This window comes from Rhizobium sp. 16-488-2b (assembly GCF_017741815.1).
Lineage (GTDB): Bacteria > Pseudomonadota > Alphaproteobacteria > Rhizobiales > Rhizobiaceae > Rhizobium.
In genome coordinates this window covers 1-113,052 of the sequence record NZ_JAGHMF010000007.1, presented here as the reverse complement: position 1 = coordinate 113,052, position 113,052 = coordinate 1, and the positions used below count along the sequence as shown (strand labels likewise).

Genomic DNA, 113,052 nt, shown 5'->3' with positions numbered 1-113,052 from the left:
CGACAGCGGTTGCGCCGGACGAACCGGTCGCGCCGAAGGATGTCACCGTTCCCTATGACGACAAGCTTGGCCGGTTGGCCGAGGTGCTCGGGTCGGTGCATTATCTGAGAACGCTCTGCAAGGCTCAGAACGGCGAGGAATGGCGGGTGCGAATGCAGCAACTGCTTGATTCTGAAGCGAAAGATGAGCCCGCACGGAAAGAGAAACTGACGGCGGCCTTCAATCGCGGATACCGCGCCTTTGCCTCCGTTTATACCGATTGCACACCGGCAGCGATCATGGCAGAAGAACGCTACCGTAACGAAGGCGCAACACTCGCCACGGAAATTACGTCACGCTTTGGAAATTAACGATAAATTAACCTCTTTTTACAGGGGGACGTGTCGTTTTGGGAAAAGGCTGATAGTGTTGTTAACCAGACAGTAAGGCATGCAGTTCGAGGAAAAGCTAATGGAACCGAGCCTCAACGACATCGACGACATGATCGTCCACGAAAAGATGCAGGCGGCGCTGGAGTACCATAACGAAGCCTGGGCCGACGGCATGGCCGACGGTATCGAACCCGAGATCATCGCCGACACGGCGATCATTCACGCGCTTCGCGAAACCATTCGCCTGCACGGCGAAAAGAACGCGGAAGCCTTGCTGGAATCGTTGCGAGAACGCATGCTGGCCGGTGAGTTTTCTCCGACCCGCACCCTGCAATAACACAGAGAGTTCCATGCGCACCGATATGAACAATGCTTCGCGGCCCGCGATCGCGCCGCTTTTGCTTGCAATCAGCCTCGGTGCCAGCAGCCTGATGAGCGCCCCATCGGCGTTTGCGCTGTCAGAGCTGCAGAAGACCCCCACCGCTTCCGACGGCACATCCACCGACAAGCCACCAAGCGCGCCGGACGCATCGTCAGGCGTGCCCGCGCCCGGCCCTGTGATCAGCAAACCGGCTGGCCAGAGCCCCGACACGACGCCAGGGGCACAGGACAGCTCCAAGCCGGTCGAGGTTCTCTACGACATCAGCAAGGTGCCGGAACCGGTTCGCCACATGCGCGAGCAGATCGTCGAAGCCGCAGCATCTGGCGATCTCGAGCGGCTGCGCCCACTGTTCGGCACCGGCGCGACGCAAACGCAAGTGAGCGTCGGCGAGGCAACCGACGATCCGATCGGCGCGCTCAAGGATCTCTCTGGCGATCCGGATGGCGACGAGATCCTGGCGATCATTCTCGACATCATCTCGACGGGCTTCGTTCATGTCGGACAAGGCACCCCTGATGAGATGTATGTCTGGCCTTACTTCGCGGAAAAAGACCTGAAGAAGCTGACGCCGCCCGAGCGCGTCGAGCTCTTGCGCATCGTCACCGCCGGCGATCTCGCCGACATGCAGGAGTTCGGCGGCTACAATTTCTATCGCCTCGGCATCACCGCCGACGGCAAATGGAAGTTCTTCACCGCCGGCGACTGATGCTTGCGATCCCCGCTCCGACGACATACTTCTGAGCGATAACAACGCGACAGGTGCGCCCATGCCAGCCGTATTTCTGAAAGACCGCGCGCTCATCCGGGTGAGCGGCGCCGAGGCCCAGTCCTTTCTGCAGAACCTCATCACCACCGATATCGTGTCGCTGGATGCAGCCGAGACGCGCCCCGGCGCATTGCTGACGCCGCAGGGCAAGATCCTGTTCGATTTCATGATCTGGCGCCATGGCGACGACTTCATCATCGAGACCGACGAAAGCCAGCGCGAGGCGCTGACGAAGCGGCTGACGATGTACAAGCTGCGCGCCGCGGTGGCGCTTTCTGCCGAGGGCAATGGCGTGACCGTCTCGTGGGATGAAGCGTCGATCGATGGCTTCAGGGACAGCCGATTCGCCAAGGCGGGCATCGACGTTTTCCGCCGCCCGGGCGAGCACGGCAGCGACGATATCGCGCTTTACGACGCGCTGCGTGCCGCCCATGGCGTTGCCGTATCCGGCTCCGATTACGCGCTTCAGGACGCCTTTCCGCATGACGTGCTGATGGACCTGAACGGCGGGCTCTCGTTCAAGAAGGGCTGCTATGTCGGCCAGGAAGTGGTGTCGCGCATGCAGCACCGGGGAACGGCGCGCCGTCGCGTCGTGACCGTGAGCAGCACCGAGCCCCTTCCCGCCTCCGGCACCGAGATCACCGCCAACGGCAAGCCTGTCGGCACGCTCGGCTCGGTTTCGGGGCATAGCGGGCTCGCCATCGTCCGAATCGATCGCGCCGGTGAGGCCATGTCGGCGGAGACACCGCTGCTTGCCGGCGACGTCACCGTGACTGTCGCCTTGCCCGCATGGTCGGCACTCGTCTTTCCGGCCGCCTCCGATGAGGCCAGCGCTTGACGACGAAGGCTCCCCGCGCCTGGCAGCGCATGCTTTCCGGGCGCAGGCTCGATCTGCTCGACCCCTCGCCTCTCGACGTCGAGGTGAGCGATATCGCCCATGGCCTGGCGCGCGTTGCCCGCTGGAACGGGCAAACATCAGGCGATCACGCCTTCTCGGTCGCGCAGCACAGTCTGGTGGTCGAGGATATCTTTCGGCGGCTGAACGAGGCGACGCCGGACCAGTGCCTGATGGCACTGCTTCACGATGCGCCCGAGTATGTGATCGGCGACATGATTTCGCCGTTCAAATCCGTGGTCGGCGGCGGCTACAAGACCGTCGAGAAACGGCTTGAAGCAGCGATCCACCTGCGGTTCGGTCTGCCGCCGCATGCGTCCCGCGAGCTCAAGGACAACATCAAGAAGGCCGATACAATCGCTGCCTATTTCGAGGCCTCGCAACTGGCCGGCTTCAGCGCCAGCGAGGCGCAGAAGCTTTTCGGCCAGCCGCGGGGGATCACCAAGGAGATGCTCTTGTTGACGCCACTGCCGGCGGTCGAGGCGCAGCGGCTGTTCTGCGAGCGCTTCGCTGTTATCGACGGCCTGCGGGGCAAGCCATGACAGCGATTGTCGTGACCCCGCTTGCGCGCATCGCCGAAATGGCCGTGCGGCACCGCGCCCGCGAGATGATCAGCCTGATGGCGAAGGAGCAGAGCTTCCACCGCCCGGCAGTCATCCAGGCGCACCGGCATCTGCTGCTCCACATGAACGACATCGCCTTCAAAGGCACGGGCAATCTCGTGGCGCCTGATGAAACGCATGTGCGGGAGATCATCGACTTCGCGGCGGAGTGGGATCAGACGGCGCCGCTTATCGTTCACTGCTGGATGGGCGTATCGCGCTCGCCGGCTGCGGCGGTGATCGCAGCATTGTCGCTGAGGCCGGAACAGAGCGAAGAGGCCGTGGCGCAGCGTCTGCGTGCCGCCTCGCCGTATGCCACGCCGAACATGCGGATCATCGAGATCGGCGACCAACTGCTTGGCCGTGATGGACGGCTGGTCAAGGCGATCAAGGCGATCGGCCGTGGCGCCGATGCGGATGGAAACGCGCCCTTCGTCCTTGCGCTTGACGAAGCGTGACGGTTTTAAACGGTTGACGCGCCTGCCTTCTGTCCCATCTACGCAGGTCAACCGATAATCATTTCAGATATTTGGCGAGATCATGGAACAACAGGCAACCGACGTAATCGTGGCAACCCGAACGGCTCTGAGCCAGGCGAGCGCGCTTGCGGTCCAATATTCATTCTCCATCCTCGGCGCGCTGATCCTCCTGGTGCTTGGCTGGTTGATGGCGAGCTTCGTCAGCCGCTGGGCGTTCGAGGGCATCTCGCGAGTGCGTGGGATCGACGAGACGCTGGCGCGCTTCTTCACCAATGTCCTGCACTATGCGTTGCTGATTCTGGTGTTCATCACCGTGCTTGGCCAGTTCGGCGTTCAGACGGCCTCGATCATTGCGGCTCTTGGTGCTGCAGGCTTGGCCATCGGTCTGGCATTGCAGGGTACGCTGCAGAACATCGCTGCGGGCATCATGTTGTTGATCCTGCGGCCGTTCCGGGTGGGCGAATATATCGCGACGGGCAGTGTCGCCGGCACGGTACGTGAGATCGGTCTGTTCGCGACCGAGTTCCGCACTGCCGACGGGCTCTATCTGCTGGCGCCGAATTCGACGCTCTGGAATACGCCGATCACCAATTACAGCCGCGAGAAGACGCGCAAGAACGATCTCACCATCAATGTGCGGGCCGGCGATGATGTCGATCTGGCGATGAAGACGCTGACGGATATCGCCAAGGCCGATTCGCGGGTGGAGACGTCGCCACAGCCGAAGACCTATATCGATGCGGTGACCTCGGACAAGATCACGCTGACGCTGCGCTATTGGGCGAAGACCGGCGAATGGGACGATGCCCGCCGCGAGATTCTCGGCCGGGTGAAGGCCAGCTTCGACGAGAAGGGGCTGCCTATCCTTTAAAAGGCGGCCGCCAGGCTGGCGGCCACCTCTATCTCTGCCATGGCAGAGTGAATGCTACTTGATGACAGCGCAGGCAAGCCGGGCGCCGGCATCGCCGGCCGGCTGGCTGCGGTAGTCATCCGAGTTCTCGTGGATCATCAGCGCACGGCCGCGGATGCCGTTTTCCTTGCCGTCGAGCGTCACCATCCCATCGAAGACCTGCGCTCTCAGCACACCGTCCTGCCCGACATACTGGTTCGGCATATCGCCAGCATGCGGCCCCTTGGCGGCGAGCAGGCCGTGCTCGGCCTTGGTCGGGTTGAAGTGCTTGCCGGCCGATTCATGATGGCTGGCGGCATCGCACTTGCCGGTTTCGTGGACGTGGAAGGCGACCCACTTGTTGGCCGGTAGACCGGACACTTCAAGCTCGATCAAGACGCCACCGGCAGCAGCGGCCGTCAATGTGGCGCGGCCATCATCCTTGCCGTCGGCGCCGACGAAATTGGCCTGCGCGGTCTGCTTGTCCTGCGCGACAGCAACAGTCGCCAAGGCCGCGACGGTCGCGAATGCTAGAGATAGAAGCCGTTTCATGCTGTTTCCCTCCTGTGAGCCCTCTTTCAGAAACGCGTGCGGCGTGCCGGTGTTCCCAGCATAGAGCGCAAAGAAAAAGCCGACCAACCGGCCGGCTTCTTCTTTGGTCAATTCGTGAGCGACGGATCAGGACGCGATGTCGAGATCATACTGACCATAGGTGTTCTGATAGAGAACATTGGCCGAGTTTGCCTGGCTTTCATAAGTGGAGCTCAAAGCACCGGACTGGCGCGCGCTCATCATGAATGCGAGGACGCCGTTCGACAGCTTGGGTGCTTCCTGGGTGCTCTGGGACTGGCTTACAACGGACAGGATCCCCGGCTTCTCATCAGCCGCACGCTCACTACGGCTCAACACGCCGTCACTATTGGAATCCAATCTCGAAAGAGTGCCGAGATACGCGTAGGACGTATCAACTGCAGACGAAATACGGTTCATACAAACCTCCGTTCACCGCATTACCGATGATGTTTGTACGCAATACGAATAGGGAAAAATCAGAACTAAGCCGGTGGATAAACTGATTTGCGAGGCCGGTCAATAAGTTGTTAATGCCGCATTAACCATGATTGACAAATTCTGACCTTTTGGGCGCCCGCTGTTTTTGCGCTCAGAGACGCCGTTGGTGTCGGCGCGGCGTCAATGAATGCACGTATATAAATATAGTGCGATCCATATATCTTTTTCGGAAACAACCAAATATTAATGCGACCAAAGGATTATGTCCTTTAGATTTACGACAAAAAATCAATCTTTGCTTGTATTTTCTTGTTTGTTTTAAACGCTTAGGAATGTCTTCGCATGTCGCGTGGGTCACACGGGATCTCAACATCCAGACAGTCAGTTCGTCCCGGCATGATCGTGCCCTTGTGGGCGACGGAAATGAGCGGCAATGGAAGCTGAAGCGCTTTTCAGGCGCCAATGCGCGGCATGCCTCAAGGAAGACGGGACGGCCGACGGGCAGCGGCTAATCAAGCTTGTTCTGGATACCTACCGCCAAGCGAATCGAAATTTAGCCGAACAAAGCCGTCTTCTCGAAATCGTCCTCAATCATCTGCCGCTTGGGCTGTGCATTTTCGATTCAGGCCAAAGGCTCGTCGTCTCGAACATTCGCTTCCAGCAATTGTTCGGACTAGAGACGGACGACACGCGAGCGGGAACATCGATCAGTTCGCTGATTGCCAAGATCGACGGCCTGGAAAAGTCTGAGGTCAGAGGAACCACCCGCGAAGACCGTTCCGACGTCGGGCGCATCCGTCGCCGCGAATGGGACATGAATGATGGCCGTATCATCCAGAGCGTCGTTACCGTGCTTCCAGACGGCAGCAACATCTCCATTCATGCCGATATCACCGACGATCGAAAGGCCGCTGAACGCATCGCGTTTCTGGCGCACCACGACCCCCTTACCGGCCTGCCCAATCGAATCCGTTTCCGTGAGCAAATGGATACCGCGCTTGCCGCACGCAAGCCCGACGATCAGATCGCGCTTATCCATCTCAACCTCGACCGCTTCAAATCGGTGAACAACACGCTCGGCGTTTCGGCGGGCGACAAGATTCTCCGGCAGGTGGCCGATCGTTTGCGCGCCCTTGCGGGCAAGAGTAATATTCTCGCCCGTCTGGGGTCAGACGAATTCGCCATTCTGCAATGCGGACGAGATCAGCCGTGGAACGTCATGGCGCTTGCCGACCAGATCAGGCGCGAGCTCTCGGAACCTTTCTTCCGCGGAGAAAAAGCCGTCGAGCTCAGTGTATCCATGGGTATCGCCATCAACCCCAAGGATGGCACGGAGACCGAAGTGCTTCTGAAGCATGCGGGCGTGGCGCTGTCGCATGCCAAGAGCGGCGGCAGACGTGGAGAGCGCTTCTTCACCTCCGAGATGGAGGCGCAACTCGAGGCACGCCACGCGCTTGAGGCGGATCTGCGCAGGGCCGTCCATAACGAGGAATTCGAGCTTCACTACCAGCCGCTCTACGACATGGCCGCACGGCGCATCTGCGGTTTCGAGGCCCTACTTCGCTGGAACCACCCGACTCGCGGCCGAATCGCGCCGATGGAGTTCATTCCGCTGGCCGAAGAGGTCGGCCTTATCGTCGATATCGGGCGGTGGGTGCTGAAGCGCGCGTGCATGGACGCGGCCGCATGGCCCGCCGACATCAAGGTTGCCGTCAACGTCTCGGCAATTCAGTTCATCTCCAGCGATCTGGAGGAAGATGTGTCAACAGCGCTCGCTGTGTCCGAGCTCTCACCCGCGCGGTTGGAAATCGAGATCACCGAGAGCGTCCTGATGGAAAACCGGGAAGAGGCACTGCCGATTCTGCACGCGCTTCGCCAGCGTGGCATCCGCATTTCCATGGACGACTTCGGTACCGGTTATTCGTCGCTCAGTTATCTGAGCAGCTTCCCGTTCGACAAGATCAAGATCGACAAGTCCTTCGTCAACGATATCGTGGACAACAAGGAAGCCTACGCGATCATGCGCGCCATCATTCTGCTCGGCGACGCGCTTGGCATGCGGGTCACGGTCGAGGGCGTGGAGACGGCACAGCAGCACGATCTGCTGGCGCAGGAAGCCTGCGACGAAATCCAAGGTTATCACATCAGTTCACCGCGCCCTGCCTTCGACGTGCCACAGCTGCTTGCGGGCTCACATGCTCAGGGCCAAGCTCAGGCGATGTGACAGCACATTGCGACTCGTCATCGCTGGCTCTAAGAGAGGCGGTCTCCGTCTACTCCTGGTGCGCATATGAAAGAGGCTCAGGCCTTCCGTCCTTACGAAACGCTCGCTGAAGCGCTTATCCCGCATTCGCACGAAGGCGATGATGGTTCGCATGATCTCGCGCATATCCTGCGCGTCTTCAAGAACGCCATGCGCATCCACGCGAGCGAAGGCGGAAACGGCCGCATTCTTGCCGCCGCGGTCCTGCTGCATGATTGCGTGGCCGTCGAGAAGAGCTCGCCGCTCAGAGCCCAGGCATCCGCGCTTGCCGCCGAGAAGGCTTCCGGTGTGCTGACCGAACTAGGATGGTCGACGGACGATATCGCCGCCGTTGCCCATGCGATCCTGACGCACAGTTTCTCGGCGAATATCGAGCCCGAGACACTGGAAGCGAAGATCTTGCAGGATGCAGACCGGCTGGATGCGATCGGCATGGTCGGCGCGGGCCGCTGCTTTTACATCGGCGGGCGCATGGCGTCGTCGCTTTACGACCCGCTCGACCCGGCTGGAAACGATCGACCGCTTGACGACCGGCGTTATGTCATCGACCATTTCCAGACGAAACTGTTCAAATTGGCCGATGGGTTCAAGACGGCCGCTGGCCGGGCGCTCGCGGCCGAGCGAGACAAGAGGCTGCGGGATTTTCTCGACGCCTTCATGGACGAAATCTAGGAGGACTTACATGCGCGTCAGCGATCTCTTCATCTATCCGCTCAAGAGCGCCCGTGGCATCGCGCTTCAAACCACCGAGATCAATGCCTTTGGCCTCCCCGGCGACCGGCGCGCGATGCTGATCAATCCGGATGGGAGCTTCATTACCCAGCGCGAAATGACGGATCTGGCGCGGCTCGACGTTCGCCAGGAAGCCAACGGCTTTCATCTCGGCATGAACGGAGAGACCCTCTTCGTCCCCCTGCCCGATGGTAACAAGCGCATCGATGTCTCGATCTGGAAGTCGATCGTCAATGCCGCGATCGCCGACGACCATTCTAACCAGGTGCTCTCGCGCTGGTTCGGCCGCGAGCTCAAGTTCGTGTTCTTCGACGAAGATGCCAATCGCATCGCGAGCCCGGAATGGGCGGGCGACGACACGCCGGTGACTTTCGCTGATGGCTACCAGATCCTGGTGACCACGACGGGGTCGCTGAAGGCACTCAACGCCGATATCGAGGCTCACGGCGAAGGCAGCGTCGGGATGGAGCGGTTCCGGCCGAACATCGTCATCGACACGGACGAAGCGTGGCCGGAGGATCGCTGGGCAGCCATCGAGATCGGCGGGATCCGCTTCGATCTGGTGAAGCCGTGTGCGCGTTGCATCATGACCACGCAGGACCAGCAAACGGGCTCGCGCGAGGTCGCGAACCCGATGCCGGCCATGGGCCGCATCCGCATGTCGGCAGACCGGCGCGTCCCCGGTCCGCTGTTCGGCTGGAACGTCACGCCGCGTGCGGCTGGCGCGATTGCGATTGGTGACACGGTGAAAGTGCTCGACGAACGGCCGGGTGGATGGGCGTTCAAGGTGCGTAAGCGCGCCTAAGGGTAGACTAGGCAGCGGCGGGCTTCAGCGCCTTGAGCGCGGCCTGCACGAAGCCCTCGCGGGCCGTCGACGGTTCAAGGCCGCGCGGCTCGTAGACATGGCGGTGCAGGAAGAAGGCCGTCAGGCGAAATGCCTCGGACAGGCTGTCGAAATCGGCGGCCTGCCGCTTTTCCACGGATAGAAACGCCGGCAAGGCGAACATCCTGTCGGCCCAGGGCGCACCGGCGTCGCGGCTGACCGCACGACCCGATTTCGGGGAGACATACGCCAGATCGGCGCGGGTGCCGGTTGCGGCGCATTCGTTGAGATCCAGCCCAAAACCGAGATCGTTGAGCACGGCGAGCTCGAAGCGAACGAACAACTCGCCCGCATCGGCTGGATTGTCGAGATTGTCGAGAATGACTTCCAAGGCTTCGAAGAGATGCGGATGCGGATCGCGCTCCGGCAGAAGTCGGAGCAAGGCGCCCATGGCCTGCACGCCATAGACCGCGGTCGCCGTTTCCATCAGCCGGGCGGCGCGCAGCGTGAGAGGCTCGATCTTGAACTCACCCATATGCTCATCAAGACGCGCGCGCCAGATGACTTCGACCTCATTGCCGGGCTGCAACACCGGCTGCATCGCGCGCGAACGCCCGGATCGCACCATGCCCAGGTGACGGCCGCGATCCGGCGTCATCACCTCGGTGATGACGCTTGTCTCGCCATGGCGCCGAACGCCTAGAATGATTGCACGACCTTGCCACTGCATTAGAAACCGACCTTCCGACCACGCGCTATCCTAGCGCATGGCGCAAGCCCTGTCATGAAAGCCTATCAAGCCTCGGAGGGGAAAAGCCGGCGCAGGAAGTCCCGCATCGCGTCCTCGTCGAACGGCTTGACGAGGAGCGGCCTGTTTTGCAGGTCTTCGGGGAAATCCAGCGTGTCGGAGTAGCCGCTGACGAAGCCGAAGGGGATTTCGGCGGCGACCAGCCGGCGGGCGAAATCGAAGCTCATGACCTCGCCGAGATTGACGTCAAGCAGAGCAAAATCATAGCTGTCGGCCTGGATCGCCTCGTTGGCCTGCTCGACGCTATTGCAAATATCGATGGTCTCGACACCGACGGCGCGCAGAATGTCTTCCGCCTCCATCGCGATGATCAAGCTATCCTCGAGAACCAGAACACGTCTTGCGACCATGATCAGAAAGCCCTCTTCCGGGCGCCGCACTCGACGCACCATGTATCCCAAAATCGCATCTCTACCCCTGACAACCCACGGCCTCAGCCGAGAATTTCACGCCGCCTATGCTTGCATAGCCGCTTTTTCAGTCCCGGTCGATATTAGCGAATCTCGACACAAGAATGGCTCGTGCTGGACATTAGGGTCCGGCCTTGGAATTTGCATTTAAAAAAGACATAGATAGAACCGCTTAGAGGAAGGGGCGCACCCTCTCGTCGAGCCCGTCCCAGGCGGCAATTTTGGCGAGCGTTTCGCCATCCAGCACCTCGCAGGCGCGCTCCTGCCAGCGGATGAGATTGCGCGAAGCAAGCTTTTTCAAGGTCTTGTTGGTGTGCACGATCGAGAGGCCGAGCGTGTCGGCGATGTGCTGCTGGGTGATCGGGATGGCGCTGTGGCCATTGAAGAGGTTGAGCTGCTTGCCGCGCTGATAGAGGAAGGCGATCAGATAGGCGGCGCGCTCCAGCGCCGTTCGCCGGCCGATGCTCAGGAGGTGCTCGTCGAGTATCCGCTCTTCCTGCGCCGCCATCCAGGTGATGTCGAAGGCGAGCGACGGATGCTTGTTGTAGAGCGTCATCAGCTTGTCGCGCTCGAAGACGCAGAGCGAAACCGGCGACAGTGCCTCGATCGAGTGCTGCATCTCGCCCATGATGGTGCCCTGAAGGCCGATCAGATCGCCGGGCATGATGTAGTTCAGTATCTGGCGCCGGCCGTCTTCGAGCGTCTTGTAGCGAAATCCCCAGCCGGTCAGCACCGTGAACAGGTGGGCGCTATGGGCGCCTTCGACGAGGATCGTGGCGCCTGCATCGGCAGCCAACTCGCCCTTCTTGAACTTGGAAATGAAGCCCAGCTCGTCGCCGGTGAACTCGCGGAAATGCGGCAGCGGCCGCAAGGGACACTGTTCGCAGGGTGTCTTGAACGAATGCGTCGGCCGTGATGTCGCCATGCGTGTCCCATAATCCAGAAAAAGCGGCGCCCCGAAATCGGGACGCCGCTTTTAAAGAACTCATCACTTGCAACTTTGTTCCGTCGACGCTTGAATTTTTCCAAGGAAACGAGGGACTTGCGCCATAGCTGGTGCCGCTTACTGGCGCGGGAATTCCAGGCCCATCTCGCGGAAACGCTCGGGATCGTCGCCCCAGTTCTCGCGCACCTTCACGAAGAGGAAAAGGTGTACGGTCTGCTCGAGGATTTCCGACAGTTCCTTGCGCGATGCGGTGGAGATTGCCTTGATCGCTTCGCCATTCTTGCCGAGCGCGATCTTCTTCTGGCTGTCGCGCTCGACGTAGATCACCTGCTCGATGCGAACGGATCCGTCCTTACGCTCTTCCCACTTTTCCGTCTCGACGTGTGAGGCATAGGGAAGCTCCTGATGCAGGCGCAAGAACAGCTTCTCGCGGGTGATTTCGGCCGCCAGCTGGCGCATCGGCAGATCAGAGATCTGGTCTTCCGGATAATACCACGGTCCCTCGGGAAGCGTCTTGGCGAGATAGTCCATGACGTCGTCACAGCCCGAACCGTTTTCGGCCGAGATCATGAAGGTCTGGTCGAAAGCGACGTACTCGTTGGCTGCCGAGGCCAGCGCCAGCAAGTCCTCACGCTTGACGCGGTCGATCTTGTTGAGAGCGAGGATCTTGCGCTGGGGCACGTCCTTCAGGCTCTCAAGGATTTTCTCGGCGTCGCCGCGCAGGCCACGCTCGCTGTCGATCAGGAGCATGATGATGTCGGCATCCTTGGCGCCGCCCCAGGCGGAGGTCACCATGGCGCGATCGAGCCTGCGACGCGGCTTGAAGATACCAGGGGTGTCCATGAAGACGATCTGGGCGTTGTCATGGGTGGCGATGCCGCGGATGACCGCGCGCGTCGTCTGCACCTTGTGGCTGACGATCGAGACCTTGGCGCCAACCAGGCGGTTCAGCAAGGTCGACTTGCCGGCATTGGTCGGCCCAATCAGGGCGACGAAGCCGGAATGCGTCGGGCCAGCGGGTTCAGCGGCGCTATCCGCGATGTCGTGTTCTTCGGTCATTGTTCCCGTCAATTTCCGGCAGACGATTTCTGCCAAATGCCTTCGCGTTCGAGCATCTTCGTTGCGGCCACCTGCTCGGCGGCACGCTTGGAGCGCTCGACGCCCGTTTCCGGCTTCACGCCGGCGACTTCGACCGTCACCGTGAAGCGCGGATCATGATCCGGTCCGGTGCGTTCTTCAACCCGGTAGTTTGGCGTCACACCGAATTTGGCATGCGACCATTCCTGCAGTTCCGTCTTGGCGTCACGCCTCGCGCCATCGGCGCGCACCGCCCGCTTTTCCCAATACTTCACGATGAAGTGGCGCGCGACCTCCAGGCCAGCGTCGAGATAGATCGCGGCGATCAGGCTTTCGACGACGTCGGCGCGGACATTCATCATGCGCTTGCCGGTGAGCTTCTTCACGTCGGCACCGGTGCGGATATAGAGATGCAGGCCAAGCTCGTCGGCAACCTCGGCGCAGGTATCGGCGCTGACCAGCTGGTTCAGGCGGACAGACAGCTCGCCTTCCGTGGCGGTGCCGAAGGTTCTGAAAAGCATCTCGGCGACACACAGGCCAAGGACCCGGTCGCCAAGAAACTCAAGACGTTCGTAGTTCGCGCCCTTCTGAGTGCGGGCGCTCGCATGCGTCAGTGCACGATCGAGGCGCTCCTTCTCGGCAAAGACATGGCCGATCAGCGCCTCGAGCTTTGTTCGGTCAGCCGCCGAAAGCGTCGGCGACTTGCTCATTCAACGCCCTTGAACAGTCGATCCCAACGCATGTTGGAAGGCCACTTCCAGATTTCGCGGAAGGAGGTGTCGTTGCCGAGCGAGAAGAAGATGACGCTGGCGCGGCCAACCAGATTTTCGGCCGGCACGAAACCGACATCGAAGCGGCTGTCGAGCGAGTTGTCGCGGTTGTCGCCCATCATGAAGTAGTGACCTTCAGGGACGATGAACTCGCGAGTGTTATCGCCGCGCGATACCGGAGACTGGTCGAGCGTGTCGTAGGTCACGCCGTTATCCAGCGTTTCGCGGAACACCGGAACGTCCTGGCCCGGATCCTGCGCGTAGTCGGAATTGAACGTACCATCCGGCACCTTCGGAACAGCCTTGCCGTTCACGTAAAGCACGCCGTCCGTCACCTGGATGTGGTCGCCGGGGAGACCGACGAGACGCTTGATGTAATCGACCTCAGGGTTCGGCGGGAAGCGGAAGACGACGACATCGCCGCGCTTCGGCTCGCTTGCGAAGATACGGCCGCTGAACAGGTTCGGCGAGAACGGCAGCGAGTATTTCGAATAGCCGTAAGCGAACTTGTTGACGAAGATATAGTCGCCGACGAGAAGCGTCGGCATCATCGAGCCCGAGGGAATGGTGAATGGCTGGAACAGAACCGTGCGGATGACCATCGCCAAGACCAGTGCCTGGACGATGACCTTGATGTTCTCCCAGAGGGCGTTCGGCTTGGCTTGAACTTTTTCGGACACGCAGTTCTATTCCTTCAGAGCGCCAAAACGGCGCAAGTCTTTAATCGGTTCTGTGTAGCGGCTTCGGCTGATTGCGGCAATGCCACGAACATTAAAAGCGGGACATGTAACAGTCTGTTGCGCAGCGGTCAGTCGCTCAGCGGCAGGGCCTCGATGATAACGAAGGCCTGAGCCAAGGGATAATCATCTGTAATTGTCAAATGGATGGCGGCGCGGTGCCCTGAGGGCAACATCTTCTGCAAAATCTCGCCGGCGCCGCCTGTCAGTTTCATCGTCGGCTTGCCGCTCGGGAGATTGACGACGCCCATGTCTTTCCAGAAGACACCCTGGGCGATACCCGTGCCCAAAGCCTTGGAGCAGGCCTCCTTGGCAGCGAAGCGCTTGGCGTAGGAGGCGGCGCGGTTGGCGCGGCGGTCGGATTTCTGCTGTTCGATCTCGGTGAAGCAGCGATTGGTGAAGCGCTCGCCAAATCGCTCCAGCGACTTCTCCACACGCCTGATATCGATGAGATCGCTGCCGATACCGATGATCATACTGTTTCCTCAAGCGAAACGGGCTCAGCGACGCGCAGGCGCGCACGCTCAAGCAGCCGGGCGCGGCGGCGCCCCTGGAAGCCCCTCACCGTGTAGAATGTCGCGAAGTAGATGGCCACGGCGGTGACGGCTGCCGGCGGCAGTGAACCGATCAGCATCGGCTCAAGGACTGGGCGCCAGAGCTCGCTGAAGTGCAGTTCGTGAAAGAGTGCGGGAAGATCGACCGCATTGCCCTGCATCGTGTCCTTGCGGCTCAGGAGCAGGTGTCCGATTTCCCAGGTCGTTCCCCAGATGAAGGGATAGGTCAGTGGATTGCCGAAGGCCGCGCAGCCGAGAGCGGCGGCGACCATATTGCCCGACAACAGATAGGTGATGACGAAGGCCATGATGAAATGGACGCCGATAAACGGGGTCCAGGACACGAAGATCCCGGCCGCGACGCCAACGGCCACCGCATGTGGCGATGCCCTCAGGCGAAGCACGCGCATCACGAGATAGCGCGGAGGCCTCAGGAATCCCTTTCGTGGCCAAAGCAGCTCACGCAGCTTTTCACGAAATCCAGCGGGTTTCCGACGACGAAATAACATGGCGCGTATGTAGTGCATGCCGCACAGGCCTGACAAGAGCGCCGGACCTCCTCAGTCGCTATTTGATGTGCGCCGACTGAGTATCTGCCGGGGCGTAACTCAAACGCCCCTTCCCACTTGCAAATCCGATAACCGATTAGCGGCTACGGAACAGACCACGGTCAACCTGACGCTGGCGGTATTCGAGATCGATACGGTCGAACGAGCCGTTCAGGTATGCGGTTTCGCGTTCTTCAGCGCTCGGAGCGCGCAGGGCACGAGCGAACTTCTTGATCGGTGTAAACATTTGGATGCCTCTTTCTTTCAGTCACTTGTTGATGACCAGAAGATATGCGGAGGCGCGCCTTTTTACCAACGCTCTAATACTCAGTCAGCCATGCGCATATCGCATACCTAGCCCCTCATCTGCGACAATATGACCATAAAACGATCACATATTGTGCAAACCGGGTGCAGATGCGCCCGCTTTACTCGTAAAGCCGGCGCACGGTCGCAACGCAATCCAGCTCATTCAGCTGCGCAAGCAATTGATTCAACTGGCGAAGATCCCAAACTTCCACATCGAGCGCCATCTCTGTGAAGTCGGTGGCGACGCGAACCGTGTTGAAGACGCGGATGTTGACGTCGACATCGGCGACGGTGCGGGCAAGCTTTGCAAGCGTGCCGGGCTCGTTCAGCGCATTGACCAGGATGCGGGCCATGAAGCGCGACTTGTTGGCCTCGTCGAGATCCCAGCGCACGTCGATCCAGCGATCGGGCTGCTCGTCGAAGCGCTGCAGCACGGGCGACTGGATCGGATAGATCGTTATGCCCTTGGCGTTTTCGGTCGTGTTAGTGATGCCGACGATGCGATCGCCAGGGACAGCGCCCGTCGGGGCGAACTGCACATCGATATTGCTCGAGATGCCACGGATCGGCACGGCCTCAGCATCACCCAAGGCTTCAAGGCCGTTCGGCGCATGCTCGGTTGCCTTGCCCTTATCCGGAATCTTGAAGATCATGCCGGTGGCGCTGCGAACATTGAACCATCCATCGTCGCCCGAGGGCTTCGAGGTGATGCGCTCTTCCTGGTGATCGGGATAGACGGCGCGCAAGACGTCGAGCGACGACATCTCGCCGCGGCCGACCGAGGCAATCGCGTCCTCGACATCCTTCTGGCCGAGACGGTGCAGCGCCGGCTTCATCGCCTCGCGGGAGAAGACCTTGCCGGCGCGATCGAAGGTGCGCTCGAGAATGCGGTGGCCAAGGCCGGCATATTGCTTGCGGATGGCCATGCGGGTGGCGCGGCGGATGGCGGCGCGCGCCTTGCCGGTTACGACAATCTCTTCCCAGGCCGCCGGCGGCACCTGCACGCCGGAGCGGATGATCTCCACCTCGTCGCCATTCGCAAGGCGGGTTACGAGCGGCATGATACGGCCGTTGATCTTGGCGCCAACCGTGGTGTCGCCGATGTTGGTGTGAACGGCATAGGCGAAGTCGATCGGGGTCGCGCCGCGCGGAAGCGCAATCAGCTTGCCCTTCGGCGTGAAGCAGAAGACCTGGTCCTGGAACAGCTCGAGCTTGGTGTGCTCCAGAAACTCTTCCGGGCTGTCGCCCTCGGCCAGCGCCTCGATCGTGTGGCGGAGCCAGGAATAGGCGTTGGATTCGCGAGAGAGGATGTCGCCATCGGCATTGGTGGCGCCGTCCTTGTAGAGCGTGTGGGCGGCGATACCGAACTCGGCGATCTCGTGCATGCGCTTGGTGCGGATCTGCAGCTCGATGCGCTGGCTCGACGGACCGACGATGGTGGTGTGCAGCGAACGATAATCGTTCTGCTTCGGCGTCGAGATATAATCCTTGAAGCGGCCGGGGACGACGCGCCAGCGGGTGTGGACGATGCCGAGACCACGGTAGCAGGACGGAATATCGTCGACGATGATGCGGAAGCCATAGACATCCGACAGCTGCTCGAAGGATAGCGACTTCGACTGCATCTTGCGGAAGACGGAGTAAGGCTTCTTCTGGCGGCCCTTGACGTAGGCGTTGGTCAGGCCGTTGGCGACCAGCAGGTCGCGCAGCTCGGTCTCGATCTTCTTGACCAGGCCTTCATTGCGCCGCGACAGCTCCTCTAGCCGCTTGGTGACCGTGTCGTAGGCCTCGGGGTTGATGTGGCGGAAGGACAGGTCCTCCAGCTCCTCGCGCATATCCTGCATACCCATGCGGCCGGCGAGCGGCGCGTAGATATCCATCGTCTCTTCGGAAATGCGGGCGCGCTTTTCCGGCGACATGTGGTCGAGGGTGCGCATGTTGTGTAGGCGGTCGGCAAGCTTGACCAGAAGCACGCGCACATCGTCGGAGATCGCAAGCAGCAGCTTACGCAGGTTTTCGGCCTGCTTGGCCTTCTTGGTGACGAGATCGAGCTTCTTGATCTTCGTGAGACCCTCGACCAGGCGGCCGATGTCTTCGCCGAAGAGTTCATCGATCTCGGCGCGGGTCGCGGTCGTGTCCTCGATGGTGTCGTGCAGAAGAGCGACCGCGATCGTCGACTCGTCGAGATGCATGTCCGTGAGGATGGCGGCGACTTCGAGCGGGTGCGAGATATAGGGATCGCCGCTTGCCCGCTTCTGCTGCCCATGCTTCTGCATGGCATAGACATAGGCTTTGTTGAGCAGGGCTTCGTTGGCGTCGGGCTTGTATTTCTGAACCCGCTCCACGAGCTCGTACTGCCGCATCATGCCGAAACCACTCCATCACAAAAGAAAAGCGCGCCAATCACAGATTGGCGCACGTGATACTCAATCATATGCCGAAGCAATAATGGCGCAAGATTGACGATTAGTAATCGTCGCTCTTTTCCGGCGGCACGAGGCCTTCGATACCGGCGAGAAGCTCTTCTTCCGACATCTGGTCGAAGGTGATCGTTTCCGGAGCATCTTCCTGCTCTTCGCCATCGGCAGCAGCCGCGGTGGTGATGAGGCTTGCGGGATCGGGCTCGGGCTCGTCGACTTCGACGTGCTTCTGCAGCGAATGGATCAGGTCTTCCTTCAGGTCGTCGGGAGACAGCATCTCGTCGGCGATCTCGCGAAGGGCGACGACCGGGTTCTTGTCGTTGTCGCGATCGATGGTGATCGAGGCGCCCTGGGAAATCAGCCGGGCACGGTGGCTGGCAAGCAGAACCAGCTCGAAGCGGTTCTCAACTTTGTCAATGCAATCTTCTACTGTGACACGGGCCATTGCCTGTCCTTTACGGTCGGGATCTCGGGATTAGCACGGCGATACAATTAAAAGCAGGCGAATTCAAGTTTTTAGTGAAGGAGCCGTTCGAGCCTGTGGGAACTTTCTAATTTTAGAGGTTTCCACCAAAAGTTGCTTGGAATATGCCGAATCCTGCCCTAAATCTGACTTATATGAATAGTTCATAAAGTAAGAATTGTTCTGAATTTTTCAGATAACCCATTGTTTTCGTGGGCTATCTGCAGCCGCATATTAGATTACTCAAAGTGGATTGGTACGCGATGTTCGACCCGCGAGAAAAAATTGCACTTTTCATTGATGGCGCCAATCTCTACGCGGCGTCCAAGAGTCTCGGCTTTGATATCGACTACAGAAAACTTCTGAAAGCCTTCCAGAAGCGCGGATATCTGCTGCGCGCCTACTATTACACCGCCCTGATCGAGGACCAGGAATATTCCTCGATCCGCCCGCTGATCGACTGGTTGGATTACAACGGCTACAAGGTCGTGACCAAGCCGGCCAAGGAATTCACCGACTCCATGGGCCGCCGCAAGATCAAGGGCAACATGGATATCGAACTCGCGATCGATGCCATGGAGCAATCCGAAACCGTCGATCACCTGGTGATCTTCTCCGGCGACGGCGATTTCACGACGCTGGTCGAGGCGCTGCAGCGCAAGGGCCGGAAGGTCTCGATCATCTCGACGATGGCGACCCAGCCGCCGATGATCGCCGACGATCTGCGACGCCAGGCCGATCACTTCATCGACCTCTTGTCCCTGAAGAGCGAAATCGGCCGCGACCCCTCCGAGCGCCCTGCCCGCGCCGTGGAGCCAGCGGCATCCAGCGACTTCGAAAGCTGATGCGAGCAACCACAGCTCCAAAAAAGAAAACCGCGGCATTTGCCGCGGTTTTGATTCAGGCAGCTATTTGATCAGCCATTGTCCTTGAGAAGCCGGCTCTTCTGCCGGTTCCAATCGCGCTCTTTTTCAGACTCGCGCTTGTCGTGCAGCTTCTTGCCCTTCGCCAAAGCAAGTTCCATCTTCGCGCGGCCGCGATCGTTGAAATAAATCTTCAACGGAATGAGCGTCATGCCTTCGCGGTTGATGCCGGCACGCAGACGGTTGATCTCGCGGCCCGACAGCAGGAGCTTGCGGCGGCGGCGCGGCTCGTGGTTGAAGCGGTTGGCCTGCAGATATTCCGGAAGATAGGAATTGATCAGCCAGATCTCGCCACCCTCGTCCGAGGCGTAGGATTCGGCGATATTGGCCTTGCCTTCGCGCAGCGACTTGACCTCGGTGCCCATCAGCACCAAGCCAGCTTCGTAGGTATCGACGATCTCGTAGTTGTAGCGCGCCTTGCGGTTTTCGGCGACGATCTTCTTGACGACACGCTGGCTGCCTTTGGGGGCCATGACAAATTCCAATTGCTCGGGGGCGCGATATCCGCGCCCGCACTTCTCGGCTTTATGTAGAGGCGCGGCCCATCTTTGTGAAGGCCGCGCATTTTATCGGTTCAGCAAGCGATCAGTTGAGAAGGCCGGCATGGCGCAGCGCCGCGTCGAGTGCCGCTTCCGTGCTTGCCTCCAGCGAGGAGACGAGCGGCGAACGAACCGTGCGATTCATGCCGCGGATCTTCGACAGGCCGTACTTGGCGCCACAGAGGCCCGGCTCCAGGAAGATCGCCTTGTGCAGCGGCATCAGGCGATCCTGATATTCGAGCGCCTTTGCAAACTCACCAGCCAGCGTCGCGGCTTGGAATTCGGCACAGAGGCGCGGGGCGACATTGGCGGTTACCGAAATGCAGCCGACGCCGCCATGGGCGTTGAAGCCAAGCGCGGTTGCGTCTTCACCGGAGAGCTGACGGAAATCCTTGCCGCAGGTAATGCGCTGCTCGGATACGCGCTCGATCTTGCCGGTGGCATCTTTCACGCCGACGATGTTGCCGTATGCCCTCGCAAGCGCGCCCATGGTTTCCGGCGTCATGTCGATGACCGAACGGCCCGGGATATTGTAGATGTAGATCGGCAGCTTGATGGCTTCGGCGATCGCCGCGAAATGGGCGTAGAGGCCCTTCTGCGTCGGCTTGTTGTAATAAGGCGTGACGACGAGAACCGCGTCAGCGCCAGCTTTTTCGGCGTGCTGAGCGAGTTCGACGGCTTCACGGGTGTTGTTGGAGCCAGCACCTGCCATGACGGGAACGCGCTTGGCGGCGGCCTCGATACAGAGTTCGACCACGCGTTTGTGTTCGGCATGCGACAGGGTCGGGGATTCGCCGGTCGTTCCGACTGGAACGAGACCGCTGCTGCCTTCCCTGATCTGCCAATCGACATGGGCGGCGAAGGCCGCTTCATCGACAAGGCCGGCATCGGTGAAAGGCGTGACGAGTGCGGGAATGGATCCCTGGAACATGCAGAACTCCTTACGACCGCAATCCATGCTTCGGCCGCATTCCTTGAATACGAAGGAGCGCACCATAGTGCGGCAAAAAGGGTCCGACAAGCGCGCACAGCTTCGTTGCAACAAATTCCGATCGCAAATGTGAATGAAATTGAAGGGCTTCGGTAAGGTTTCGTTAATATGCGTCCCAGCAAATGTAGGGACGCGTTTCCATTGCGAGTATCCCTGATGAAGAGAGCTGTTCTGATCCTGTCCGCGCTCGGCCTGACGGCCGCCGCATGGGGCACATTTGCCGCACAGCTCCCAGGCGAAGACGCGCCCGTTCCCGACGTCCGGCCGAGCGGCTACATGCCGCAGACCTCGCTGCCGGAATCGATGACGACAGGCGCGATACCGCGAAGCCAGGCAATCGCCCCCGTCAACAGCGACCTGAAGACCGGCCTCGACGCGCTCTCCGCCAAGGACCCGATGCAGGCGATTTCGATCCGCGACGGCATGGCGCAGGGCACGCTCGACCGACACATCCTGACCTGGGCGATCGCCGTCTCCGGGCAGAAGGGCGTACCATCCGTCGAGATTGCTACCGCTGCCCAAGAATTGAAGGGCTGGCCCGGGCTGGCAAAGCTCAGGATATACTCCGAACGTGCGCTTTATGACGAAAACCCCTCGCCCTCGGCTGTTCTCGCGGCCTTCGGTGAAACCGCCCCTGAGACAACTTCCGGCGCGATGATCCTTTCGCGTGCGCTTGTCGCGACCGGCAAACAGCAGCAGGCGGCGAAATATATGCGCAAGGCCTGGCGCGGCGAGACGCTGGACAAGGCGACGGAAGACAAGATCCTGGCCGAGTTCGCAGGCCTGCTGACCGTTGCCGACCACAAGGCGCGCATGGAATACCTGATGTATCGCAACCGCACGGCGCAGGCAAAGCGCTTCGGCGATCTCGGGCAGGCGCAATCGCTCTACAAGGCATGGGAAGCCGTCGCCAACAAGGCGCCGAACGCCGGCGCGCTGCTCGCCGGGGTCGATGGCAAATGGAACGGCGATCCGGGCTATCTCTTCGCGCGCATCGAATATCTGCGCAAGCAGGAGAAATATCCCGAGGCCGCAAAGCTCCTGCAGCAGATGCCGCGCGACCGAGACGAACTCGTCAACGCCGGCGAATGGTGGAACGAACAGCGGATCGTCAGCCGTGGGCTGGTCGACCAGGGGCAGTTCAAGCTCGCCTATGGCATCGTCTCGAAATACGCGGCAGCGACGCCAACCGATATCGTCGAGGCCGAGTTCCATGCGGGCTGGTACGCGCTGCGCGGACTGCAGGACCCGACGACTGCGCAGGCGCATTTCCGCAAGATCCTCGACTTCTCCAACGGCCCGATTTCCGTGTCGCGCGCCTACTACTGGATGGGACGCTCGGCAGAGGCGGGCGGCGCTGGCAAGGCCGCGGAGTTTTACGCCAAGGCCGCGGGCTATCCGACCACCTTCTACGGCCAGCTTGCCGGCGAGAAGCTTGGCCGCAAGACGATCAATGTCAGCTACCCCTCGCCCAGCCCTGAAGATCGGCAGCGCTATCAGGCGCGCGAGGCTGTGCAGGCTATCGCCCGCCTCGACGCAGCCGGCCATGGCTGGCGCGCGAACGCACTTTATCTTGCGCTCGGCGAGCAAATGCAGAGCCCGGGCGAACTCGCGATCCTCTCCGCGCAGGCCGAGCGCTCCGGCGACCATCATTTGTCGCTGCAGATCGGCAAGAGCGCCTATGCGCGCGGCGTCGATGTTGCGGCGCTGGCCTTCCCGATCGGCGTCATTCCCGGCACCGCCAACATCTCGGGCTCCGGCAAGGCGCTCGCCTACGCAATCGCCCGGCAGGAGAGCGCCTTCAATCCGACTGCCGTTTCCGTCGCCGACGCGCGCGGCCTGCTGCAGATCCTGCCCGGAACGGCCAAGGCCGTCGCCAAGCGCCACAACATCGCCTATTCCAAGGACAAGCTGACCGCAGACGCCGGCTACAACGCGACGCTCGGCGCGCATTATCTCGGCGAGCAGATCGACGCCTTCGGCGGCTCCTACATCATGACCTTCATCGCCTACAATGCCGGACCGAAGCGCGTGCCGGAATGGATCGGCCGCTACGGCGATCCGCGCGGCAAATCGATCGACGCCGTCGTCGACTGGATCGAGCGCATCCCCTTCCCGGAGACGCGCAATTATGTGCAGCGGGTGATGGAGAATTACGAGGTCTACAAGGCCCGTCTCGGGCAGCCGGCCAGCATTCAGCAGGACCTGATCGGCGGACGCAACGCGTCCTAAAGGCCGAGTTTGCCTGGCGGCGTAGCGCAGGCTAGTCTCTTCTCGTCAAGGCGGGGAGAGACGATGCACGATTGCAATAGCCAAGCCTTTCAGGATCGGACTTATATTTCCAGTGATGGCCTGACGCTGCATCTGCGGGACTATGATCCTGGCTGTGAGGCGACGGACGGCCGGTTGCCAGTGGTCTGTCTCCCTGGGCTGACAAGGAATTCCCGCGATTTTCATCAGCTGGCTCTGATCCTGTCGCAAGATCCGGTCACCCCAAGACGGGTGATCGCGCTTGATTACCGCGGGCGCGGTCTCTCCGACTGGGACGATAACAAGGCCAACTACAATCTCGCCGTCGAAGCGCGCGACGTCATCGAAGCCTGTGCATATATGAACATCGACCGCGCCGCCTTCATAGGCACCTCACGCGGTGGGCTGATCCTGCACCTGCTTGCCGGGATGAAGTCCGATTTGGTCGCGGCGGCCGTTCTCAATGATATCGGCCCGATCATCGAGGCCGCGGGCTTGATGAAGATTCGCGACGATCTCAATACGGCACGACTGCCGCGCGATATGAAGGAAGCGGCAGCGCTGCTGAAGCAGCGGCAAGGCGCCGACTTCCCTGCCCTCTCGGATGATGACTGGGCGGAGCTGGCAATGGCGATCTATCGCGATGTCGATGGTCAGGTCGTGCCCGATGTCGATCCGGCAATTGCCAGAGAGTTGGTGTCGATCGATTTCACGAAACTGGTGCCGAATCTCTGGGCACAATATGAGAATTTTGCGGCGCTGCCTTTGATGGTTATTCGCGGCGAAAATTCGGCCTTGCTTACAGATAACACGCTAGAAGCGATGGCCCAACAACACCCCGACCTCAAAATCCTCAGAGTTCCCGACCAAGGCCACCCGCCCCTAATGCATCAGCAGACGGCGCTCCAGAACATCCAGGTTTTTCTCGCGGCAATCTAGCTCGTCGCCCACTTGATTCGTTGAGATGATCCAATGCCGCGGATCACGGCTCTTACTATCGTCAAGAATACAAAAGGCCCGGTTCTTTCGAACCGGGCCTTCCTGATTTGACCTAAGTCAGATCAGATTAGAATGCACGCTGCAGGCGGAAGTAGCCAGTCGTGACATCGTCAGAGTTGTCGGCGTCGAGATACTGAACCGAAGCCTTAGCGTAGAAGTTTTCTACGATCTGGTAGTCAACCGTCAGGCCGACCTTCCAAGCGTCGTTGTCAGAGAAGTCGTCACCAGTGGCGTCGAGGCCGTAGCTACCGAAGTACTGAACACCGGGGGTGATCTTGAGCTTGTCGGTTGCCTGGATGGCGTATTCAGCAGCAACGGTCCACTCGGATTCGTCGTAGTAAGCGTTGGCGCCAGATGCCCAAGCAGCTGCCAGACCGAGCGTGCCCGGACCGATAGCAACAGTGCCCATGCCGCGGATCGCGCCTTCTTCGGTGTCGGTGTCGTAACCGCCGATCAGCTGGTAGCTGAATGCGCCGGCCTTGCCGCCGAGACCAAGAGCAACACCAACGTTGTTGTCGCTTTCGCCAGCGTGGATAACGCCTTCGAGTTCGTCAACAGAGATACCAGCGTAGAAGTCGCCAGATTCGTACTGATAACGGATCGAGTTGTGCAGCGTGTCGTGGCTTGCGAGAACGTCGGTTTCGCCAGAGAGGCCATCGTCCCACCAGCTGTAGAACAGACCAGCGCGGAAGCCAGCGATGTCGATGTAAGCCGAGTCGAGGATCGTTTCCTGGTTGCTGGCGTTGTCAGCATTTGCCTGGAGAACGATTACGCCGGTGAGCGGGCCGTATTCGGTGTCGCTCTTAGCCGTGAACTGAACCTGACCACGCGTGAAAGCGTCCCAGTCAGACGTGCCGCTTTCGTTCGGGCCAGCATCAACCTGGAAACGAACGTAACCTTCGATCTTCAGGCAGGTTTCCGTGCCCGGGATGTAGAAGTAGCCGGTGCCGTATGCGTCGCAAACGCGAACGTATTCTACTGCTTCCGGTTCAGCTGCAACAATCGCGTCAGCAGCCTGAGCGCCGGATACAACTGCCAGAGCAGCTGCGGAGCCGAGAAGTAGGCTCTTGATGTTCATATTGACCTCCAATTCAAAGTTTCGATCGGATCCGGGTTTTCGCCGTTTTGGCAGCGTTCCCTGCCCCGTCACCGTGTTTCAAGAAGTCGGACGATCAACCGCCCTCGCTTCCGAAGTTGAAAATACAAGACCCGGCCGGTCACGCAATCACCAACTTGTGCGATTGGGGGATTTACGACAGCCTTCGGTATGCGCTGTTGCTGAAAGGTCACAAATACGACATGCGGCCATTCCGTTTCTTTATACTTCGTTAAGAAAGCCCTGGTTTTGCGGGGGTTTAGTACAGATCGGCAGCACGACGGAACCCGGCGATGTGCCACATTGGAACCGTTTTCCGGCCAGATTCGGCGCGATAAGCCCTAGATTTTAGCAGGCGAACAAATAAGCCGCGCGACAGATCGGCGAAGACGACTGGGGGAATCGCTTGCGCGAGCGTCGGATGATTCTCGAAGCGATTCTACGTGGCGCTGTCATCGTCGCGTCATGACGATGATGACAAGGTCCGCCGCGCGCAAAGATGCGCTCGCATCAACACTTATGTTCGATGCAAAATCACTGAAGTGTCTATTTGGAAAATTCGCTCAGGCAGCGAGCGCTACCAAGGTGTCCGGGTCGGACAATGAGATGATGGCGGAGAAGATGGGATTCGAACCCACGATACCCTCTCGGGTATACTCCCTTAGCAGGGGAGCGCCTTCGACCACTCGGCCACCTCTCCGGTCGAGAGCCTGATAGAGTCATTCGCTGGGGGACGCAAGCGCTTTTTCGGCTTTGCCCCTGAAGAAAAGCCGGCTTATTTCAAAGCCAGCAGCTGCTTCAGATCGGAAGCCCCATCGGCAAGGACGGACTTGTCGGGGTTTATGCCGAGTTCCAGCATCTTCTTGCCGGTGACATAGGCCTTGGCATCGTTGATCGCATCGACAGCGATGAACTTGCCGGATTTGAAGTACCAGATCGAATGTGCGCCTTCGCGTGCGCCGGGGCGCAGAAGCGTCTCGTCGTAGCCGAGATTGAAGCCGGCGATCTGGAGTTTCACATCGTATTGATCGGACCAGAACCAGGGCTTCGGCTCGTAAGGCGCGTTGCCGCCGGCGATCACAGCTGCGGCTGCATCAGCTTGGTCGACGGCGTTCTGCACCGATTCGAGACGGATGCGCCCGCCCTGCCAGGGAAGGGCCGCGCAATCGCCTGCCGCGAAGATCGACGGATCGGAGGTGCGCGCGAATTCATCGACGACGATGCCGTTCGCAACCTCAAGGCCCGATTCCTTGGCGAGCTGGTCGTTTGGCGTCACGCCGATGCCGACGATGGCGAAATCGATATCGATGATCGAGCCATCGGAGAGTTCAGCGCCGACGAGCTTGCCGTCGCGGCCGATCAGATGCTTGAGGCCGGTCTTTTCGCGAATCTGCACGTCATGCTCTTCGTGGATGACGCGCATGATATCCGCGGTCTCCTTGGCAGCGACGCGCTGGAGAATGCGGTCCGCCATTTCGATGACGGTGACTTCAAGGCCCAGATGGCGCGCGACGGCTGCGGCCTCGAGGCCGATATAACCGCCGCCTATAATAAGGACGCGGCGGCCTGGGCGCATTTCGGCGGCCAGGAGATCGGCATCGCGCTTGTCGCGGGCGACATAAACACCCTCGAGATCGCCACCGATCGCGGCCGGCAGGCCACGCGGCGTAGACCCCGTCGTTAGCGCCAGTGTGCCGTAGTCGATGGTAGAGCCATCCTGGAGCACGACTTGCTTCTTGTCGCGCTTGATCTGCTCCACCCATGTGGAGAGACGAATCTCGACGTCGTTGTCGGCGAACCACTGCTCGGGGCGAAACAGCAGGCGGTCGAAGCTCATTTCGCCGAGCAGGTACTTCTTGGTGAGCGGCGGGCGCTGGTAAGGCAGCACGTCCTCGGCGCCAAGAATGGTGATGGGCCTGGTATCCTTGAGCGCGCGCAGCTTGGCCGCCATTGCAAAGCCCGCCTGACCTGCGCCGATAATCACCAATCTGTCCGTCACGATACCACTCCCGCATTCACTGTATTGAGCAAAGGCCTATCCCCTGCCCCTTGCGTCGTCAACCGGAGCGGAGCGCCGTCAGGCGATCTCGATCCAGCGGCGCTGGTGGAACGACTCTGCCATGGCGTGAACAGACTTTTCTATCCTAAGACCGTCTTCGAATGTGACGATCACCGACGGCGCACCGGAAATCGCGCGAATGAGCTCGCGGCATTCGATGATCTTCAGATCGTTGAAGCCAAGGCCGTGGCCTGGAGCGGGAATGAACCGGTCATAGGGATGGTGGGCGGGTGCGGCCAGGATCTTGCGAAACCCTTGCTCGCTGCCGCGGCCATCGGCCTGATAGAGCTCGAATTCGTTCATGCGCTCCTGATCGAAGGTGATCGCACCTTTCGAGCCGAATATCTGCAGGGCTATGCGCCCCTTTCGACCCCAGGCGGCGCGATTGGCCATCAACACGGCGGAGATGCCGCCGCCAAGACGCATCAGCACATTGGCCGCGTCGTGATTCTCGACTGGGCGCCGTCCACCGTCCTTTGTGGGACGATTGGCATAGGGCTTTGTCATATCAGTGACGACGGCCTCGACATGGCCGAAGAGATACCAGAGCAGCGACAGGGGGTGCACCGCGAAATCATCGAGCGCGCCATAACCGGCCGACAATTCGCTCTTCCAATAAAAGAACGCGTCCGGATCGGCCATGAAGTCCTCGTCCATCTCGACGCGGATATGATTGACCTGCCCTATGGCACCTTCGCCGATCAGCGCCTTGATGTGGCGAATGATCGGGTTCTGGATATAGTTATAGCCGAGCACGGCCACCCTGCCGGCGCGCCTGGCAGCATCCAGCATGCGCTCGGCATCCGCAAAGGCCGGCGCCATCGGTTTTTCGCACCAGACGTGCTTTCCTGCTTCGAGCGCTGCAATCGCCATCTCGGGATGAAACTGGTTCGGCGTGGTGACCGAGACGACATCGACATCGGGGTCGGCGATCAGCTGGCGCCAGTCGGCGGTCGCCTTTTCAAAGCCGAATTCCGAGGCGCGCGCATCGGCAAGCTCCTTGTTCGCCTCCGCCAGATGCACGAGGCGGGGACGCTCGACATCGCCGAAGACGGTCTTGACCGCATTCCATGCAAGCGCATGGCACTTGCCCATATAGCCCGTGCCGATCAAGCCGACGCCCAATGACTTCATGATATCCTCCCGCTCCGATCATGATTTTGGAATGCTCGGACCATTTTGGCAAGGCTGGCGGGCGAGCCCAGGAGCAGGTGAAAGCCATCAAATAGCGGAAAAGGCTCGATATTTCTCACTTAAAAAACGAATATGCCGGCGAATGGAAATCATCTATGGTCGGGAAACTGGAATATACGTTTCATTTTCGGATCAGCACATGGACAACGACCCCAAGGCCCCCTCTCGCGTTCCCAGGGATTTCGAGAGCCTGCGCAGCACGATCATCGAGCGCAAGGCGACCATGCCGAAGCGCCTGGCGCAGGTGGCTGCCTTCGCGCTGGCCAATCCCGACGAGATCGCCTTCGGCACGACGGCAAGCATCGCGTCCGCTTCCGAGGTTCAGCCATCGACGCTGGTGCGGCTTGCGCATCACCTGGGATATGAGGGCTTTTCCGACCTGCAAAGCATTTTCCGCGAGCGCCTGCGCGACCGGACACTGACCTATGAAGAGCGGTTGGTGACGCTGGAGCAATCGGGCGGCGAGGACGAGGACGCCAATCTGCTTTCTGGTTTCATCTCGGCCGCCGGCCAATCGATCAACCGGCTGGCCGCGACCGTTCAGTCGGACACCTTCAGCAAGGCCGTGGACATTTTGGCGACGGCCGACACCATCTATTTGATTGCCAAGCGCCGCTCCTATCCGCTGACGGCGCATATGAGCTACGCCTTCTCGAAGCTCAATATCCGCCACCAGATTGTCGCCTCACCCAATGGCGTCGATCCGGAAACCGTCCAGTTCGCAACGCCGAAGGATGCGGCGATCGCGGCGAGCTTTTCGCCTTACGCAGCAGAGAGCCTCGGCCAGGCGGAGATGCTGAAGGAGCGCGGCGTACCTGTTGTCGTCATCACCGATTCGGCCTTTTCGCCGCTCGCGACCAGCGCCGCCTGCTGGTTCGAAGTGGCGGAGGCCGACTTTGCCGGCTTCCGTTCGCTTTCGGCCTCGATGGCGCTGACCATGGCGCTGCCGGTGGCGATCGCCGAGCGGCGGCGAAAGCTGGGGCAGCCAAAATCCAAAAAAGCAAAAATGGAATAAACATTCTGAATTGACATTCAAACGGAACCGATGTTTCATTGATCGATATCACCGGCGGACATCCACGCCGGACTGAAAATGATCGGGAGGACATGATGGCACTAACTCAACCGGGCGAGAATCCGGGGCTGTCGCTTGATGTGATCACCATCGGCCGCTCGTCGGTCGATCTCTATGGCCAGCAGATCGGTTCCAAACTCGAAAACATCGCGTCCTTCGCCAAGTCCGTCGGCGGCTGCCCGGCGAATATCGCGATCGGCACGGCGCGCCTCGGCCTGAAGTCGGGCCTGATCACCCGTGTCGGCGATGAGCAGATGGGCCGCTTCATTCGTGAGCAATCGGCACGCGAGGGCGTTGCGACCGACGGCATCGTCACCGACAGGGAGCGGCTGACGGCGCTGGTGCTTCTGGCGGTCGAGGCCGAGGGCGTCTCGCCGATGATCTTTTATCGCTCCGACTGCGCCGACATGGCGCTCGACGAAGGCGATATCGACGAGGCCTATATAAAGTCCTCGCGCGCGGTGCTGGTGTCGGGAACGCATTTCTCACGGCCGAACACGGAAGCGGCGCAGCGCAAGGCGATCCGTATCGCCAAGGCCAACGGCCGCAAGGTGATCTTCGACATCGATTATCGCCCGAACCTCTGGGGCCTTGCCGGCCACGCGGAAGGGTTCGAACGGTATGTGAAATCTGACCGCGTATCCTCGAAGATGAAGGAGACCCTGCCGGATTGCGACCTGATCGTCGGCACGGAAGAAGAAATCCTGATCGCGTCTGGCGCCGACGACGTGCTCGGCGCGCTCAAAGAAATTCGCCGCCTGTCGCCCGCGACAATCGTCTTGAAGCGTGGCGCCATGGGCTGCATCGTCTATGACGGGCCGATCTCGGACGATCTCGAAGCCGGCATCGTCGGCGAAGGCTTTCCGATCGAGGTGTTCAACGTGCTCGGCGCCGGCGATGCCTTCATGTCCGGCTTCCTACGGGGATGGCTGAAGGACGAGCCGCTGAAGACCTGCGCCACCTGGGCGAATGCCTGTGGCGCCTTCGCGGTCTCCCGCCTGCTCTGCTCGCCTGAGTATCCGACCTGGGCGGAACTCGACTTCTTCCTGAAGAACGGCAGCACGCATCGGGCGCTGCGCAAGGACGAGGCGATCAACCACATTCACTGGGCCTCGAACCGCAAGGGTGACATCCCGCTGCTCATGGCGCTCGCCATCGATCATCGCTCGCAGCTGACTAGCGTCTGCGACGAACTCGGCGTCGATTACAAGCAGATCGTCGCCTTCAAGCGGCTGGCGGTGGAAGCCGCCGCGCGTGTCGCCGATGGCCGCAGCGGCTATGGAATGCTGATCGACGAGCGCTTCGGGCGCGATGCCTTCTTCGACGCGGCGACCAAGAATTTCGCCTGGATCGGGCGTCCCGTCGAACTGCCCGGCTCGAAGCCGCTGCGTTTCGAGTTCAGCCAGGATATCGGCTCGCAGCTGGTCGAATGGCCGCTCGATCATTGCATCAAGTGCCTGTGCTTCTATCATCCCGACGATCCCGCCGACCTGAAGAGCGAACAGCAGGAGAAGCTGCGGACTCTATTCGAGGCGGCGCGCAAGGTGGGCCGCGAGCTTTTGGTCGAGATCATCGCCAGCAAGAACGGGCCGCTGACCGACGACACCATCTCGACGGCGATGGAAGAGCTCTATGCGCTCGGCATCAAGCCGGACTGGTGGAAGCTGGAACCGCAGGCATCGAGTGCGGCGTGGAAGAAGATCGACGCCGTCATCGCCAAGAACGACCCCTGGTGCCGCGGCATCGTGCTGCTCGGGCTGGAGGCGCCGGCGGACGAGCTGGTGAAGGGCTTCGAGGCGACGCTGGCAGCACCTTCGGTCAAGGGCTTTGCCGTGGGACGCACCATCTTTTCGGATGCGGCGCGGGCCTGGCTGTCCGGCAAGATCAATGACGAGCAGGCGGTCGCCGACATGGCGGGACGCTTCCGTGAACTGACCGAAGCCTGGTTGAAAACACGCGGGCTCGGCCGATAGGATTGAAAGACCCCTCCCCAACCCCTCCCCACAAGGGGGCGGGGCTTTAACTTGAGGCGCCGCCTCTGCCACGAACAAACGTTCTGACGGACGCAAGGTTGAGGCGAAGCGAGACGGTTGCCACAGGTTAGCCCCTCCCCCTTGTGGGGAGGGGTTGGGGAGGGGAAAACGGATACGAGAATTGCGGGAGGAGCCTTATGGGCAAGACTGTACGATTGACGATGGCGCAGGCCGTCACCCACTTTCTGAAGAAGCAGATGACCGTGATCGACGGCAAGACGGTACCGATTTTCGGCGGCGTCTGGGCGATCTTCGGCCATGGCAATGTCGCGGGCATCGGTGAAGCGCTCTATCAGGTGCGCGGCGAGCTTAAGACCTATCGCGCCCATAACGAGCAGGGCATGGCGCATGCCGCGATCGCCTATGCCAAGGCGAGCTTCCGCCAGCGCTTCATGGCCTGCACGACATCGATCGGCCCCGGCGCGCTGAACATGGTGACGGCGGCGGGCGTGGCGCATGTCAACCGCATCCCCGTGCTCTTCCTCCCTGGCGACGTCTTCGCCAACCGCGCGCCGGATCCGGTGCTGCAGCAGATCGAGGACTTCGGCGACGGCACGGTTTCGGCCAACGACGCCTTCCGCCCGGTCTCGCGCTATTTCGACCGCATCACCCGGCCGGAACAGATCATATCGGCGCTGAAGCGCGCCATGCAGGTGCTGACCGATCCTTATGATTGCGGTCCGGTTACACTGTCGCTTTGCCAGGATGTTCAGGCGGAGGCCTTCGACTATCCGGAGAGCTTCTTCGAGGAGCGCATCTGGACCACGCGGCGCCCTCGCCCCGATGCGGACGAGCTGGCGAACGCCATCGCGCTGATCAAGAAGTCGGAAAAGCCTGTCATCATTGCTGGCGGCGGTGTGCTCTATTCGCAGGCGACGAAGGAACTGACGGAATTCGCGGATGTGCATGGTATTCCTGTCGTCGTCACGCAGGCCGGCAAGTCGGCGATCGACGAGCGGCATCCGCTGGCGCTCGGCTCGGTCGGTGTCACCGGCACATCTGCGGCCAACGCGCTTGCCGAGGAGACAGACCTTTTGATTGCCGTCGGCACGCGTTGCCAGGACTTCACCACCGGTTCGTGGGCGCTTTTCAAGAATGAGAAGCTCTCCATCCTCGGCCTCAACATCGCCGCCTACGACGCCGTCAAGCATGACGGGCTTCCCCTGGTGGCAGATGCGCGCGAGGGCCTGAAGGCGATCTCCGAGGGGCTTTCCGGCTGGAAGGCTCCGGCGGCACTAGCGGCGAAGGCCGAGAAGGAAAAGAAGATCTGGATGGAAGCGGCCGCCAAGGCGATGGCGACCACAAACGCTGCGCTGCCCTCCGACGCCCAGGTGATCGGCGCGGTCACCCGCACCATCGGCGGAGAGAACGCGATCGCGCTTTGCGCGGCGGGCGGCCTGCCTGGCGAACTCCACAAGCTCTGGCCGGCCACGGCACCGGGCAGCTATCACATGGAATACGGCTTCTCCTGCATGGGCTACGAGATCGCCGGCGGCCTCGGCGCCAAGATGGCGCATCCCGACAAGGATGTCATCGTCATGGTCGGCGACGGCTCCTACATGATGCTGAATTCCGAGCTCGCGACCTCGGTGATGCTGGGCCTGAAGCTCAACATCGTGCTCCTGGACAACCGCGGCTACGGCTGCATCAACCGGCTGCAGATGGGCACAGGTGGGGCGAACTTCAACAACCTGTTGAAGGACTCCTATCACGAGGTGATGCCGGACATCGACTTCCGCGCACATGCCGAAAGCATGGGGGCGATCGCGGTCAAGGTGTCTTCGATCGCCGAGCTTGAGCAGGCGATCATCGATTCGAAGAAGAACGATCGGACTTCGGTGTTCGTGATCGATACGGATCCGTTGATCACGACGGAGGCCGGCGGGCATTGGTGGGATGTGGTTGTGCCGGAGGTCAGTTCGCGCGAGGAGGTCAACAAGGCTCGCGCCAACTACGTGAAAGCGCGCGAAGCACAGCGGATTGGGTGATTTGAGACGTTAGAGCAAGTGGCCCCCTCATCCGCCCTTCGGCACCTTCTCCCCGCTGGGGAGAAGGGGAGACCGGGGTGAGCAGCCTGCCACAAGTCTCTTCTCCCCAACGGGGAGAAGGTGCCGGCAGGCGGATGAGGGGGCCACAGCCACAAACATTTGAGGAGAAACAGCAATGAAAGCCAAACTTGGCATGTCGCCCATCGCGTGGTGGAACGACGATCTTCCTGAACTCAGCGACGACGTATCGCTCGAGGAATGCCTGCGCCAATCGCGCGGCGCCGGCTTTACCGGCATGGAACAGGGGCGCCGGTTCCCGAATAATCCACGCGAGATGCTGCCGATCCTGAAGGCCGCCGACGTGACGCTGTGCGGGGGATGGTTTTCCGGCACGCTCGTCGACGAGGAGCTCGCGGCCAACAAGGATCGCATCCAGCCGATGATCGAGCTGTTCAAGTCCGTCGACGCGCCCTGCATCGTCTATGGCGAAGTCGGCCGCTCGATCCAGGGCGACCGTTCCAAGCCGCTCGCCACCAAGCCGAAACTCTCCGACGACGAGATGAAGGCCTATGCCCGCAAGGTCACGCAGTTTGGCGAATGGTGCGCCGAACAGGGCATGCCGCTCTCCTACCACCATCACATGGCTGCCGTGGTCGAGACCGAGCAGGAACTCGACGCCTTCATGCGCAACTCGGGCGCCGGCATTCCGCTGCTGCTCGACGCCGGCCACCTCGCCTTTGCCGGCGGCGACGTGCTGCGCGCCATCGACAACCACCACGCCCGCATCAACCACGTCCACGTCAAGGACATCCGCAAGTCGGTGGTCGACGGTCTCGACCGCAGCAAGCAGTCCTTCCTCGACGCCGTGGCACTCGGCGCCTTCACGGTGCCCGGCGACGGATCGCTCGATTTCGGGGCGATCGTGAAGCGGTTCGCCGATTACGGCTATGAGGGCTGGTTCGTCGTCGAGGCCGAGCAGGACCCGCGCAAGGCGCCGCCGCAGAAGATGGCCGAGATCGGTCACGCCGAACTGATGCGGGTGATGACGGCTGCCGGATATACGGTGGAGACGGAAGGGTTTCCGAAGGGGGCTTGAGGGCCTCAGCCACTGGAGCAAGTGGCCCCCTCATCCGACCCTTCGGGCCACCTTCTCCCCGCTGGGGAGAAGGGAAGATGGAGCGAGCGGCCCGCCCCGAATCCCTTCTCCCCAACGGGGAGAAGGTGCCGGCAAGCGGATGAGGGCGCCACACCCACGAATATTCACGAGGAGAAACAAATGCCAAACCTCAAAGTCAAACCAACAGGCACACACGGCCGCGTGACGCATGTGACGCCCGAGAGCGCCGGCTGGACCTATGTCGGCTTCGACATGCACCGGTTGAAAGCCGGCGAGACCGTGTCCGGCGAAACTGGTGAGCGCGAGGTCTGCCTCGTCTGGGTGAGCGGCAAGGGCAAGGCCAGTGCAGGCACCAGGGATTTCGGCACGCTCGGCGAGCGGATGAGCCCGTTCGATGGGGCGCCGCATGCGCTTTATATCCCGATGGAATCGGCATGGTCGGTGACGGCCGAGACCGATCTGGAGCTGGCGGTCTGCTCGGCGCCGGGCGGTGGCGCCTATGAGGCGAAGGCTATCCCGCCGGGCACGCATCCGGCGCTGACGCGCGGCAAGGGCACCAATGTGCGCTACGTCAACAACATCATGCCTGAGGATGACGCGTCGGCCTATTCGCTGCTTGTGGTCGAGGTGATCACGCCGGGCGGTCACACCTCCTCCTACCCGCCGCACAAGCACGACCAGGACAATCTGCCGAACGAGAGCTTCCTCGAGGAGACCTATTATCACCGCCTGAACCCACCACAGGGTTTTGGCTTCCAGCGCGTCTATACAGACGACCGGTCGCTGGACGAGGCGATGGTGCTCGAAGACGGCGACGTGACGCTGGTGCCTAAGGGGTATCACCCTTGCGCTGCCACGCACGGCTACGATCTCTACTATCTCAACGTGATGGCCGGCCCGAAGCGCGTCTGGAAGTTCTACAATGCGCCGGAGCATGAATGGCTGCTCAAGGCCTGAGACCGGAAGCATGACGATAAAAGCCGCGCCTCGACAGCGCGGCTTTTCGTTTCAGCCACGCGGCCTCAAATATCGAGCACCAGCTGCGGCAGGCCGTTCGAAGTCTTGCGCGGGGAAACGCCGTTTTCGTCGACCTGCGCGTTGACCCGCTGGCGAAAGGCCGAGAAGCTCTCGAAGGTAACGACATCGACGGGCTCGTCGAAATGAAGCGTCAGCTTGTGCAGGCCGCCGGATTGTTCGGCAAGCGCCAGGATCTTGCCGGTGAACGGCTGGTTGAGGTAGCGACCGCTGACGCGGGCACCAACGGTGAGTGCGGCAAGCGGCGTCGTATTGGGCCTGCTTGCCAGCGCAGACAACGTGTTCCAGTCGCGGACGCCGTGCTGGCTGGCGATCAACTCGAGGGCGGCGCTATGCGATATCGGGGTGCCGCTGGATTCCATGGCGCCACGTAATCGCCTTGCCTGGGCCTTCAGATCGTCGATCGAAGGATAGTTCATGGTTCAGCCTTTCAAAAAGGCATGCTGTTCGAAGCAGTTGGGAGCTCGCATTGCCACCAGTCAGCATGCACAAAGGGCTGTGACCGTTCATTCCGAGAGATCTTCACCATGGATTTTCATCCGCGAGCGGCAGGCGTCTCGCACCGTTTTTCGGTATGAGGCAGGGACGCGCATCTGTCAACCTGCGCAAATTTCCGGCAAATTCGCCGAATATTGCCTAAAAATGGGACTTCTGAGTGCCGCAATCTACATAAGCATCTAGTTTTAAAGATCTTTTTCAGAACTATTCAGCACACTTGCCCTAGATTGAAACCAGACAACCAGCGGAGGCGACCATGGCCTTTCAGATGCACCTCGATACTGCACATCCCGAACCGGAGCAGGCTTACCGGGAATTCGCGCTCGATCGCCCCGGCAAGATCATTTTCGTCGGCCATCACCTCAGCACCGCTACCCAACTCCGCTGCCTGATCCGCAGCATCACACTTGCGGGCGCGACGCTCGAAGTGAACGCGTCGATCGAAATGCCGAACCATTTCTTCCTGGAAATTCTCGGCATCCAGGACGAGATCGGTGCGACGCTGGTGAAGCGCGAGGGCGATCTTGCGACGATCAGCTTCAACATGCTGATCAATCCGGAGTTCCTGCACCACGTGCTGCGCCTGAGTTTCGAAAACTAGGACCAGCCACCCATAAAAAAAGAGCGGGCTTGCGCCCGCTCCGGCTTCGCCTGATATCATCAGGCCGCCAAACGCCGCTCGATCTGATCGATCGGCAGGTTCGTGTAATCCTTGGGAATTTCGGCCGAGATGATCGCCTGCGCCTCGACGCTGAGGTTGGAACGAAGCGTTCCGAGCGCGCGCGGTGGCGCGACCAGCACGATGTTGGTCGCATCCTTCTCGATGATCAGGTCATCCAGCTTGAACGCGATCTGCTTCAGGAATTCGGCCTCGGCCTGATCGTGCCAATCGAGTTCCTCGACCGCGCTGCCACGACCATCCGCGCTATGGGCACGGCCGGGCTTATCGGTGCCGATTTCGCGATCGGGCTCATTCGGTTGCGCCAGGGTTTCCCTGACCTTGAGATCGACGCCGCTAACGTCGCCGTCATTCTGCATAATCAGAGCCTTGCCTCCGTCGCATACCACAACCCAGGAATTTCGCGGCACTCTGATGTCAGCCATATCAGTCTCCTTGATCTTTTTTTTGCTGAGTGCGGATCCCGCACTCGGGAGCACAAATCTGTGCTCGTGAACAAGAAGCAAACGCCCGGGGTCGTAAAGAGTTCAACGATTTGTGGAATTCGCGCGATAGGCAATCCAATCCGTGTAGCGGACGTAAAGAGAGGCAAACGTCAGGACAAGATCATGAAAACAGCTCTCGTCGCCTACGCCGGTTCATTTGCTACCCTGCTCGTCTTGGATGCCATCTGGCTCGGCCTCGTCGCCCGGACATTCTATCGCGATCAACTGGGCGATCTAATGCTGCCGTCACCGAATTTCGGCATCGCCGCGATCTTCTATCTCTTCTTCGCCGTTGCCGTGGTGGTGCTCGCCGTGCTTCCGGCGATCGCGTCTGGGTCCCTATCGACCGCCGTCATCTACGGCCTGATCCTGGGGCTCGCCGCCTACGGGACCTATGACGTGACGAACCTCGCCACGCTGAAGAACTGGCCGCCGCTGATGAGCATCGTCGATCTCGCCTGGGGCGGCTTTATCACCGCCATGACGGCCGCCGGCGGATTTTTTGCGGTCCGCGCCCTCAGTTAAATTCTCATTCACTAAAATTGTAGTGATTTCGTTGATGATTGCGCAAAGCATTCATGTGACGCTCCATTGGAAAGACTAGGATTTTTCTGATTTTAGGAGTGTGCCTGCGATGTCGATGCTCAACAACACGCACCTCACGACGGTGAAATCGGAGATTTACGAGACCCGGTGGGAGCAGTTCAACGTGCGGCGTCCGGCCCGCATCGTGGCCGTGCGGCCCTGCCTGACAGGTGTCTCGATGCGCAGCGCCGAGATCATCGACATATCCCGCGGCGGCGCCACGCTTCTCGTCGCTTCGGCGACCGGTCTTCCCAAGCACTACTATCTCAACATTCTCGGGCTAGCCTACCGCATCGGCTGCGCCGAGGTGTCACGACGCAATGAGCGCCTGCATGTGCGCTTCATCAACACGATCGAGCCCGAGGTATTGCGCCGCGTCGTGCGTGCCGACTTCATGATCGGCAATATGGAAGCGATCAGCGCGAGCCGCACGATCAGCATGTAAATAGGCTTCCCAGGGGAATAATCGTCCTTGCCATGGCACCATCAGCGCCTATTGTTGGCGCGATTTTCATAGCCTTGGGAAATGCCCTTAAAATGTCTGCCTTTTCGCGCTTCACACCGCTTGTCAGCGCCCTGCCCTCCACCGTTCCCTTTGTCGGCCCAGAAGCCATCGAGCGCCAGCGTGGCCTGATCGTCAAAGCGCGCATAGGCGCCAACGAAAACGGCTTCGGCCCCGCCCCTTCAGTGCTGACGGCGATGCGCGAGGCGGGTGTTGATATCTGGAAATACAGCGATCCCGAGAACTACGATCTGAAGGAAGCGCTGGCCGCCCATCTTGGCACGAGTGCGGCCAATATCGCCATCGGCGGCGGCATCGATGAACTGCTCGGGCAGATCGTTCGCATGGTGATCGAACCCGGCGCGCCCGTCGTCACGTCGCTCGGCGGCTATCCGACCTTCAACTTTCATGTGGCGGGCTTCGGCGGCCGGCTGGTCACCGTTCCCTATGTGAACGATCGCGAAGATCTCGACGGATTGCTGGATGCGGTGAAGCGTGAAAATCCGCCGCTCATCTATTTCGCCAACCCTGACAATCCGATGGGAAGCTGGTGGGATGCCGACCGCGTGGTGGCCTTCGCCCGCGCGATTCCCGAGACCACGCTGCTGATCCTCGACGAGGCCTATAGCGAGACGGGTCCGGCCAGCGCCCTGCCCTCGATCGCGTCGCTGATCGACCTGCCCAACCTGATCAGGACACGCACCTTCTCGAAGGCTTACGGCCTTGCCGGCGCGCGCGTGGGCTATGCGATCTCGACACCCGGCACTGCCCTCGCCTTCGACAAGATCCGCAACCATTTCGGCATGAACCGGATGGCTGTCGCCGGCGCAATCGCGGCGCTGAAGGATCAGACCTATCTCTCGGAGGTAATCTCCAAGATCCACGCCGCGCGCGAGCGGATTGCCGGTATCGCCGATGCCAACGGCCTGCAGGCGCTGCCGTCGGCAACCAATTTCGTCGCCGTCGACGCAGGCCGCGACGGCACCTATGCGCGGGCGATCGTCGACGGGCTGATGCAGCATGGCGTGTTCATCCGCATGCCGGGGGTCGCTCCGCTCAACCGCTGCATTCGCGTCAGCGTCGGCCCGGCCGCCGATATGGACCTGTTCGAGGCGGCATTGCCTCAGGTTCTGAAGTCGATCGGCTGATTAAACGACAAGAACCGCGCCGGCCTTGTTCCTGCCGGTCGCGGTTCGATATGTCGGCGCAGGCGCAAGGCGCCTCGCCATCCCCTCTTCGAGGTTATTGTTTTTATTGAATTGTCGGCACTGACAGTTGCTTAGTGCACCGTCATCCATTCGCGAGCCGCGCGCAGCGCCTCGACAAGCTGCATCTTGTCCATCGTGGCCGCGAGATCGGCGCGCAGTTCGGCGGCGCGATCGTGGCCCTTGATGGCCGCGATGTTCAGCCATTTGTGGGCCGCAACGAGGTCAACGGAGCATCCGCGACCTGTCGCGTACATCAGACCCATTTCGCAGAAGACATCGGCGTTGTTTTCGCCACCCATGGTGGCCGTTTCAGCATTGTGCATTTCAAAGCGTGCCATCGGTTTTATCCCTGTTTAGCCTGTTATCGACTTACCCTGTTTACCTCGGAGCCTTGCCGTCTAACGCGGCGTTCGGTCTCTTCGGTTCGGCGGGTTTGCCCCGCTCGTTTGATGGCTCCAATATGCAGCAAGCCCTTCAAAAAACGCCTAAAATGCATGATTAATTTGAGACAAACAAAGTGCAAACGCTTGGTAAAATTGGGTTTTTGTTAAACATCGGATCGCCTGCTCATTAAGGGTTCCGGCATTTGTTTAAGGAAAAATTCAGATTTGAAAATCAACCCTTCGTTCACCACGAAATCAGCGGCGAAATGAAAACACACGGAAATTCGTGTTCGCGAACAGGCACTTTCGACCATGCCGGAACCACGAATATTTACCTTTACGTTCGCGTAAGCTATCGTCCGCAGCCTCAGGACATCAGGGAGGAATAAGATGATCCGCAGTCTCATTCTGGCGAGCGCCTTGGCGCTTTCCGCAACGCTTGCGTATGCCGAGGAGCCGATCGCAGGCAACTGGAAGACGGTGGCGGGCGATACCGCCGTGATCGCGTCTTGCGGCGGCAGCTACTGCATCACGCTGAAGACAGGCAAATATGCCGGGCGCAAGATCGGAACGCTGTCAGGCAAGGACGGCACCTATAATGGCGAGATCACCGATCCGAGCAACGACAAGACCTATAGCGGCTCGGGCACGGTCTCCGGCAACTCGCTGAAGATGAAGGGCTGCGTGCTCGCCGTTCTCTGCAAGTCGCAGACCTGGACACGCCTGTAAGACAATATCCGATGCGCCCGGCCCATCGGGCGCATCTCCTCCGTCCTTTCCGCCCTGACTACTTTCATGAACGGCGGATGAATTCCGATCTCAGCATCGGTTCAGCCTGACCATGGCAAAACGGTGTCATTCTAAAGTGCACTGCGTCGCAAGCAGCACCCGGCGCACACATGACATTCGGAACATGGCACATGGGCAAGGATACGGAAGTGCTTATCATGGCAAGACGCTTCACCATCATCACGCTGTTCGCGGCGATCTTCGCCGTCTCGTTCTCGGCGGCCGTCAACCGCAATGCCGGCGGCGGCGCGCAGTCGCATTTCGGCGCGAACTATACCTGCGTCGACAGAACCAACCCGATCTGCACCAGCGTTAACTGACGTCAACGCGACCGGCAACCGCCAACCCCGGCTGCCGGTCATCCCAGTACGCAATTCATGCCATTCAGGCCTTGTCATGCTGGTCATGCACGCGTCGTTTGCTTGTTAAGAACGACGTACTATAATGCCTCATGAGCAACCGAATCTCTCCTTCCGCCCCCCTCGACGTCTCGTCTCCGAGCCCTTTCAAGCCGCAAAGTTTCGACGATCCGATCAAGGCCGTCGAAGCGCTGACAGAGCTTTACGAGCGCAACACGACCTTCCTGATCGAGCACTTCAAGGAACTGGCGCAGGGCGCGCCGATCACCTCGCGCTACCGGGCGTTTTATCCGCAGGTGAGCATCGAGACGACAAGCTTCGGCCATATCGATACGCGCCTCTCCTACGGCCATGTCACGGCGCCTGGCATCTACACGACGACGATCACCCGTCCCTCGCTCTTTCGGCATTATCTGAAGGAACAGCTCGGGCACCTGATGCGCAATCACAATGTGCCCGTCGTCGTGTCCGAATCGACCACGCCGATCCCGCTGCATTTCGCCTTTGGCGAAGGCGCTCATGTGGAGGCATCCGCATCGGCTTTCGTCGATGTGCCGATGCGTGATCTCTTCGATACGCCCGACCTCAACACCACCGATGACGAGATCGCCAACGGCGAATATATCCCGCCGCCGGGCGAGCCCTCGCCGCTTGCGCCTTTCACGGCGCAGCGCATCGACTATTCGCTGGCCCGCCTGTCGCACTATACGGCCACCGGCGCGCAGCACTTCCAGAACTTCGTGCTGTTCACGAACTACCAGTTCTACATCGACGAATTCTGCGCCTGGGCGCGCAAGCTGATGGCCGATGGCGGCGATGGCTATACGTGCTTCGTCGAGCCCGGAAACATCGTCACCCACGCCGGCTCCAGCACGCCGGAGACGGATGCGACGCTGTCTCGACTGCCGCAGATGCCGGCCTATCACCTGAAGAAGAAGGGCCATGCCGGGATCACCATGATCAATATCGGCGTCGGCCCGTCCAACGCCAAGACGATCACCGACCACGTGGCGGTGCTGCGCCCGCATGCCTGGCTGATGCTCGGCCATTGCGCCGGCCTGCGCAACAGCCAGCGGTTGGGCGACTACGTGCTGGCGCATGCCTATATGCGTGAAGACCATGTTCTCGACGACGACCTGCCGGTCTGGGTGCCTATCCCGGCGCTCGCCGAAGTGCAGGTGGCGCTGGAGGCAGCCGTGGCCGAGATTACCGGCTACGAGGGCTTCGAGCTCAAGCGCATCATGCGCACCGGTACCGTCGGTACGATCGACAACCGCAACTGGGAACTGCGCGACCAGCGCGGACCGGTGAAGCGGCTGAGCCAAGCCCGCGCCATCGCACTCGACATGGAATCGGCGACCATCGCCGCCAACGGCTTCCGCTTCAGGGTGCCTTACGGCACGCTGCTTTGCGTGTCCGACAAGCCGCTGCATGGCGAACTCAAGCTGCCGGGCATGGCGACGGCCTTCTATCGCACGCAGGTCAACCAGCATCTGCAGATCGGCATCCGCGCCGTGCAGAAGCTCGCGGCAATGCCGCCGGAGACGCTGCATTCGCGCAAGCTCAGAAGCTTCTTCGAGACGGCCTTCCAATAGGCCGCCTCGCTTGCCTCACGTGGCGCGATTGCGACCGAACGGCAAGGAGATTGCCGTTCCCGTGAGCGCGGAAACGATGATCAGCAGATGAGCATTGATGCTTGCCCGAGCGAGTGCCGCGATATCCGCGGCATTGCTCGATGCGCCGAAGGCAACGGCGCCTGCCGTTATGCCCGCCGGATAGGTGCCGACACCGCCAGGGGCATGCATCGGCAGTACGGACGACAGCTCGCCGCCAAGCGCGCCACCGAAGCTTGCAGCCGCCGGCACGACGCCCATCAGCCGTAGCGCCCAGGCAAGCACCAGCACCTTGACCAGCCAGTTGATGACCGTCATCGCCCAAGCGCGCGCGAAGGCAGATGCATTCGCCGGCAGACCGTTTTCGATCTCGACGACGAAATGCTGCAATTTCCTCGGCAGGAGCTTCGCGGCAACGCCCACGAGCGGCTTGCGCGCCGCAAACGCTATGACCGGCAGCAGCAGGAATGCGGCCCAGAGCAGCCATGCGACCAGCTTGTGCGACGACGCGATCGCGAAGCCGATGCCGGCGGCGGCGAACAACGCATGAAGGTCAAGAAGACGCATGACAAGCAGCGCCGCCGTTCCGCGCGCAAGCGGGATTCCGAATTCGGTGCGCATCAGCAATGGAAAGCTGGTCTCGCCGGTTCGAAATGGCAGCATGATATTCAGGAGATTGTGCACTTGAGTCACACGGAAAAGCGCCGGAAAGCGGCCGCTGGTTTCGCGCGGGAAGTAATCATAGGTGCGCCAGGTGCGCAGGAAATAGGTGCTGGTAAGAAGAGCGAGCGCCGCGATGATCGTCGGAGCGCCTACTTCGGCCCATTGCCGCAGAATGGTCGACCAGCCCCAGAACCACTCGATGAAGGCGGCGTAGACTATGACAATTATGACTGTGAACAGCAGCATTCGATTGCGTGCGAACCAGGATTGTCGGCTGGCAACCACCGGAGACTTCATGTACTAGCTTCCTGCCTTCGGCCGACAGAAGAGCGGCACCACTGGGCGGCGTTTTAGGAGAAATACGTGTTGCAGACAACGGCAGAAACACTTTCAGGCGCGATCGACGCCGCTGCTCCCGTCGAACTATCGCTGGTCGTCCCCGTCTTCAACGAAGAAGAGAGCGTTGGCCCGCTGGTCGATCGCATCTGCTCGGCGATGACACGCTACCCCGACCGCTGGGAACTCATCCTGGTCGATGATGGCAGCACCGACGCCACGCTCGTCAATGCCCGCAAGCATATCGGTCGCGACGGCCTGTCGCTCCGCATCGTGGCGCTGCAGCGCAACTTCGGCCAGACCGCCGCCATGCAGGCCGGCATCGACGCGGCCACCGGCCGCCTGATCGCCACCATGGACGGCGACCTCCAGAACGATCCGAACGACATCCCGCACATGGTCGCCGAACTTGAGCGTCGCGAACTCGACCTGCTCGTCGGCTGGCGCAAGAACCGTCAGGACGGGCTTTTGCTGCGCAAGATCCCTTCATGGTGCGCGAATTACCTCATCGGCCGCATCACTGGCGTCAAGCTGCACGACTATGGCTGCAGCCTGAAGATCTACCGCACCTCGGTCATCAAACAGGTGAAGCTGATGGGCGAGATGCACCGCTTCATTCCGGCCTGGGTCGCGGGCGTCGTCCCGAGCTCACGCATCGGCGAAATGGTGGTCACCCACCATGCCCGCGCGCATGGCCAATCGAAATACGGCATCTCGCGCACGTTCCGGGTTATCCTCGATCTGCTCTCGGTGATGTTCTTCATGCGCTACAAGGCGCGTCCGGGCCATTTCTTCGGCTCGCTGGGCCTCGGGCTCGGCGCCTTGTCGGCGCTGATCCTGATCTATCTGTTCTTCGACAAGTTCATCATGGGCAACGATATCGGAGCCCGACCGATGCTGATGGTCGGCGTCGTCCTTCTTCTGTCGTCGGTGCAGATGATCACGACCGGTATTCTGGCCGAAATGATCGCGCGTACCTACTACCGCGACGACGTCTCGCCCAACTATATCGTCCAGCGGATCTTCGACGGGAATGAGAATGCGTAATCTCCTGGCGCGCAAGCCGGATGCCGTCGTCTGGCTGATCGCCGGGTATTTCCTCATCCAGTTTATTGTTCGGCTCTTGCAGCCACACGGCCTGAGATTTGACGAATCGCAGCAGGCGTTCGTCTCGCAGTGGCTGACGCTCGGCTATGATTCGCAGCCGCCGCTCTATAACTGGCTGCAGTCGATCGTCGTCTGGTTCTTCGGCCTGTCGCTGGCGACTGTCTCCGCGACCAAGAACCTGGTGCTCTTTCTCGTCTACCTGACCTACTACAAGCTTGCCCGCGAGGTGCTCGAGGACAAGCTTTACGCTGTCATCGCGACGCTTTCGCTGCTGACCATTCCGCAGCTCTTCTGGGAAGCGCAGCGCGACCTTACGCATACCGTCATCCAGCTTCTGACGATCAACCTGTTTCTCTATGGCGTGATCAAGACGCTGAAGGCGCCGTCGCTCGGCTCCTATGCCTTCATGGGGCTGGCGCTTGGATTGGGGATGCTGTCGAAATACAATTTCACGCTCGTCGCAGTGGCCGCAATGCCAGCCGTATGGCTGCACCCGCAAGGACGCGCGCGGATCATGGATCGGCGTTTCCTGCTGTCGATCGCGCTTGCGGTGCTGATCTTTCTACCGCACGGGCTCTGGTTGCTGCACAATCTCGACATCGCCTCCGGGCGCACACTCGGGATCATGAAGCAGGAAGCACCAGACACGGCGTTTGCGAAGTTGGTGCAGGGGCCATTCAAGTTTCTGCGGCTTGTCTTGGTCATCATGGCGCCAACGGTCATCGTCTACGCGATCGTCTTCGGCCGCTCCTTCTGGAATAGCCTTCGTGCATCCTCCGAATGGACACAGTTCTTCACGGCTCTGTTCGTCACTATCGCGCTTCTGGTGCTCGTTCTGGTCGTCACGATCGGCATGACCTCGCTGCGCGACCGATGGCTGTTGCCATTCCTGTTCCTCATGCCGATCTATTTCTGCTTGAAGATGCAGGCTGCCGGCCATCGCTCTGATAGTCACTTCCGCCGCTTCATCGTCGTGCCGCTGGTTCTGATGATCCTCATCCCGGCGGCGTTGCTCGCCAGGCCGAACCTGCCCACCCTGTTTGGTCGGTACGAGGCATACAACGTGCCCTATAGCGGCTTTGCCAAACACATTGCTGCTGAGGAGAGCAAGACGCCGGGTCTCATCGTGACCGACAGCTGGCTGCCGGCTGGCAATCTTCACCTGCAATGGCCGAATGTGCCGCTGATGTCGCGGTTCTTCGACAATATGAAGATCGCCTACGAGTGGACAGCTGACCGGCCGATCCTGATGGTGTGGATCACCAAGGACAGCGGAGAGGCTTTGCCGCCCCTGCTGGCTGAATGGATCACGCAAAATCTCGGCGAGCGATATAGCGCCGTCGACGTGAAGAGCACCTCCGTCCCCTATCACCGGGGACGACAGGAAGATCAGGTCGGGTTCAGCTACGTCTGGATCTATCCGAAGTAAGCGGACCTCAAGCCTTCAGCTCCTTCCACGCCGCGTCCAGCGCGAGCTTGGCGATGCGTCCCATCTCGTCGACCTCCTCATGGCTGATGATGAGTGGCGGGGATGCGAGCATGCGGTCGCCTGTGGCGCGCAGGATGAGGCCATTGGCGAGCGCGTGATTGCGCACGAGCGTGCCGACGGCATCGGGCTTCTCGTAACGGGTGCGAGTCTTCTTGTCGGCGGCAAGCTGCAGCGCTGCCATCAGGCCGATGCTCTGGACCTGACCGACGAGGTCGTGCTCGCCGAGCGCGCCCCAGACCTTGGCGAAGTAAGGACCGATATCGTCGCGGACACGCTCTACCAGCTTCTCGTCCTCGATGATCCTGAGGTTCTCTAGCGCGGCGGCGGCGCAGACGGGGTGGCCGGAGTAGGTGAAGCCGTGGTTGAAATCGCCGACCTCGTTGATCAGGACATTGGCGACGCGGTCGCTGACCAGCACGCCGCCGATCGGGAGATAACCTGACGACAGGCCCTTGGCGATCGGCGCAAGATCGGGCTCGACGCGGAAATACTGGTGACCGAACCATTCGCCGAGACGGCCGAAGCCGCAGATCACCTCGTCGGCAACGAGCAGGATGTTGCGCGCCTTGCAGATGCGGGCGATCTCGGGCCAGTAGGTTTCCGGCGGGATGATCACGCCGCCCGCGCCCTGCACCGGCTCGGCCACGAAGGCGGCAACGTTGTTTTCGCCGAGTTCATCGATCTTCGCTTCGAGCTCGCGTGCGACCTTGAGGCCGAATTCGGCCGGAGAGAGCTCGCCACCCTCGCCATACCAATAGGGCTGGCCGATATGGACGATGCCCTCGATCGGCAGGTGGCCCTGCTCGTGCATGTATTTCATGCCGCCGAGGCTGGCGCCGGCGACGGTCGAGCCGTGATAGCCGTTCTTGCGCGCGATGACGATCTTCTTCGACGGCTGGCCGATGGCGCTCCAGTAGACGCGGGCCATGCGAAACCATGTGTCGTTGGCCTCGGAACCGGAGCCGGTGAAGAAGACGTGGTTGAAACGCGGGCCGGCATGGGCCGTGACCTTTTCGGCAAGCAATGTCGTCGGCGTCGTCGTAGTGCCGAAGAAGGTGTTGTAATAGGGCAGTTCGTTCATCTGCCGCGCCACGGCCTCGGTGATCTCGTTACGGCCATAGCCGACATTGACGCACCAGAGGCCGGCAAAACCATCGAGATATTTGCGGCCGTGATTGTCCCAGACGTGCACGCCCTCGCCGCGCTGGATGATGCGGGTGCCGTCCGCATTCAGCTTCTTCATATCGGAGAACGGATGCAGATGATGAGCGGCATCGATGGCGGCGAGATTGGAGCGCGCGTAAGTATCAGACATGATTTGCTAAACACCCTCGGATATTGAAAGCCTCTTCCCAATGAGCTACGACCTTGGCCTTGTCCGAGGGGATTTTCAAGATCATGGCGAGCGACAACATGCACGGCAAAGCTGCGGGTGGCGATCCGCGCATCGAAATCCTGCTGGTCGGCATGAACGGCGACCTGCGCGGCAAGCAGATCCCACTCGAGGCGCAGAAGAAGGTGTGGACCGGCGAAGTGCGCCTCCCCTCCTCCACGCAGTCGCTGGATATCTGGGGCGACGACAATGATGATATTACCGGCCTGTCGCTCTCCGTCGGCGATCCCGATGGCCAGTGCATTCCCGACAAGCGCAGTCTGACGCCGATGCCTTGGGCGCCCGAAGGCTCCGTCCAGGTGCTCGCCACCATGCATGAGTTCGACGGGACCCCGAGCTTCATGGACCCGCGCGCCATCCTGCAATCGGTGCTGAACCGCTATGCTGAACGCGGGCTGACGCCTGTCGTCGCCACGGAGCTCGAGTTCTACGTGGTTGCGCCGGACTGGCGCGAGACCGGCCGGCCGATGCCGCCGGCGAGCCTGACCTACCAGGGCGATCCGAACGGCTTCCAGCTTTACGACATGAATGCTGTCGATGCGCTCGACGACTATCTGCAGACGGTGCGCGCATACGCGAAGGCGCAAGCGCTGCCGGCGGACGCGACGACGGCGGAATTCGGCCCCGGCCAGTTCGAGATCAACCTTTTGCACCGCGCCGACGCGCTGGCTGCCGCCGACGACTGCATCTACCTGAAGCGGATCGTGGAGCAGGCGGCGCGGAAGCACGGGCTAAAATCCACCTGCATGGCCAAACCCTATTCGGATCACGCCGGCTCAGGACTGCATGTGCATGCCAGCATCATCGACCGCGATGGGCGCAATATCCTCGACGCTGGGGGTGGCGAGGCGACGAAGCTGAAATCGGTGTGCGCCGGGATGCTGCAGAGCATGCGCGACGCGCAGCTGGTGTTCGCGCCCTTCGCCAATTCCTACCGCCGCTTCCAGCCCGGGTCCTTCGCGCCTGTGGATCTTACCTGGGGCTACGGGCATCGCGGTACGGCGATCCGCATTCCCGACAAGAACGGCCCGGCGGCTCGCATCGAACACCGCGTTGCCGGTGCCGACGCCAACCCCTATCTGCTGCTCGCGGCCATTTTAGGCGGCATGTTGCTCGGGCTCGACAATGAGCTCGACCCCGGCGAGGAGACGACGCCGTCGCATATGCCTGACAATACGACCAAGCTGACGCATGACTTCCTGACGGCGGTCGAAACGTTCAGGGCGTCGCCGTTCATCGCGGATGTCTTCGGCAAGGCCTATCAGAGGCTCTACGGCGACACGAAGCGGAAAGAGGCGATCACGCACCTCCGCACCGTTTCCGACTTCGATTACCGCACCTATCTGCCGCGTCTCTAAGACGTCGGTTCGCGGCGTTCTGCCTCATCGACCTGAGCGGCGAGCCCCTGCCGGACGAGAACCTTGAGTTCGCCGGGATGCAGCTTCAGCGCGACGTCGCGGGCGAGCGGCAAAAGCTCGCCGTCCATGACGCAATTGGCCTTGGAGTGCACCTTCGGGAAGTGCAGATGCACTTCGGCCGGGTGCATGATCATCACGTCGGCGTTCTCCCTCACCTTTCCGCGCAGGAGATCGATGGCAAGCCGCGCCACGCCCCATGGCTTCAAGGGCTTGGCGGTGTAGAAGCCGAGTTCGCCTGATGTCAGCGTATCCGCATAAAGCAGCGCGTTCTCGCCGAATGGATTGTTCGATACCGACACGGCAGAGACCTTGCGGCGTTCCTTGATGCCTATAGCCTCAAACTCGACCTCGAATTCCGGCGGATTGAGCACGACGCCGAAGGCCGCGCGGGTGCTGGCGCGCATTTTTCCAAGCCGGGACCGATAGCTGTAGGAATTGCGATAGCGCACCATGCGCGCATGCAGGCCGGCGGAAAACTGGTGGATGAAGGGGCGGTCGTTGGCGCTGGCGATATCGACATGATCGACCTCGCCCGAAGCCAGAACATCGAGCGCCTGCCAGATATCGAGCGGAATGCGCAGCGATCGCGCAAACAGGTTCATCGTCCCGGCCGGGATCACGCCGAGCGCCACGCCGTTCTTCCAGGCGATGGACGATGCGGCCGAGATGGTGCCGTCGCCGCCGCCGGCGACGATGCCGTCGATGTCGTCTCGCCGCGCGGCACGCTCCATGGCCGGGACGATCTCCTTGCCGGGAAACACCACTGCCTCGAAATCATGGCCGGCTTCGCGAAACACCCGTTCGGCATGTTTCTCGTACGCCTCCATGTCGGTCGTGCGAAAGGTGCCGCCATCGCGGTTGAAAAAACCTATAAGCTTCATCGAATTCCCGTTATTCATCGGCTGACGCGCTGCTTAGACATGGTTGCTGTGCGTGCAATTTCAAGCAGATGGCATGTCAAATGACGCCGTTACGCGCGCGTTCTGCCGCCACGCCACCCACGTATGCGCCTGGCGGGATGCTGCGCTGCATAAAACGCACATGACGGCTCCCAACAAATCGTAAATTAATACCGCGTTGGAGCAGGCGCTCCATCTCCCTCATTTTCCGCTTGTCCGTCCGGCAGTGACACTTCATTGCGCGACTGTTCCAAGCCATTGCATGCCGAAGGAGCTCGCGCTTGAGCCAGGTCGCCGTAAACGATTCCATCGCCGACATCCCCGTCTCCGAGGCGCCCTCGCCCATGGCGGTCGCACTTGTGCAGCTGGCGCTGGCCTGTGGCGGCTTCGGGATCGGCACCGGCGAATTCGCGATCATGGGCCTGCTTCCCGATGTCGCCGGCACGTTTTCCGTCACCATCCCGCAGGCCGGTTATGTCATCAGCGCCTATGCACTGGGCGTGGTCATCGGCGCTCCCGTGATTGCCGTTCTGGCCGCCAAGATGGCGCGCCGCTCGCTGCTCTTGCTGCTGATGGGGATCTTCGCCGTCGGCAATATCACGAGCGCCATGGCTCCCTCGTTCGAGAGCTTCACCGTGCTGCGCTTCATCACCGGCCTGCCGCACGGCGCCTATTTCGGCGTGGCCGCGATCGTCGCCGCATCGATGGTGCCGGTGCACAAGCGCGCCCGCGCCGTTGGCCGCGTCATGCTGGGCCTGACGATCGCGACGCTGCTCGGCACACCGCTCGCCACCTTCTTCGGCCAGTCGCTAGACTGGCGCGTCGCGTTTACCGCTGTCGGCGTGATCGGCCTCGTGACCATGGCGCTGATCTGGTACTACGTGCCGCGCGATGAGGTGTCCGAGGGTGCAAGCTTCATGCGCGAACTCGGCGCCTTCAAGCGCCCGCAGGTATTGCTGACACTTGCGATTGCGGCCGTCGGCTACGGCGGCATGTTCGCGATGTTCAGCTATATCGCCGACACCACCACCGATGTCGCCATGCTGCAGCCCGGCATGGTGGCCGTCATGATGGTGCTATTCGGCGTCGGCATGAACGCCGGCAATGTCGTCGGCTCGTGGCTCGCCGACAAGTCGATCATGGGCACGATCGGCGGCTCGCTCATCTTCAACATCATCGTGCTGACGCTGTTTTCGCTGACAGCGACCAACCCGTTCATGCTTGGCCTGTGCGTCTTCCTGATCGGCTGCGGCTTTGCCGCCGGTCCGGCGCTGCAGACCCGCCTGATGGATGTCGCCGCCGATGCGCAGACGCTTGCGGCCGCCTCCAACCACTCCGCCTTCAACATCGCCAACGCTCTCGGCGCCTGGCTCGGCGGCCTCGTCATCGCATGGGGCTATGGTTCGGCTTCGACGGGTTATGTCGGCGCGATCCTGTCGGCTCTCGGCATCGTCGTCTTCGCGGCTTCGCTACGCCTCGACCGCCGCAGCCGCGGCTGACCGATCATCGGCCGCCACATCCCTGAGGTGGCGGCCATTGGGGCGGCAGGATATGTTTTCCTCGCCCCAGGCAGCCAAGGCCGCGATGACGGGCTTCAATGTCTTGCCGAGTGGCGTCAGCGCATAATCCACCCGGGGCGGCACGACGGCAAACACCGTGCGCGACACCAGACCGCATTCCTCCAGCTCCCGAAGCTGCTTAGTCATCATCCGCTGTGTCACCGATGGCAGCTTGCGGCGCAGTTCATTGAAGCGCAGCGTGCCCTCCATCAGGTGAAAGAGGATCACGCCCTTCCACTTGCCATCCAGAAAACTCAACGTCGCCTCGACGGGGCATCCGGGGAAGTTCTCGGTCAGCTTGTCTCTCGGCAACGACATTTGACGGTATCCTTTTGGGTACTACGTACAGAATTTGTGCATTCTTGCGCGATCTCAACGTAAGACGCATCTAGCACCCGTGCAACAAACACAGGAGTCTTTCATGCGCGCCGTCGCCTACACCACACCGCAGCCCATTTCCGCCGAAACGTCTCTGATCGACGTCGACCTGCCGATGCCTCAGGCTACCGGCCACGATCTCCTGGTCGAGATCAAGGCGGTCTCGGTCAATCCCGTCGACACCAAGGTCCGCGCCGGCGTAGCGCCAGCCGACGGCGAGTTCAAGGTTCTCGGATGGGACGCGGCCGGTATCGTCAAGGCGGTAGGCCCCGAGGTTACTCTGTTCCAGGTCGGCGACGAGGTTTCCTACGCTGGCGCGATCAACCGCCCCGGTTCCAACGCCGAATTCCATCTGGTCGATGAGCGCATCGTCGGCCGCAAGCCAGCAAGCCTCGATTTCGCGGCCGCCGCCGCCCTGCCGCTGACCTCGATCACTGCCTATGAAGCGCTGTTCGACCGCCTTAAGGTTCAGGACGCGGTTCCCGGTGCCGCCAACGCCATCCTCATCATCGGCGGCGCCGGTGGCGTCGGCTCGATCGCCATCCAGATCGCCCGCGCCTTGACCGACCTCACTGTGATTGCGACCGCTTCGCGGCCGGAAACGCAGGCTTGGGTGAAGGAACTCGGCGCCCACCATGTGATCGACCATTCGACGCCGATCGCTGCGCAGATGGCAGCACTCGGCATCGGCGCGCCCGGCTTCATCTTCTCCACGACGAACACCAGCGACCACCTGCAGGATATCGTCGAGGCCATCGCGCCGCAGGGCCGCTTTGCGCTCATCGACGACCCCAAGACGCTCGACATCGTACCCTTCAAGCGCAAGGCGATTTCGATTCACTGGGAGCTGATGTTCACGCGCCCGCTCTTTAACACCGCCGACATGATCGAGCAGCACAAGCTTCTGAACAAGATCGCCGACCTGGTCGATGCCGGCACCATCCGCACGACGCTGAACGAGACACTCGGCGTGGTCAACGCGGCCAACCTGAAGACGGCGCATGCGATGATCGAGAGCGGGAAGACCAGGGGCAAGCTGGTGCTCGCAGGCTTCTGATAGCGACAGGTTCGTCCCGGTGGATGAGCATTTCGGCATAAGGAAGCGACTCATTCATCACGCCCACGAAGAAAGCCGCGCGGCCTGCGCGGCTTTCTCGCCGCAACTACCTCCCCCGCTTGACTTTTTCAGCGTTTGGGACCACCTACAGCATCACGCACGGAACGCCCGTTTCGCGCGGATATCAACGGAGCCATCTCACGATGCCAAGCGACAGTAGTAGTCGATTGCCTTTGCCGTACGCGGCCTTCGTGCGCTGACCGATATCGATCGGGCTCGCCCGTCGGACGCTGCGGCGGATCGACGGAAAGGCGAGCTATATGAACATCAATCGCTTCCCTCTGCGGGCAGGCCATGCCGCCCGTTTCTTTGCCAGCGACAGCCTCGGTGCCATCACCACGGCTGAGCGCGTCGAGCGTCTGAACGCGCTCGAAATTCCCGAAGCAGCGGCTATCCTCGCCACGCTGCCGCAGCAGAAGGCCGTCCGTATATTGGGACGTCCGGAGCTGCACCATGCCGCCGCGATGCTGACCGAAATGCCGGTCGAGCAGGCCGCACGGCTATTGAACGCCACCGCCAACGACCGCGTCGCCGACCTGTTCCAAGAAATGGACGAGGCCGCTCGGGCACACCTGTTTTCCAAGCTCGACCGCGCGACCTGTCTCGCCGTCCAGCACCTCATGGGCTACCCGCCGCGCACGGCCGGCAGCATCATGACGACGGAATTCGTCAGCGTGCCGGCGACCTGGACCGTCGAAAAGACATTGGAGCATGTCCGCAAGGTCGAGCGTTCGCGCGAGACCGTCTATGCGATCTATGTTCTCGATGTCGAAACACAGGCACTAAAGAGCGTCGTCACGCTGCGCCGTCTCATCAACGGCGAGCCGCAGGCCTCGGTGCTGAGCGTAGCCCAGCAGGGCGGCATCGTCCGGGCCGATCCACTGATGACGCAGGAAGACGTGGCGCGGCTGATCCGCAAGCATAATCTGCTGGCGCTGCCTGTTATCGGCGATAACGGCCATATGCTGGGCATCGTCACCGTCGACGACGTGATCGACACGATGATCGCCGACCAGACGGAAGACGCGCAGAAGTTCGGCGGCATGGAGGCGCTCGGAAAGCCCTACATGGCGATCAGCTTCGCCGGCATGCTGAAGAAGCGCGCCGGCTGGCTTTGCGCCCTCTTCCTCGGCGAAATGCTGACGGCGAGCGCCATGCAGCATTTTGAGGGCGAACTGGAAAAGGCGATCGTGCTGACGCTGTTCGTGCCGCTGATCATGAGCTCTGGCGGCAATTCCGGTTCGCAGGCGACGTCGCTCATCATCCGGGCGCTGGCGCTCGGTGAGCTGAAGCTGTCGGACTGGTGGCGGGTGCTGCTGCGCGAACTGCCGACCGGCATCGTGCTCGGCTCGATCCTCGGCGCCGTTGGTTTTGCCCGCATCATCCTGTGGCAGAATATCGGGCTCTATGATTACGGCGAGCATTGGATTCTCGTCGGCTTCACGATCTTCGCGGCGCTGATCGGGATCGTGACGTTCGGCTCGGTCGCAGGCTCGATGCTGCCCTTCGTGCTGCAGAAGCTGCGGCTCGATCCGGCGAGCGCCTCGGCACCCTTCGTCGCCACGCTGGTCGACGTGACCGGGCTGGTAATCTACTTCTCGGTGGCGCTGCTGATCCTCAGCGGCACATTGCTTTAAATAGGAAACGGGGCCAGTCGGCCCCGTTTTTCATTCTAATTCAGGCCGTTGCCTGGATGACGACGACCTGCGCTCCGGGCTCTACCCGTTCGTAGAGATCGATGACATCGTGGTTGAGCATGCGGATGCAGCCGCTCGACATGGCAAGACCGATCGACTGCGGCTGGTTGGTGCCGTGGATGCGGAAGTGCGTGTCGTTGCCGCCGCGATAGAGATAGATGGCGCGGGCACCGAGCGGATTGTTCGGCCCACCCGGCATGCCGCCGGCGAGCTTGCGATAGCGCTCTTCGCGGCGCTGCATGTTTTCGGTCGGCGTCCAGCTCGGCCATTCGGCCTTGCGCCCGACATAGGCGCCACCTGCAAAGGCCAGCCCTTCCCGGCCCACACCGACGCCATAGCGCATCGCCTGATTGTCACCGAGAATGTAATAGAGGCGACGGGCGGGCGTGTCGACGACGATGGTGCCGGGGCTGTAGCTCGACGCGTAGCTGACCTGCTGGCGACGAAGCTCCGGATCGATCTTGTCGATCGGCATGGCCGGCAACGGAAACTTCTCGGCCGGAATGGCCGCGTAGTTGGCGCGATGATCAGGACCGCTCGAAGCGCAGCCGGCGAGAAGCGCGGAGACGCCCAGAACGAAACCACGGCGGGAAAGCGACATCGAAGCAATTCCTTAACGTTCGGTTGATGAGACCGAGGTTAAGGAGATTATGGTTAATGAACCGCTAAGCGTGTGCCTGCGGTAACGTATTCGTTAAGAGGTTGTGAGCTGGCTGTTCGCCCGTCCAAGCCGCAGCATCATGGCCACGCGCCGTTCCGGATCCATGCCGTTGCTGACCTCGTCATCGATCTTGGCCCGCAGAAATGGCGGCATGGCCTCGCCGTCTACCGCTCGGAAGCCGATGGATTGGTAGAAAGGTGCGTTGAACGGGACATGGCGGTCCGTCGTCAATGTCATCGCGGAGAGGTGGCGTGTCCTTGCCATTTCGACAGCGTGGGATATCAGGCGCCGGCCGACGCCCTTTCGTTGCCAGTCCCTGCTGACATCGAGCTCGATCACATAGAGGGTGTCGTGAATCTCTTCCGCCGCGAAGAAACCGACCGGGCAATCATTGGTGTCGGCGGCCACGATCAGGAGGCCGGCTTCAAGCGCTTTTCGCAGGATATCGTGCGGCAAGGCATGCGCGGCGTCGGAGATACCCAACGCCTCTGCCAATGTCGCGAAGGCGTCGAGTTCGATCTCGGTCAGGCGCGGCAGTTCTTCCAAGCGCGCCTGCCTGATCTCAAGCGTAGCGCTCATGGCTCATGCCTTACATGTTCGGATAGACCGGCCCCTCACCGCCCTGTGGCGGTACCCAGTTGATATTCTGGTTGGGGTCCTTGATGTCGCAGGTCTTGCAGTGGACGCAGTTCTGGGCGTTGATGACGTAGGTCTCCTGCCCGTCCTTCTCCACCCACTCATAGACGCCGGCAGGACAGTAGCGCGTCGAGGGACCGGCGAAGATGTCGTGCTCCGACGACTTCTGCAGCGCCATGTCCTTGACCTTCAGATGAACAGGCTCGTTCTCCTCGTGATTGGTGTTCGACAGGAACACCGAGGAGAGACGGTCGAAGGTGAGCACGCCATCGGGCTTGGGGTAATCGATCTTCTTGTGCTTTGAGGCCGGCTCCAGCGATGCGGCGTCGGTCTTGCCGTGGCCGAGCGTGCCGAAGAAGGAGAAGCCGAGGAGCTGGTTGGTCCACATGTCGAGACCCCCGAGCGCCACGCCGAGAGCCGTGCCGAACTTCGACCACAGCGGCTTGACGTTGCGAACCTTCTTCAGGTCCTTGCCGATGTCGCTTGCGCGCCATTCGTTTTCGATTTCGATGACCTCGTCATTGGCGCGGCCTGCTGCAATCGCGTCTGCGATCCTGTCGGCAGCCAGCACGCCCGAGAGCACGGCATTGTGGCTGCCCTTGATGCGGGGGACGTTGACGAAGCCGGCGGAGCAGCCGATCAGCGCGCCGCCTGGGAAGGTCAGCTTCGGCACCGACTGGTAGCCCCCCTCGGTGATGGCGCGAGCGCCGTAAGACAGACGCTTGCCGCCCTCGAAGGTGGTGCGGATCGCCGGATGCGTCTTGAAGCGCTGGAATTCCTCGAAAGGATAAAGATAGGGGTTCTTGTAGTTCAGATGCACCACGAAGCCGACGGCGACGAGGTTATCTTCCAGGTGATACAGAAACGAACCGCCACCGGTCTTCATGCCGAGCGGCCAGCCGAAGGAGTGCTGCACGAGACCCTGCTTGTGGTTCTCCGGCTTGACCTGCCAGAGCTCCTTGATGCCGATGCCGAATTTTTGCGGCTCGCGATCCTTCTGAAGGTCGAACTTTGATATCAGCTGCTTGGCGAGCGAGCCGCGCACGCCTTCACCGATCAGCGTATATTTGCCGAGCAGTTCCATGCCGCGGGTAAAATTCGGGCCGGGCTCGCCGTTTTTCTCGACGCCCATGTCGCCGGTGGCGACACCAATGACCGCATCCTGGTCATTGTAGAGCACTTCGGTTGCGGCAAAGCCCGGATAGATCTCGACGCCCAAGGCTTCCGCGTGGCCCGCCAGCCAGCGACAGACGTTTCCGAGCGAGACGATGTAGTTGCCGTGATTGCTCATCAGCGGCGGCATGGCGAAGTTCGGCAGGCGGATCGAGCCGGCCGGGCCGAGCAGCAGGAAGTGGTCGTCCTTGACCTCGGTCTTGAAGGGGTGATCGGCCTCTTCGCGCCAATCCGGCAGCAGCCGGTCGATGCCGACGGGGTCGACGACGGCGCCCGACAGGATATGCGCGCCGACTTCGGCACCCTTCTCCAGCACCACGACGGAGAGTTCGGGATTGACCTGCTTCAGTCTGATCGCAGCCGAAAGGCCGGCAGGGCCGCCGCCGACAATCACGACGTCGAATTCCATGCTCTCGCGTTCGGGCAGTTCAGTCACTTCGGTCATCCGTCATTCTCCGCTCGGCCGGCTTTGCGGCCACAATTCCCCGTGTATGGGGTATCTCTTGGCAAAACATGGCTGGATTGTCGAGCCGGGAAACGACAGCCAATACCCCATTTCGCGCAATGATATTCCTCTTCACAAAAGAACTACATGACGTTTACGTCAACGTCAATAAATGAAGCTGATCAGGCCATGACCGGCCTTTCCTTTTGATCCTCACGCACCCTATAAACGGAGCGAACAACAGGAGACTTCAGAATGGATCTGGGCATCAAGGGCAAACGCGCACTCGTGCTGGCATCGTCGCGCGGACTTGGCCACGGCATCGCGGTCGCTCTGGCGCGCGAAGGCGCCAATGTGCTTTTGTGCGGACGCAGCGGCGAAACGCTGGAGGCGAACTGCAAGGCGATCAATGCCCAGGGCAAGGGCAAGGCCGACTGGATCTGGGCCGATCTTTCGGAAGAAAACTTCGTCGAGACGGTCACGACAGCAGTCAAGAGCAAGCTCGGCGGCGTGGACATCCTGATCAACAACACCGGCGGCCCGACGCCCGGCACCACCGAGGACATGACGGCCGAGCGGCTGGAGACCTATTTCTTCTCGATGGTGCTCCGGGTCATCACGCTCACCAACGCGCTGCTCCCCGGCATGAAGGAACAGGGTTGGGGCCGCATCCTGACGGTGGCATCCTCGGGCGTGATCGAGCCGATCGGTAATCTCGCGCTTTCCAACACGCTGCGCCCAGCGCTTGCCGGCTGGAGCAAGACATTGGCCACCGAAATCGGCCGCTTCGGCATCACCACCAACCTGCTGCTCCCCGGCAGCATCCTCACGAGCCGGCTCGACGATCTCGACGGCGCAGCCGCCAAGCGCACGGGCAAAAGCATCGAAGACGTTCGTGTCGCCAAGGAGGCGGCCATCCCGGTCGGCCGATACGGCAAGGTGGAAGAGTTCGCGGCAACCGCCGCCTTCCTGTGCAGCCAGCAGGCGAGCTATATCACCGGCAGCCTCGTGCGCTGCGATGGCGGCGCGGCGCGATCCCTCTGATCGCAAACGACAATCGGGCGTCAGCTACTGACGCCCGAGCTCGGTTGCGTCACATTCACGCGATCGAAGCTTATTTAGAATATTCGAACATTACGAAAATTTAAGCCATTCTAACCACTTAGTGATGCCCCTGTCGGGATTGTGTCTTTTTCGTGCCGCAATAAAAGTGGTTGAATAAGTCATACTCAATAGCCCCCGACCGGTATCAACATGAAGAAACTCTGGATCACCACCTGCCTTGTTGTCGCAGCCGGCTTCGGCGCGTGGCACTATAAGGACCGCATTCCCTATCTCTCGCAATTCGGACCGAAACCGACCGCGCAGGCCGACGCCTCCGGCGGCAAGCAAGCCGCGGGCGATGGAGTGCAGCAGGGCGGCGACCAGAAGGGCAAGGGGCGCAAAGGTGGCGGGCCCACGCTGGTGAAGACCGTGGCCGCCGTGAAGACCGTGCTGCCGCGCGATGTCACCGCATCCGGTTGGGCCGACGCCGACGACAACACGACGATCGCTGCGCAGGAACAGGGGCTGGTCACCGAGATCATCGCCAGCGATGGCTCCTCCGTCAAGCAAGGCGACCTCATCGCCAAGCTCGACAACCGCACGGCGCAAGCCGCAGTCGACAAGGACAATGCGATGATCGTGCGCGATACCGCGACCGTCGCCGAGGCCGAAACCGCTCTCACGCGCGCCTCCGACCTTCTCACGTCGAAAGCTGGCACGCAGCAGACCTACGACCAGGCCAAGGCCGCGCGCGACACCGCCGTCGCCACCGTGCAGGCGGACAAGGCGACGCTCGCTTCCGATCAGGTACTGCTTGAGCATACCGACATCCGGGCGCCCTTCGACGGCCGCCTTGGCGACATCGCCGTCAGCCCCGGCGCCTTCGTGACGGCGGGTGCGACGATCGTGACGATCGCGAAATACGACCCGATCTATGTGAAATTCCACCTGCAGGAGCGTGATCTCCGGCAGCTGAAGCTGGCGCTCGCCGCCGGCCCCGTCGACGTGACCACCGTGCCGCCATCGGGCAAGGGCAAGCCGCGCACCGGACACATCAGCTTCTACGACAACACCGTCGATACCGCATCCGGCACCATCCTCGCCAAGGCGAAATTCGAGAATGCATCGGGCGCGCTCTGGCCCGGCCAGTCGGTCAACATCGTCGTGCATTTCAACAACAACGAACAGCAGGTCGTCGTGCCGACGGTGGCAGTGAGCCCCGGTGCCGATGGCTTCTACTCGTTCGTCGTCAACGACGGAAAGGTGCGGCTGGCGCCCGTCACCGTCGCCCGCGCGAATGGCGGCTACACCGCGATCTCGGCCGGTCTTTCGGAAGGCGACCATGTGGTCATCGAGGGACAGGCGCAGCTCGTCGACAAGCAGGCCGTGAAGGAAGAATTCGATAGCAAGGCGATCAACGTCGCCTCGGCGGATCAGCCGAAGTCAACGGAAACCATCGTGGCGGGCACGGAAGAATGATACCAAATTTCTGTATCCGGCGCCCCGTCGCCACCACGCTTCTCGCCATCGGCGCCGTGCTTGCCGGCATCGCCGGCTACCAGCTCGTGCCGGTGGCAGCCCTGCCGCAGGTCGATTTCCCGACGATCAACGTCTCGGCGTCGCTGACCGGCGCCTCGCCGAAGACCATGGCGACGTCGGTTGCGACACCGCTGATCAAGCAGTTCGAGACGATCCCCGGGATCAGCGAAATCAGCGCCACCAACTCGCTCGGCAATACCAGCATCGTGCTGCAGTTCGATCTCAACCGCAGCATCGATGCGGCCGCCGCCGACGTTCAGGCAGCGATCTCGCATGCGACGCGGCAGCTGCCCGACAACATGACGACACCGCCGAGCTACCGCAAGACCAACCCGGCAGACGCGCCCGTCATGCTGCTCGCGGTGCAGAGCGATACGATGCCGCGCAGCAAGCTCGACGATGTCGCGGAAAACATCATCTCTCCCTCGCTCTCCACCCTGCCCGGCGTGGCCGAGGTCTCGGTCTTCGGCGCGCAGACCTATGCCGTGCGCGTCGAGGTCGATCCGAACAAGCTGCTCAACCGTGGCCTGGGGATCGATACGGTCAACAAGGCGATCCAGGCTGCCAATAGCCAGGTGCCCGTCGGCACGCTGCAGAACGACAGCCAGAGCATGACGATCACCGCGGACACGCAGCGCACCAATGCCGAGCAGTTTCGCACCCTCGTGATTGCCAATCCTGGTGGCGCGCCGATCCATCTTGGCGATGTCGCCGACGTTGAGGATAGCGTCGAGAACCAGAACACCGGCAGCTGGTACGACGGCAAACAGAGCATCATCCTGGCGATCCAGCGCCAGCCGGATGCGAATACGGTCGCCGTGGTCGATGCGATCAATGCCAAGCTGCCGGCGCTGCATGCCGAGATACCGGGATCGGTGACGACGCAGGTGATGAACGATTCGGCCAAGCCGATCCGCGACGCGATCTCGGACGTGAAGTTCACGCTGTTCCTGACGATCGGCCTCGTCGTTCTCGTCATCTATCTCTTCACCGGCCACCTGACGGCGACGATCATACCGGGCCTTGCCGTGCCGCTGTCGCTGATCACCACCTTCGGCATGATGTATGTGCTGGGCTACAGCGTCGACAACATCTCGCTGCTCGGGCTGACGCTCGCCGTCGGCCTCGTGGTCGACGACGCCATCGTCATGCTCGAAAACATCCTGAGGCATGTCGAGGATGGCATGCCGGTGCTTGAGGCCGCCATCAAGGGATCGGGCGAAGTCAGCTATACGATCATCTCCATGTCCGTCTCGCTGATCGCGGTCTTCATTCCGATCCTTCTGATGGGCGGTGTCGTCGGGCGCATCTTCAACGAGTTCGGCATGGTGGTGGCGATCGCCATCGTGGCATCCGCCATCGTGTCGCTGACGGTCACGCCAATGCTCGCCTCGCGGCTCGGCAGCGGCCACAGCCAGCCGCCCTTCTTCATTCGCTGGTTCGATGCCGGCTTCGAGCGGACGCTGCGCGGCTACGATCGTTCCGTCGCCTGGTGCCTGGCGCACCGCCCGGCCATTCTCGGTCTGTTTCTCGCCTCGGTCGCACTGACCATCTACCTGTTCATGACGCTGCCGACGAGCTTCTTCCCGACGGAAGATATTGGCCGCCTCAACATCTCGACCCGCGCCCGCCAGGATATCTCCTACCCGGCGATGAAGGACCTGCAGAACCAGGCGGCGGCGCTCGTGAAGCAGAACCCGGCGGTCAACCACGTCATGTCGATCGTCGGCGGCAATGCCCGCAGCCCGCTCAACAACGGCACGATGTTCGTCGAACTGAAGGACAAGAAGGACAGGCCGCCGCTCGACCAGACGCTGCGCGAACTGCGCGCCAGCATCAGCAAGATCCCCGGCCTGCAGGCCTTCATCACGCCGCAGCAGAGCCTGCGCTTCGGCGGGCGGCAGACGGCCAGCCAGTATCAGCTGGTCATCCAGGCGCTGAGCGCCGACCAGACAAACCTCTGGGCCAACAAGATCCAGCAGGCCATGCACGGTGATTCGCGCTTTACCGACGTGACATCGGACGCGCAGAACAACGCGCTGCAGGCCGAGATCAAGGTCGATACGGAAAAGGCCGCCGCCTTCGGCATCACCGACGACCAGCTGCGCACGACGCTGCAGGAATCCTTTGGCGGTTACGCGGCCGCCCAGATCCAGTCGACCGGCGACAGCTACGACGTGCTCGTCGAGTACGACACCAATGCGCCCTGGGATGACCAGAAGCTGCAGGACATCCGCGTGGCGTCGTCGAGCGGCGCGCTCGTTCCGCTGTCGAACTTCGCGACGGTGGAGCGCACCACCGGTCCGGTGACGATCAACCAGACGGGCCAGCTGGTCTCGACCACGGTGTCGTTCAACCTCCCTGCCGGCGAAGCGCTCGGCGATGCGACGGCTGCGATCGACCAGATCAAGAAGGACATCGACATGCCCTCGGACGTCTTCACGTCCTATGGCGGCACGGCGCAGATCTTCGAGCAATCGCAGGGGAACACGCCTCTCCTGATCCTGGCGGCGGTGCTGACGATCTATGTCGTTCTCGGCGTCCTCTACGAGAGCTTCATCCACCCGCTGACGATCCTCTCCGGCCTGCCGGCGGCAGCCCTCGGCGCGCTTCTGGCGTTGAGAGTGATGAACTTCGATCTGTCGATCATCGCGCTGATCGGCCTCCTGATGCTGATCGGTATCGTCAAGAAGAACGCGATCATGATGATCGACGTGGCGCTGGAGAACCTGCGCTCCGGCACTGGCATGACCTCGTCCGAGGCCATTCACGAAGCCTGCGTGCGACGTTTCCGCCCGATCATGATGACGACCTTCTGCGCGCTGCTCGGCGCGCTCCCGATCGCACTCGGCTCGGGCGCGAGCTCGGAGCTTCGCCAGCCGCTCGGCATCGCCGTGGTCGGCGGTCTCATCGTCAGCCAGGCGCTGACGCTGTTCATCACCCCCGTCATCTTCGTCGAGATGGGACGGCTCAGCGACTGGCTGCTCAGCCTTGGGCGGAAGAAGACAGAAGAGCAACACGAGGAGCCCGCCCGGGCCATCGCGGCGGAATGACCGAGACGGGCGCCCATCGGCGCCCGTTTCATTTTGCGCTTCCGCGTCTTGAATAAGACGAACCGCTGTGGCATCACGCGCCCTCTTGAATTCGGGCGTCCCTTGGCGCCCCGGCGGAGCAATTGCTCCAGTCTCCAGCAACGATCGACATTGAGAGGTGCGAGCATGGCTCAAGCGCTAGGTTTGGACTTTGGCACGACCAACACCGTAATGGCCACCGCGGACGGCAAAACGACGCATTCCATGGGCTTCACCAGCTCGGCGGGCGAAAGCGACAGCATGCGCACCGCGCTGTCCTTCATGAAGGATGGCAAGCTCGGCGCATCGGCGCTTAAAGTCGAGGCAGGCCATGCGGCGATCCGCCAGTTCATCGACAATCCCGGTGATTGTCGCTTCCTGCAGTCGATCAAGACATTCGCCGCCAGCGCCCTCTTCCAGGGAACGCTGATCTACGCCAAGCGCCACAGCTTCGAGGATCTGATGGAGGTGTTCATCCGCCGCCTCAGCAATTATGCGGGCAGCAACTGGCCGTCGGACGTCGCGCGCATCGTCACCGGGCGGCCGGTGCATTTCGCCGGCGCGAGCCCCGATCCGGTGCTGGCGACGCAGCGCTACAACGAGGCGCTGTCGCGCTTCGGCTTCCCCGAAGTGCACTATGTCTATGAGCCGGTGGCGGCCGCCTTCTACTTCGCGCAGAACCTGAAGTCCGACGCGACGGTGCTGGTCGCCGACTTCGGCGGCGGCACGACCGACTATTCGCTGATACGCTTCGAGACCGTCGCCGGCCAGCTGAAGGCCACGCCGATCGGCCATTCCGGTGTCGGCATCGCCGGTGACCACTTCGACGCGCGCATCATCGAAAACGTCGTGGCGCCTGAGATCGGCAAGGGGAGTCATTTCAAGAGCTTCGACAAGATCCTTGAAGTGCCGACCAATTACTATTCCAGCTTCAGCCGCTGGAACCAGCTGTCGATCTTCAAGACCTCGCGCGAATACGAGGATCTGAAGAAGCTGGTGCGCACGGCGCTTGAGCCGGAAAAGCTGGAGCTCTTCATCGATCTCGTCGATCACGACGAAGGCTATCCGCTCTACCAGGCGGTCTCGGCCACGAAGATGGCGCTGTCGGCCTCTGAGGAAGCCGAGTTCAACTTCTCGCCGCTCGGCCGCGCCGGAAAGCGCATGGTGGCCCGTGCGGACTTCGAGAGCTGGATTTCGGACGATCTCGCCCGCATCGAAGGCGCGCTTGACGATGTGCTCGAAAAAACCAACACCGAAGCGGGCGCGATCGACAAGGTGTTCCTCACCGGCGGCACCTCCTTCGTCCCGGCCGTTCGCCGCATCTTCACCGAGCGCTTCGACGCTGACCGCATCGAGACCGGCGGCGAGATGCTTTCGATCGCGCACGGTCTGGCGCTGATCGGCGAACGCGACGATATCGCGCAATGGACGGTGCAATAGGCCGGGATGTGTCGGCTGCGCACTTTCATTGAGGCCTCAGCTTCGGTAATGTCGCGGCCATGATCTCCGTCAACGACCTCTCTCCAGGCGAACTCGCAGCCCTTCTGCATTTCCATGCGGATGCCGGCGTCGAGTGGCTGCTGGAGGACGAGGCCGTCGATCGCTTCGCCGAATTCGAGGCGATGAAGGCGGCGCGCCGCAGCGCCGCCCCTGCCCCGCAAGCGGAAGCGCGCGAGACGGCTTCCCGCGCACCAGCGACTTCCGCACAGCGCGCTGCGCCTCAGCCTGAGCGCTCGGCGCAGCGGCCGCAGCCGGCGATCCCTGATGGAGAAGCGATCCAGCAGGCGCGGTTTGCCGCCGAGAGCGCGCGGTCGCTCGCGGAACTGAAGACCGCGCTCGAGGCCTTCAATGGCTGCAATCTCAAGCACAGCGCGCGCTCGACGATCTTCGCCAGCGGAGATGCTGCGAGCGGCATCATGCTGATCGGCTCGGCGCCCGGCGCTGAGGACGATCGTGAGGGGCAGCCGTTTGCCGGACGCCCCGGCCAGCTGCTGGACAAGATGCTGGCCGCGATCGGGCTCGACCGCGCCGGTATCCTGTTGACCCAGGTCATCCCGTGGCGCCCGCCGGGCAACCGCGTCGCCTCCCCCGCCGAGATGGATATCTGCCGTCCCTTCATCGAGCGGCAGATCGCGCTTGCCGAGCCCAAAGTGATTCTCCTGCTCGGGAATTTCGCGGCTCGGGTGTTTTTTGGCGAAGGCGACACGATTCACGGCTTGCGCGGCCAGTGGCGTGAAATTGCCGCAGGCGACCGCGTCGTCCCGGCCATCGCCACACTGCATCCGCAGGACCTGTTGACGGCGCCGGTCAATAAGCGCTTGGCCTGGAACGATTTATTGGCTTTTCAGGCAAAACTGACAGAAATCAATTCTGCCTCCTAAATAACCAACATTGACAGATTTGCGACGAGACCCATGCGCAAAACGCATGCCTGCCGCGTATTCCTATGCCTTGTGAAATCCATTGTGCGCTGCAATATTAGCGTTGTGTCTTGGGAGGAATCATAAGGAACCAAGGCAATGAGCAACACTCGTCGTCCTACACATTGCAGATTTGAAACCTTGAGAAACGCAAACAGCAACGGTCGCACCACGCAGAGCTACTGCCGCACCGGCTTCGCCACAAACGAGCAGATGATCGCTCGTGGCACTGGCGCGAGCGGTCGCATCGTGCGCCCCGCTGCCATCTTCGCGGATTTCCAGCAGTATTGATCGCAGGGCACGGCCATTCGCCGTCCCTGCCGCTTATCGGCTTATTCTCATGACGACCCGTCTCATCTCACTTCTTTGCAAGATCGACGCCATCGAGCACATCCGCGCGGCCGTATGCGCGGCGGAAGCCTACGATCGCGAATCCTGACGCGTCGCCATCGGCGAACGTCAGCGCCGCCGCGGCGACCTACCTCTCTCCCGACATCTCGCTTGCCGCGTGAAACGCCTGATCGACATAGGCGAACTTGATCGCCTGCCACTGGCAATATTCCTCGACGAAGGCGCGCGATATCCATAGCGACGGCTTCTTCATATCGACGTCCCACCCCAGGCAGCCATCCTGCGCCGCCTTGGCGAAGAGGCGCTGCATGTGTGTGCGCGATATCATGAAGTCGGCGGCCAGCGCCCTGCTGTCGATCGGCCCGACGAAGAAGCGATCGGGGTGCTCTTCTTCCGGATCGATCCTCGACATCAGATAATCGACGATCAACCCACCGGCATCGTTCCACATGAACAGGCCAACCCGCGGCGGGGGCTCGCGCCAGGCCGCGTCACGCAGGCAGTCGCGCGCGATGCGCGGCTGCATCACCCCGATCCATTCGGGATTTGCCTGAAACCGCTCCGCCCTGTCGCCGTCATCGAGGACGTCGAGCGCCAGCAGATTGGACCAGACCCAACTGAACATCGCTTGCTGCGCGATGTCAGCCACCTCGTAACGACGCGGACGCTTGCGCTCCTCGCCTGGGACACAGGTGATGAACCTGTAGGTCGCGAGTTCATCGATAAAGCTGCGGATGGTGTTGCGGCTCGCAGCCTCGAAAGCCGTGATCTCCGTCGTCAGTGCCGTCGCCGTCAGCCCCGACGTTGGGTCGCCATCGCGGCGCTCCATGCTGAGCGCATAGGCGACCTGCGTGAGCAGCCACCGCTGGTGCGATGCGAGCAAGCGCGCAAGCCTTGGGCCGGCATCGAACATGTTGCGCATGCGGCTTGCGTGAAATCGAATACCCAAGATGAACTTGGGGTCGGCTATCAAATCTGTGGCACGAAACGGCATTGGTCTCCCGGACGGCACTCGACCTCGTGTAACCGCAAGTCAAGCAAACTAAAGCCGCCACTTATTTTCAACATCAGGATGTATAAATAAATGAAAGTTGTTCATTTTTACAAATCATAGGCCACCGTCGCACGCCACCCTCAAATTTTGTAGGATGGGTTGCGGAACAGCAAAAATGCATGAATTTTGCGACACTTAGCCGCACGATTTCGTGAGCGGGAACTACGGAGAGCTGGCTTTTCGTGCAGCCGCCCGCTCGAGTTCCAGCTGGTGCTCGCGGTAGATGATGAAAATGCCCGCGGCAACAATGACAGCGGTTCCGATCAGCATGCTTGTGGTCGGGATATCATCGAACACGAAGTAGGCGAGCACGCTGCCCAGCACGATGGACGTGTATTCGAACGGCGCGATCGTCGAGACATCCGCGTGACGGTAGCTTTCCGTCAGGAAAATCTGTGCGACGCCGCCGCAGAAGCCGGCAGCGATCAGGTAGAGTTGCGGCGCAAGATCGAGCAGATCCCAGCCGAAGGGCACGGTGAACAACGAAAAGACCGAGGCCGTGATCGAGAAATAGAGCACGATCGTCGAGGTCTTTTCTTCCTCGACCAGCTTCCGCACCTGGATCATCGCCAGACCACCAAGAACGGACGCCAGCAACACCGTAACCGCGCCGATCGCTTGTTCGGTCTCGACACCACCATCACTAAACAGCGTGAGCTTCGGCCAGGACACGATCGCCACGCCGATCAGGCCGACGAACACCGCGCTCCAGCGATAGATGCGCACCGTCTCGCCCAGAAGCAGAGCGGCGAAGACAACCGCGATCAGCGGCATGGCATAACCAAGCGCGATCGCCTCGGGCAACGGCAGGTGCAGCAGCCCATAAAAACCCAGGCCCATCGAGATGATGCCGAGCGTACCGCGCTTGAGATGGCCGACAGGATTGGCCGTATAGAACGACGCCTTCAACTGTCCGCGATAGGCAAGGAACGCCATGATCGGGAACAGGGCGAAGAACGATCTGTAGAAGGTGACCTGGCCAGGCTGGATGCCGGTGCCCGCAAGCTTGATGAAGGTCTGCATCGCCAGGAAGAAGACGACGGAGGCGAGCTTGCACGCAATACCTCGCATCGGATTTTCGAATACCGGCCGCATGTCAGAAACTCGCGAATTCACCAATTGAACGTCGGGGGATCGCACCGGATTCGATGCATGCTCACTTTGACAGGGTTTCTGCTAAAGAACAGGTGAAAACGCCGGATGCGCGAATTTGGTCGTTGTTTTTGCCCAGACCATCCCATTCAGCGCCCAGATCGTCTCATACGAAGCGGATCATCGCGCACGAGAATGCGCCTCAAGTATCTCCGGCACTGGCGTCCCTAAAACCCCGCGAAACTGCCTCTGGCTTTAGCTTTAGTTCAGACTTTAGTGTAATTATACCAATCAAATTTTACGGCAGAGCGCCCACTCTGTTTGCGAAGCATTGTCTAAAGGTCTCAGGGAATATCATGCGCACAGATACCGGCCAGGTCATCAATCTGGCAGATTACCGCCCCACCGATTTCGAACTCGAGCGCGTGGATCTGACGTTTGAACTGGACCCGACCGCGACCAAGGTAGATGCCCGCCTGATCTTCCACCGCCGCAAGGGCGCCGATCCCAAGGCGCCGCTGATCCTCGACGGTGACGAACTCGCTCTCTCCGGCCTGCTCTTCGATCAGGCGGAAATGAAGCCCAGCCAGTATACGGCAACGCCTGACAGCCTGACGATCCGCAATCTGCCGAAATCCAAGCCCTTCGAGCTGACGATCACCACGATCATCAATCCCGAGGCCAACACCCAGCTGATGGGCCTTTACCGCACCAACGGCGTCTACTGCACCCAGTGCGAAGCCGAAGGTTTTCGCCGCATCACCTACTTCCCCGATCGTCCCGATGTTCTGGCGCCCTACACGATCACCATCATCGGCGACAAGGCCGCCAACCCGGTCATGCTGTCCAACGGCAACTTCCTCGGCGGCGCCGGCTATGACGAGGGCCGCGCCTTCGCCGCCTGGTTCGATCCGCATCCGAAGCCGAGCTATCTCTTCGCGCTGGTCGCCGGCGATCTCGGTGTCGTCGAAGACAAGTTCGTCACCATGTCGGAGCGCGAGGTCACGCTGAAGATCTACGTCGAGCATGGCAAGGAAGCGCGTGCTGCCTACGCCATGGATGCGCTGAAGCGCTCGATGAAGTGGGATGAGGAGCGGTTCGGCCGCGAATACGATCTCGACATCTTCATGATCGTCGCCGTGTCCGACTTCAACATGGGCGCCATGGAGAACAAGGGCCTCAACGTCTTCAACGACAAATACGTGCTGGCCGATCCGGAGACCGCGACCGACCAGGACTACGCCAACATCGAAGCGATCATCGCCCACGAATACTTCCACAACTGGACCGGCAACCGCATCACCTGCCGCGACTGGTTCCAGCTCTGCCTGAAGGAAGGCCTGACGGTCTATCGCGACCACGAGTTCTCCGCCGACATGCGCTCGCGCCCGGTCAAGCGCATCGCCGAAGTGCGCCATCTGAAGTCCGAGCAGTTCCCCGAGGATGGCGGCCCGCTGGCGCATCCGGTGCGCCCGACCACCTATCGCGAAATCAACAATTTCTACACGACGACGGTCTACGAAAAGGGCAGCGAAGTCACGCGCATGATCGCGACGCTGCTCGGCAAGGACCTGTTCAAGAAGGGCATGGATCTCTATTTCGATCGCCATGACGGCCAGGCGGTCACGATCGAGGATTTCGTCAAGTGCTTCGAGGATGCCAGCGGACGCGACCTGACGCAGTTCTCGCTCTGGTATCACCAGGCCGGCACGCCGCTCGTCACCGCATCCGGCAGCTATGATGCCAGCGCCAAGAGCTTCACGCTCTCGCTTGAGCAGATGGTTCCGGCAACGCCCGGCCAGACAGACAAGAAGCCGATGCACATTCCGCTCAGCATCGCGCTCTTTGCCGAAGACGGCACGCCGCTCGAGCCGTCGTCGGTCGATGGCGCCGAGTATGGTGACAATGTGCTGCATCTGACCGAGCGCAGCCAGAAAGCCACCTTCAAGGGCATCGGCTCGCGGCCGATCGTATCGATCAACCGCAGCTTCTCCGCCCCGATCAACCTGCATTTCGATCAGTCGCCCACGGATCTGGCGCTTCTCGCCCGCTTCGAGACCGACCACTTCGCGCGCTGGCAGGCACTGACCGATCTCGCATTGCCGACGCTGCTTGCAGCCGCCCGCGATGCGCGTGACGGCAAGCCGGTCGTTGCTTCCAAGGACTTCGTCGAAGCCCTGCTTGCGGCAGCGGCGGACGAGACGCTGGAGCCCGCCTTCCGCGCCCAGGCGCTGGCGCTCCCGAGCGAATCAGACATCGCCCGCGAACTTGGCGGCAACAACGACCCTGACGCCATCCACGCCGGCCGCTCCGCCGTGCTGCAGCAGGTCGCCGACGCCGGAAAGAGCGTCTTCGCCGCACTCTACGACAGCATGACCACGCCAGGCGATTTCAGCCCCGACGCCAAGAGCGCCGGTCGCCGTGCGCTCCGCAACAGCGCGCTCACCTATCTGTCCTATTCAGAGAATACGCCTGATCGCGCCAAGGCCGCCTTCGATACTGCCAACAACATGACGGATCTGATGCAGGCGCTGACGATCCTCGCGCACCGCTTCCCCGACAGCAGCGAGGCGGCAGCAGCGCTCGCTGCTTTCCATGACCGCTTTGCCGGAAACGCGCTGGTCATCGACAAGTGGTTCTCCGTTCAGGCGACCATTCCGGGCGCAAAGGCGCTCGATCGCGTGCTGAAGCTGATGGACAATGCGCAGTTCAAGCGCACCAACCCCAACCGCGTGCGCGCGCTGGTCGGCACGTTTGCATTCGGCAACCCAACCGGCTTCGGACGTGCGGATGGCGAGGGTTACCGCTTCCTCGCTCGCGAGATCCTCGATATCGACGGACGCAACCCACAGCTGGCGGCGCGCATCCTCACCTCGATGCGCTCCTGGCGCTCGCTGGAGCCGGCAAGAGCCGAGCATGCACGCAAGGCGCTGACCGAGATCGCCGAAGCACCGGCGCTCTCCACCGACGTTCGCGATATCGTCGAGCGCACCCTCAAGGGGTGATTTGCGACACGAGGCGGCCGAGCCTGTCGAAGCCGCCTCCCACGCATGCTGGAAAAATCAGCACTTAGAATCGGTTAACAGATTTTTACCTTTTCCTCTGGACAAGGCGAATCACCAATGATTCATTGAGTCAGGTTCGGGCGAGCGGCGCAGCGAATCACGAGGGACAAGGCTCAGAAAATGATGAACGTGCGGCGGGCAACCGTGGCCGAAGGACGGCTGCGTGTCGATTTCGAGAGCTTCCGCGCCTGGCGTGAGAGCTTCACCGGCAAGGCTACCGCGACCTCGCGACCATCCTCTACCCGAAATTACACGCATGCCGAGGCCGTGTTGAAGCGCGCCATTCCTATCCTTATCGTTGCATTTCTGACCGTCGTCGCAGCCTCGCATTTCTTCGGCATGCTCTCCGAGCACGACCGCATGCAGGCCGCCGCCCGCCACTCGACGGCACTGGCCGCCGCCACCGCAGCAGCAGCCTTCGCAGACTCCGCCGCGATCTTCGACAGCGGCAACGCGACCGAAGGCCAGGCCCGCCTCGCCCGCTTCCTGCCGCAGGACCGGCTCGACGACGATGCCTTCGTCCTCCTCGTGCAGTCGAGCGGCAAGGTCTTCGCGGCGTCCGCCGCCGGTGCGGCCTATGTCGGCGCCGGTATCGGTGATTTCTTCTCCGAGGTCTCCGCGATACGCCGCTTCGGCGACCGGGCGGGCGTTATCGAGACCACCATCGCCGGCCGGCCGCACTACGCGCAGATCACGCTCATCGGCGACAGCGGCGGCTATGTGGTCGCGGCGACCTCGCTCGATCGGATCAGCCAGCTATGGCGCGAGGAGCTGACGCTCAACGTCACGCTGTTTGCCGGCATCTCCTCAATCCTCCTGGTGATCCTCTACGCCTATTACATGCAGGTGCGGCGCGCCCGCCATGCCGACGAGATCTTCGTCGAGTCCAACCAGCGGGTCGAGACAGCTCTGTCGCGCGGCCGTTGCGGCCTGTGGGATTTCGATTTCGACCGCCGCGAATTCTTCTGGTCGCGCTCGATGTACCAGATGCTCGGTCTTCCAGGTGGCGACGGCAACATGTGCTTCGGCGACGCGGCCCGTCTGATGCACCCCGACGACAGCGGCATCTACGAGATCGCCCGCTCGGTTGCCCGTGGCGACGCCGAGCAGATCGACCAGATCTTTCGCATGCGCCACGCCGCCGGCCATTACGTCTGGATGCGCGCCCGTGCGCAGGTCATCCGCACCAATGCCGGTCAGGTCCACATGATCGGCATCGCCATGGATGTGACCGAGCAGCACCGTCTTGCGCAGCGCTACGCCGAAGCCGACCAGCGGCTGGCGGACGCCATCGAGAGCACATCCGAAGCCTTCGTGCTGTGGGACAAGAACGACCGGCTGGTGATGTGCAACACGCACTTCCAGCAGGCGTACGGCCTTCCCGACAGCGTGCTGGTGCCGGGCACCGAACGGGCCGCCGTCAACGCCGCAGCCGCTCGCCCCGTCATCGAGCGCCGGATCGCCGACGCCCATGGCAATGGCTATTCGCGCACCAGCGAAGTGCAGCTCGCCGACGAGCGCTGGCTGCAGATCAACGAGCGGCGCACCCGCGACGGCGGCATGGTTTCCGTCGGCACCGACATCACGCTTCTAAAGCGCAACCAGGAGCGTCTGCGCGATTCCGAACGCCGGCTGATGGCGACGATCGGCGACCTCTCCTCCTCCCGCCAGACGCTGGAACGGCAGAAATCGGCGCTGTCGCTGGCGAACGCCAATTATCTCTCGGAAAAGGAACGCGCCGAGGCCGCCAACAAGGCGAAGTCGGAGTTCCTCGCCAACATGTCCCACGAACTGCGCACGCCGCTCAACGCCATCCTCGGCTTCTCCGAGATCCTGCAGGACGAGATGTTCGGCCCGCTCGGCTCGGCCAAGTATGACGAATACGCTCGCGATATCCATCACAGCGGCCGTCACCTGCTCAACGTCATCAACGACATTCTCGACATGTCGAAGATCGAGGCAGGCCACATGAAGCTTCAATGCGAGACGATCGATCTCGCACCGCTGATCGAGGAAAGCCTGCGCTTCACCGCGATCCCGGCCAGCGAGAAGCGGATCGAGATCCAGCAGCGCATCTGCGATGGCATGACGCTCAACGCCGATCGCCGGGCGATGAAGCAGATCCTGCTCAACCTGCTTTCCAATGCCGTGAAGTTCACCGACGAAGGCGGCCGGATCGCGGTGCGCACCCGTCGCACCTCGGTCGGCGTGATGCTGACCATCGCCGACACCGGCATCGGCATTCCCACGACCGCGCTCAGCAAGATCGGCCAACCCTTCGAACAGGTCCAGAACCAGTATGCCAAGAGCAAGGGCGGCTCCGGACTGGGGCTCGCCATCTCCCGCTCGCTGACGACACTGCATGGCGGACGCATGAAGATCCGCTCACGCGAAGCGATCGGCACAGTGATTTCGCTGCTGATCCCGGATAGTGCTGCTTGATCAGCCTTTGACTACCGCCTGAAAGACCTTCCGCACCGTCTTCGACAGCTGCTTCATCTCCCCCTCGAGGGTCTTGATGTCGGGGCAATCGCCGGCGCGGCAAACGAGATCGATGAGACCCGCCGGCGCATCCTTCGGATCGAAGGGACCATCGATGCAGAGCCGGATGAGCTGTGACAACTCGGTGTAGAGCACGAACGCCTCGCTGCAGCTATCGACATCGGCCGATGCCATCAGCGGCGCGCCTAGCTGCTTCAGCGCTTCGCCGGTGCTGATGCCATTGACCTTGACGACGACATCCTTCGCGGGTGCGATCAGCGCCAGATACTGCGCGATGAACTCGATATCGACGACGCCGCCGGGGACGAGCTTCAGGTCCCACATGTTGGCCGGTGGTTTTTCCTGTTCGATCAGCGCACGCATCTCGACCACATCCTTGGCCACCTTGCGCACGTCCCGCCGCGTCGACAGCACCTCCTCGATCACGCGCTCGACGTCGCCGATCAGGCTGGCATCGCCGCAGATCAGCCGCGCACGGCTGAGCGCCATGTGCTCCCAGGTCCACGCTTCCTCGCGCTGGTATTTCGAAAACGAGCTGACGCGGGTGGCGACCGGCCCCTTGTTGCCCGAGGGGCGCAGGCGCATGTCGACTTCGTAGAGCACGCCCTCGGCTGTCGGCGCCGACAAGGCGGCGATCAGCCGCTGGGTGATGCGGGTAAAGTAGCGCACCGCGTCCAGCGGCTTGGCGCCGTCGGATTCCTCGGCCGCATCGTCGTAGTCGTAAAGCAGGATGAGATCGATGTCGGAGCCCGCGGTCAACTCGAAGCTTCCGAGCTTGCCCATTCCGGCCACGGCAACGCGGCCGCCGGGGAACTTGCCGTGCGCCGCTTCGATCTCCGCGAGCACGGCATCCAGTGCCGCCTCGACGATCAGATCGGCCAAATGCGTAAACGCCCGGCCGGCCATCGCGCCGTTGATCGAGCCCGTCAGCAGGCGAATGCCGATCAGGAAGCGCTGCTCGGCGGCGAAGATGCGCAGCCGGTCCAGCACCTCTTCATAATAGCGCGCCTGCTGCAGCGACCCCTTGAGGCGTCCCGCCAGATAATCCCGCGTCGGAAGCTCGGCCATCAGTCCCGGATCGAGCATGCCGTCGAAGACATGCGGTCTTGCTGCGATGACCTCGGCGAGCTTCGGCGCCGCCGACATGATGTAGACGATCAGCGAGAGCAGCGCCGGATTGCTTCCAAGGAGCGAAAACAGCTGGATGCCGGCAGGCAGGCCCGAGATGAAGCTGTCGAACCTGAGGATCGCCTCGTCGGCGCGCTTGCTTTCGCCGAACACGCGCAACAGCTCCGGCGTCAGTTCCGTCAGCCGTTCGCGGGCCTCGACCGATTGCGTCGCCTTGTAGCGCCCGTAGTGCCAGGTGCGGATGACGCGCGAGATGTCGGAGGGACGCTCGAAGCCGAGTTTGCGCAGGGTGACCAGCGTATCGGGATCGTCGTTCTGGCCGGTGAAGACGAGGTTGCCCGTCTCCGTCGACAGCTTGGTCTCCTGCTCGAACAGCCGGGCGTAGCGGCGCTCGACGGTCCTGAACACCTCGACAAGGCGCTCGGAAAAGCTCGGCGTGTCGCTGAAGCCCATCATATAGGCGATGCGCTTCAGCTCGCCTTCGGTCTCGGGCAGCAGATGGGTCTGCTCGTCGCGCACCATCTGGATGCGGTGCTCGACATCGCGGAGGAACCAGTATGCGTCCGTCAGCTCCTCGCAGGTCTCCTCGTCGATCCACTTGGCCTTGGTGAGCTCGTTGAGCGTTTCCTCGGTGGCGCGCGAGCGCAGCGCGGGCATGCGTCCGCCGGCGATCAGCTGCTGGGTCTGCGCGAAGAACTCGATCTCGCGAATGCCGCCACGGCCGAGCTTGACGTTGTGGCCCTTTACCGCGATTGCCCCATGTCCCTTGTGGGCATGGATCTGCCGCTTAATCGAATGGATGTCGGAGATCGCCGCGTAGTCGAGATATTTGCGGAATACGAAGGGGGTGAGGTCGCGCAGGAAGTGGTCGCCGGCGGCGATATCGCCTGCAACGGGGCGCGCCTTGATGAAGGCCGCGCGTTCCCAGTTCTGTCCCCTGCCCTCGTAATAAACCATGGCAGCATCGATCGAGACGGCCAGCGGCGTGGCGCCGGGGTCCGGGCGCAGCCTAAGATCGGTGCGGAAGACGTAGCCGTCGCCGGTGCGCTCCTGCATGATACGGACGAGCCGCCGCATCAGGCGCGGGAAGATATCGATCGCATCGTCGGGATCGGACAGGATCCCGGCCTGCTCGTCGAAGAAGACGACGAGATCGATGTCGGAGGAATAGTTGAGCTCGCAGGCGCCGAGCTTGCCCATGCCGAGCACGACGAGACCCGATCCTTCGCTCGGCCGCGCGACGTTCTTCAACTGCAGCTTGCGGGCTTCGTGCGAGGAGAGAAGCAGGTGATCGATCGCGGCAGAGACCGTGGCCTCGGCAAGGCGGCTCAGCCACGCCGTGGTGGTGCGGCCATCGAAGACGCGGGTGAGATCGGCGAGCGCCAAGAGAAAGGCCACACGGCGCTTGACCGTGCGCAGGCGGCCCATGATCTCACTCTCGCTCGGTGATGCCCCGTCGCGCGGCATCCAGGCGTCACGCGCTTCCGAAATCAGCGCCTCCAGGCGCGGCTCGAGCGGCTCGCTGATGGCGATGGTGAGGACGCCGGGATCGATGTTGGCGATATCGCGCAGATAAGGCGAGAGCGTCAGCGCGGCGGAGATGAAATCGCGAAGCGCGCCCTCGGTCTTCAGCATATCGGCCACGACGGGTTCGTCGGCGCCGATCTTCTGTAGATCATCAAGCACGAGCTTCAATTCGGTCTTGCTCAATGGCTTCAACAGGCCGTCGACCACCTCGCTCAGGCTGTGCGTCGAATTCGTCAGCATGCGCCCTCCCTGGCAACAGGCAGCGAAAGTTGAAGCAGAATCAAAGCCGCTCGCCGCCTGAGGCTAAGTTAGGGTCTGAGACGCAAATGGCCAACAGACAATTCGGGGTAGCGCGGAAACGCCTATTTCAGGGGAAAGACGAGGGTGACGGCGAGACCGCGATTGGTCGCCGCATCCGGATCGGTATCGCTGAGTTCCAGCTTGCCGCTGTGCAATTCCATCACCGCTTCAACAAGCGACAGGCCAAGGCCCGTACCGGGCTTCGAGCGGCTCTCGTCCAGCCGCACGAAACGCTTGAGTACGTCCTCGCGCTTGTCGGCTGGAATACCAGGACCATGATCGGCGACCTGCAGGCAGATGGCATCGGGACGGCGCGTCAGCCGCAAAGAGACTTCGCCACCGGTCTCAGCACCCGCCGAATACTTCACAGCATTGTCGATGAGGTTGAAGATCGCCTGGCCAATCAGTTCGCGGTTGCCCTGCACCTCGATGCCGGGCTCGATATCGGTGGTCATGGCAAGGCCCGCCTCGTCGGCCACCGGTTCGTAGAGCTCGGCGCTGTCGGCAACGATGGCCGAGAGATCGATCGTCGACATCTCGGCGGCCACCGAGCCGGCCTCGACGCGGGAGATCATCAACAGCGCGTTGAAGGTGCGGATCAGCTGGTCGGATTCCGAAATGATCCCTTCCAGCGCCACGCGGCGGGTATCGGCATCCGGCGTATCGATCGCGTCCGCCGCCTTGTTGCGCAGGCGTGTCAGCGGCGTCTTCAGGTCGTGGGCGATGTTGTCGGAGACCTGGCGCAGCCCCTCGTTCAGCTTCTCGATACGGCCGAGCATGGTGTTCAGCGACACGGAGAGCCGATCGAACTCGTCACCGGAGCCGCCGACCGGCAGGCGCTGCGAGAGATCGCCGGCCATGATCTTCTTGCTCGCCGCCGACATGCGGTCGATGCGCTTCAGCGCGTTGCGGCCGATGCCGAACCAGATGATGACGGCGCCGAGACCCATGATCGCCAGCGCGACCATCAGCGCCTGCCTGACGAGCACGCGGAACGCCTCCGGCTCGCCAAGGTCGCGGCCGATCAGGATGCGCAGGCCGTTGTCGAGCACGTTGATGTTGGCGACGGCCATGTGCGGCTTGCTCTGGCGTCCCTCGGCATAACGCTGGTAGCGAAACGGCAGGCTGGTCCAGCCCTGCTCGTCGAGCACGCCCGGCTGGACGGACGCGACGTTGCCGGCGAGGATGTCGCCCGAGGGACCGGCGATGATATAGAGATTGGCACCCGGCTGGCGGGCGCGGCGCTCCATGGTCCTGAGCAGCAGGTTCATGCCGCCATTGTCGTAGGCGCGCTGAACCTGGTCGACCTCCTGCTGCACCGCCTCGCGGATCTGGCTGGTCAACAGCCGCTCGGACATCGCCGTCACGTAGAAGACGAGCGTTGCGGCGCAGATGGCGAAGAGCAGGATGTAGAGAGCCGAAAGGCGGACTGCCGTGGACTTGAAGAGAACCCAGAAGCGGTTCATCCGTCATCCTTGATCATGTAGCCGGCGCCGCGAATGGTCTTCAACAGCGGCAGGCTGAAGTCCTTCTCGATCTTGGAGCGCAGCCGCGAAACATGTACGTCGATGACGTTGGTCTGCGGATCGAAGTGATAATCCCAGACGTTTTCGAGCAGCATGGTGCGGGTGACCACCTGGCCGGCATTCTTCATCAGATATTCGAGCAGGCGGAATTCGCGCGGCTGCAGCGGGATTTCCTTGCCGCCGCGGCGCACTTCGTGGGCCAGACGGTCGAGCTCGAGATCGCCGACGCGGTAGACAACGTCCTGATCCGGCGTGCCCTTGCGGCGGCCGAGAACCTCGACGCGCGCCAGAAGCTCGCTGAAGGCGTAGGGCTTGGGGAGATAGTCGTCGCCGCCGGCGCGCAGGCCGGTCACGCGGTCGTCGACCTGGCCAAGGGCGGAGAGAATGAGAACGGGGGTGTGAATGCCCTTGCGGCGCAGCTCGGCGATGACGGAAAGACCATCGCGGCGCGGCAGCATGCGGTCGATCACAAGCACGTCGTAGGTGTTTTCGGTCCCCATGAAGAGGCCGCTTTCGCCGTCGCTTGCATGGTCGGCGACAATACCCGCCTCACGAAAGGCTTTCGTGAGATAGGCCGCCGCTTCCAGATCGTCTTCGATGATGAGAATCTTCATGCGGCCGACATTACCCGCCGGCTGTGTTTCGGCAAGGCTCAAAGCGTGATCGTCTTCCTGGAAGGTCATTGTCGTCACCTGCGATGGGTTGACAGGAAGAGCCGCGCGAGCGCGCGACCCTTCGAATTCGATCCGGAAATCCGGACGATTAGCCCTGGTTTTCGACCGGCAGGGCCACGAAGCGGCTGCCGTCCTTGGACTGGATCTGGAACAGCGCGCGGGTGCGGCCATCCTTCTTCGCCTGGTTCAGGACCTTGACCACGTCATCGGCGGTGGAGACTTCCTGGTTGTTGACCGAGGTGATCTTTTCGCCTTCCTTGATGCCCTTGTCGGCAGCGTCGGAGTTCGGGTCGATGCCGGTGATCTGCAGGCCCTTGCCGTCATCGGCCGGACCGACCGTCAGGCCGAGATCGGCGAGCGCCTTCTCGGATGCCGGGGTCTGTGCTTCCGGTGCCTGATCGCCATCGTCGGTCGCGGCCTGCTGCTGTTCAGCCGGCAGGGTGCCGAGCTCGACCGTCAGGGACTGCGACTTGCCCGAACGCCAGACGGAGAGTTCGACCTTCTTGCCCGGCGTCATCGCGCCGATACGGCGGCTCAGATCGCGGGCGTCCTTGACGGTCTCGCCGTTGACGGCGGTGACGACGTCGCCCGCCTTCATGCCGGCCTTTTCACCCGGCGTTCCAGCCTGAGCGTTGACGACGAGCGCGCCGCTGGCTTCAGACAGGCCGAGCGAGTCGGCGATGTCCTTGGTGACCGGCTGGATCTGCACGCCGAGATAGCCGCGCGACACCTGGCCGTCCTTCATCAGGTCGGCAACCACATCCTTGGCGGTCGAAGCCGGGATCGCGAAGGCGATGCCGACGCTTCCGCCCGACGGCGAGAAGATGGCGGTGTTGATGCCGACCACCTGGCCGCTGAGGTTGAAGGTCGGGCCACCGGAATTGCCGCGGTTCACCGCGGCGTCGACCTGGAGATAATCGTCATAGGGGCCAGAGCCGATATCGCGACCACGGGCCGAAACGATACCTGCCGTCACCGTGCCGCCGAGGCCGAACGGGTTGCCGACGGCCACGACCCAGTCGCCGACGCGGACGTTGTTGTCGTCGGCCCAGTTGACGTAGGTGAACTTCTTGCCCTTGCCGTCGACCTTCAGCACGGCGAGGTCGGTGCGCGGGTCCTTGCCGATCAGCTTGGCGTCGAGTTCAGTGCCGTCCTTCATGACAGCGACGAAGGCCGCGCCATCAGAGACGACGTGATTGTTGGTGACGATGTAGCCGTCTTCGGAGATGAAAAAGCCGGAGCCCTGAGCGACCGGACGCAGACGACCCTCATGACCCGGGCCGGGAGGATGCGCGCCGGGAGGGCCACGGCGGCCCTGCTGCTCGCCGAACTGACGGAAGAACGGCTTCAGGGCATCGGGGAGATCATCGAAGCCACGGCCGTTGAAATCGAAGGAGAAGCCATTGCCATCCTCATCGGAGACCGGCTTGACGCGGCTTTCGACGCGAACGGAAACGACGGCAGGCGAAACGGCGTCAACGACATTGGCGAAGCTCGGCACGGATGGTGCCTCGACCTTGACCGCTTCGGCATAGGAACGCGTGATTTCGAGGGGGACACCGGTCGCCAGGACGGCGGTGGCAAGACCGGCAACGGTCGAGGCCTTGAGCACGGTCGACAGTGACGGAGCTTTGATAGTCTTCAGCATAAGACGCACCTTCTTATATTTAAATCCACGGGACCGGCGGTTACCGGATCGGTCGATGGATGAAGATATAGGACGGCACACCTTACTGCGAACTGTCCGAGGCATGAAAAATTCGTAATGTCCGAATTCTTCCGCCTCAGGCTTACTTTTTCAATAGCTCGTTCAGGCGCGCCTGCTCGTCACTCGTCAGCGCCGATCCGGTCGGCTGGCCGGTATAGCGGCGGGCGAAGACGACCAGCGACAGGCCGCCCAGCACCGCGAGCAGGATCGGAGCGCCCCACAAGAGCAGCGTCTTTGTCTCGAGGCGCGGCTTCAGCAGCACGAACTCACCGTAGCGGGAGACGATGTAGCTCATGACCTGCTGGTCGCTATCGCCGTCGGTAATGCGCTTTCGCACCAGCAGACGCAGATCCTTGGCCAGCTCGGCGTTGGAATCGTCGATCGACTGGTTCTGGCAGACCATGCAGCGCAATTCCGCCGAGATCGCGCGCGCCCGGCTTTCGAGAGCGGGATCTTTCAGCATCTCGTCCGGGTTGACGGCGAAGGCCGGCGCTGCGGATGCGATCAGGAAGAGAGCCAGAAGGAAGCGACGCATCATTCGGCCGGCTCCATGACAGGCTGCTGCGCCTTTGCCTTGCGGCGCGGCGCGCCGACGCGCAGGCGCCGGTCGCTGAGCGAGACGAAGCCGCCAAACGCCATGACGAGGGCGCCGCCCCAGATGCAGAGAATATAGGGCTTCCACCAGATGCGCACGACGATACCGCCGTCATCGGTCGGATCGCCGAGCGAGACGTAAAGCTGGCTCGCGCCGAAGGTCAGGATACCGGCTTCCGTCGTCGGCATCTGGCCGGCGGTGTAGATGCGCTTGGCCGACCAGACGTCAGCCACGTCGACGCCGCCCCTGGCGATGGTGAAATGACCGCGATCCTCGGTGTAGTTCGGTCCGGTCGCCTTCTTCATGCCGTCGAAGCGCAGCGTGTAGCCGCCGGCATCGGTCACCTCGCCCTGCTTCATCTGCAGGACGTGCTCGGTCTGGAAGGTGGAAACGGCGACGATGCCCAGCACGGAAATGCCGAGGCCCGCATGGGCGAGCGCCGTGCCGAAGGCCGAACGCGGCAGACCCTTGAGGCGGCGCCAGGCGATGCCAAGAGGCTGCTTGCCGACGCCTGCGCGATACCAGAGATCGGCGATGGCGCCGAGGACGAGAAACAGACCGGCCGCGAGACCGAGAACCGACATGACCGGGCCGCCATGCTGGAGATAGAAGAACAGGACGGCGGCGACGAAGGCGAGTGCGGCAACCGCATAGAGCCGCTGCAGCGCGCCCAGCAGATCACCGCGCTTCCAAGCCAGCAGCGGGCCGAAGGGCACGATGACGAGAAGCGGCGCCATCAACAGGCCGAAGGTCATGTTGAAGAAGGGAGGGCCGACCGAGATCTTGTCGTTGGTCAGCGTTTCCAGAACCAGCGGGTAGAGCGTACCCGTCAGCACCGTTCCGCAGGCGACCGTCAGGATCAGGTTGTTGACGACGAGCGCGCCTTCGCGCGAGATCGGCGCGAACAGGCCGCCGGCCGTCAGTCTCGGCGCCCGGAAGGCAAAGAGCGACAGCGCGCCGCCGATGAAGAGCAGCAGGATGCAGAGGATGAAGACGCCGCGCGAGGGGTCGCTGGCGAAGGCGTGAACCGATGTCAGCACGCCCGAGCGCACCAGGAAGGTACCCATCAGTGACAGCGAGAAGGTGAGGATGGCGAGCAGCACCGTCCAGATCTTCAGCGCCTCGCGCTTTTCCATGACGAGCGCCGAGTGCAGCAGCGCCGTGCCGGCGAGCCAGGGCATGAAGGAGGCATTTTCGACCGGGTCCCAGAACCACCAGCCACCCCAGCCGAGCTCGTAATAGGCCCAGTAGGAACCCATGGCGATGCCGAGCGTGAGGAAGGTCCAGGCGGCGAGCGTCCAGGGGCGCACCCAGCGCGCCCAGGCGGCGTCGATGCGGCCTTCGATCAGCGCGGCGACAGCGAAGGAGAAGCAGACGGAGAAGCCGACATAGCCGAGATAGAGCAACGGCGGATGAATGGCGAGGCCGATATCCTGCAGGATCGGGTTCAGATCCTTGCCCTCGGCCGGCGCCGGATCAAGGCGCGCGAAGGGGTTGGAGGTGAGCAGGATGAAGAGGATGAAGGCGACAGAGATCCAGGCCTGGACCGAGAGTACATTGGCCTTCAGCGTCTCGGGAAGATTGCGGCCGAAGACTGCTACCAGCGCGCTGAAGAGAGCCAGGATCAAGAGCCAGAGCATCATCGATCCCTCGTGATTGCCCCAGACGCCGGAGTATTTGTAGATCAGCGGCATCAGCGAATGCGAGTTTTCCCAGACGTTCTTGACCGAGAAATCGGAGACGACATGCGCATAGGTCAGCACGCCGAAGGAGAAGGCGACCAGCGCGAAAAGGACGACAGAGCCGATCGGCCCGACATCCATCATCGCCTGATCCACGCGTCGGGCGCCGATCAGCGGCACCAGAGACACGATGATCGCGGTGGCGAGCGCCAGAATGAGAGCGTAGTGGCCGATTTCGATGATCATTTCGCCGCCTGTTCGTCTTTCCAGAGCCCCTGCTGCTTCAGCCTGTCGGCGACATCCTTGGGCATGTATTTCTCGTCATGCTTGGCAAGCACGGTATCGGCGGTGAAGACGTCGCTGCCGCTCTCGAAAGTGCCCTCGGTCACCACGCCCTGCCCTTCGCGGAAAAGATCGGGAAGGATGCCGGTGAAGCGGACGTGAACCAGATCGCCGGAGGCATCGGTCACGGCGAAGCGCACCGTCGATCCTGCGCCCCTGACGACGCTGCCCTCGCCGACCAGCCCGCCGAGGCGGATACGGGTTCCCGGAGGGACCGGATTGCTGGCGAGATCGGCCGGCATGTAGAAATAGGCGACCGAATTGCTGAAGGCGAACATCACCAACAGAACGGCCGCGACAATGAAGCTCATTCCGCCGCCGATTACCGCAAGGCGTTTCTGCTTGCGCGTCATTGCATCGTTCCTTGTGTCGCCGCTGCGTCCGCGGGAAGACCGAGTTCATGGGCGAGCGCCACAAGCTGCTTGCCCTTCTCGCTATCACCAGGGAAAGCGGCCAAGCCGCGCTTCAGCGCCGCCGCCGCGCGGTCCTTGTCGTTCAATACCATATAGGAGCGGACCAGCCGCAGCCATCCGTCGAGATTGTCGGGGTTCTCGGTCAGCTTCGCGTCGAGACTGTCGACCATGCCGCGGATCATCTGTTGACGATCGCCGCTGTTCATCTGATCGGCCGCTGCGACATCAGCCTGCGTCGGTCCGCCGAGCGGTGCGGCTGCCGTGGGAGTATTGCCCGCAGCCGGCGTGCCGCCGTTCTTTGCAATATGCTCGCTCACCAGCGGCATCCATGGCGCGTCGGGCGGAGACTGCTTGGCGATCGCCTCGAAGCCGGCGCGGGCCTCGTCGGCCTTGCCTGCCTGTTCGAGACCGAGCGCGATGTAGAAGCGGGCGCGCGGGTTTTCCGGCTCCAGCTTCAGCGACCGCGTCAGCACATCGCGCGCATCATCGGTAATCACGCCGCTCGAGGCAGCGATCAGCGTTTCGGCCAGCCCGTCGAGCCGGGCCGCCGTTTCGCCGAGCAGGCGGATGGCATTGCGGTAGGCGGTTTCGGCGTCGGCGATGCGCATGGTGTTGAAGTAGATCGGCGCCAGGATATCCCAGCCCTTGCCGTCATCCGGGTTCTCGGCGAGATGCCGCTCGGCCTTGGCGACAAGGATCGCCATGTCGTTGCCGGGATTCTCCAGGCGCGCCTCGAGAGGCTGCGAGGGCAGATCGGGTCTGCCCATTATGATGTAAAGACAGAGCCCCGTGAGCGGCAGCAGCATGAGCACGAAGACTTCGGCGGCGCGGCGGTATCCGCGTCCGGCTTTCGGCGCAGCCGACGTCTCGGCGCTCGATACGGCAAGCAGGCGGCGGCCGATTTCGGCGCGGGCGTATTCTGCTTCCTCGGCGGAGATCAGACCGCCGGCGCGGTCGCGGTCGAGTTCGGCAAGCTGGTCGCGGTAGACGGCGGTTTCGCCGGCACGGCTATCGCCGGTCGCCTTCGAGCCCCGCAAAAGCGGATAAAGCAGAAGAGCGGCAACGGATGCCGTCATCACGGCCAGGAGAATCCAGAAAGTCATGACCGCCAATTACTCGAAGCGCGCGATCATTCCAATATGCAAAGCCACGATGACGATGATTTGAAGTATTTTGCCGCACGTCACCAAACGACCGCAACATCAGGACTTTGGCTCAGCCGAGCGGCGACCAGCTGCCGTCGCCGTTGCGGCAAGCCGATCCGCGCGCCAGCGTGTCCTTGCCGTCGACGGTGAGCGTGTGGGTGTACTGGCGGCAATTCTGCGATCCGACCTGATAGGGAGCGGCAGCCACGACCTTGCCGCTGACATTGCGGCCGCTCCAGACGACCGGCTGGCCGACGGCTGCGCCTTCCAGCGCACGATACTCGGCTTCCAGCGCCCGCTGCCGGTCACTGTCGCTCAAGGTCACGCCGGTGCGGCCGACGATGCCGCCCTGCAAGGCTTCGATGATGGTGGCGGAGGCCGATGGCTTGCGGCCGCCGAAAAGGCCGGATGAGGCGCCGCTCTTCGTCGTCTGGCAGCCGGTCAGAGCCATGCATGCCACAAGAGAAAGACCAATTATGCCTTTTGAGCTAGGTATCATTCAGTCGAACCCGAACCAGGTGTCAAACGCGCCACAGGTGCAAGCCGCACCCCGCCTTAGGCCGAGGTAAAGCATGCTATGCAAATGTCTTTCTGGCATCAAGCCGCCGATCACGCAACATCCTTTGTGACACCGGGAAGAATAAGGCGCGCCTTCAGCCCGCCCCACTCGCCACGCGACATTTCCAGCCGGCCCTGATACTCGTTGGCGATCTCAGTGACGATCGACAGGCCAAGGCCGGTGCCGGGCTTGCTCTCGTCGAGACGGCGGCCGCGCTTCAGCGCCTCGCGGATCTGGTCGGGCTCAAGACCGGGGCCATCATCCTCGACGATCACCTCGACCCAATGGCGGCGGGCGCTGCCCTCCCCGCCCTTGACGTCATCGGGGGCTTCGGCGACCGAAAGCCTGACCTTGTGCACGGCAAAGCGCGAGGCGTTTTCAAGCAGGTTGCCGACCACTTCCTCCAGATCCTGCTGCTCCAGCGCCACGGCCAGATGCGGCGGATTGACGAGGAGGTCGAACTCCTTGTCGACGTTCAGACGGCGCATGACGCGCACCAGCCGTTCCAGCGCCGGCTCGGCATCGGTACGGGCGAGAACGGATTCGCGCTGGGCGGCAATGCGGGCGCGGTTGAGATAGGATTGCACCTGCCCCTGCATCGATTCCGCCTGGCTCTTGACCAGCTCGCCATGCGAGCGCTCCAATACGCGGGCTTCATTGAGCAGCACGGCGATTGGCGTCTTCAGCGAATGGGCGAGATTGCCGACCTGCATGCGGGCACGCTCGACGATGCGGCGGTTGCTGTCGATCAGCGCGTTGACCTCGTTGGCAAGCGGCAGGATCTCGCGCGGGAACTCGCCCTTCAGCTGCTCGCTCTCGCCGGCGCGGATGCGCTCGAGCGCGGCGCGCGCCTTGTCGAGCGGCTTCAGGCCATAGAGAATGGCAAGCGCGTTGACGATCAGGCTGCCGACGCCGAAGCCGGCGAGCGCGAGATAGAGGCTGTGGGAGAAGTTGCGGACATCATCCTCGACGACATCGACATTGCCGGTGACGCGAAAGCGCGCGGCACGGCCATCGGTGTCGAGCACCACTTCGGTCTCGGCGACCTGAATGCGGTTCTGCGAGGTGTCGGTGACCTGATAATAGCGCTCGTAGTTCTTGTCGAACGGCGCTTCCAGCACGGAGGGAACGGGGATGGTGGTGGCACCGAGTGAGGGCGAGACCAGCGGCGGGGCCGTGTAGGTCCCCAGCGGCTCGACCATCCAGTACCAGCCGGTCTTCGGCTGGGCGAAGCGCAGGTCGCCGAGCTGCGGGCTGCCTGATAGTGCGCCCTGATCGCCGATCGCCACCGAGTTGATGACGTTATAGAGCTGCGCGCGAAGCAAATCCTGAAAGCCGCGCTCGGCGCTCTTGCGATAGAGCGTCGAGATCAACAGGCCGATTACGACAAGCGCCACGGTCGACCAGATCGTGGTCAGAAGCAGGACGCGTGCGGTAAGAGACTTAATTCGCATTGGTCGGCGCTTGGATGCGGTAGCCGAGACCGCGCACCGTTTCGATCAGATCGACGCCCATCTTCTTGCGCAGGCGACCGACGAAGACTTCGATCGTGTTGCTGTCGCGGTCGAAATCCTGGTCGTACATGTGCTCGACCAGCTCGGTGCGCGACACGACCTCGCCCATGTGATGCATGAGATAGGCCAAGAGCCGGTATTCGTGCGAGGTGAGCTTCAGCGCCACGCCGTTGACCACGGCCTTCGAGGTCTTGGTGTCGAGGCGAACGGGGCCGCAGACGATCTCGGACGAAGAGTGGCCGGCGGCGCGGCGGATGAGCGCGCGGATACGGGCGAGAACTTCTTCGACGTGGAAGGGCTTGGTGACATAATCGTCGGCGCCAGCGTCGATGCCGGCGACCTTGTCGCTCCAGCGGTCGCGGGCCGTCAGGATCAGCACCGGCATGCCGCGGCCGGCGCCGCGCCACTTTTCCAGAACGCTGACGCCGTCGAGCTCGGGCAGGCCGATATCGAGGATGATCGCGTCATAGGGCTCGGTATCGCCGAGGAAGTGTCCCTCCTCGCCGTCGAACGCCTGATCGACGACGTAGCCGGCCTCTTTCAGGGTTTCGCTCAGCTGACGATTCAGATTGACGTCGTCTTCGACTACCAGGATGCGCATCGGTCCGCTCTACTCCGCTTTATGTCTTCGATGTCTAAATAGGGCGATTCTGCCTACATCGGAACCTTGACGGTTACTTTACGCGGTCGCTGGCCGTTGCCCTGGACGAGCACGGTGATGATGCAGCTGTCGCCGGAGGGCTGAACGGAGAGCAGCTGCCCCCCGGTCTTCTCGACAACCTGCTGGGCGGCTTCACTGCAATCGCCTGCTACGCGCACCAAAAGGTTGTGCGTATTATCCGGTGAGGGCGACGGTACCGTCAGCCAAACGGCCAACGCTGCGACGCTCAGAGGAGAGGCCATGTGCTATGCTTTCAATGGATACCAACTTGACCTGACTATGTACTCAGGAGACCTGAATGGCAAATGAATGCAAGGTAATGTCGGGTGCTTGGGGGTGTCTCAGAGCATGCCGCAAGGCACCCGACGCCGCTGCTGTGGCCGGAAAGGCACGGTTGGCGGCGGCATTCGCGCCACCGTGCCGCTATCGCCCCCGGACTCAGGGCTTGATCGCCGACTTCGCCGTCACCCGGCCATAGACCGCCAGCAGCCCCCCCAGCGCGCCGGCGATGTTGACGATCGCATCGACGATCTGAGAGCGATCGCCGGATGCGATATCCACACCCGTAAAGTGCAAAGCCGAAGCGAGGATCGCAACGACCGCGCCCCAGATGGTCTTCGAGCTGTACCAGTTTTTCAAATCAGGCATCGTCCTTCTCCTTCGGTTGAAATGTCACGTCTGAAAGCTCGCCCGGGCGGGCAATCCCAGCGGCACGCGCTCGCCAAGCTGGCGGATCGTCACCGCAAGGCTCGTCTGCCGCCCGCCGAAATCGAGCATTTCGTCGGCGAGCGGATAGGTCCATTCCGGCGTCCCGACCTCCACCGCCCGGACCACGATGTCGGCGCTGTCGAGTATCTCGACCCGGTAGCGTTCAAAGGGTTCGTCGAGCGGAATGTCGGCGCCGGTCCAGCTGTCGGCATTGTCGCGTCCGCGCCTTGTCCAGGAGATCACGGCATCGCCGGCATCCGTGCGTCGGCAGCGCAGATGCACCGGGGCGAGCGGTGTCTCTGCGCGCAGGCCGCCCGCGAACACGAACGATCCCGCCATGGTAAGTGAACCGGCCGCCTCGGCGATCCAGTTGAGCGACAGGCCGGCCTCGTCGCTACGCAGCCCGAGCGGCCTGACCGCCTCGTCGAGCAGCACGACCGCCGCACCCTCGGGAATGCCCAAGACCATCGCATCCTCGGTGCCCGCAAGCCCGCGCAGCAACCCGCCGAGCCGCCATCGCCCGGCCGCGATCTCTTCGGCCTGCAGGAAAGACAGGATCTCCCACACGCCGCTCACTGAGCGCACCGCCAGCCGATTGGCGCCGTTCAGCACCGCTATCTCGGCCGCCGAGGACAGTTCGCCGTAAGCGAGATCGACGATCAGCGGCTCGGACCAGTCGAAACGGCCGGTGACGCCGGGTGCCAATGCGGACACAAGAGTCCCCATCGTTGCCGGACGGTCTAGCACCACCCTGCCCCGATATCCCTCCGTCGTCGCCGATGACGACAGGCCGACGGTGCGCCAGGGCTTTGCGAACACCGCGGCTCGCGCGAAGCTCGTCGCCGCCTCGCCGTCGAAGCGCGGCAGATCCATCAGATGCACGACCGGCTTGAACAGGTTCGAGGCGGTGCCGCCGCCATTTCGGCCATCGGTTACGGCAGGCGGAGCGCCGCCTGAAGATGGTGCAAACGCCCGCGCCTCGATGCGGCGGGCATCACCATCCTCGATGCGCGAGACCAGGAAGCGGCCATCGGGACCATCGGTCAGCGAGACGACGTCGCCCGGCTGCACGTCCAGCCGGCCCGGCGCCAGCGAGAAGCGCAGCGAGCGGCGGGCGATGCGATTGTCGCGCAGCAGCGCCTCGGCCGCGTCCAGCGCCGTCTCTTCGGAAAGCACGGCGGGCAGATCCTGCTTGATCTGTCGGCTCGTCGCCTGCCCGGCGCGGTGCGAGCGGGCGCTGGCCTGCTCGTAGTCGAGATCGGGATTGTAGAAGGTCACCACCGCCTCGGCGGCGAAGTCGCTGTCGTGGCCGCGTGTCTCCTGCCAGAGCGGTTCGTTCTCGCTGTCGACGAGCGTTTCGATCCGCATCGCCGGCAGGCTGGCGCGTGTGCGCGAGCGGAAGCGCAGGAGGCCGGCATCTTCCAAGGCATCGATCTGGAATGCCTGCAGCAGCGGTTCGATCAGGTCGCGGGCCGAGCCGAGTTCGCCCTTGACGTAACCGATCAGGTCGCCGCTCACTTCGGTGACATCGAAATCGGAGAATCCATGATCGCGCAGCACCACCGCTACGATATCGGCCAGAGTGCCGGCGCCGAGCCGACCGTTCAGCCAGTGCCCGGTGCGCCAATTTCCGCCGTCGGACCAGATATCCGTTGCCAACGGAAAGGCCGGGAACGGCCGCGCATCCCAGCACCAGACGAAGAGATGCGAGGGATCGACCATGCCGGCGGGCGCATCATCGTCGGCCCACCAGAGATGGTGCGCTTCGAGAAAGCGGCGCTGCATGCTGTCCGAGCGCATGCCGGTGGAGAAATACGGCGCCCCGCTTTCCACCGACTTCGGATCGGCAAAGACATTCGGCTGATTGGCGCCCTTGTCGACGGCGCCGCAGCCAAGCTCGGTGAACCAGATCGGCTTGCCCGACGGCACCCATGCCGTGGGCGCCGCGCGCTCTGCGCCGCCAATGCGCTCATAATGCGGATTGGCCCACCATGCGGCGATATCCTTGTAGCGGAAGACCCAAGGTTTGCCGGCGAGACCATCGGTGATCGGGCTGCGCTGCCGGGCTTTGCGGGCATCGCCATCCGCGTAGTACCATCCAAAACCCTCGCCGCTAGTGATCGCCGCCGTCAGCGCATTTCGATCATCGGCAAGCCGGAAGCCGTCGGGATTGGCGCTGGCCAGATCGTCGTCGCGCCAGTCGGCGAGCGGCATGTAGTTGTCGATCCCGACTGCATCGATGTCAGACGAGGCCCAAAGCGGATCGAGATGGAAATAGACGTCGCCGCTGCCATCAGCCGGGTGATAGCCGAAATACTCGCTCCAATCGGCGCCATAGGTGATCTTGGCGGCCGGCAGCAGCGCCTTGACGTCGCCCGCCAGCCGCACCAGCGCCTCGACGAAGGGAAAGGCATCGCCGCCATCGCGCAGCTGCGTCAGGCCACGAAGCTCGGAGCCGATCAGGAAGCCATCGACCCCGCCGGCAAGACGCGCCAGCTGCGCATAGTGCAGGATGAAACGCCGGTAACTCTCCTCGCCACCATGATAAACCACATGGCCGCCCGCAATCGTGAAATCGCCCGCCTGCGCATTGCCGGCGAAGGCCTGCACCTGCCCGCGCACGGCCGCCTTCCGATCGACGCTAGCAGGCCGCCCCGGCGCAGGATCACAGGTGATGCGGCCGCGCCAGGGATAGGACGCCTGGCGCTCACCGCCATAAGGGTCGGCAAGGGCGTTGTCGGCGGGAATATCCATCATGACAAAGGGATAGAGATAGACCTTGAGACCACGGCTCCTGAGATCGGCAATCGCCGACAGCACGCTGACATCATCGGGCGTGCCGCCATAGGCCGGGCCGCCATTGCTGCGGCTGACGAGATGGGCAGCCTCGCGCGCGATGCCGGAGACCGACCACGGCCTGCTTTCCTCCGCGCGGCTCGCCACCTCGACGCCGGGCACCACGCGGCATTGGCCGGCGCGCAGATCGGTGCCGAACCAGGAGACGACGAGCGCAACACGCTCGAGATTGGGGCAGAGCGCCATGAGCTCGTCGATCGAGATATCCCAATCGCTCGTGCCGCGCAGGCTGTTGCGGTTGAGAATGCGGGCGCTGCCGGCGCCGATGCTCTCCGAGACCTGCACCAGCTGGTAGCCATGCTCGGTCGAGCCGGGGATGATACAGACGGCCCTGATCTCATTTTCCAGCTCGCCGACCGATCTCACGACCTCGAACTGCAGCAGCGGAATGCGGTTTCCATAGGCATCGAGCGGTAGCCGCTCGAAGACGACGTAAGCAAGTCCGCGATAGGCGGGCGCATTGCCGGCCCCTTGCTTGGCCTCGATCAGCGGATCGGGCAGCTGCGCCTCGTCGCCGCGATAGACGCGCATCTCGATCCTCGTCAGATCCAGTTCCTTGCCATCGGCCCAGACGCGCCTGACATGCCCGATCGGCCCTTCCGCCAGACCGACCGCGAGATTGGCGAAGTAGCGGAAGCTCTCGACGCGGGTGCCGCCGGTGGCCTTGCCGCCCTGCCGTTCGCTGGTCACCTCCTCCTCGAAGCGCGTCGCCCAGATCAGCGTGCCGCCGACGCGCACACTGCCATAGACGCGGTTGATCGCCGTGCCCTCGTCGGCGCCTGGAATGCGGGCGCTCGCCAGATGCGCGCCGCGCACGGTGGAGCGGCCGTTGATCAGCGCGCGATCGACGACGCTTCCAGCAAGCGCGCCCGCCGCACGGCCGATGATCGCGCCGACAGGGCCGAAGACGCTGCCGAGTGCCGCGCCAGCGGCCTGGAAGAGGAGCGTTGCCATCTATCTCTCCGGAAAACGAAAGACGCCCGAGATGCGTCGGCGCCAGCTCGGCACCAGCGGCGAGGTCACCACCGCCGCCTGCTCGTAGGCATGGATGAACTGCCGCTCGCCCGAGAGGATACCGGCATGCTTGGCGGCGAGCTGCGGGCGCCAGCGGAACAGAATCACGTCGCCGGGCCTCGCCTTGACAAGCGGCAGCGGCGGGCCGAAATGCCGGAGTGCGGCCTCCATCAGCCGATCCCCGCCGCCGCGTTCGGCCCAATCCGGCGCATAGGGTGGTGGGCGCTCCGGCTCCTGCCCGTAAAGCTCCCTCCAGATACCCCGGATCAGCCCGAGACAATCGCAGCCGACGCCCTTGAGCGAAGCCTGGTGCCTGTAGGGCGTGCCGATCCAGCCTTCGGCCAGCCGCAGCACTTCCATTGCAATGTCGGTCATTTGAACAGCGCGCTCCCGTCGTGAAGGGTCTCGCCATCGGCGTAGGTGTAGGCGAAATCGGTGCCGGGGATGTGGGGGAAACCGCGAAAATTCAGGTGGTTGGCGAACTTCGTTCGGCAGGTGGAAAAGGCCTTGTCGCAGCCCGCCGTGAGCACGACGCGGTCGCCCGCATTTGGGGTGGCGTCGAGCGGCAGCCAGAGGGTCACCTCCAGCAAACCGTCCTTCGCCGCATGCGTCTCGATCTCCAACCGCTGGCCTTGATTGTCGCCGTCGAGAAAACCTAGCACGCCGAAACGGAAGAAGCCGTCGGGCACGGCCCTGATACCCGAGAGCACAAGCCGGCTGGCATCCGCGACCTCGACCACGACGCCTTCGGCGCGCATCGCGGGCGCCGAGAGATCGACGCCACATCGTTGATCGCCAAGCGTGGCGTCGCAGCGCCGGCCATAGACGCGGCCCTGCGGCTCGCCAAGGCGGCTGGCGAAGCTGCGCAGCTCCGCCTGGAACTGGCCGGCGTCGCGCGTGACATCGCCGATCTCCTGCACCTTCAGGAGCATATTCTGCTCGGGGTCCGCCCAGTTGACGAGATGGACCTCGACGCGGGCGCCGTCATAGCGGCCGCGCGTCAGATCCTCCTCGGTGATCGCCGCGCTGGAGAAGCCGCCGGCGACATCGCTGGTGGCGGCCAGCAACCCCGTCTCCTCTTCCGCCGCACTGGCGGAAAAGCCGCTCGCCGCCAGGAAGGTGGTGCCCGCGAAGGTCAGGTCGTGATCGTGTTCGGTAAAGCCAAGCACGACGCCATCGCGGCGCGTCACCCGCCAGGCGTGGCAGAGCGTCGTGGCGTCGCCCAAGATATGCGCGGCGAGCGCGTCCGGAATATGCCTCATGGCATGATCTCCATCAGCGGAATGGTGGGAATGCGCCCGGCATTGAAGGCCGAGAGGTTGACGTCGATGCGCCCGGTCGCAAAGCGCACCGGCACGTCGAACAGGAACCCCGCCGTCACCGACGCACCCTCTGGCGGAACGGCATCCACCGCGAAGGTGACGATGCCGGTCGTGGGGTCGCACACGAAGGCGGACGACGCCTGCAGCACGCCATCCACCGCGACGACGACCGAGCCCTCGACGGGCTTCTCAATCCGCCGCGTGCTGCTGGCTCCGGCATCGCCATAGGTCTTGGCGAGCGGGAATGAGCCCGTCACGCCGTCGCCGATCCCGATCGGCTGGTCGCCCGCTCCGATCTCAGCGCCGGGCCGTGTCGAGGTGCAATCGATCGGATCGCGGAAGCGGAAGCCATAGAGCTCGCCGCTACGGGCCTCGAAGAACTCCAAGACCTCGTAGAGATCCGCCACCGAGCGCAGGCCGGAGCCCGCATCATAGCTGCGGCGCGCATCGCGCCAGCGGCTGTTGCGGCTTTCGCGGCCATTGGAGAGATTGACGATATCGGTGCGCCTGATAGGCCCGCCACTCGTCGACAGCGACAGGCGGAGCGGAAAGCGCACTTCGTGGAAACCGGTTGCCATCTGTTCTGATCCTCACAGGTTGCGCTGACCGCGCATTGCGGTGCGCGCCAGCATCGAGGAAATCTGCGCCTCGCTCTTTCGGAAGCTCTCGGCATCCGTCGCGGTGACGTTGAAGACGATCTGCGGTGCGGTCCCCGCGCCCAATGCGGCGACGCCGAGCGAACCGTCGGCGCCGCGCCGCAAGGGCAGGATCGCCTCGCTGCCCGCCTCGCCCATCAGCCCCATGTCGCCGCCGAGAGGAAAGTAGGTGGGCTGCGAGACGACACCTCCATCGGCGAAAGGCAGCAGCTTGCCGGCGCCGCCGAGGAGGCTGGAGGCGGCACCCGAAAGCATCGTCTCCAGCGGCTTCAACCCCGCCTGCAGCGCGATATCCGTCATGCGATTGGCCAGCCCGCGCAGCACATCGTCCAGCCCCTTTCCGCCCGAGACCGCGCTGCGCAGCGCCCCAGACAGTGCCGAGCCGAAGGAGCGCGAGCGGCCCTCCAGATCGTCCAGCGCACGCCGCAGCGTCGCCGCCTCGTCGGTCATGGCGGAGAGGTCCGTCTGGTCATCGGTCATGGTCGTTCCTCGTGTCTAAGCTTGCCCGGCTGTCCGGAAAACGGGCCATCAGCCCATCGAGATCGGCGCGGGAGACGGCGGGACGCGGCGGCAAGAGGCCACCGGCGGCGGCGTGAAACTCCACCGGCGTCATCGCCCAGAAGGATTGCGGGGGAAGCCGCAGCAGGCAGAGACCGACATGCAGAACCCGCGCCCAGGGGAATGGCGTTGGCCCCGCATTGTCCGTCGTCTCCATGCCCGCTGCGGCTAGAGGGGGCGCGCGGAGGCGTCCGCGCCATGCCCCGAAAACGTTGCGGTCAGCAGATCGCCGACGATCGCCGCATAACCACCAATGCCGCCCTCGATATCGGCCTCCGCCACATCCTCGTCGGAATAGAGATTGCCACCGCCGCGCAGGCCGGCGCCGATGATGCGGATCATATCCGCCGCCTTCAGCCGGCCGCCGGAGAAGCGCTCGGCCAGCCCATTCAAGCTATCGACCGAAAACGCCGTCTCAAGCTCCGCCAAGGCCCCCAGCGTCAGGCACAGAACCCGCCGCTCGCCGTCGATCTCAGCCTCGATCTCACCACGCCGCCGATTGCCCCTTCGCCCTGCCACTTGTTCCACTGCCGTGCGGGCCGCCATCACAGCGCCTCGAAGATGATAGCGCCCGCCGATTCCAGCGCCAGCCCGAACATCACCTCGCCATTATACTGGCCGGAATATTCGAGCGCGCTTGCCTGGAACGGACCGGTGACGCTGCCGAAATCCGGCACGACGATCTGCCAGCTCAGGATCGAGGCATTGAAGAAGGCGTTGCGCACCAGCTGGTCGGAGGCCGCATCCTTGAAGATGCCTGAACCCGATACCGAAGCCCGCTGCACGCCGGCGCCACCCAAAAGCTCGCGCCAGCGCCCGGCGCTCTCGGCATCGGTCACATCCACCGTCTCGGCATTGAAGGCCAGCCGCTTCGAACGCAGCCCCGCCACCGTTTCATAATCCGTGCCGTTGAAAACCCTCAACAGCAGATCCTTGCCCTTCTGCGCCACCATGGCCTCGTCCCTTCCACGAAAAAAGGCGCCCCGATGGGACGCCCGCGATGTCATCGACTTGTCACTTTCAACCTGACGGCGAAGATGCTACGACCGCTTCGATCCCTTCCCTTCGCCGAAATCCACACCATGTCCCGGGCCTTCCCTCTGCGTTCGACACAGATGATTGCCGTGCTCACCGTGACGCAGCTCATCGGCTGGGGCACGACCTTCGACATGCTCGGCGTCATGGGCCGGGTGATCGCGCCCGATCTCGGGCTGGCGAATGAAATTGTCTTCGGCGGCCTGACCGTGATGATGGTCGTGCTTGCGCTTCTCGGCCCGACGATCGGCCGGCTGTTGCAGCGCCACGGCGCCGTGCCCGTGCTTGCCGCCTCATCCGTCACCTTCGCCGCCGGCCTTCTCATGCTGGCCGCCGCGCAAGGCATCGTGCTCTACACAATCTCCTGGATCGTGATCGGCATCGGCGGCGCGCTCGGCCTGACGACGCCGACCTATACCGCCGTCGTCGAGCGCGAGGGCGCAAACAGCAAGCGTATCATCGCCATGCTGATGCTGTTCACCGGCCTATCCAGCACGCTGTTCTGGCCGATCCTCAGCATGCTCGACGCTCACTTCGGCTGGCGGACCACGTTCGTCATCTGCGCGGCACTGCAATTGTGCATCTGCCTGCCGCTCTATCTCTTCGGCCTGCCGCGTCCGGCCACCACGCAAGCCGGATCCGCCGAGATGCATGCGGCGCCGGTCGATCTTTCGCCCGATGATCGCCGCAAGGCCTTCCTGCTGCTTGCGGCCGCAACGACGCTATCGAGCTTCGTCACCTTCGGCCTGGCGCCATCGTTGCTGGAGGTCCTGCGCCAATACGGCGCCGCGCCGGTGCTGGCACTCCAGCTCGGCTCGGCGCGTGGGGTCATCGGCATAACGGCGCGCGGCATGGACATGCTGCTCGGCAAGCGCGGCAACCCCATCGTCAGCGCCATCGCCGGGATCGGCCTGATGGTGGCGAGCTTCGGATTGATCCTCATCGTCCCGCCCTCGACATCGCTGCTCGTCGGCTTCATCGTGATCTACAGCTTCGGCGCCGGCGTCATGGCGGTTGCCCGCGCGCTGCTGCCGCTGGCGCTGTTTTCGCCGCGCGAATACGGCCTGCAGGCCGCCCGCCTGTCGCTGCCGCAAAACATCGCCAACGCCGCCGCCCCCATCATCTTCACCGCCATCCTCGACCGCGCCGGCGCCGGCATGGTGATGGCCCTATGCTGCACGCTCGCAGCACTCGCCTTCGGCCTCGTGCTGATGCTGGCAAGCCTCATCCGCCGCGCAAAGCCGCTTGCTCAGGTCGCCTGAGCCAGCGAAGCGACGATGTCCTTCGTCGGCAAAAGCAGCGTGCGCTCGAGGCCCTTGGCGGCGCGGAAGCCGAATTTCAGATAGAAGGCCTCCGCCTCGTCGTCCAAGGCATGAACCATGACGGCGCGAAAGGCGACCGAGCGCGACGACGAGACGACGGACATCAGCGCATGCTTCAGCAATGCCCTGCCCAGCCCGACGTTCTGGTGACGGCGGTCGACCGCAAGCCGCGCAAGCAGCGCGACCGGAATTTCGCCCGGCGCCCGATGCCCCTTGACCTGCCTCGGCGCGCTGTTGCGGCTGATCATGCCCGCGCACAGCGAGTGATAGCCGACGACGCGGTAATCCTCGGTCGCGATGACAACGGTCCGGGTATATTCCTGCTGCTGATTGTAGAGCGCCATGTCCTTCAGGAAGCCATCCAGCGCCGGTTTGCCGCTGTCGAAATCATCGACGACATGGTGCTCGCTGAGAGGAACGGGCTTGCGAAACATCCGTCAGTCGATCCATTCGGCATTGGATTTGAACAGCGCGACGAGCCTGTCGTTGGCCTTCGCCGGGTCGTCGAGAAGCTCCTCGACGGCATCGAAGACCGCCGCATCGACACCGATGAACCGCTGATCCAGCAACTCCCTCTGCGCCGAGTAAAACGCAGCCTCGGTCATGAATGCCGTGAGCGACTTGCCGCTGACGGCGGCGGCGCGCGCGATGATCTCGCGCGTCTCAGTATCGATGCGCAGGTTGATGGTTTCGCTTTTCTTGACGCCGGGCATATCAGTCGCTCCGCATGCGGATTAATAAATTCGTACGGACAATGTCTATACAGCAATATGGCTACGCGGTCCAGATTTGGGCTCTCAGCCGCCGGAGACTTCGACCATCGCCTCCGTCACTGCCCTGAAGCGCATCTCGGCGACATGCAGCCGCGTCTTCATTTCGCGCCGGGTGCGTGTCGAAAGATGCAGCAAGCTGACGAGATGGTGCGTTTCCAGCAACAGCGGCGCATCGTGCAACAGCATGCGCAGGCGCTCGGCTATGGTCGCGGCCTCTTTTCGTCCGCCGGCGTCGGTCCAGATTTCTAGTGTCAGCAGGTGCTCGGCGCCGGTCTCGGTCGTCGTGGAATAGTCGTTGCTTGCGAGATCGGCGACGATGACGGCGGGGAGCTTGCGACCCGATACGAGGCGGTCTCGCAGGCCTTCGGGGCCGATCATGGCCGACAGTTCCGTGTCGTAGGCGAGGCGCGCCTGGATCGCCGTCAGCAATCGATTGGCGGCGCTCATCGGCTTTCCTCCTCGCACAGGCAGACGAGATAGTTGCCGCGCTCGTCGGGGTCGCGCCAGGCGCGGATCGCGAAGACCCGCGCGCCCTTGCGCAGCCGCATGCCGGGCTTGATATCGTCGCGGAAGCGCAGCCAGATGCGGTGGGTCAACGTGAATACGTCAGCGCCCGCCTGCTCCTCGCGCAGCTCGCTGACCGGTTCGACGCGGGCCCAGAGGGAGGCGATTTCGGTGAAGGATACTGTGGCGCCGCCCTGCCCGTCCGGCGCCTCCACCGGCGCTTCCAGCGCCAGCCGCGCCGTCATCTGGCCGGGGTCGAAGAAGACCGAGCGCATCAGAGCCTCCTCACCATGAAGGGCGCGATCAGGCGGTCGTAGCCTGCGGGAATATCCGCCGGCTGGTCATCGACCGCGACCGTGCCGCGAAACGCGAACATCTGCGCGACATGCATCAGCATCGCCCGCTTCAGCGTATCCGGCACCTCGGCGCCGCTCTCACCGAAGCCGGCGGTGAAGTCGATCTCGATGCCGTTGATGGGCTGGCCGGGACTGACGGCGCGGCCGAGCACGAGGCGCGCCGGGCGGGCGTGGCCGTCGAGCATGTGGCCGGTCATCGGGAGTTGGAGCTCTTCGCCGGCGGCGTCGTAAAGCGTAAGGCTTTCAATGGCTTGGACGGGACCTCTCGCGATCTGAATCACGCCGTCTTCAGGAATTGAATCAAGATAGAGGCGCCAGGTCTGAGTGATGAGGCTGAGGCCGGTGGTACGCTCCAGGTGCTCGCGGGCGGTGCGGACGAGGGCGGCGAGCAGCGTGTCTTCGTTGGTGTCGTCGAGGCGGAGGTGGGATTTGGTCTCGGCGAGGGTGATGGGTTCGGATGCGGGTGGGGTGATGAGGGCGTAGGTCATGGGCGGGGTTCCTGGTGATGTGGGTGTGCTGGGTGGGTGCCTTCGAGAGGCTGGAGCAAGTGGCCCCCTCATCCGCCTGCCGGCACCTTCTCCCCGCTGGGGAGAAGGGACTCGGAGTGGGCCGCTCGCTCAACCTCCCCTTCGCCCCAGCGGAGAGAAGGTGGCCCGAAGGGTTCAGGCGCAACAAAGTTGCACCGGGGATGACGGGGCTCCGGGCGCGACGCCAGCCGCATTCAAAGCCGCGCGGCACAACCCGAGCCACACCCCCTCACCCAGTCAACTCACCGCAAACTTCACCAGCTTGATCGCCTCGAAGTTCTGCACCCCGCCACCGACCCGTTTCGTCGTGTAAAACAGCACATACGGCTTGGCCGAATAGGGATCGCGAAGCACCCGCACTCCGGTGCGATCGACCACCAGATAGCCCGCGCGGAAATCCCCGAAGGCGATGGCCATCGCATTGGCGGCGATGTCGGGCATGTCCTCGGCCTCGACGACGGGGAAGCCGACCAGCGAGGCGGCCTCGCCTGCCGTTGCCGGCGGTTGCCAGAGGTAGCGGCCTTCGGCGTCCTTCAGCTTGCGCACCTCGGCCTGGGTCTTGCGGTTCATCACGAAGTTGGCGTTCTGGCGGTGGCCTGATTTCAGCGAATAGATCGTGTCGATCAGCGTGTCGGAAGCGCCGGTCGCCTTGAAGTCGCCGGCGGCGCCGGTGGCGATATAGCCGAGATTGCCCCAGCTCCAGGCGCTGTCGGCAACGGCGGTATAGGCCAGCAGGCCCTTCGGCTTATTGATGCCGTCGCCGGCGACGAAGGCGGCGCCTTCCTGTTCGGCGAAGACGGTGTCGACCTCGCTCGAGATCCAGGCCTCGATATCGACGGCGGCATCGTCGAGCAGCGCCTGGGTGGCGGCCGGCATGGCGTAGAGTTCCATGGTGGGGAAGCTCAACTCGGCAAGCTGGGCGCCATTGGTCTGCGGCCGCGCCGCCGTCTCGGCCACCCAGCCTGACGCCATGCCGGAGATCGCGAAGGGCTTCTTCAGCACGGCACCCGAGACCTGGCGCACCGTCGCGATCGAGCGGATCGGCGACACGACGGAGAGGCGGCGGCCGATGGCGCTGTCGGTCTCGTCGGGCACGAGATAGCCGCCATCGGCGCCGGAGCCTGAGGACATCGCCTTCGCCTCGATCTCGCGCAGGCCGGCCTCGTCGCCGCGGCGGATATACTGCTCGAAGGCCTGTTTGTGCTCGGTGATCTCGCCGCTGGCGGGATGAGTGCGGCCGAGCGGCGGGCGGGCCTTTTTCAGCGCCAGCTGGTCGAGCACCTTCTTCTGCTCGTCCATGGCGCGGCTGATACGATCCATCTTGTCGCGGGTAACGACATCGGAGGTCAGCTTCTGCTCGATCTCGCCGAGCCTGGCGTCGTTGGTCTCCTTGAAGGCTTCGAAGGCTTCCATGAATTCGTCGAAGGCGGCGGTCATTTCCGGCGCGGCCTTGATTTCGGGGGCGATTTTCTCGGCAATCTGCGTGTTGGTCATTGCGGGATCATCCTTTGTGAAGGTCTACTTGAAGGTGTCTTGCAGCATCATCCGGGCCGCCCGGCGCATGGCGCGGACGAGCTCGGTCTCCTTGTCGCGGAACCACCGCGCATTCTTGATGTTCTGCACGCGGGCGGACGGCAGCATGGGGAAGGTCACCACCGAGATCTCCCAGAGGTCGGCCTCCAGGATCCGGCGCACGCCGGATTTGGCGTCTGTCTTGGCGCGGACGGTGCGAAAGCCGATCGACAGCCCATCGAGCGCGCCGTTCTTCAAAAGCTGGTGCACCTCGCGGGCGCGGCTGACGCCATCGGCGAGCACCCCCTCGACATAGAGCCCGCGACTATCCTCGCGGATCGTCTTCCAGGCGCCGATCGGCTCGGCCGGATCATGCTGGAAGAGCATACGCACGCCACCGGCGCCGCGTGTCTTCAGCGAGCGCAGAAAGGCGCCGCGCTCGATCGCATCCTTGCCGAGATCGACCTCGCCGAAGACGCTGGCATAGCCGGAAAAGGTGCCGTCGCGGCTGAGGCCCCGCAGCTCCAGATTGGCGAACTTGCGCGTATCCGCGCCGGGAATGGCCCGGGTAGACAAGCGCGTGGGGGTTCGCGCCAGCGCGCGGCTTGCGGTCATCATCATGCTCCTCGTTTCATGGTTTTGTGGCTGGCCGGCTTACCGGTTGCGGGCGCCGTATCGGCCGGCGATGCGCTGGAGAATGCCGAGGCCCCACCAGGCACAGAGGCTGGAGGCGGCCGAGCCCGAGAGCATCACTTCGACAGCAGAGAGCCGATCGACCAGATCCAGCCGCTCGGCGATCCAGATCCCCGTCGGGCCGCCAAAGACGATGCCGCAGGAAAGCCCGGTAAAGAACCGGCTCGCCGCCTCGCGCCGGCTCTTCGGCAGCAGATAGATCAGCGACACGGCGGCACCCGCCGACGCGCCCAGTGCCCTGGTCGCCCAGAGGCTGGTGTCGTTGGAGAAGTCGGCCATTGGTTTGGGCCTTTGTGGTGTGGGTGTGGGTGTGCGCGAAATGCGCGTCTTCCGCGGCAGCGATGCAGCAGCCGGTTCAATTCTGCTGTCTTTTGAATCTGTTGCGGACAGCCGCTCCAAGATTGAGTCCGGCGGTTCACACGATGAATCAATTGTCGATGAGGTCGGCCAAACAAGGTTCAAAACACGGGCGATACTCGTGACGCGTCAGTCGCTCTCGTCGAGCCCGTCGTCCCTGTCCAGTTGCTCGCGCTGCCTGCCATGCGTGATGTCGGAGACCATGATGGCATCACGGCCGATACGGTAGGTGATGATATAGGGGCCGACGACCAGCTGACGGCGTCCTGTCAACATGGGTACGGGAGCGCCGATCTGGGGATAGGCGGCAAGCCTTCTGATGCCGCCCTGAATTCGCGCCATGGCGGCGTCGGCAGCGCGGGAATTGAACGCGCTCAGATAGCCATATTCGTGGCTGAGATAGTCCGCGGCATCCTTGGAAAGAATGACCTTCATCATGCCGCGTCATCTCTGGGAGAGGATGTCAGTTCCCGCATGAACTCCTCGAAATCGACGGTCTCGCCATTGCGGATCTGCTCTTCGCCCTTCAGCGTCTGCAGAACATCATTCCCCTCTTCCATCAGATAATATTTCAACGCCCGGACGATGACCCAGCTGCGGCTGCGGTCGGTGGCCTTGGCGATGGTCTCGATGTCCTTCAACATGTCTTCTGGAATGCGCAGGGCAATCGGGTCGGAGAGAACGGGCTTGGTCATCGGCTTGCTCCTCGATTTGTAATACGGTGTATAACAAATTTCGAAGCGGGCCTCAATGTCGCCCCACTCAATACCCCACCGCCTGCCGCTTCTCCTCATCCGTCAGAAACGCCGCCTCGCCCACGCGTTTCCAGAGCTCGCCGCGCTCGGCGGAGAGACCCGCGACCTTGTCGAGATCCGGCTCCAGCCGCAGCCCGTCGCCATAGCCTGCCGCCGCCCAACTCGACAGCGCCGCCAGCGTGCGGGTCAGCATGGGCAGCACCGTCAGGCGATAAAAGGCGCGGTTGGCTTCCTGGTAGTTGGCGTAGGTGTTGTCGCCGGGGATGCCGAGCAGCATGGGGGGCACGCCGAAGGCGAGCGCGATGTCGCGGGCGGCGCCATTGCGGGCCTCGACGAAGTCCATGTCCTTGGGCGAGAGCCCCATCGATTTCCAGTCGAGCCCGCCTTCGAGCAGCAGCGGCCGGCCGGCGCGCATCGGGCCGGAATAGCCCTCGTCGAGCTCCTGCTTCAGCCGCTCATACTGGTCCGGCGAGAGATTGCCACCCTCCCTGGGCTGGTAGACGAGCGCGCCGGAAGGGCGCGCGGAGTTGTCGAGTAGCGCCTTGTTCCAGGTCGCCGCCGCATTGGAGAGATCGAGCGCCACCTGAGCGGCTGCGAGCGGCGGAAAGCCGAGATGATCGTCGAGCGGGTGGAAGAGTTTCAGGTGCAGCAGGCCGAGCCCGTCGGTCTCGACGGGAAAGCGGCGGACGAGGCCGCCGGCGCGGTAGTCATAGGCTTCCGGCCAGCCGTCGCGGCCCTCGACGATGCCGATACGGTCGGGACGCAGCAGATGCAGTTCGCGCAGCGCGCCGCCGATCTCGACGGGCTCGACATAGGCATTGCCGGACAGCAGCAGATGGCCATAGAGCGCCTCGAAGAAATCGGGGCCGCTCATGCGGGCATTCGGCTGGCGCAGCAGATGCAGCAGCGGGTGGTCCGGCCGTTCGCGATCCTGCTCGTAGAGCAGCAGCGGCACCGAGGCTGCCGCCTCCGAGACCATCCTCACGCAGCGATGCGCGACCGGATTGCGCATGAAGCCCTCGCGCGACAAGGCCGCGTAGGAGCGGCCTGTCCAGCTCGCCCTACCCTCCGAGGTCAGCGACAAGAAGCCTCCCGCGGCTTTTCGTTCGGGCACAGATGTGCGGCCCGCCGCGGAGCCCCACGGCAGGAGAGATCGAAGGTTCATGATCCGGTTTCCTGATGTTTGCGACCGGCGCTCAATTGGCCGGTGCTATCGTCTGCATAGTGCGATTAAGCCCGAGGCGCCGCAAGGGCGGCGGTCGCGGGCATGTCCCCGCGACGTGGATGCTCAAGAACGACGCGCGGCCGGCTCACGTCCGGCCGCAACTATCAGAGCGCCGAGCCGATGATGTTGCAAAGCCCGGTGCGCACCACTTCCTTGGTGGTCAGCTGGCCTGCCTGGATATCGAAGACGGCATCGACGCGCACGCCTGAACCCTTCTGGCGGGCGACGACGCGCAGGGTCTGGATGCGGCCGCTGCCTGTCGTTTCCTGGAAGGCGTCCACCGAGGAGAGCTCCTTGTTGACCTTGATGCCGGAGAAGCCCTCGGCGGCGACCGCCTGGGCGAGGTTCTTCAAGACGGCGGCGGATTTCGCCTTCGGAAACTCCTGCCACGTCTTGTAGCTCAGCGCCGTCACCATCGGCACGCCCGACACTTTGAAATTCGCCTCGCAGGAAGCCGCCTCAGCCAAGCCCGCGCCCGAAAGCAGCAGCGCCGCCGTCATCACCATGATCTTCAATTTTATCTCCTGAAACGTCTGTTTTCCCAACCCAATGGGAATATCCGACTTCAGGTTGAATTAAAACCGAAAACATGCACGCGGCAGCAACCGGTGCGTTTGCGGCGCGCTGGAACAGTGGCGGTAAAGATCAAGCGGCCAGTTCGATGCGGCTTTGGATATAGTCGTCGATCAGCGTCCGCGCAGTTGCTTCCAAGAGCCTCGAATCCTCGCACTCCGCAAGCAGGAGATCGTCGACATGCAGTATCTTGATGAACAGCGTGCCATCCTGACGCTCGACCGACGCCTGATAGCCCTTGTAGGTGATCGGCTTCATAGCTCTTTCCCGTCGGTCAGATAGTTGCAATCCGGTTGACGCGATTGATCGCCCATCATCGCAACTGAATTCCAGTCGCAATGATTTCACAGGCAGTTCTTGTTAGCAACAACCCAATTTGCAAGGCCGCCTCTTTGGCGAACCACAGGCACGAACGGCTAAGCCCCCAATCACCCCAGCGGCTGCTTCACCGCCAGGTCACTCTCGTAATCCGCCGCCATGCGCATTTCGCGGATCGGGCGTACGAGGTCGATGGAGAGCTGGTAGTTCGGGTGCGCCTTGTAGGCGGCCAGCGCTGCTTCGTCGTCGAACTCGCCATAGACCACGAGATCCACCTCGGTGCCGAGCTGGTCGGTCTTCACATTGGTGCCGATCTCAAGCAGCCGGGCGTGCGGGATGGCCGTCAGGATCGACAAGCCGGCGCGCACCTTCTCCAGGTTTTCGATCGGCGCCGTGAAGAAGACGATGTGACGGATCACGCGGAACTCCTGTAAATTCTGATTGGGTTTAGCCCGTAAGCCGGGCGATACCACGGCACAGCCACTGCTTCAACCGGGTGAACCAGGTCGTCGGCTGCTCAGGCCTTATGGCGGCGAGGAAGGTCTTGCCGTAGCCTGCCAGTTTCTCGGCCCGGTCGGTGCCGTTGACGATGCGGCGGGCGTTGATCCAGTCGTCATTCGTCGCGTTCAGATGGTCGGCGAGCTTGTGCTTGGAGAAGCTGCCCTGAACCATGCCCTCGATCAGGATCGATACCGCCGACCCCATCTCCATCGCCCGGTCCGGCTCGGCGACGAGATCGATGCCCGTGAGCGCGCTCATCGCCTCGTAATTGCGCTTGTGGGTGAGCTGCACCAGGCCGCGGCCGAGCCAGCTCTTGCCATCCTCGTCGGGCCGCCAATAGGGCGTCTTCACCCAGGAGAGCTTGCCGCTCGCGAATGCATTTTCCAGGATCTCGACGGCGCGTGCGTCCGTCGTCGCCAGCGTCTCGCGCACGGGCTGCATGGTGTAGGCGGTCTCGTGAAAGGCGGTCGCCAGGATATAAGCCAGCCAGCGCGGGTCGGCGTCGGCCATCCGCGCTTCCCAGAAATTCAGAATCGCCGTCATGCCCTCGACCTGCGGGCCCGAAAGCGTGCCCTTGAACAGCGCCTCGCGCACCGTGTCGAAGAAAAAACGCCTGTCGATGTGGATAACCATAGCGTGTAATCCTAAAAGCTGATGAGGACTTGATGTCCTTAATCGATTAAATTTATTTTAATCGTTTAAAGCGTTTAAGGCCCTGATTTACAGACCGTTTGGCGCATGGCAGTGATGATCCATCATTCAATTCGTCTTCGGAGGACCGCATGACGCAGCCCGTTCACAGCAATCAGCCGATCATTCCCCAGCATGTAACGGACCAACTCGAAAGCGAGTGGCGTCAGGTTCGCTCCGTGCCGCAGACACCACGTCCGGCCACGCAGCAACAGCAGCGTTAAGCGCAAGTGCCCGGGGGTGTCAAACACCCCCTCACGGCCCGCCCCTCCGGCAGTGGCCAATACGCCCTCAAGGCTTCAAATACCCCGCACACGCGGCTCTCCTCCCCCTTCGAGCATCAACGCCGTCAGCGCCCAGACCAGCGCATCCAGCCGGTCGGGAGAGCGGCCCTGGGATAATCCGTCCGGGCCGAAATCACACATCTGATCTTCCAGCGCCATGAAACGCCCGGCATGGGCGACACGCCCCTGCTCGTAGAGTGCCGCCACCGGTTCGGCGCGCAGGAATTTGCCGCGCGTGGCGCGCACCGTCGTCACCGGCAGTGTCTCGTCGATGCTTTTCAGCATCGCGGTCACCATATCGCCGCCCTGGTTGATCTCGGCGACAACGCGGTCGGCGGCGAAGCGGCGATAGGCTTTCGCCACCGCGCTCGCCCAGCCCGCCGGGCTTGCGCCCTCCACCGAGCAATCGGCCAGCACCACCGCGCGGCCGCTCGCATCCAGCCCCGCGACAACGATGCCGCAGCAGGAGTTCACCCCCGCCGCCGCCGGCGGATCGACGGCCACGACGATACGGCGGAGATCGCCGGAAAGGCGGATCGTCACGGCATCGAACATCTCGCGGCGCCAGAGCGCATCCTCGCGATCCTCGATCAGCTCGCCATCCAGCTCCTGCCGCCCCAGCCGCGTGCCGCCGTAGCGGTTGGCGAGCGCGTCGATAAAGCCGGGCGCGAGGTTGTGGGCATTGGCGCGGGTGCTGATACGCGTCGTCAGCGTCGTCGGGTCCGATATCAGCGCCTTCAACAGCGGCACCGGGCGCGGCGTCGTCGTCACCAGTTGGCGCGGTGCGTTGCCCAGTCTCAGGCCGAACTGCAGCATGTCCCAGGTCTCCTGCCCATGCTTCCACTTGGCGAGCTCGTCGCTCCAGGCGAAATGAAACTGCGGTCCCCGCAGGCTTTCGGGATCTTCCGACGAGAATATCTGCGCCACCGCGCCGTTCGGCCAGACCAGCCGGCGGCGGGAGATCTCGAATTCGGGACGACGGCTGCGGGCGATCCGCATGATGCCCGAGATGCCGTCGATCATCACCTCGCGGGCATCGCCCAGCGTTTCGGCGATCAGCGCAATGCGCAGATCCGAGGAGCGCCCGGCGCTGGCAATCGCATGCACCCATTCGGCCCCCGCCCGCGTCTTGCCCGAGCCGCGCCCGCCCATGATCAGCCATGTGCGCCAGTCTCCCGGCGGCGGCTGCTGTTCGTCGCGGCCGGTGAAGGCCCAGAGATTACCGAGCGACGGCCAGAGCCCCAGCCGTTCCGCGAGGTCCTCGGCGGAAAGATCAAGCATGTCGCCCGGCGAGAGTTCGGGCTCGCCGGTATCGACATCGGCGCCAGCATGGACATCGGCGTTGGCGTTGGCGTTGGCGTTGGCGTTGGCGTTGGCGGACCGGGGCACACTGCTCGTCACAGCGTCAACCACCGGCGCCTCACCGGAAACAGCCGCTGCCACCGCCCCGCTATCCCGCTGCGACATCGCCCCGATCAGCGAGGCTGCAGGCGCAACGGCACCCAGGATTACCGCGCGGTCATCAGCCCGTTTCGCCACGATCACATCCATTTTATGACTGTAGTCCAGCAAGGCGCCTGCGACCTTGCCCGTGTTGGCGTCCGCGACGCGCCGCTCAACCCGGTTCGGCTTCGCGGCTGGCGAACGCTGGTCCGTCGTCAATGTTTGGGGGAGCGCCGTCGCGCTGCCATTCGGCCAGCAATTGGCGGGCGCGGGCTTCGGCTCGCTCTTCGATGCGTGCGAGGAATTTCGCTTTGACATGGTCGAGCCCCCTCGCCGCTTCGCTTTCCTCGGCCGCCTGCTCGCGGTCGCGGGCGAACTGGCGCTGCAGCTGGTCGATCTTCTCCAGCGTGCGGACGATCAGCGACATGGCATCGGTCGCGGCCTTCAGGTCGGCGCGGGCGAGCTTGGCGGCGGCATCGTCGCCACCGCTGGAGGCCGCCTGTTCAGCTGCCCTTCGCAGATCACGAAAGGCCGAAAACTGCTCGCGCATCTCGGCCGTCATCTCGTTCAGAAGCACCCGCAGCTCTTCGGCGGGGGATGCTGCGGACTTGGTCTCGAGCATACAGGCCTCGGCCACCGCCTTTGCCCTGTCCACGTCGAGAGCCCGCGCGGGATCGCCGTCATAAGCGTGCTGAGCCGGCCAGAGGCCAAACAGCTCCGGCGCGAAATCGTCGATATCGGTCATGGGGACATCCCGGGGCAACAGGCGTTGCGTGGAAAAGCGGCGGTGCCGGCGGCAATGATCGACCAGCGAGGAGACCATGCCCCTCGCCGCTTTTCGCCCGCAACTTTCCGACTATGCCATAACCCTATCAAAGCACCGTTACGCCGTCAAGGATTATTTTCCTACATCCGGAAAATTCTCCTGTAAAGCGCCGTCGAATTGCAATTTATCTATGTCTAATCTATTGATAAATATAGGTTTTCTCGACTTTTCCCTGGCTATTTCAATGAATCCTCAAGAAAGCCAAGGCTAGAACGGATCGCAGCAAGGGGCGATCGACATGCAGGCCATCCAGATACGACTAGCGGAGATCATCGAGGCGTTGAGCAAGGCGCTCGACCTCACGGAGGGCCAGCCGCCCGGCCATTGCATCCGCGCCTGCTACATCGGCACCCATATCGGCCGCGAGATCGGCATGGCGGATGAGGCGCTGCAGGAGCTTTATTACACGCTGCTTCTCAAGGATCTCGGCTGCAGCAGCAATGCGGCGCGGATTTGCGAGCTCTACATGGCCGACGATCTTTCCTTCAAGCGCGACTTCAAGCTGGTCGACGGCAGCCTCAGCCAGGTGCTGCGCTTCGTGCTTTCGCATACCGGCATGCAGGCCGGCCTTGCCGAGCGCTTTCGCGGGATCGTCAACATCCTGCAGAATGGCGGACGCATCGCCACCGACCTGATCCAGACCCGCTGCCAGCGGGGCGCCGAGATCGCCAGGCAGATGCGCTTTTCGGAGGGCGTCGCAAACGGCGTGCTCAGCCTCGACGAACACTGGAACGGCGGCGGCAAGCCGCTGGGGATTTCCGGCGAGGAGATCCCGCTCTATTCGCGCATCGCGCTGGTCTCGCAGGTGGCCGATATCTTCCAGATGAGCGCCGGGCGAGAGGCCGCCATCGCCGAGATTGAAAAGCGGGCCGGCAGCTGGTTCGACCCTTCACTTGCGGCCGCCTTCATCCGCATCGCAGGCCGCGACGCGTTCTGGCAGACGCTGCGATCCGAGGCGCTGGAGACGATCGTGCTCGACAGCGAGCCCGGCCAGCAGGCGATCATGGCCGATGACGATTATCTCGATGACATCGCTGCCGCTTTCGCCCGCGTCATCGACGCCAAGAGCCCCTATACGTCAGGCCATAGCGACCGCGTGGCGCTGTTTACCGATCTGATCGCCGAGGAGATGGGGATCGACGAGAAAGGCCGCCGGCTGTTGCGCCGCGCCGCCCTGCTTCACGATATCGGCAAGCTCGGCGTCAGCAACAGCGTGCTCGACAAGCCGGGCAAGCTCGACGACGAGGAATGGGGCCAGATGAAGCGCCATGCCGAGTTCTCGGAGATGATCCTCTCCCATATTGGCGCCTTCTCCGATCTCGCCCGCATCGGCGGCGCTCATCACGAGCGGCTGGATGGCAAGGGTTATCCGCGCGGGCTGATGGCCGATGAGATCCCGATGGAAGTCAGGATCGTCTCGACCGCCGACGTGTTCGACGCGCTTACCGCCGACCGCCCCTATCGCGCCGCCCTGCCGATCTCCAAGGCGCTGTCGATCCTCTGGGAAGGCGCCGGCCAGGCGCATGACCCCATCTGCATCGAGGCGCTGCAGCGGGCACTTGCTAGGACTGAGCTGGAGCGGCGGGACAGCGTGCCCGAGGAAGACCGCGCGGCTGCGTGAGTTTTTCTGATTGGCCTGACAATATTCTATTGTGCTAAAATAAAAATCATGACCCGCGAAGAGCTTGCATCCTTCGCGCTCAGCCTGCCCGAGGCGGTCGAGAGCGCGCATCACGGCACACGCGATTTTCGCGTGCGGACGAGGATTTTTCTCACCATGCCGGAACAGGATTATTGCGTCGTCCGGCTGACGCCGGAGCAGCAGCACATGACGCTGGCGGTCTCGCCGAAGGAGACGATCGCCGTTCCCGGCGGCTGGGGATTGCGCGGCTCGACGCGGCTGTTCTTTCAGCTGGCGAGCGACGCGCTGGTGCAGGATCTGGTGCGCCGCTCCTGGCAGAACGCCGCGCCGAAAACCCTGCAAAGACAGTTCGTTGTCATCCCTTCCCCATGAGTCGATTCAGCTGGAACCAACTCAGCGATTGCCAACCTCATCCGGCGTCTTCGGCGCGTCGTCGCCCACCGTCAGCGGCCAGTCGACGACATAGTCCTCGTAATTGTCGACATCGATGCCCGTCTCGTCGATGGTGCGGCCGCGCGCCGAAATGCCGGCGATATGCACCGTCTCCGGGTCGCCCGATACCAGCGGATGCCACCAGTAGAGATCGCGCCCCTCGTTCAGCAGCCGGTAGCCGCAGGTCGGCGGCAGCCAGGGGATTTCGTCGACATTCTGCTTGGTCAGTTGCACGCAATCGGGCACGAAGTCCCAGCGATTGGGGTAGCTGGAACACTGACAGCTCTCGCTGTCGAGCAGCTTGCAGCGGATCGAGGTGAAGTAGATATCGCCGCTATCCCACTCCTCGAGCTTGTTGAGACAACAGAGACCGCAGCCGTCGCAGATGCTTTCCCACTCGGCATTGGTCATCTCGTTCAGCGTCTTTTGCTTCCAGAAGGGTTGCTCTTCCATCATTCCGTTCTTGCAACAGCACCCGCAAAATCGCGTGAGTGCTTTCCATTTCTCTTGTTCTTCGGTGGCAAATCAACCAAAGATTCACCCTGCGCCGGTTACCCCGGATGCGAGCGGCAGATTTGCCATAGTTCGACCTCATGCTAGCCCAAGCTAGCCAGTGTCGAACTGACTGATCGGGCGGGAATATAAGACGTGACGGATCCGGACAATCCAGAAAAGCAGCCGCGCAAGAAACGCCACTTGCTGCTGAAGATCGATTCCTGGATCGATTCCACCATCTGGAACGCCGGTTTCCGCTCCGCCGAAATCTGGGAAGACATCACCATCTTCTTCCGCCGCTTCCGCGTTCGCGGCTGGAAGCGCGTCGTGTTCGAACTCGCCGGCGAAGGCCTGACATGGGGTTCGGTCGGCGCCGTCTTGATGCTTGCCCTTGCCCAGCCCGCATTCGAAGCTACCAAGGAAGATTGGCGCAATCGCGGCGATTATGCCGTCACCTTTCTCGACCGTTACGGCAACGTCATCGGCCATCGCGGCGTCATCCACCAGAATTCCGTGCCGATCGACGAGCTGCCCGACAGCCTGATCAAGTCGGTGCTGGCGACCGAAGACCGCCGCTTTTTCAGCCACTTCGGCATCGACGTCATCGGCCTCTTCCGCGCCATCGTCACCAACGCGCAGGCCGGCGGCGTGGTTCAGGGCGGCTCGACGCTGACGCAGCAGCTTGCCAAGAACCTGTTTCTCTCCAACGAGCGCTCGATCGACCGCAAGATCACCGAGGCCTTCCTGGCGCTCTGGCTTGAGGCCAATCTGTCGAAGAAGGAAATCCTCTCCACCTATCTCGACCGCGCCTATATGGGCGGCGGCACGTTCGGGGCGGCGGCGGCGGCGCAATTCTATTTCGGCAAGAACATCACCGATGTGAACCTTGCCGAATCCGCCATGCTCGCCGGCCTCTTCAAGGCGCCGGCGAAATACGCCCCACACGTCAACCTGCCGGCCGCCCGCGGCCGCGCCAACGAGGTTCTGACCAATCTCGTGCAGAGCGGCATGATGACCGAGGGCCAGGTGATCGCGGCACGCCGCAGCCCGGCCACCGTCGTCGACCGCAACCAGGTGGAATCGCCCGATTTCTTCCTCGACTGGGCCTTTGACGAAACCATGCGGCTTTCGCCGCGCTTCCACCAGCATTCGCTGATCGTGCGCACCACCGTCGACATGGGCCTGCAGCACGCGGCCGAGGATTCGATGGAAACGTCGCTGCGCGAATATGGCGAGAGCTATCACGCCAAGCAGGGCGCGATGGTGATGATCGAAAACGGCGGCGCGGTGCGCGCCATGGTCGGCGGGCGCGATTACGGCGAGAGCCAGTTCAACCGCGCCACCAAGGCCCTGCGCCAGCCGGGCTCGTCCTTCAAGGTCTACACCTATTCGGTGGCCATGGAGAACGGCATGACCCCCGACAGCATCGTCGTCGACGCGCCCATTTCCTGGGGCAACTGGAGCCCGCACAATTACGAAAACCGCTATGCCGGCCGCATCACGATTGCGACCGCGGTGGCGCAGTCGATCAACACCATCCCGGTCCGCCTCGCCAAGGAGAAGTTCGGCATCGCCCCGATCCGGGCCATGGCCACCAATCTCGGCGTGGAATCGCCGGTTCGAAACGACGTGACGATCCCGATCGGCACGTCGGAAGTCACCGTCATGGACCAGGCGACCGCCTATGCGGTCTTCCCCGCCGGCGGCTATCAGTCGCGGCGCCACGGCATCACCCAGATCCTCGATTACGGCGGCGACGTTCTCTACGATTTCGACAAGGACGAGCCGCCGGCCAAGCGCGTGCTCTCCGAGCAGGCCGACGCCTACATGAACCAGATGCTGTCGCGCGTGCCCTATGTCGGCACCGCAAGGCGCGCAGCCCTCGACAACGGCATTCTGACGGCAGGCAAGACCGGCACGACGCAGGCCTATCGCGACGCCTGGTTCATCGGCTTCACCGGCAATTTCACCACCGCCGTCTGGTTCGGCAACGACGACTATACCTCGACCAACAAGATGACCGGCGGCACGCTTCCGGCGATGACCTTCAAGCGCCTGATGGACTACGCCCACCAGGGCATCACCCTGCGCGCCATCCCCGGCGTCACCGCCCCCCCGCCCCCCCCCCCCACCCCCC

Annotated in this window: 112 protein-coding genes and 1 tRNA gene (1 of these 113 only partly in view); 43 read left to right on the top strand and 70 right to left on the bottom strand. The window is 62.5% G+C overall.

The annotated features are described in order from the left end of the window. The 7 genes from J5286_RS06725 to J5286_RS06695 all read left to right on the top strand — a co-directional run. Nucleotides 1–350: the 3' portion of a TIGR02301 family protein gene (locus J5286_RS06725; RefSeq protein WP_209189956.1), read on the top strand. It extends 106 nt beyond the left edge of the window; only the last 350 of its 456 coding nucleotides appear in the window; its start codon lies beyond the left edge, outside the window; its stop codon occupies nt 348–350. A 100-nt stretch (nt 351–450) separates the two neighbouring features. Then, entirely contained in the window at nt 451–708 is a 258-nt protein-coding gene (locus J5286_RS06720; RefSeq protein ID WP_018898795.1) for a hypothetical protein, read from the top strand. 13 nt (nt 709–721) lie between these two features. Next, nucleotides 722–1,459, top strand: a complete 738-nt coding sequence (locus J5286_RS06715; RefSeq protein ID WP_018898796.1) for a hypothetical protein — start codon at nt 722–724, stop codon at nt 1,457–1,459. Between the two features lie 61 nt (nt 1,460–1,520). Further along, the gene (gene ygfZ, locus J5286_RS06710; protein WP_209189734.1) at nt 1,521–2,357 is read left to right on the top strand and encodes a CAF17-like 4Fe-4S cluster assembly/insertion protein YgfZ; all 837 of its coding nucleotides are present in this window, start codon (nt 1,521–1,523) and stop codon (nt 2,355–2,357) included. Nucleotides 2,358–2,386: 29 nt separating this feature from the next. Beyond that, the gene (locus J5286_RS06705; protein ID WP_209189955.1) at nt 2,387–2,956 is read left to right on the top strand and encodes a YfbR-like 5'-deoxynucleotidase; all 570 of its coding nucleotides are present in this window, start codon (nt 2,387–2,389) and stop codon (nt 2,954–2,956) included. Beyond that, nucleotides 2,953–3,474 carry a tyrosine phosphatase family protein gene (locus tag J5286_RS06700; protein ID WP_209189733.1) on the top strand — a complete coding sequence of 174 codons (522 nt, stop codon included), beginning with the start codon at nt 2,953–2,955 and terminating at the stop codon, nt 3,472–3,474. Before J5286_RS06705 ends, J5286_RS06700 begins: the two co-directional genes overlap by 4 nt. An 82-nt stretch (nt 3,475–3,556) precedes the next feature. After that, entirely contained in the window at nt 3,557–4,366 is an 810-nt protein-coding gene (locus tag J5286_RS06695) for a mechanosensitive ion channel family protein (protein ID WP_209189732.1), read from the top strand. 54 nt (nt 4,367–4,420) lie between these two features. On the opposite strand, the gene J5286_RS06690 is transcribed toward J5286_RS06695, so the two are convergent. Both J5286_RS06690 and J5286_RS06685 read right to left on the bottom strand, forming a co-directional pair. Then, nucleotides 4,421–4,936, bottom strand: coding sequence for a superoxide dismutase family protein (locus tag J5286_RS06690; protein ID WP_026283059.1), 516 nt, complete (start codon nt 4,934–4,936; stop codon nt 4,421–4,423). A gap of 126 nt (nt 4,937–5,062) precedes the next feature. After that, complete coding sequence (locus tag J5286_RS06685; protein WP_209189731.1) at nt 5,063–5,374, bottom strand: hypothetical protein; 312 nt, start codon at nt 5,372–5,374, stop codon at nt 5,063–5,065. A gap of 454 nt (nt 5,375–5,828) precedes the next feature. On the opposite strand from J5286_RS06685, the gene J5286_RS06680 reads away from it, so the two are divergent. From J5286_RS06680 to J5286_RS06670, 3 genes are all read left to right on the top strand, one after another. Next, entirely contained in the window at nt 5,829–7,619 is a 1,791-nt protein-coding gene (locus tag J5286_RS06680) for a putative bifunctional diguanylate cyclase/phosphodiesterase (RefSeq protein ID WP_209189730.1), read from the top strand. A gap of 66 nt (nt 7,620–7,685) precedes the next feature. Continuing rightward, a complete protein-coding gene (locus tag J5286_RS06675; protein WP_209189729.1) occupies nt 7,686–8,330 on the top strand; it encodes an HD domain-containing protein in 645 nt (214 codons plus the stop codon). A gap of 10 nt (nt 8,331–8,340) precedes the next feature. Beyond that, nucleotides 8,341–9,195 (top strand): MOSC domain-containing protein, encoded by an 855-nt coding sequence (locus J5286_RS06670; protein WP_209189728.1) that lies wholly within the window; start codon nt 8,341–8,343, stop codon nt 9,193–9,195. 7 nt (nt 9,196–9,202) lie between these two features. Here J5286_RS06670 and recO read toward each other — a convergent pair whose 3' ends face one another. The 11 genes from recO to rpoZ form a co-directional block, all read right to left on the bottom strand. Then, a complete protein-coding gene (recO, locus tag J5286_RS06665) occupies nt 9,203–9,943 on the bottom strand; it encodes a DNA repair protein RecO (RefSeq protein ID WP_209189727.1) in 741 nt (246 codons plus the stop codon). Between the two features lie 65 nt (nt 9,944–10,008). After that, nucleotides 10,009–10,371, bottom strand: coding sequence for a response regulator (locus tag J5286_RS06660; RefSeq protein ID WP_018898807.1), 363 nt, complete (start codon nt 10,369–10,371; stop codon nt 10,009–10,011). Between the two features lie 232 nt (nt 10,372–10,603). Continuing rightward, nucleotides 10,604–11,356: a Crp/Fnr family transcriptional regulator gene (locus J5286_RS06655; protein ID WP_047513471.1), complete on the bottom strand. Its 753-nt coding sequence runs from the start codon at nt 11,354–11,356 to the stop codon at nt 10,604–10,606. 138 nt (nt 11,357–11,494) lie between these two features. Continuing rightward, nucleotides 11,495–12,436, bottom strand: coding sequence for a GTPase Era (era, locus tag J5286_RS06650; protein ID WP_018898809.1), 942 nt, complete (start codon nt 12,434–12,436; stop codon nt 11,495–11,497). An 8-nt stretch (nt 12,437–12,444) separates the two neighbouring features. Further along, nucleotides 12,445–13,164, bottom strand: coding sequence for a ribonuclease III (rnc, locus tag J5286_RS06645; protein ID WP_112941366.1), 720 nt, complete (start codon nt 13,162–13,164; stop codon nt 12,445–12,447). Next, nucleotides 13,161–13,904, bottom strand: coding sequence for a signal peptidase I (lepB, locus tag J5286_RS06640; RefSeq protein ID WP_047513477.1), 744 nt, complete (start codon nt 13,902–13,904; stop codon nt 13,161–13,163). The genes rnc and lepB overlap by 4 nt, the downstream gene beginning before the upstream one ends. Nucleotides 13,905–14,032: 128 nt before the next feature. Continuing rightward, nucleotides 14,033–14,437: a holo-ACP synthase gene (gene acpS, locus J5286_RS06635; RefSeq protein ID WP_047513480.1), complete on the bottom strand. Its 405-nt coding sequence runs from the start codon at nt 14,435–14,437 to the stop codon at nt 14,033–14,035. Beyond that, nucleotides 14,434–15,024 carry a DUF2062 domain-containing protein gene (locus J5286_RS06630; RefSeq protein WP_026283062.1) on the bottom strand — a complete coding sequence of 197 codons (591 nt, stop codon included), beginning with the start codon at nt 15,022–15,024 and terminating at the stop codon, nt 14,434–14,436. Before J5286_RS06630 ends, acpS begins: the two co-directional genes overlap by 4 nt. A gap of 136 nt (nt 15,025–15,160) precedes the next feature. Further along, complete coding sequence (locus J5286_RS06625) at nt 15,161–15,310, bottom strand: DUF3563 family protein (RefSeq protein WP_018898814.1); 150 nt, start codon at nt 15,308–15,310, stop codon at nt 15,161–15,163. Between the two features lie 181 nt (nt 15,311–15,491). Then, nucleotides 15,492–17,738, bottom strand: a complete 2,247-nt coding sequence (locus tag J5286_RS06620; protein WP_018898815.1) for a RelA/SpoT family protein — start codon at nt 17,736–17,738, stop codon at nt 15,492–15,494. A gap of 100 nt (nt 17,739–17,838) precedes the next feature. Continuing rightward, a complete protein-coding gene (rpoZ, locus tag J5286_RS06615; RefSeq protein WP_018898816.1) occupies nt 17,839–18,237 on the bottom strand; it encodes a DNA-directed RNA polymerase subunit omega in 399 nt (132 codons plus the stop codon). Nucleotides 18,238–18,518: 281 nt separating this feature from the next. On the opposite strand from rpoZ, the gene J5286_RS06610 reads away from it, so the two are divergent. After that, complete coding sequence (locus J5286_RS06610) at nt 18,519–19,100, top strand: LabA-like NYN domain-containing protein (RefSeq protein WP_209189726.1); 582 nt, start codon at nt 18,519–18,521, stop codon at nt 19,098–19,100. Nucleotides 19,101–19,171: 71 nt separating this feature from the next. On the opposite strand, the gene smpB is transcribed toward J5286_RS06610, so the two are convergent. Together smpB and dapA are read right to left on the bottom strand one after the other, a co-directional pair. Continuing rightward, complete coding sequence (gene smpB, locus J5286_RS06605; RefSeq protein ID WP_018898818.1) at nt 19,172–19,651, bottom strand: SsrA-binding protein SmpB; 480 nt, start codon at nt 19,649–19,651, stop codon at nt 19,172–19,174. Nucleotides 19,652–19,763: 112 nt separating this feature from the next. After that, complete coding sequence (gene dapA, locus J5286_RS06600; protein ID WP_209189725.1) at nt 19,764–20,648, bottom strand: 4-hydroxy-tetrahydrodipicolinate synthase; 885 nt, start codon at nt 20,646–20,648, stop codon at nt 19,764–19,766. A gap of 216 nt (nt 20,649–20,864) precedes the next feature. Between dapA and J5286_RS06595 the strand changes: the two genes are divergently transcribed. Further along, complete coding sequence (locus tag J5286_RS06595) at nt 20,865–22,940, top strand: lytic transglycosylase domain-containing protein (RefSeq protein WP_209189724.1); 2,076 nt, start codon at nt 20,865–20,867, stop codon at nt 22,938–22,940. A 63-nt stretch (nt 22,941–23,003) separates the two neighbouring features. Next, nucleotides 23,004–23,897, top strand: a complete 894-nt coding sequence (locus J5286_RS06590) for an alpha/beta fold hydrolase (protein WP_209189723.1) — start codon at nt 23,004–23,006, stop codon at nt 23,895–23,897. Nucleotides 23,898–24,024: 127 nt separating this feature from the next. Here J5286_RS06590 and J5286_RS06585 read toward each other — a convergent pair whose 3' ends face one another. The 4 genes from J5286_RS06585 to J5286_RS06570 all read right to left on the bottom strand — a co-directional run bounded on the left by J5286_RS06585 (nt 24,025) and on the right by J5286_RS06570 (nt 28,246). Continuing rightward, entirely contained in the window at nt 24,025–25,035 is a 1,011-nt protein-coding gene (locus J5286_RS06585; protein WP_209189722.1) for a porin, read from the bottom strand. 628 nt (nt 25,036–25,663) lie between these two features. After that, nucleotides 25,664–25,753: transfer RNA gene (locus J5286_RS06580), tRNA-Ser, on the bottom strand. Between the two features lie 75 nt (nt 25,754–25,828). Continuing rightward, nucleotides 25,829–27,052: an NAD(P)/FAD-dependent oxidoreductase gene (locus tag J5286_RS06575; RefSeq protein WP_209189721.1), complete on the bottom strand. Its 1,224-nt coding sequence runs from the start codon at nt 27,050–27,052 to the stop codon at nt 25,829–25,831. 78 nt (nt 27,053–27,130) lie between these two features. Then, complete coding sequence (locus J5286_RS06570) at nt 27,131–28,246, bottom strand: Gfo/Idh/MocA family protein (RefSeq protein WP_209189720.1); 1,116 nt, start codon at nt 28,244–28,246, stop codon at nt 27,131–27,133. A 199-nt stretch (nt 28,247–28,445) separates the two neighbouring features. Here J5286_RS06570 and J5286_RS06565 point away from each other — a divergent pair, with 199 nt between their 5' ends. The 5 genes from J5286_RS06565 (at nt 28,446) to iolB (ending at nt 35,476) form a co-directional block, all read left to right on the top strand. Then, nucleotides 28,446–29,321, top strand: a complete 876-nt coding sequence (locus tag J5286_RS06565) for a MurR/RpiR family transcriptional regulator (RefSeq protein ID WP_209189719.1) — start codon at nt 28,446–28,448, stop codon at nt 29,319–29,321. 95 nt (nt 29,322–29,416) lie between these two features. Beyond that, nucleotides 29,417–31,354, top strand: coding sequence for a bifunctional 5-dehydro-2-deoxygluconokinase/5-dehydro-2-deoxyphosphogluconate aldolase (locus J5286_RS06560; RefSeq protein WP_209189718.1), 1,938 nt, complete (start codon nt 29,417–29,419; stop codon nt 31,352–31,354). Nucleotides 31,355–31,551: 197 nt separating this feature from the next. Next, nucleotides 31,552–33,402 carry a 3D-(3,5/4)-trihydroxycyclohexane-1,2-dione acylhydrolase (decyclizing) gene (iolD, locus tag J5286_RS06555; RefSeq protein WP_209189717.1) on the top strand — a complete coding sequence of 617 codons (1,851 nt, stop codon included), beginning with the start codon at nt 31,552–31,554 and terminating at the stop codon, nt 33,400–33,402. A 175-nt stretch (nt 33,403–33,577) separates the two neighbouring features. Further along, nucleotides 33,578–34,498 (top strand): myo-inosose-2 dehydratase, encoded by a 921-nt coding sequence (gene iolE, locus J5286_RS06550; protein ID WP_209189716.1) that lies wholly within the window; start codon nt 33,578–33,580, stop codon nt 34,496–34,498. 180 nt (nt 34,499–34,678) lie between these two features. Next, entirely contained in the window at nt 34,679–35,476 is a 798-nt protein-coding gene (iolB, locus tag J5286_RS06545; RefSeq protein WP_111561063.1) for a 5-deoxy-glucuronate isomerase, read from the top strand. A 65-nt stretch (nt 35,477–35,541) separates the two neighbouring features. Here iolB and J5286_RS06540 read toward each other — a convergent pair whose 3' ends face one another. Then, complete coding sequence (locus J5286_RS06540) at nt 35,542–35,973, bottom strand: glyoxalase superfamily protein (RefSeq protein WP_209189715.1); 432 nt, start codon at nt 35,971–35,973, stop codon at nt 35,542–35,544. A gap of 347 nt (nt 35,974–36,320) precedes the next feature. Here J5286_RS06540 and J5286_RS06535 point away from each other — a divergent pair, with 347 nt between their 5' ends. Then, nucleotides 36,321–36,653: a hypothetical protein gene (locus J5286_RS06535; RefSeq protein WP_026283067.1), complete on the top strand. Its 333-nt coding sequence runs from the start codon at nt 36,321–36,323 to the stop codon at nt 36,651–36,653. Between the two features lie 59 nt (nt 36,654–36,712). Here J5286_RS06535 and J5286_RS06530 read toward each other — a convergent pair whose 3' ends face one another. Further along, on the bottom strand, nt 36,713–37,156 hold the full coding sequence (locus J5286_RS06530) for a baeRF12 domain-containing protein (protein WP_018898832.1): 444 nt from the start codon (nt 37,154–37,156) through the stop codon (nt 36,713–36,715). Nucleotides 37,157–37,339: 183 nt separating this feature from the next. Here J5286_RS06530 and J5286_RS06525 point away from each other — a divergent pair, with 183 nt between their 5' ends. The 3 genes from J5286_RS06525 (at nt 37,340) to J5286_RS06515 (ending at nt 39,451) form a co-directional block, all read left to right on the top strand. Continuing rightward, complete coding sequence (locus J5286_RS06525) at nt 37,340–37,741, top strand: DUF2177 family protein (RefSeq protein ID WP_209189714.1); 402 nt, start codon at nt 37,340–37,342, stop codon at nt 37,739–37,741. Nucleotides 37,742–37,850: 109 nt separating this feature from the next. Beyond that, nucleotides 37,851–38,246 (top strand): hypothetical protein, encoded by a 396-nt coding sequence (locus J5286_RS06520; RefSeq protein ID WP_018898834.1) that lies wholly within the window; start codon nt 37,851–37,853, stop codon nt 38,244–38,246. Nucleotides 38,247–38,338: 92 nt separating this feature from the next. Next, nucleotides 38,339–39,451: a pyridoxal phosphate-dependent aminotransferase gene (locus J5286_RS06515; RefSeq protein WP_209189713.1), complete on the top strand. Its 1,113-nt coding sequence runs from the start codon at nt 38,339–38,341 to the stop codon at nt 39,449–39,451. Nucleotides 39,452–39,582: 131 nt separating this feature from the next. On the opposite strand, the gene J5286_RS06510 is transcribed toward J5286_RS06515, so the two are convergent. Next, nucleotides 39,583–39,849, bottom strand: a complete 267-nt coding sequence (locus tag J5286_RS06510; RefSeq protein ID WP_018898836.1) for an SEL1-like repeat protein — start codon at nt 39,847–39,849, stop codon at nt 39,583–39,585. 435 nt (nt 39,850–40,284) lie between these two features. Here J5286_RS06510 and J5286_RS06505 point away from each other — a divergent pair, with 435 nt between their 5' ends. From J5286_RS06505 to amn, 3 genes are all read left to right on the top strand, one after another. Beyond that, nucleotides 40,285–40,623, top strand: a complete 339-nt coding sequence (locus J5286_RS06505; protein ID WP_183899475.1) for a DUF2147 domain-containing protein — start codon at nt 40,285–40,287, stop codon at nt 40,621–40,623. A gap of 191 nt (nt 40,624–40,814) precedes the next feature. Continuing rightward, a complete protein-coding gene (locus tag J5286_RS06500; RefSeq protein WP_047513527.1) occupies nt 40,815–41,003 on the top strand; it encodes a hypothetical protein in 189 nt (62 codons plus the stop codon). A gap of 131 nt (nt 41,004–41,134) precedes the next feature. Then, nucleotides 41,135–42,637 carry an AMP nucleosidase gene (amn, locus tag J5286_RS06495; protein WP_018898839.1) on the top strand — a complete coding sequence of 501 codons (1,503 nt, stop codon included), beginning with the start codon at nt 41,135–41,137 and terminating at the stop codon, nt 42,635–42,637. A gap of 15 nt (nt 42,638–42,652) precedes the next feature. On the opposite strand, the gene J5286_RS06490 is transcribed toward amn, so the two are convergent. Then, the gene (locus tag J5286_RS06490; RefSeq protein ID WP_209189712.1) at nt 42,653–43,615 is read right to left on the bottom strand and encodes a lysylphosphatidylglycerol synthase transmembrane domain-containing protein; all 963 of its coding nucleotides are present in this window, start codon (nt 43,613–43,615) and stop codon (nt 42,653–42,655) included. A 69-nt stretch (nt 43,616–43,684) separates the two neighbouring features. Between J5286_RS06490 and J5286_RS06485 the strand changes: the two genes are divergently transcribed. Both J5286_RS06485 and J5286_RS06480 read left to right on the top strand, forming a co-directional pair. Further along, nucleotides 43,685–44,701: a glycosyltransferase family 2 protein gene (locus tag J5286_RS06485; protein ID WP_209189954.1), complete on the top strand. Its 1,017-nt coding sequence runs from the start codon at nt 43,685–43,687 to the stop codon at nt 44,699–44,701. Beyond that, complete coding sequence (locus tag J5286_RS06480) at nt 44,694–46,190, top strand: glycosyltransferase family 39 protein (RefSeq protein ID WP_209189711.1); 1,497 nt, start codon at nt 44,694–44,696, stop codon at nt 46,188–46,190. The genes J5286_RS06485 and J5286_RS06480 overlap by 8 nt, the downstream gene beginning before the upstream one ends. A 7-nt stretch (nt 46,191–46,197) precedes the next feature. On the opposite strand, the gene J5286_RS06475 is transcribed toward J5286_RS06480, so the two are convergent. Continuing rightward, nucleotides 46,198–47,565, bottom strand: coding sequence for an aspartate aminotransferase family protein (locus J5286_RS06475; protein ID WP_209189710.1), 1,368 nt, complete (start codon nt 47,563–47,565; stop codon nt 46,198–46,200). 83 nt (nt 47,566–47,648) lie between these two features. Here J5286_RS06475 and J5286_RS06470 point away from each other — a divergent pair, with 83 nt between their 5' ends. Further along, a complete protein-coding gene (locus tag J5286_RS06470) occupies nt 47,649–49,001 on the top strand; it encodes a glutamine synthetase family protein (protein WP_209189709.1) in 1,353 nt (450 codons plus the stop codon). On the opposite strand, the gene J5286_RS06465 is transcribed toward J5286_RS06470, so the two are convergent. Further along, nucleotides 48,998–49,942, bottom strand: coding sequence for a diacylglycerol/lipid kinase family protein (locus tag J5286_RS06465; RefSeq protein WP_026283068.1), 945 nt, complete (start codon nt 49,940–49,942; stop codon nt 48,998–49,000). The two genes, J5286_RS06470 and J5286_RS06465, sit on opposite strands and share 4 nt — an antisense overlap. Nucleotides 49,943–50,241: 299 nt before the next feature. On the opposite strand from J5286_RS06465, the gene J5286_RS06460 reads away from it, so the two are divergent. After that, nucleotides 50,242–51,459: an MFS transporter gene (locus J5286_RS06460; protein WP_209189708.1), complete on the top strand. Its 1,218-nt coding sequence runs from the start codon at nt 50,242–50,244 to the stop codon at nt 51,457–51,459. On the opposite strand, the gene J5286_RS06455 is transcribed toward J5286_RS06460, so the two are convergent. Beyond that, complete coding sequence (locus J5286_RS06455) at nt 51,430–51,837, bottom strand: winged helix-turn-helix transcriptional regulator (protein WP_209189707.1); 408 nt, start codon at nt 51,835–51,837, stop codon at nt 51,430–51,432. The genes J5286_RS06460 and J5286_RS06455 overlap by 30 nt on opposite strands. A gap of 103 nt (nt 51,838–51,940) precedes the next feature. On the opposite strand from J5286_RS06455, the gene J5286_RS06450 reads away from it, so the two are divergent. After that, a complete protein-coding gene (locus J5286_RS06450) occupies nt 51,941–52,954 on the top strand; it encodes a zinc-binding alcohol dehydrogenase family protein (RefSeq protein ID WP_209189706.1) in 1,014 nt (337 codons plus the stop codon). Nucleotides 52,955–53,274: 320 nt separating this feature from the next. Further along, the gene (mgtE, locus tag J5286_RS06445) at nt 53,275–54,651 is read left to right on the top strand and encodes a magnesium transporter (protein WP_209189705.1); all 1,377 of its coding nucleotides are present in this window, start codon (nt 53,275–53,277) and stop codon (nt 54,649–54,651) included. A gap of 40 nt (nt 54,652–54,691) precedes the next feature. Here the strand turns inward: mgtE and J5286_RS06440 are convergent, their stop codons facing one another. From J5286_RS06440 to J5286_RS06430, 3 genes are all read right to left on the bottom strand, one after another. Further along, entirely contained in the window at nt 54,692–55,312 is a 621-nt protein-coding gene (locus J5286_RS06440; RefSeq protein WP_111561050.1) for a L,D-transpeptidase, read from the bottom strand. Nucleotides 55,313–55,405: 93 nt separating this feature from the next. Beyond that, nucleotides 55,406–55,918, bottom strand: coding sequence for a GNAT family N-acetyltransferase (locus J5286_RS06435; protein WP_245205570.1), 513 nt, complete (start codon nt 55,916–55,918; stop codon nt 55,406–55,408). 43 nt (nt 55,919–55,961) lie between these two features. Next, a complete protein-coding gene (locus tag J5286_RS06430) occupies nt 55,962–57,626 on the bottom strand; it encodes an electron transfer flavoprotein-ubiquinone oxidoreductase (protein WP_209189703.1) in 1,665 nt (554 codons plus the stop codon). A gap of 255 nt (nt 57,627–57,881) precedes the next feature. Between J5286_RS06430 and J5286_RS06425 the strand changes: the two genes are divergently transcribed. From J5286_RS06425 to J5286_RS06400, 6 genes are all read left to right on the top strand, one after another. Further along, nucleotides 57,882–58,670, top strand: a complete 789-nt coding sequence (locus tag J5286_RS06425; RefSeq protein WP_209189702.1) for an SDR family oxidoreductase — start codon at nt 57,882–57,884, stop codon at nt 58,668–58,670. Nucleotides 58,671–58,880: 210 nt separating this feature from the next. Continuing rightward, a complete protein-coding gene (locus tag J5286_RS06420; protein ID WP_209189701.1) occupies nt 58,881–60,149 on the top strand; it encodes an efflux RND transporter periplasmic adaptor subunit in 1,269 nt (422 codons plus the stop codon). Next, nucleotides 60,146–63,262, top strand: coding sequence for an efflux RND transporter permease subunit (locus J5286_RS06415; protein ID WP_209189700.1), 3,117 nt, complete (start codon nt 60,146–60,148; stop codon nt 63,260–63,262). Before J5286_RS06420 ends, J5286_RS06415 begins: the two co-directional genes overlap by 4 nt. A gap of 165 nt (nt 63,263–63,427) precedes the next feature. Then, nucleotides 63,428–64,720: an Hsp70 family protein gene (locus J5286_RS06410; RefSeq protein WP_209189699.1), complete on the top strand. Its 1,293-nt coding sequence runs from the start codon at nt 63,428–63,430 to the stop codon at nt 64,718–64,720. A 59-nt stretch (nt 64,721–64,779) separates the two neighbouring features. Next, nucleotides 64,780–65,661, top strand: a complete 882-nt coding sequence (locus J5286_RS06405) for a uracil-DNA glycosylase (protein ID WP_209189698.1) — start codon at nt 64,780–64,782, stop codon at nt 65,659–65,661. A 180-nt stretch (nt 65,662–65,841) separates the two neighbouring features. Then, nucleotides 65,842–65,991 (top strand): hypothetical protein, encoded by a 150-nt coding sequence (locus J5286_RS06400; RefSeq protein WP_018898858.1) that lies wholly within the window; start codon nt 65,842–65,844, stop codon nt 65,989–65,991. A gap of 187 nt (nt 65,992–66,178) precedes the next feature. Here the strand turns inward: J5286_RS06400 and J5286_RS06395 are convergent, their stop codons facing one another. Both J5286_RS06395 and J5286_RS06390 read right to left on the bottom strand, forming a co-directional pair. Then, a complete protein-coding gene (locus J5286_RS06395) occupies nt 66,179–67,045 on the bottom strand; it encodes a hypothetical protein (RefSeq protein ID WP_209189697.1) in 867 nt (288 codons plus the stop codon). 222 nt (nt 67,046–67,267) lie between these two features. Continuing rightward, complete coding sequence (locus tag J5286_RS06390; protein ID WP_209189696.1) at nt 67,268–68,200, bottom strand: DMT family transporter; 933 nt, start codon at nt 68,198–68,200, stop codon at nt 67,268–67,270. Between the two features lie 353 nt (nt 68,201–68,553). Between J5286_RS06390 and pepN the strand changes: the two genes are divergently transcribed. Beyond that, nucleotides 68,554–71,202, top strand: a complete 2,649-nt coding sequence (gene pepN, locus J5286_RS06385; RefSeq protein WP_209189695.1) for an aminopeptidase N — start codon at nt 68,554–68,556, stop codon at nt 71,200–71,202. Nucleotides 71,203–71,382: 180 nt separating this feature from the next. After that, a complete protein-coding gene (locus tag J5286_RS06380; protein ID WP_047513585.1) occupies nt 71,383–73,704 on the top strand; it encodes a PAS domain-containing sensor histidine kinase in 2,322 nt (773 codons plus the stop codon). On the opposite strand, the gene J5286_RS06375 is transcribed toward J5286_RS06380, so the two are convergent. The 21 genes from J5286_RS06375 to J5286_RS06275 form a co-directional block, all read right to left on the bottom strand. Next, entirely contained in the window at nt 73,705–76,659 is a 2,955-nt protein-coding gene (locus J5286_RS06375; RefSeq protein ID WP_209189694.1) for a bifunctional [glutamine synthetase] adenylyltransferase/[glutamine synthetase]-adenylyl-L-tyrosine phosphorylase, read from the bottom strand. 122 nt (nt 76,660–76,781) lie between these two features. Further along, on the bottom strand, nt 76,782–78,185 hold the full coding sequence (locus tag J5286_RS06370; protein WP_209189693.1) for a sensor histidine kinase: 1,404 nt from the start codon (nt 78,183–78,185) through the stop codon (nt 76,782–76,784). Beyond that, nucleotides 78,182–78,859 carry a response regulator transcription factor gene (locus J5286_RS06365; protein ID WP_156144896.1) on the bottom strand — a complete coding sequence of 226 codons (678 nt, stop codon included), beginning with the start codon at nt 78,857–78,859 and terminating at the stop codon, nt 78,182–78,184. Before J5286_RS06365 ends, J5286_RS06370 begins: the two co-directional genes overlap by 4 nt. A gap of 148 nt (nt 78,860–79,007) precedes the next feature. Continuing rightward, nucleotides 79,008–80,567, bottom strand: coding sequence for a Do family serine endopeptidase (locus J5286_RS06360; RefSeq protein ID WP_209189692.1), 1,560 nt, complete (start codon nt 80,565–80,567; stop codon nt 79,008–79,010). A 142-nt stretch (nt 80,568–80,709) separates the two neighbouring features. Then, nucleotides 80,710–81,165, bottom strand: coding sequence for a cytochrome c-type biogenesis protein (locus J5286_RS06355; RefSeq protein ID WP_209189691.1), 456 nt, complete (start codon nt 81,163–81,165; stop codon nt 80,710–80,712). Continuing rightward, nucleotides 81,162–83,150: a heme lyase CcmF/NrfE family subunit gene (locus J5286_RS06350; RefSeq protein WP_209189690.1), complete on the bottom strand. Its 1,989-nt coding sequence runs from the start codon at nt 83,148–83,150 to the stop codon at nt 81,162–81,164. The genes J5286_RS06355 and J5286_RS06350 overlap by 4 nt, the downstream gene beginning before the upstream one ends. Beyond that, nucleotides 83,147–83,599, bottom strand: coding sequence for a cytochrome c maturation protein CcmE (gene ccmE, locus J5286_RS06345; protein ID WP_018898871.1), 453 nt, complete (start codon nt 83,597–83,599; stop codon nt 83,147–83,149). The genes J5286_RS06350 and ccmE overlap by 4 nt, the downstream gene beginning before the upstream one ends. Beyond that, nucleotides 83,596–84,762, bottom strand: coding sequence for a c-type cytochrome biogenesis protein CcmI (gene ccmI, locus J5286_RS06340; RefSeq protein WP_209189689.1), 1,167 nt, complete (start codon nt 84,760–84,762; stop codon nt 83,596–83,598). The genes ccmE and ccmI overlap by 4 nt, the downstream gene beginning before the upstream one ends. A 112-nt stretch (nt 84,763–84,874) precedes the next feature. Then, nucleotides 84,875–85,303 (bottom strand): RT0821/Lpp0805 family surface protein, encoded by a 429-nt coding sequence (locus J5286_RS06335; RefSeq protein ID WP_026283072.1) that lies wholly within the window; start codon nt 85,301–85,303, stop codon nt 84,875–84,877. 110 nt (nt 85,304–85,413) lie between these two features. Next, nucleotides 85,414–86,817, bottom strand: coding sequence for an ATP-binding protein (locus tag J5286_RS06330; RefSeq protein ID WP_209189688.1), 1,404 nt, complete (start codon nt 86,815–86,817; stop codon nt 85,414–85,416). Beyond that, nucleotides 86,807–87,478: a response regulator transcription factor gene (locus J5286_RS06325; protein ID WP_018898875.1), complete on the bottom strand. Its 672-nt coding sequence runs from the start codon at nt 87,476–87,478 to the stop codon at nt 86,807–86,809. The genes J5286_RS06330 and J5286_RS06325 overlap by 11 nt, the downstream gene beginning before the upstream one ends. Before the next feature lie 53 nt (nt 87,479–87,531). Then, nucleotides 87,532–87,780 carry a hypothetical protein gene (locus tag J5286_RS06320; RefSeq protein ID WP_047513615.1) on the bottom strand — a complete coding sequence of 83 codons (249 nt, stop codon included), beginning with the start codon at nt 87,778–87,780 and terminating at the stop codon, nt 87,532–87,534. Nucleotides 87,781–87,976: 196 nt separating this feature from the next. After that, nucleotides 87,977–88,186 carry a hypothetical protein gene (locus J5286_RS06315; RefSeq protein WP_018898877.1) on the bottom strand — a complete coding sequence of 70 codons (210 nt, stop codon included), beginning with the start codon at nt 88,184–88,186 and terminating at the stop codon, nt 87,977–87,979. A gap of 24 nt (nt 88,187–88,210) precedes the next feature. After that, the gene (locus tag J5286_RS06310; RefSeq protein WP_209189687.1) at nt 88,211–92,056 is read right to left on the bottom strand and encodes a baseplate multidomain protein megatron; all 3,846 of its coding nucleotides are present in this window, start codon (nt 92,054–92,056) and stop codon (nt 88,211–88,213) included. After that, a complete protein-coding gene (locus J5286_RS06305; RefSeq protein ID WP_209189686.1) occupies nt 92,057–92,491 on the bottom strand; it encodes an NlpC/P60 family protein in 435 nt (144 codons plus the stop codon). Further along, nucleotides 92,488–93,378: a phage/gene transfer agent baseplate hub protein gene (locus J5286_RS06300; protein ID WP_209189685.1), complete on the bottom strand. Its 891-nt coding sequence runs from the start codon at nt 93,376–93,378 to the stop codon at nt 92,488–92,490. The genes J5286_RS06305 and J5286_RS06300 overlap by 4 nt, the downstream gene beginning before the upstream one ends. Next, nucleotides 93,375–94,016 carry a DUF2460 domain-containing protein gene (locus tag J5286_RS06295; RefSeq protein WP_209189684.1) on the bottom strand — a complete coding sequence of 214 codons (642 nt, stop codon included), beginning with the start codon at nt 94,014–94,016 and terminating at the stop codon, nt 93,375–93,377. Before J5286_RS06295 ends, J5286_RS06300 begins: the two co-directional genes overlap by 4 nt. Before the next feature lie 12 nt (nt 94,017–94,028). Further along, entirely contained in the window at nt 94,029–94,574 is a 546-nt protein-coding gene (locus tag J5286_RS06290) for a phage tail tape measure protein (RefSeq protein WP_449089525.1), read from the bottom strand. After that, complete coding sequence (locus J5286_RS06285; protein WP_209189683.1) at nt 94,564–94,809, bottom strand: rcc01693 family protein; 246 nt, start codon at nt 94,807–94,809, stop codon at nt 94,564–94,566. The genes J5286_RS06290 and J5286_RS06285 overlap by 11 nt, the downstream gene beginning before the upstream one ends. Before the next feature lie 11 nt (nt 94,810–94,820). Further along, nucleotides 94,821–95,198, bottom strand: coding sequence for a gene transfer agent family protein (locus J5286_RS06280; protein WP_209189682.1), 378 nt, complete (start codon nt 95,196–95,198; stop codon nt 94,821–94,823). Continuing rightward, nucleotides 95,198–95,605 carry a phage major tail protein, TP901-1 family gene (locus tag J5286_RS06275; protein ID WP_209215334.1) on the bottom strand — a complete coding sequence of 136 codons (408 nt, stop codon included), beginning with the start codon at nt 95,603–95,605 and terminating at the stop codon, nt 95,198–95,200. The genes J5286_RS06280 and J5286_RS06275 overlap by 1 nt, the downstream gene beginning before the upstream one ends. Before the next feature lie 129 nt (nt 95,606–95,734). On the opposite strand from J5286_RS06275, the gene J5286_RS06270 reads away from it, so the two are divergent. Next, nucleotides 95,735–96,949, top strand: coding sequence for an MFS transporter (locus tag J5286_RS06270; protein WP_209189680.1), 1,215 nt, complete (start codon nt 95,735–95,737; stop codon nt 96,947–96,949). Here the strand turns inward: J5286_RS06270 and J5286_RS06265 are convergent. The 17 genes from J5286_RS06265 to J5286_RS06185 form a co-directional block, all read right to left on the bottom strand. Continuing rightward, entirely contained in the window at nt 96,937–97,443 is a 507-nt protein-coding gene (locus tag J5286_RS06265; RefSeq protein ID WP_209189679.1) for a GNAT family N-acetyltransferase, read from the bottom strand. The two genes, J5286_RS06270 and J5286_RS06265, sit on opposite strands and share 13 nt — an antisense overlap. 3 nt (nt 97,444–97,446) lie before the next feature. Beyond that, on the bottom strand, nt 97,447–97,722 hold the full coding sequence (locus J5286_RS06260) for a type II toxin-antitoxin system TacA family antitoxin (protein ID WP_209189678.1): 276 nt from the start codon (nt 97,720–97,722) through the stop codon (nt 97,447–97,449). Between the two features lie 84 nt (nt 97,723–97,806). Continuing rightward, entirely contained in the window at nt 97,807–98,229 is a 423-nt protein-coding gene (locus tag J5286_RS06255; RefSeq protein WP_209189677.1) for a DUF3168 domain-containing protein, read from the bottom strand. Next, entirely contained in the window at nt 98,226–98,561 is a 336-nt protein-coding gene (locus J5286_RS06250; RefSeq protein WP_209189676.1) for a phage head closure protein, read from the bottom strand. Before J5286_RS06250 ends, J5286_RS06255 begins: the two co-directional genes overlap by 4 nt. Then, nucleotides 98,561–99,130 (bottom strand): head-tail connector protein, encoded by a 570-nt coding sequence (locus J5286_RS06245; RefSeq protein WP_209189675.1) that lies wholly within the window; start codon nt 99,128–99,130, stop codon nt 98,561–98,563. The genes J5286_RS06250 and J5286_RS06245 overlap by 1 nt, the downstream gene beginning before the upstream one ends. A gap of 276 nt (nt 99,131–99,406) precedes the next feature. Then, nucleotides 99,407–100,663, bottom strand: a complete 1,257-nt coding sequence (locus J5286_RS06240) for a phage major capsid protein (protein WP_209189674.1) — start codon at nt 100,661–100,663, stop codon at nt 99,407–99,409. A 24-nt stretch (nt 100,664–100,687) separates the two neighbouring features. Continuing rightward, complete coding sequence (locus J5286_RS06235) at nt 100,688–101,296, bottom strand: HK97 family phage prohead protease (protein WP_409527965.1); 609 nt, start codon at nt 101,294–101,296, stop codon at nt 100,688–100,690. A gap of 39 nt (nt 101,297–101,335) precedes the next feature. Then, a complete protein-coding gene (locus tag J5286_RS06230; protein WP_018898937.1) occupies nt 101,336–101,653 on the bottom strand; it encodes a DUF6107 family protein in 318 nt (105 codons plus the stop codon). 207 nt (nt 101,654–101,860) lie between these two features. Then, on the bottom strand, nt 101,861–102,169 hold the full coding sequence (locus J5286_RS06225) for a type II toxin-antitoxin system RelE/ParE family toxin (protein WP_209189673.1): 309 nt from the start codon (nt 102,167–102,169) through the stop codon (nt 101,861–101,863). Further along, nucleotides 102,166–102,426, bottom strand: coding sequence for a CopG family ribbon-helix-helix protein (locus J5286_RS06220; protein ID WP_111561014.1), 261 nt, complete (start codon nt 102,424–102,426; stop codon nt 102,166–102,168). Before J5286_RS06220 ends, J5286_RS06225 begins: the two co-directional genes overlap by 4 nt. 67 nt (nt 102,427–102,493) lie before the next feature. Next, the gene (locus J5286_RS06215; protein ID WP_209189672.1) at nt 102,494–103,651 is read right to left on the bottom strand and encodes a phage portal protein; all 1,158 of its coding nucleotides are present in this window, start codon (nt 103,649–103,651) and stop codon (nt 102,494–102,496) included. Between the two features lie 164 nt (nt 103,652–103,815). Beyond that, on the bottom strand, nt 103,816–104,217 hold the full coding sequence (locus J5286_RS06210) for a hypothetical protein (RefSeq protein WP_209189952.1): 402 nt from the start codon (nt 104,215–104,217) through the stop codon (nt 103,816–103,818). Between the two features lie 139 nt (nt 104,218–104,356). Beyond that, entirely contained in the window at nt 104,357–104,542 is a 186-nt protein-coding gene (locus tag J5286_RS06205) for a hypothetical protein (protein ID WP_209189671.1), read from the bottom strand. A gap of 170 nt (nt 104,543–104,712) precedes the next feature. Next, nucleotides 104,713–105,021: a Dabb family protein gene (locus J5286_RS06200; protein ID WP_209189670.1), complete on the bottom strand. Its 309-nt coding sequence runs from the start codon at nt 105,019–105,021 to the stop codon at nt 104,713–104,715. 28 nt (nt 105,022–105,049) lie between these two features. Further along, on the bottom strand, nt 105,050–105,736 hold the full coding sequence (locus J5286_RS06195; RefSeq protein WP_209189669.1) for a hypothetical protein: 687 nt from the start codon (nt 105,734–105,736) through the stop codon (nt 105,050–105,052). 356 nt (nt 105,737–106,092) lie between these two features. Beyond that, the gene (locus J5286_RS06190; protein ID WP_245205586.1) at nt 106,093–107,358 is read right to left on the bottom strand and encodes a DNA-packaging protein; all 1,266 of its coding nucleotides are present in this window, start codon (nt 107,356–107,358) and stop codon (nt 106,093–106,095) included. 334 nt (nt 107,359–107,692) lie between these two features. Continuing rightward, the gene (locus tag J5286_RS06185; protein WP_209189667.1) at nt 107,693–108,343 is read right to left on the bottom strand and encodes a hypothetical protein; all 651 of its coding nucleotides are present in this window, start codon (nt 108,341–108,343) and stop codon (nt 107,693–107,695) included. Nucleotides 108,344–108,584: 241 nt separating this feature from the next. Between J5286_RS06185 and J5286_RS06180 the strand changes: the two genes are divergently transcribed. Both J5286_RS06180 and J5286_RS06175 read left to right on the top strand, forming a co-directional pair. Then, on the top strand, nt 108,585–109,967 hold the full coding sequence (locus tag J5286_RS06180) for an HD-GYP domain-containing protein (RefSeq protein ID WP_209189666.1): 1,383 nt from the start codon (nt 108,585–108,587) through the stop codon (nt 109,965–109,967). Between the two features lie 48 nt (nt 109,968–110,015). Next, entirely contained in the window at nt 110,016–110,360 is a 345-nt protein-coding gene (locus J5286_RS06175) for an MmcQ/YjbR family DNA-binding protein (protein ID WP_018898950.1), read from the top strand. A gap of 21 nt (nt 110,361–110,381) precedes the next feature. Here J5286_RS06175 and J5286_RS06170 read toward each other — a convergent pair whose 3' ends face one another. Next, complete coding sequence (locus tag J5286_RS06170) at nt 110,382–110,873, bottom strand: YcgN family cysteine cluster protein (protein ID WP_146618457.1); 492 nt, start codon at nt 110,871–110,873, stop codon at nt 110,382–110,384. A 195-nt stretch (nt 110,874–111,068) separates the two neighbouring features. Between J5286_RS06170 and J5286_RS06165 the strand changes: the two genes are divergently transcribed. Continuing rightward, the coding region (locus J5286_RS06165) for a transglycosylase domain-containing protein (RefSeq protein ID WP_209215333.1) at nt 111,069–113,052 on the top strand (1,984 nt) is incomplete at its 3' end.

Coding starts and splice junctions, on each gene's coding strand:
- pepN (WP_209189695.1), top strand. CDS start 68,554: ATGCGCACAGATACCGGCCAGGTCATCAATCTGGCAGATTACCGCCCC.
- J5286_RS06300 (WP_209189685.1), bottom strand. CDS start 93,378: ATGAGGCATATTCCGGACGCGCTCGCCGCGCATATCTTGGGCGACGCC.
- acpS (WP_047513480.1), bottom strand. CDS start 14,437: ATGATCATCGGTATCGGCAGCGATCTCATCGATATCAGGCGTGTGGAG.
- mgtE (WP_209189705.1), top strand. CDS start 53,275: ATGAACATCAATCGCTTCCCTCTGCGGGCAGGCCATGCCGCCCGTTTC.
- J5286_RS06595 (WP_209189724.1), top strand. CDS start 20,865: ATGAAGAGAGCTGTTCTGATCCTGTCCGCGCTCGGCCTGACGGCCGCC.
- J5286_RS06455 (WP_209189707.1), bottom strand. CDS start 51,837: ATGTCGTTGCCGAGAGACAAGCTGACCGAGAACTTCCCCGGATGCCCC.
- J5286_RS06525 (WP_209189714.1), top strand. CDS start 37,340: ATGAAAACAGCTCTCGTCGCCTACGCCGGTTCATTTGCTACCCTGCTC.
- J5286_RS06315 (WP_018898877.1), bottom strand. CDS start 88,186: ATGCCTGATTTGAAAAACTGGTACAGCTCGAAGACCATCTGGGGCGCG.
- J5286_RS06625 (WP_018898814.1), bottom strand. CDS start 15,310: ATGTTTACACCGATCAAGAAGTTCGCTCGTGCCCTGCGCGCTCCGAGC.
- J5286_RS06415 (WP_209189700.1), top strand. CDS start 60,146: ATGATACCAAATTTCTGTATCCGGCGCCCCGTCGCCACCACGCTTCTC.
- J5286_RS06325 (WP_018898875.1), bottom strand. CDS start 87,478: ATGCGCATCCTGGTAGTCGAAGACGACGTCAATCTGAATCGTCAGCTG.
- J5286_RS06295 (WP_209189684.1), bottom strand. CDS start 94,016: ATGGCAACCGGTTTCCACGAAGTGCGCTTTCCGCTCCGCCTGTCGCTG.
- J5286_RS06680 (WP_209189730.1), top strand. CDS start 5,829: ATGGAAGCTGAAGCGCTTTTCAGGCGCCAATGCGCGGCATGCCTCAAG.
- J5286_RS06515 (WP_209189713.1), top strand. CDS start 38,339: ATGTCTGCCTTTTCGCGCTTCACACCGCTTGTCAGCGCCCTGCCCTCC.
- J5286_RS06245 (WP_209189675.1), bottom strand. CDS start 99,130: ATGACCTACGCCCTCATCACCCCACCCGCATCCGAACCCATCACCCTC.
- J5286_RS06530 (WP_018898832.1), bottom strand. CDS start 37,156: ATGGCTGACATCAGAGTGCCGCGAAATTCCTGGGTTGTGGTATGCGAC.
- J5286_RS06690 (WP_026283059.1), bottom strand. CDS start 4,936: ATGAAACGGCTTCTATCTCTAGCATTCGCGACCGTCGCGGCCTTGGCG.
- J5286_RS06205 (WP_209189671.1), bottom strand. CDS start 104,542: ATGAAGCCGATCACCTACAAGGGCTATCAGGCGTCGGTCGAGCGTCAG.
- J5286_RS06240 (WP_209189674.1), bottom strand. CDS start 100,663: ATGACCAACACGCAGATTGCCGAGAAAATCGCCCCCGAAATCAAGGCC.
- ygfZ (WP_209189734.1), top strand. CDS start 1,521: ATGCCAGCCGTATTTCTGAAAGACCGCGCGCTCATCCGGGTGAGCGGC.
- J5286_RS06275 (WP_209215334.1), bottom strand. CDS start 95,605: ATGGTGGCGCAGAAGGGCAAGGATCTGCTGTTGAGGGTTTTCAACGGC.
- J5286_RS06270 (WP_209189680.1), top strand. CDS start 95,735: ATGTCCCGGGCCTTCCCTCTGCGTTCGACACAGATGATTGCCGTGCTC.
- ccmE (WP_018898871.1), bottom strand. CDS start 83,599: ATGACGCGCAAGCAGAAACGCCTTGCGGTAATCGGCGGCGGAATGAGC.
- J5286_RS06535 (WP_026283067.1), top strand. CDS start 36,321: ATGCACCTCGATACTGCACATCCCGAACCGGAGCAGGCTTACCGGGAA.
- J5286_RS06500 (WP_047513527.1), top strand. CDS start 40,815: ATGGGCAAGGATACGGAAGTGCTTATCATGGCAAGACGCTTCACCATC.
- J5286_RS06560 (WP_209189718.1), top strand. CDS start 29,417: ATGGCACTAACTCAACCGGGCGAGAATCCGGGGCTGTCGCTTGATGTG.
- J5286_RS06225 (WP_209189673.1), bottom strand. CDS start 102,169: ATGATGAAGGTCATTCTTTCCAAGGATGCCGCGGACTATCTCAGCCAC.
- J5286_RS06490 (WP_209189712.1), bottom strand. CDS start 43,615: ATGAAGTCTCCGGTGGTTGCCAGCCGACAATCCTGGTTCGCACGCAAT.
- J5286_RS06610 (WP_209189726.1), top strand. CDS start 18,519: ATGTTCGACCCGCGAGAAAAAATTGCACTTTTCATTGATGGCGCCAAT.
- J5286_RS06720 (WP_018898795.1), top strand. CDS start 451: ATGGAACCGAGCCTCAACGACATCGACGACATGATCGTCCACGAAAAG.
- J5286_RS06195 (WP_209189669.1), bottom strand. CDS start 105,736: ATGGTTATCCACATCGACAGGCGTTTTTTCTTCGACACGGTGCGCGAG.
- J5286_RS06430 (WP_209189703.1), bottom strand. CDS start 57,626: ATGACCGAAGTGACTGAACTGCCCGAACGCGAGAGCATGGAATTCGAC.
- recO (WP_209189727.1), bottom strand. CDS start 9,943: ATGCAGTGGCAAGGTCGTGCAATCATTCTAGGCGTTCGGCGCCATGGC.
- J5286_RS06590 (WP_209189723.1), top strand. CDS start 23,004: ATGCACGATTGCAATAGCCAAGCCTTTCAGGATCGGACTTATATTTCC.
- J5286_RS06175 (WP_018898950.1), top strand. CDS start 110,016: ATGACCCGCGAAGAGCTTGCATCCTTCGCGCTCAGCCTGCCCGAGGCG.
- J5286_RS06670 (WP_209189728.1), top strand. CDS start 8,341: ATGCGCGTCAGCGATCTCTTCATCTATCCGCTCAAGAGCGCCCGTGGC.
- era (WP_018898809.1), bottom strand. CDS start 12,436: ATGACCGAAGAACACGACATCGCGGATAGCGCCGCTGAACCCGCTGGC.
- J5286_RS06390 (WP_209189696.1), bottom strand. CDS start 68,200: ATGCGGCCGGTATTCGAAAATCCGATGCGAGGTATTGCGTGCAAGCTC.
- J5286_RS06715 (WP_018898796.1), top strand. CDS start 722: ATGCGCACCGATATGAACAATGCTTCGCGGCCCGCGATCGCGCCGCTT.
- ccmI (WP_209189689.1), bottom strand. CDS start 84,762: ATGACTTTCTGGATTCTCCTGGCCGTGATGACGGCATCCGTTGCCGCT.
- J5286_RS06505 (WP_183899475.1), top strand. CDS start 40,285: ATGATCCGCAGTCTCATTCTGGCGAGCGCCTTGGCGCTTTCCGCAACG.
- J5286_RS06210 (WP_209189952.1), bottom strand. CDS start 104,217: ATGGTGATGACGGCGGCGCTGCTGCTTTCGGGCGCGGGCTTGGCTGAG.
- J5286_RS06475 (WP_209189710.1), bottom strand. CDS start 47,565: ATGTCTGATACTTACGCGCGCTCCAATCTCGCCGCCATCGATGCCGCT.
- J5286_RS06630 (WP_026283062.1), bottom strand. CDS start 15,024: ATGTTATTTCGTCGTCGGAAACCCGCTGGATTTCGTGAAAAGCTGCGT.
- J5286_RS06570 (WP_209189720.1), bottom strand. CDS start 28,246: ATGAAGTCATTGGGCGTCGGCTTGATCGGCACGGGCTATATGGGCAAG.
- J5286_RS06660 (WP_018898807.1), bottom strand. CDS start 10,371: ATGGTCGCAAGACGTGTTCTGGTTCTCGAGGATAGCTTGATCATCGCG.
- J5286_RS06280 (WP_209189682.1), bottom strand. CDS start 95,198: ATGGCGGCCCGCACGGCAGTGGAACAAGTGGCAGGGCGAAGGGGCAAT.
- J5286_RS06335 (WP_026283072.1), bottom strand. CDS start 85,303: ATGATACCTAGCTCAAAAGGCATAATTGGTCTTTCTCTTGTGGCATGC.
- J5286_RS06185 (WP_209189667.1), bottom strand. CDS start 108,343: ATGGTCTCCTCGCTGGTCGATCATTGCCGCCGGCACCGCCGCTTTTCC.
- J5286_RS06260 (WP_209189678.1), bottom strand. CDS start 97,722: ATGCCCGGCGTCAAGAAAAGCGAAACCATCAACCTGCGCATCGATACT.
- J5286_RS06310 (WP_209189687.1), bottom strand. CDS start 92,056: ATGGCAACGCTCCTCTTCCAGGCCGCTGGCGCGGCACTCGGCAGCGTC.
- J5286_RS06540 (WP_209189715.1), bottom strand. CDS start 35,973: ATGAACTATCCTTCGATCGACGATCTGAAGGCCCAGGCAAGGCGATTA.
- J5286_RS06480 (WP_209189711.1), top strand. CDS start 44,694: ATGCGTAATCTCCTGGCGCGCAAGCCGGATGCCGTCGTCTGGCTGATC.
- rpoZ (WP_018898816.1), bottom strand. CDS start 18,237: ATGGCCCGTGTCACAGTAGAAGATTGCATTGACAAAGTTGAGAACCGC.
- J5286_RS06370 (WP_209189693.1), bottom strand. CDS start 78,185: ATGAACCGCTTCTGGGTTCTCTTCAAGTCCACGGCAGTCCGCCTTTCG.
- J5286_RS06705 (WP_209189955.1), top strand. CDS start 2,387: ATGCTTTCCGGGCGCAGGCTCGATCTGCTCGACCCCTCGCCTCTCGAC.
- J5286_RS06470 (WP_209189709.1), top strand. CDS start 47,649: ATGGCGAGCGACAACATGCACGGCAAAGCTGCGGGTGGCGATCCGCGC.
- J5286_RS06365 (WP_156144896.1), bottom strand. CDS start 78,859: ATGAAGATTCTCATCATCGAAGACGATCTGGAAGCGGCGGCCTATCTC.
- J5286_RS06220 (WP_111561014.1), bottom strand. CDS start 102,426: ATGACCAAGCCCGTTCTCTCCGACCCGATTGCCCTGCGCATTCCAGAA.
- J5286_RS06520 (WP_018898834.1), top strand. CDS start 37,851: ATGTCGATGCTCAACAACACGCACCTCACGACGGTGAAATCGGAGATT.
- J5286_RS06355 (WP_209189691.1), bottom strand. CDS start 81,165: ATGATGCGTCGCTTCCTTCTGGCTCTCTTCCTGATCGCATCCGCAGCG.
- J5286_RS06585 (WP_209189722.1), bottom strand. CDS start 25,035: ATGAACATCAAGAGCCTACTTCTCGGCTCCGCAGCTGCTCTGGCAGTT.
- J5286_RS06700 (WP_209189733.1), top strand. CDS start 2,953: ATGACAGCGATTGTCGTGACCCCGCTTGCGCGCATCGCCGAAATGGCC.
- J5286_RS06360 (WP_209189692.1), bottom strand. CDS start 80,567: ATGCTGAAGACTATCAAAGCTCCGTCACTGTCGACCGTGCTCAAGGCC.
- J5286_RS06285 (WP_209189683.1), bottom strand. CDS start 94,809: ATGGAGACGACGGACAATGCGGGGCCAACGCCATTCCCCTGGGCGCGG.
- J5286_RS06305 (WP_209189686.1), bottom strand. CDS start 92,491: ATGACCGACATTGCAATGGAAGTGCTGCGGCTGGCCGAAGGCTGGATC.
- J5286_RS06190 (WP_245205586.1), bottom strand. CDS start 107,358: ATGCTTGATCTTTCCGCCGAGGACCTCGCGGAACGGCTGGGGCTCTGG.
- J5286_RS06695 (WP_209189732.1), top strand. CDS start 3,557: ATGGAACAACAGGCAACCGACGTAATCGTGGCAACCCGAACGGCTCTG.
- iolD (WP_209189717.1), top strand. CDS start 31,552: ATGGGCAAGACTGTACGATTGACGATGGCGCAGGCCGTCACCCACTTT.
- J5286_RS06440 (WP_111561050.1), bottom strand. CDS start 55,312: ATGTCGCTTTCCCGCCGTGGTTTCGTTCTGGGCGTCTCCGCGCTTCTC.
- J5286_RS06255 (WP_209189677.1), bottom strand. CDS start 98,229: ATGAGCGCCGCCAATCGATTGCTGACGGCGATCCAGGCGCGCCTCGCC.
- J5286_RS06655 (WP_047513471.1), bottom strand. CDS start 11,356: ATGGCGACATCACGGCCGACGCATTCGTTCAAGACACCCTGCGAACAG.
- J5286_RS06425 (WP_209189702.1), top strand. CDS start 57,882: ATGGATCTGGGCATCAAGGGCAAACGCGCACTCGTGCTGGCATCGTCG.
- J5286_RS06510 (WP_018898836.1), bottom strand. CDS start 39,849: ATGGCACGCTTTGAAATGCACAATGCTGAAACGGCCACCATGGGTGGC.
- J5286_RS06230 (WP_018898937.1), bottom strand. CDS start 101,653: ATGGCCGACTTCTCCAACGACACCAGCCTCTGGGCGACCAGGGCACTG.
- J5286_RS06405 (WP_209189698.1), top strand. CDS start 64,780: ATGATCTCCGTCAACGACCTCTCTCCAGGCGAACTCGCAGCCCTTCTG.
- smpB (WP_018898818.1), bottom strand. CDS start 19,651: ATGGCCCCCAAAGGCAGCCAGCGTGTCGTCAAGAAGATCGTCGCCGAA.
- J5286_RS06320 (WP_047513615.1), bottom strand. CDS start 87,780: ATGGCCTCTCCTCTGAGCGTCGCAGCGTTGGCCGTTTGGCTGACGGTA.
- J5286_RS06685 (WP_209189731.1), bottom strand. CDS start 5,374: ATGAACCGTATTTCGTCTGCAGTTGATACGTCCTACGCGTATCTCGGC.
- J5286_RS06235 (WP_409527965.1), bottom strand. CDS start 101,296: ATGACCGCAAGCCGCGCGCTGGCGCGAACCCCCACGCGCTTGTCTACC.
- J5286_RS06450 (WP_209189706.1), top strand. CDS start 51,941: ATGCGCGCCGTCGCCTACACCACACCGCAGCCCATTTCCGCCGAAACG.
- iolB (WP_111561063.1), top strand. CDS start 34,679: ATGCCAAACCTCAAAGTCAAACCAACAGGCACACACGGCCGCGTGACG.
- J5286_RS06395 (WP_209189697.1), bottom strand. CDS start 67,045: ATGCCGTTTCGTGCCACAGATTTGATAGCCGACCCCAAGTTCATCTTG.
- J5286_RS06375 (WP_209189694.1), bottom strand. CDS start 76,659: ATGCTGACGAATTCGACGCACAGCCTGAGCGAGGTGGTCGACGGCCTG.
- J5286_RS06265 (WP_209189679.1), bottom strand. CDS start 97,443: ATGTTTCGCAAGCCCGTTCCTCTCAGCGAGCACCATGTCGTCGATGAT.
- J5286_RS06565 (WP_209189719.1), top strand. CDS start 28,446: ATGGACAACGACCCCAAGGCCCCCTCTCGCGTTCCCAGGGATTTCGAG.
- J5286_RS06350 (WP_209189690.1), bottom strand. CDS start 83,150: ATGATCATCGAAATCGGCCACTACGCTCTCATTCTGGCGCTCGCCACC.
- J5286_RS06215 (WP_209189672.1), bottom strand. CDS start 103,651: ATGAACCTTCGATCTCTCCTGCCGTGGGGCTCCGCGGCGGGCCGCACA.
- J5286_RS06420 (WP_209189701.1), top strand. CDS start 58,881: ATGAAGAAACTCTGGATCACCACCTGCCTTGTTGTCGCAGCCGGCTTC.
- dapA (WP_209189725.1), bottom strand. CDS start 20,648: ATGTTCCAGGGATCCATTCCCGCACTCGTCACGCCTTTCACCGATGCC.
- rnc (WP_112941366.1), bottom strand. CDS start 13,164: ATGAGCAAGTCGCCGACGCTTTCGGCGGCTGACCGAACAAAGCTCGAG.
- J5286_RS06180 (WP_209189666.1), top strand. CDS start 108,585: ATGCAGGCCATCCAGATACGACTAGCGGAGATCATCGAGGCGTTGAGC.
- J5286_RS06380 (WP_047513585.1), top strand. CDS start 71,383: ATGATGAACGTGCGGCGGGCAACCGTGGCCGAAGGACGGCTGCGTGTC.
- iolE (WP_209189716.1), top strand. CDS start 33,578: ATGAAAGCCAAACTTGGCATGTCGCCCATCGCGTGGTGGAACGACGAT.
- J5286_RS06465 (WP_026283068.1), bottom strand. CDS start 49,942: ATGAAGCTTATAGGTTTTTTCAACCGCGATGGCGGCACCTTTCGCACG.
- J5286_RS06330 (WP_209189688.1), bottom strand. CDS start 86,817: ATGCGAATTAAGTCTCTTACCGCACGCGTCCTGCTTCTGACCACGATC.
- J5286_RS06290 (WP_449089525.1), bottom strand. CDS start 94,574: ATGACCGATGACCAGACGGACCTCTCCGCCATGACCGACGAGGCGGCG.
- J5286_RS06170 (WP_146618457.1), bottom strand. CDS start 110,873: ATGGAAGAGCAACCCTTCTGGAAGCAAAAGACGCTGAACGAGATGACC.
- amn (WP_018898839.1), top strand. CDS start 41,135: ATGAGCAACCGAATCTCTCCTTCCGCCCCCCTCGACGTCTCGTCTCCG.
- J5286_RS06250 (WP_209189676.1), bottom strand. CDS start 98,561: ATGCGCTCGGTCTTCTTCGACCCCGGCCAGATGACGGCGCGGCTGGCG.
- J5286_RS06675 (WP_209189729.1), top strand. CDS start 7,686: ATGAAAGAGGCTCAGGCCTTCCGTCCTTACGAAACGCTCGCTGAAGCG.
- J5286_RS06410 (WP_209189699.1), top strand. CDS start 63,428: ATGGCTCAAGCGCTAGGTTTGGACTTTGGCACGACCAACACCGTAATG.
- J5286_RS06620 (WP_018898815.1), bottom strand. CDS start 17,738: ATGATGCGGCAGTACGAGCTCGTGGAGCGGGTTCAGAAATACAAGCCC.